Source organism: Pseudomonas sp. BN102, assembly GCF_029871245.1.
Taxonomy (GTDB): domain Bacteria; phylum Pseudomonadota; class Gammaproteobacteria; order Pseudomonadales; family Pseudomonadaceae; genus Metapseudomonas.
In genome coordinates this window covers 202,475-315,714 of sequence record NZ_SSON01000078.1, presented here as the reverse complement: position 1 = coordinate 315,714, position 113,240 = coordinate 202,475, and the positions used below count along the sequence as shown (strand labels likewise).

105 protein-coding genes, 2 pseudogenes and 1 riboswitch (1 of these 108 cut by a window edge) are annotated in these 113,240 nt (G+C 65.9%); of the genes and pseudogenes, 64 read left to right on the top strand and 43 right to left on the bottom strand.

What is annotated here, in order from left to right; genetic code table 11:
• On the bottom strand, positions 1–710 hold the 5' portion of the coding sequence (locus E8F12_RS27465) for a 4'-phosphopantetheinyl transferase superfamily protein (RefSeq protein WP_280328368.1). The gene continues 13 nt to the left of window position 1, outside the view; the window shows 710 of its 723 coding nt (coding positions 1–710); its start codon is at positions 708–710; its stop codon lies beyond the left edge, outside the window.
• 410 nt (positions 711–1,120) lie between these two features.
• Here E8F12_RS27465 and E8F12_RS27460 point away from each other — a divergent pair, with 410 nt between their 5' ends.
• The 3 genes from E8F12_RS27460 to E8F12_RS27450 all read left to right on the top strand — a co-directional run bounded on the left by E8F12_RS27460 (position 1,121) and on the right by E8F12_RS27450 (position 3,842).
• The gene (locus tag E8F12_RS27460; RefSeq protein WP_280328367.1) at positions 1,121–1,726 is read left to right on the top strand and encodes an outer membrane beta-barrel protein; all 606 of its coding nucleotides are present in this window, start codon (positions 1,121–1,123) and stop codon (positions 1,724–1,726) included.
• Between the two features lie 62 nt (positions 1,727–1,788).
• Positions 1,789–2,466: a response regulator gene (locus tag E8F12_RS27455; protein ID WP_280328366.1), complete on the top strand. Its 678-nt coding sequence runs from the start codon at positions 1,789–1,791 to the stop codon at positions 2,464–2,466.
• Positions 2,463–3,842, top strand: coding sequence for an ATP-binding protein (locus E8F12_RS27450; protein WP_280328365.1), 1,380 nt, complete (start codon positions 2,463–2,465; stop codon positions 3,840–3,842). The genes E8F12_RS27455 and E8F12_RS27450 overlap by 4 nt, the downstream gene beginning before the upstream one ends.
• A 55-nt stretch (positions 3,843–3,897) precedes the next feature.
• On the opposite strand, the gene E8F12_RS27445 is transcribed toward E8F12_RS27450, so the two are convergent.
• A complete protein-coding gene (locus tag E8F12_RS27445; protein ID WP_280328364.1) occupies positions 3,898–4,896 on the bottom strand; it encodes an AraC family transcriptional regulator in 999 nt (332 codons plus the stop codon).
• A gap of 324 nt (positions 4,897–5,220) precedes the next feature.
• On the opposite strand from E8F12_RS27445, the gene E8F12_RS27440 reads away from it, so the two are divergent.
• The 5 genes from E8F12_RS27440 (at position 5,221) to E8F12_RS27420 (ending at position 11,703) form a co-directional block, all read left to right on the top strand.
• Positions 5,221–6,516: a dicarboxylate/amino acid:cation symporter gene (locus tag E8F12_RS27440; RefSeq protein WP_280328363.1), complete on the top strand. Its 1,296-nt coding sequence runs from the start codon at positions 5,221–5,223 to the stop codon at positions 6,514–6,516.
• Between the two features lie 232 nt (positions 6,517–6,748).
• Positions 6,749–7,888, top strand: a complete 1,140-nt coding sequence (locus tag E8F12_RS27435) for an acyl-CoA dehydrogenase family protein (RefSeq protein ID WP_280328362.1) — start codon at positions 6,749–6,751, stop codon at positions 7,886–7,888.
• A 92-nt stretch (positions 7,889–7,980) separates the two neighbouring features.
• Positions 7,981–8,811: an amidohydrolase family protein gene (locus tag E8F12_RS27430; protein ID WP_280328361.1), complete on the top strand. Its 831-nt coding sequence runs from the start codon at positions 7,981–7,983 to the stop codon at positions 8,809–8,811.
• Between the two features lie 52 nt (positions 8,812–8,863).
• The gene (locus tag E8F12_RS27425; RefSeq protein WP_280328360.1) at positions 8,864–10,501 is read left to right on the top strand and encodes an AMP-binding protein; all 1,638 of its coding nucleotides are present in this window, start codon (positions 8,864–8,866) and stop codon (positions 10,499–10,501) included.
• A 20-nt stretch (positions 10,502–10,521) separates the two neighbouring features.
• Entirely contained in the window at positions 10,522–11,703 is a 1,182-nt protein-coding gene (locus tag E8F12_RS27420; RefSeq protein WP_280328359.1) for a CaiB/BaiF CoA-transferase family protein, read from the top strand.
• A 150-nt stretch (positions 11,704–11,853) separates the two neighbouring features.
• Here the strand turns inward: E8F12_RS27420 and E8F12_RS27415 are convergent, their stop codons facing one another.
• From E8F12_RS27415 to E8F12_RS27405, 3 genes are all read right to left on the bottom strand, one after another.
• Positions 11,854–12,345 (bottom strand): SprT family zinc-dependent metalloprotease, encoded by a 492-nt coding sequence (locus E8F12_RS27415; RefSeq protein WP_280328358.1) that lies wholly within the window; start codon positions 12,343–12,345, stop codon positions 11,854–11,856.
• 128 nt (positions 12,346–12,473) lie between these two features.
• The gene (locus E8F12_RS27410; protein WP_280287522.1) at positions 12,474–13,073 is read right to left on the bottom strand and encodes a Yip1 family protein; all 600 of its coding nucleotides are present in this window, start codon (positions 13,071–13,073) and stop codon (positions 12,474–12,476) included.
• 155 nt (positions 13,074–13,228) lie between these two features.
• Positions 13,229–13,828: a DNA-J related domain-containing protein gene (locus tag E8F12_RS27405; RefSeq protein WP_280328357.1), complete on the bottom strand. Its 600-nt coding sequence runs from the start codon at positions 13,826–13,828 to the stop codon at positions 13,229–13,231.
• A gap of 101 nt (positions 13,829–13,929) precedes the next feature.
• Here E8F12_RS27405 and ttcA point away from each other — a divergent pair, with 101 nt between their 5' ends.
• The 19 genes from ttcA (at position 13,930) to E8F12_RS27310 (ending at position 29,948) form a co-directional block, all read left to right on the top strand.
• On the top strand, positions 13,930–14,754 hold the full coding sequence (ttcA, locus tag E8F12_RS27400) for a tRNA 2-thiocytidine(32) synthetase TtcA (RefSeq protein WP_280287524.1): 825 nt from the start codon (positions 13,930–13,932) through the stop codon (positions 14,752–14,754).
• Positions 14,755–14,844: 90 nt separating this feature from the next.
• Entirely contained in the window at positions 14,845–15,516 is a 672-nt protein-coding gene (locus E8F12_RS27395; RefSeq protein WP_280328356.1) for a DNA-3-methyladenine glycosylase I, read from the top strand.
• Positions 15,517–15,582: 66 nt separating this feature from the next.
• On the top strand, positions 15,583–16,347 hold the full coding sequence (locus tag E8F12_RS27390; RefSeq protein WP_280328355.1) for an NAD-dependent deacylase: 765 nt from the start codon (positions 15,583–15,585) through the stop codon (positions 16,345–16,347).
• Between the two features lie 69 nt (positions 16,348–16,416).
• Entirely contained in the window at positions 16,417–17,031 is a 615-nt protein-coding gene (locus tag E8F12_RS27385; RefSeq protein ID WP_280328354.1) for a C40 family peptidase, read from the top strand.
• 144 nt (positions 17,032–17,175) lie between these two features.
• Positions 17,176–17,697, top strand: a complete 522-nt coding sequence (locus E8F12_RS27380; protein ID WP_280328353.1) for a C40 family peptidase — start codon at positions 17,176–17,178, stop codon at positions 17,695–17,697.
• A 7-nt stretch (positions 17,698–17,704) separates the two neighbouring features.
• A complete protein-coding gene (locus E8F12_RS27375; RefSeq protein WP_280328352.1) occupies positions 17,705–18,355 on the top strand; it encodes an O-methyltransferase in 651 nt (216 codons plus the stop codon).
• A 32-nt stretch (positions 18,356–18,387) separates the two neighbouring features.
• The gene (locus E8F12_RS27370; RefSeq protein ID WP_280287530.1) at positions 18,388–18,708 is read left to right on the top strand and encodes a hypothetical protein; all 321 of its coding nucleotides are present in this window, start codon (positions 18,388–18,390) and stop codon (positions 18,706–18,708) included.
• A gap of 5 nt (positions 18,709–18,713) precedes the next feature.
• A complete protein-coding gene (locus tag E8F12_RS27365; RefSeq protein ID WP_280328351.1) occupies positions 18,714–18,887 on the top strand; it encodes a hypothetical protein in 174 nt (57 codons plus the stop codon).
• 36 nt (positions 18,888–18,923) lie between these two features.
• Positions 18,924–19,137, top strand: a riboswitch (cobalamin riboswitch).
• Positions 19,138–19,207: 70 nt separating this feature from the next.
• A complete protein-coding gene (gene btuB, locus E8F12_RS27360; RefSeq protein WP_280328389.1) occupies positions 19,208–21,076 on the top strand; it encodes a TonB-dependent vitamin B12 receptor in 1,869 nt (622 codons plus the stop codon).
• A gap of 14 nt (positions 21,077–21,090) precedes the next feature.
• Positions 21,091–21,702: a cob(I)yrinic acid a,c-diamide adenosyltransferase gene (gene cobO, locus E8F12_RS27355; RefSeq protein WP_280328350.1), complete on the top strand. Its 612-nt coding sequence runs from the start codon at positions 21,091–21,093 to the stop codon at positions 21,700–21,702.
• Positions 21,703–21,765: 63 nt separating this feature from the next.
• Positions 21,766–23,064, top strand: coding sequence for a cobyrinate a,c-diamide synthase (locus E8F12_RS27350; protein WP_280328349.1), 1,299 nt, complete (start codon positions 21,766–21,768; stop codon positions 23,062–23,064).
• A complete protein-coding gene (bluB, locus tag E8F12_RS27345; protein ID WP_280328348.1) occupies positions 23,061–23,711 on the top strand; it encodes a 5,6-dimethylbenzimidazole synthase in 651 nt (216 codons plus the stop codon). The genes E8F12_RS27350 and bluB overlap by 4 nt, the downstream gene beginning before the upstream one ends.
• Entirely contained in the window at positions 23,708–24,616 is a 909-nt protein-coding gene (cbiB, locus tag E8F12_RS27340; protein WP_280328347.1) for an adenosylcobinamide-phosphate synthase CbiB, read from the top strand. The genes bluB and cbiB overlap by 4 nt, the downstream gene beginning before the upstream one ends.
• Positions 24,609–25,601, top strand: coding sequence for a threonine-phosphate decarboxylase CobD (gene cobD, locus E8F12_RS27335; protein WP_280328346.1), 993 nt, complete (start codon positions 24,609–24,611; stop codon positions 25,599–25,601). Before cbiB ends, cobD begins: the two co-directional genes overlap by 8 nt.
• A complete protein-coding gene (locus tag E8F12_RS27330) occupies positions 25,598–27,073 on the top strand; it encodes a cobyric acid synthase (protein ID WP_280328345.1) in 1,476 nt (491 codons plus the stop codon). Before cobD ends, E8F12_RS27330 begins: the two co-directional genes overlap by 4 nt.
• Positions 27,066–27,587, top strand: coding sequence for a bifunctional adenosylcobinamide kinase/adenosylcobinamide-phosphate guanylyltransferase (gene cobU, locus E8F12_RS27325; protein WP_280287539.1), 522 nt, complete (start codon positions 27,066–27,068; stop codon positions 27,585–27,587). Before E8F12_RS27330 ends, cobU begins: the two co-directional genes overlap by 8 nt.
• Positions 27,584–28,639: a nicotinate-nucleotide--dimethylbenzimidazole phosphoribosyltransferase gene (gene cobT / locus E8F12_RS27320; protein ID WP_280328344.1), complete on the top strand. Its 1,056-nt coding sequence runs from the start codon at positions 27,584–27,586 to the stop codon at positions 28,637–28,639. Before cobU ends, cobT begins: the two co-directional genes overlap by 4 nt.
• Positions 28,636–29,202, top strand: a complete 567-nt coding sequence (gene cobC, locus E8F12_RS27315; protein ID WP_280328343.1) for an alpha-ribazole phosphatase family protein — start codon at positions 28,636–28,638, stop codon at positions 29,200–29,202. Before cobT ends, cobC begins: the two co-directional genes overlap by 4 nt.
• Positions 29,199–29,948, top strand: coding sequence for an adenosylcobinamide-GDP ribazoletransferase (locus tag E8F12_RS27310; protein WP_280328342.1), 750 nt, complete (start codon positions 29,199–29,201; stop codon positions 29,946–29,948). Before cobC ends, E8F12_RS27310 begins: the two co-directional genes overlap by 4 nt.
• 105 nt (positions 29,949–30,053) lie before the next feature.
• Here E8F12_RS27310 and E8F12_RS27305 read toward each other — a convergent pair whose 3' ends face one another.
• Entirely contained in the window at positions 30,054–30,422 is a 369-nt protein-coding gene (locus tag E8F12_RS27305; RefSeq protein WP_280328341.1) for a DUF559 domain-containing protein, read from the bottom strand.
• Between the two features lie 141 nt (positions 30,423–30,563).
• Positions 30,564–30,665: pseudogene (locus tag E8F12_RS27300) on the bottom strand (acyl-CoA dehydrogenase N-terminal domain-containing protein); the annotation flags it as partial.
• 170 nt (positions 30,666–30,835) lie between these two features.
• Here E8F12_RS27300 and E8F12_RS27295 point away from each other — a divergent pair.
• The 4 genes from E8F12_RS27295 (at position 30,836) to E8F12_RS27280 (ending at position 33,239) form a co-directional block, all read left to right on the top strand.
• Complete coding sequence (locus E8F12_RS27295) at positions 30,836–31,249, top strand: MarR family winged helix-turn-helix transcriptional regulator (protein ID WP_280328340.1); 414 nt, start codon at positions 30,836–30,838, stop codon at positions 31,247–31,249.
• Positions 31,250–31,293: 44 nt separating this feature from the next.
• The gene (locus E8F12_RS27290; RefSeq protein WP_280328339.1) at positions 31,294–32,499 is read left to right on the top strand and encodes an MFS transporter; all 1,206 of its coding nucleotides are present in this window, start codon (positions 31,294–31,296) and stop codon (positions 32,497–32,499) included.
• The gene (locus E8F12_RS27285) at positions 32,496–32,618 is read left to right on the top strand and encodes a hypothetical protein (RefSeq protein ID WP_280287546.1); all 123 of its coding nucleotides are present in this window, start codon (positions 32,496–32,498) and stop codon (positions 32,616–32,618) included. The genes E8F12_RS27290 and E8F12_RS27285 overlap by 4 nt, the downstream gene beginning before the upstream one ends.
• A gap of 69 nt (positions 32,619–32,687) precedes the next feature.
• On the top strand, positions 32,688–33,239 hold the full coding sequence (locus tag E8F12_RS27280; RefSeq protein ID WP_280328338.1) for a redoxin domain-containing protein: 552 nt from the start codon (positions 32,688–32,690) through the stop codon (positions 33,237–33,239).
• A gap of 348 nt (positions 33,240–33,587) precedes the next feature.
• Here the strand turns inward: E8F12_RS27280 and E8F12_RS27275 are convergent, their stop codons facing one another.
• Positions 33,588–33,908, bottom strand: coding sequence for an antibiotic biosynthesis monooxygenase (locus E8F12_RS27275; RefSeq protein ID WP_280328337.1), 321 nt, complete (start codon positions 33,906–33,908; stop codon positions 33,588–33,590).
• Entirely contained in the window at positions 33,905–34,624 is a 720-nt protein-coding gene (locus tag E8F12_RS27270; RefSeq protein ID WP_280328336.1) for a CTP synthase, read from the bottom strand. The genes E8F12_RS27275 and E8F12_RS27270 overlap by 4 nt, the downstream gene beginning before the upstream one ends.
• A 100-nt stretch (positions 34,625–34,724) precedes the next feature.
• Here E8F12_RS27270 and E8F12_RS27265 point away from each other — a divergent pair, with 100 nt between their 5' ends.
• The 5 genes from E8F12_RS27265 to E8F12_RS27245 all read left to right on the top strand — a co-directional run bounded on the left by E8F12_RS27265 (position 34,725) and on the right by E8F12_RS27245 (position 38,705).
• Positions 34,725–35,618, top strand: a complete 894-nt coding sequence (locus E8F12_RS27265; RefSeq protein ID WP_280328335.1) for a LysR family transcriptional regulator — start codon at positions 34,725–34,727, stop codon at positions 35,616–35,618.
• A 62-nt stretch (positions 35,619–35,680) separates the two neighbouring features.
• Positions 35,681–36,211, top strand: coding sequence for an SRPBCC family protein (locus E8F12_RS27260; RefSeq protein ID WP_280328334.1), 531 nt, complete (start codon positions 35,681–35,683; stop codon positions 36,209–36,211).
• Positions 36,212–36,495: 284 nt separating this feature from the next.
• Positions 36,496–36,882, top strand: coding sequence for a YciI family protein (locus tag E8F12_RS27255; RefSeq protein ID WP_280328333.1), 387 nt, complete (start codon positions 36,496–36,498; stop codon positions 36,880–36,882).
• 34 nt (positions 36,883–36,916) lie between these two features.
• Entirely contained in the window at positions 36,917–38,140 is a 1,224-nt protein-coding gene (locus E8F12_RS27250) for an RNA polymerase sigma factor (RefSeq protein WP_280328388.1), read from the top strand.
• Positions 38,141–38,261: 121 nt separating this feature from the next.
• Complete coding sequence (locus E8F12_RS27245) at positions 38,262–38,705, top strand: nuclear transport factor 2 family protein (protein WP_280328332.1); 444 nt, start codon at positions 38,262–38,264, stop codon at positions 38,703–38,705.
• Positions 38,706–38,810: 105 nt separating this feature from the next.
• Here E8F12_RS27245 and E8F12_RS27240 read toward each other — a convergent pair whose 3' ends face one another.
• Complete coding sequence (locus E8F12_RS27240; protein WP_280328331.1) at positions 38,811–39,518, bottom strand: glutathione S-transferase family protein; 708 nt, start codon at positions 39,516–39,518, stop codon at positions 38,811–38,813.
• A gap of 126 nt (positions 39,519–39,644) precedes the next feature.
• On the opposite strand from E8F12_RS27240, the gene E8F12_RS27235 reads away from it, so the two are divergent.
• Positions 39,645–40,622 (top strand): YafY family protein, encoded by a 978-nt coding sequence (locus E8F12_RS27235; RefSeq protein ID WP_280328330.1) that lies wholly within the window; start codon positions 39,645–39,647, stop codon positions 40,620–40,622.
• A gap of 78 nt (positions 40,623–40,700) precedes the next feature.
• On the top strand, positions 40,701–41,561 hold the full coding sequence (locus E8F12_RS27230; protein WP_280328329.1) for a LysR family transcriptional regulator: 861 nt from the start codon (positions 40,701–40,703) through the stop codon (positions 41,559–41,561).
• 83 nt (positions 41,562–41,644) lie between these two features.
• Here the strand turns inward: E8F12_RS27230 and E8F12_RS27225 are convergent, their stop codons facing one another.
• The gene (locus E8F12_RS27225; protein WP_280328328.1) at positions 41,645–42,814 is read right to left on the bottom strand and encodes a CBS domain-containing protein; all 1,170 of its coding nucleotides are present in this window, start codon (positions 42,812–42,814) and stop codon (positions 41,645–41,647) included.
• A gap of 638 nt (positions 42,815–43,452) precedes the next feature.
• Between E8F12_RS27225 and E8F12_RS27220 the strand changes: the two genes are divergently transcribed.
• From E8F12_RS27220 to E8F12_RS27195, 6 genes are all read left to right on the top strand, one after another.
• The gene (locus E8F12_RS27220; RefSeq protein ID WP_280328327.1) at positions 43,453–44,688 is read left to right on the top strand and encodes an SfnB family sulfur acquisition oxidoreductase; all 1,236 of its coding nucleotides are present in this window, start codon (positions 43,453–43,455) and stop codon (positions 44,686–44,688) included.
• 10 nt (positions 44,689–44,698) lie between these two features.
• Complete coding sequence (locus E8F12_RS27215; RefSeq protein WP_280328326.1) at positions 44,699–45,907, top strand: SfnB family sulfur acquisition oxidoreductase; 1,209 nt, start codon at positions 44,699–44,701, stop codon at positions 45,905–45,907.
• Positions 45,907–47,373, top strand: coding sequence for an LLM class flavin-dependent oxidoreductase (locus tag E8F12_RS27210; protein WP_280328325.1), 1,467 nt, complete (start codon positions 45,907–45,909; stop codon positions 47,371–47,373). Before E8F12_RS27215 ends, E8F12_RS27210 begins: the two co-directional genes overlap by 1 nt.
• Positions 47,374–47,405: 32 nt before the next feature.
• Complete coding sequence (locus E8F12_RS27205) at positions 47,406–48,203, top strand: MetQ/NlpA family ABC transporter substrate-binding protein (protein WP_280328324.1); 798 nt, start codon at positions 47,406–47,408, stop codon at positions 48,201–48,203.
• A gap of 166 nt (positions 48,204–48,369) precedes the next feature.
• Positions 48,370–49,449 carry an ATP-binding cassette domain-containing protein gene (locus tag E8F12_RS27200; protein ID WP_280328323.1) on the top strand — a complete coding sequence of 360 codons (1,080 nt, stop codon included), beginning with the start codon at positions 48,370–48,372 and terminating at the stop codon, positions 49,447–49,449.
• Entirely contained in the window at positions 49,433–50,086 is a 654-nt protein-coding gene (locus E8F12_RS27195; protein ID WP_280328322.1) for a methionine ABC transporter permease, read from the top strand. Before E8F12_RS27200 ends, E8F12_RS27195 begins: the two co-directional genes overlap by 17 nt.
• Positions 50,087–50,263: 177 nt before the next feature.
• Here the strand turns inward: E8F12_RS27195 and E8F12_RS27190 are convergent, their stop codons facing one another.
• A complete protein-coding gene (locus E8F12_RS27190) occupies positions 50,264–50,701 on the bottom strand; it encodes an anti-virulence regulator CigR family protein (RefSeq protein WP_280328321.1) in 438 nt (145 codons plus the stop codon).
• Positions 50,702–50,935: 234 nt separating this feature from the next.
• Between E8F12_RS27190 and E8F12_RS27185 the strand changes: the two genes are divergently transcribed.
• Positions 50,936–51,484 carry a hypothetical protein gene (locus E8F12_RS27185; RefSeq protein ID WP_280328320.1) on the top strand — a complete coding sequence of 183 codons (549 nt, stop codon included), beginning with the start codon at positions 50,936–50,938 and terminating at the stop codon, positions 51,482–51,484.
• A gap of 39 nt (positions 51,485–51,523) precedes the next feature.
• Here the strand turns inward: E8F12_RS27185 and fahA are convergent, their stop codons facing one another.
• The gene (fahA, locus tag E8F12_RS27180) at positions 51,524–52,828 is read right to left on the bottom strand and encodes a fumarylacetoacetase (RefSeq protein ID WP_280328319.1); all 1,305 of its coding nucleotides are present in this window, start codon (positions 52,826–52,828) and stop codon (positions 51,524–51,526) included.
• 1 nt (position 52,829) lies between these two features.
• The gene (gene hmgA / locus E8F12_RS27175; protein ID WP_280328318.1) at positions 52,830–54,125 is read right to left on the bottom strand and encodes a homogentisate 1,2-dioxygenase; all 1,296 of its coding nucleotides are present in this window, start codon (positions 54,123–54,125) and stop codon (positions 52,830–52,832) included.
• A gap of 103 nt (positions 54,126–54,228) precedes the next feature.
• Here hmgA and E8F12_RS27170 point away from each other — a divergent pair, with 103 nt between their 5' ends.
• Positions 54,229–55,017 (top strand): IclR family transcriptional regulator, encoded by a 789-nt coding sequence (locus tag E8F12_RS27170; protein WP_280328317.1) that lies wholly within the window; start codon positions 54,229–54,231, stop codon positions 55,015–55,017.
• 34 nt (positions 55,018–55,051) lie between these two features.
• On the opposite strand, the gene E8F12_RS27165 is transcribed toward E8F12_RS27170, so the two are convergent.
• Positions 55,052–55,933, bottom strand: a complete 882-nt coding sequence (locus tag E8F12_RS27165) for a neutral zinc metallopeptidase (RefSeq protein ID WP_280328316.1) — start codon at positions 55,931–55,933, stop codon at positions 55,052–55,054.
• Between the two features lie 230 nt (positions 55,934–56,163).
• Here E8F12_RS27165 and E8F12_RS27160 point away from each other — a divergent pair, with 230 nt between their 5' ends.
• Positions 56,164–57,408: an ATP-binding protein gene (locus tag E8F12_RS27160; RefSeq protein ID WP_348532438.1), complete on the top strand. Its 1,245-nt coding sequence runs from the start codon at positions 56,164–56,166 to the stop codon at positions 57,406–57,408.
• 4 nt (positions 57,409–57,412) lie between these two features.
• A complete protein-coding gene (locus E8F12_RS27155) occupies positions 57,413–58,327 on the top strand; it encodes a response regulator (protein ID WP_280328314.1) in 915 nt (304 codons plus the stop codon).
• Between the two features lie 99 nt (positions 58,328–58,426).
• On the opposite strand, the gene E8F12_RS27150 is transcribed toward E8F12_RS27155, so the two are convergent.
• The 16 genes from E8F12_RS27150 to E8F12_RS27075 form a co-directional block, all read right to left on the bottom strand.
• Positions 58,427–59,812 carry an ATP-binding protein gene (locus tag E8F12_RS27150; RefSeq protein WP_280328313.1) on the bottom strand — a complete coding sequence of 462 codons (1,386 nt, stop codon included), beginning with the start codon at positions 59,810–59,812 and terminating at the stop codon, positions 58,427–58,429.
• On the bottom strand, positions 59,809–60,471 hold the full coding sequence (locus E8F12_RS27145; protein WP_280328312.1) for a response regulator transcription factor: 663 nt from the start codon (positions 60,469–60,471) through the stop codon (positions 59,809–59,811). Before E8F12_RS27145 ends, E8F12_RS27150 begins: the two co-directional genes overlap by 4 nt.
• Before the next feature lie 8 nt (positions 60,472–60,479).
• Complete coding sequence (locus E8F12_RS27140) at positions 60,480–61,124, bottom strand: hypothetical protein (protein ID WP_280328311.1); 645 nt, start codon at positions 61,122–61,124, stop codon at positions 60,480–60,482.
• Positions 61,121–61,927 (bottom strand): SDR family oxidoreductase, encoded by an 807-nt coding sequence (locus tag E8F12_RS27135; protein ID WP_280328310.1) that lies wholly within the window; start codon positions 61,925–61,927, stop codon positions 61,121–61,123. The genes E8F12_RS27140 and E8F12_RS27135 overlap by 4 nt, the downstream gene beginning before the upstream one ends.
• Positions 61,914–62,588, bottom strand: coding sequence for an iron-containing redox enzyme family protein (locus E8F12_RS27130; RefSeq protein WP_280328309.1), 675 nt, complete (start codon positions 62,586–62,588; stop codon positions 61,914–61,916). Before E8F12_RS27130 ends, E8F12_RS27135 begins: the two co-directional genes overlap by 14 nt.
• On the bottom strand, positions 62,585–64,054 hold the full coding sequence (locus tag E8F12_RS27125; RefSeq protein ID WP_280328308.1) for an AMP-binding protein: 1,470 nt from the start codon (positions 64,052–64,054) through the stop codon (positions 62,585–62,587). Before E8F12_RS27125 ends, E8F12_RS27130 begins: the two co-directional genes overlap by 4 nt.
• A complete protein-coding gene (locus tag E8F12_RS27120; RefSeq protein ID WP_280328307.1) occupies positions 64,044–64,718 on the bottom strand; it encodes a thermostable hemolysin in 675 nt (224 codons plus the stop codon). The genes E8F12_RS27125 and E8F12_RS27120 overlap by 11 nt, the downstream gene beginning before the upstream one ends.
• A 288-nt stretch (positions 64,719–65,006) precedes the next feature.
• The gene (locus E8F12_RS27115; RefSeq protein ID WP_280328306.1) at positions 65,007–65,207 is read right to left on the bottom strand and encodes a hypothetical protein; all 201 of its coding nucleotides are present in this window, start codon (positions 65,205–65,207) and stop codon (positions 65,007–65,009) included.
• Between the two features lie 405 nt (positions 65,208–65,612).
• Positions 65,613–66,098, bottom strand: a complete 486-nt coding sequence (locus E8F12_RS27110) for an adenosine-specific kinase (protein ID WP_280328305.1) — start codon at positions 66,096–66,098, stop codon at positions 65,613–65,615.
• 180 nt (positions 66,099–66,278) lie between these two features.
• Positions 66,279–67,358 carry a 4-hydroxyphenylpyruvate dioxygenase gene (hppD, locus tag E8F12_RS27105; protein ID WP_280328304.1) on the bottom strand — a complete coding sequence of 360 codons (1,080 nt, stop codon included), beginning with the start codon at positions 67,356–67,358 and terminating at the stop codon, positions 66,279–66,281.
• A gap of 143 nt (positions 67,359–67,501) precedes the next feature.
• A complete protein-coding gene (gene maiA / locus E8F12_RS27100) occupies positions 67,502–68,134 on the bottom strand; it encodes a maleylacetoacetate isomerase (RefSeq protein WP_280328303.1) in 633 nt (210 codons plus the stop codon).
• Positions 68,135–68,443: 309 nt separating this feature from the next.
• Positions 68,444–70,528, bottom strand: a complete 2,085-nt coding sequence (locus E8F12_RS27095; RefSeq protein WP_280328302.1) for an LTA synthase family protein — start codon at positions 70,526–70,528, stop codon at positions 68,444–68,446.
• Positions 70,529–70,868: 340 nt separating this feature from the next.
• A complete protein-coding gene (locus E8F12_RS27090; RefSeq protein WP_280328301.1) occupies positions 70,869–72,305 on the bottom strand; it encodes a catalase in 1,437 nt (478 codons plus the stop codon).
• Between the two features lie 131 nt (positions 72,306–72,436).
• Positions 72,437–73,318, bottom strand: a complete 882-nt coding sequence (gene sigJ / locus E8F12_RS27085) for an RNA polymerase sigma factor SigJ (RefSeq protein ID WP_280328300.1) — start codon at positions 73,316–73,318, stop codon at positions 72,437–72,439.
• A 1-nt stretch (position 73,319) separates the two neighbouring features.
• On the bottom strand, positions 73,320–73,751 hold the full coding sequence (locus E8F12_RS27080; RefSeq protein ID WP_280328299.1) for a carboxymuconolactone decarboxylase family protein: 432 nt from the start codon (positions 73,749–73,751) through the stop codon (positions 73,320–73,322).
• A 164-nt stretch (positions 73,752–73,915) separates the two neighbouring features.
• Complete coding sequence (locus tag E8F12_RS27075) at positions 73,916–74,827, bottom strand: LysR family transcriptional regulator (RefSeq protein ID WP_280328298.1); 912 nt, start codon at positions 74,825–74,827, stop codon at positions 73,916–73,918.
• Between the two features lie 173 nt (positions 74,828–75,000).
• Between E8F12_RS27075 and E8F12_RS27070 the strand changes: the two genes are divergently transcribed.
• Together E8F12_RS27070 and E8F12_RS27065 are read left to right on the top strand one after the other, a co-directional pair.
• The gene (locus tag E8F12_RS27070; protein ID WP_280328297.1) at positions 75,001–76,323 is read left to right on the top strand and encodes an MFS transporter; all 1,323 of its coding nucleotides are present in this window, start codon (positions 75,001–75,003) and stop codon (positions 76,321–76,323) included.
• Between the two features lie 285 nt (positions 76,324–76,608).
• The gene (locus E8F12_RS27065; protein ID WP_280328296.1) at positions 76,609–76,929 is read left to right on the top strand and encodes a DUF2025 family protein; all 321 of its coding nucleotides are present in this window, start codon (positions 76,609–76,611) and stop codon (positions 76,927–76,929) included.
• A 74-nt stretch (positions 76,930–77,003) separates the two neighbouring features.
• Here E8F12_RS27065 and E8F12_RS27060 read toward each other — a convergent pair whose 3' ends face one another.
• Positions 77,004–77,330 (bottom strand): multidrug efflux SMR transporter, encoded by a 327-nt coding sequence (locus E8F12_RS27060; RefSeq protein ID WP_280328295.1) that lies wholly within the window; start codon positions 77,328–77,330, stop codon positions 77,004–77,006.
• Positions 77,331–77,398: 68 nt separating this feature from the next.
• The gene (locus tag E8F12_RS27055; protein ID WP_280328294.1) at positions 77,399–78,397 is read right to left on the bottom strand and encodes an SLAC1 anion channel family protein; all 999 of its coding nucleotides are present in this window, start codon (positions 78,395–78,397) and stop codon (positions 77,399–77,401) included.
• A 117-nt stretch (positions 78,398–78,514) separates the two neighbouring features.
• On the opposite strand from E8F12_RS27055, the gene E8F12_RS27050 reads away from it, so the two are divergent.
• Positions 78,515–79,474 (top strand): DJ-1/PfpI family protein, encoded by a 960-nt coding sequence (locus E8F12_RS27050; RefSeq protein WP_280328293.1) that lies wholly within the window; start codon positions 78,515–78,517, stop codon positions 79,472–79,474.
• Here E8F12_RS27050 and E8F12_RS27045 read toward each other — a convergent pair.
• The 4 genes from E8F12_RS27045 to E8F12_RS27030 all read right to left on the bottom strand — a co-directional run bounded on the left by E8F12_RS27045 (position 79,458) and on the right by E8F12_RS27030 (position 81,889).
• On the bottom strand, positions 79,458–79,607 hold the full coding sequence (locus E8F12_RS27045) for a VOC family protein (protein WP_280328292.1): 150 nt from the start codon (positions 79,605–79,607) through the stop codon (positions 79,458–79,460). The genes E8F12_RS27050 and E8F12_RS27045 overlap by 17 nt on opposite strands.
• A 23-nt stretch (positions 79,608–79,630) precedes the next feature.
• A complete protein-coding gene (locus E8F12_RS27040) occupies positions 79,631–79,915 on the bottom strand; it encodes a hypothetical protein (RefSeq protein WP_280328291.1) in 285 nt (94 codons plus the stop codon).
• 123 nt (positions 79,916–80,038) lie between these two features.
• Positions 80,039–80,695, bottom strand: a complete 657-nt coding sequence (locus E8F12_RS27035) for an isoprenylcysteine carboxylmethyltransferase family protein (protein WP_280328290.1) — start codon at positions 80,693–80,695, stop codon at positions 80,039–80,041.
• Between the two features lie 213 nt (positions 80,696–80,908).
• On the bottom strand, positions 80,909–81,889 hold the full coding sequence (locus tag E8F12_RS27030; protein WP_280328289.1) for a GlxA family transcriptional regulator: 981 nt from the start codon (positions 81,887–81,889) through the stop codon (positions 80,909–80,911).
• Positions 81,890–81,994: 105 nt separating this feature from the next.
• Between E8F12_RS27030 and E8F12_RS27025 the strand changes: the two genes are divergently transcribed.
• The 4 genes from E8F12_RS27025 (at position 81,995) to E8F12_RS27010 (ending at position 84,984) form a co-directional block, all read left to right on the top strand.
• The gene (locus tag E8F12_RS27025; RefSeq protein ID WP_280328288.1) at positions 81,995–82,552 is read left to right on the top strand and encodes a cysteine hydrolase family protein; all 558 of its coding nucleotides are present in this window, start codon (positions 81,995–81,997) and stop codon (positions 82,550–82,552) included.
• Positions 82,553–82,846: 294 nt separating this feature from the next.
• Positions 82,847–83,644 (top strand): histidinol-phosphatase, encoded by a 798-nt coding sequence (hisN, locus tag E8F12_RS27020; protein ID WP_280328287.1) that lies wholly within the window; start codon positions 82,847–82,849, stop codon positions 83,642–83,644.
• A gap of 260 nt (positions 83,645–83,904) precedes the next feature.
• Entirely contained in the window at positions 83,905–84,114 is a 210-nt protein-coding gene (locus E8F12_RS27015) for a cold-shock protein (RefSeq protein WP_028626465.1), read from the top strand.
• A 141-nt stretch (positions 84,115–84,255) separates the two neighbouring features.
• Complete coding sequence (locus E8F12_RS27010) at positions 84,256–84,984, top strand: SAM-dependent methyltransferase (RefSeq protein WP_280328286.1); 729 nt, start codon at positions 84,256–84,258, stop codon at positions 84,982–84,984.
• A 26-nt stretch (positions 84,985–85,010) separates the two neighbouring features.
• On the opposite strand, the gene E8F12_RS27005 is transcribed toward E8F12_RS27010, so the two are convergent.
• Positions 85,011–85,256, bottom strand: a complete 246-nt coding sequence (locus E8F12_RS27005) for a hypothetical protein (protein WP_280328285.1) — start codon at positions 85,254–85,256, stop codon at positions 85,011–85,013.
• A gap of 174 nt (positions 85,257–85,430) precedes the next feature.
• On the opposite strand from E8F12_RS27005, the gene E8F12_RS27000 reads away from it, so the two are divergent.
• Entirely contained in the window at positions 85,431–86,045 is a 615-nt protein-coding gene (locus tag E8F12_RS27000) for an isochorismatase family cysteine hydrolase (RefSeq protein ID WP_280328284.1), read from the top strand.
• 234 nt (positions 86,046–86,279) lie between these two features.
• Here E8F12_RS27000 and E8F12_RS26995 read toward each other — a convergent pair whose 3' ends face one another.
• A complete protein-coding gene (locus E8F12_RS26995) occupies positions 86,280–90,407 on the bottom strand; it encodes a sulfite reductase subunit alpha (protein ID WP_280328283.1) in 4,128 nt (1,375 codons plus the stop codon).
• A gap of 606 nt (positions 90,408–91,013) precedes the next feature.
• Here E8F12_RS26995 and nirB point away from each other — a divergent pair.
• Complete coding sequence (gene nirB / locus E8F12_RS26990) at positions 91,014–93,575, top strand: nitrite reductase large subunit NirB (RefSeq protein WP_280328282.1); 2,562 nt, start codon at positions 91,014–91,016, stop codon at positions 93,573–93,575.
• Entirely contained in the window at positions 93,575–93,943 is a 369-nt protein-coding gene (nirD, locus tag E8F12_RS26985; RefSeq protein WP_280328281.1) for a nitrite reductase small subunit NirD, read from the top strand. Before nirB ends, nirD begins: the two co-directional genes overlap by 1 nt.
• 136 nt (positions 93,944–94,079) lie before the next feature.
• On the opposite strand, the gene E8F12_RS26980 is transcribed toward nirD, so the two are convergent.
• The 3 genes from E8F12_RS26980 to E8F12_RS26970 form a co-directional block, all read right to left on the bottom strand.
• The gene (locus E8F12_RS26980; RefSeq protein WP_280328280.1) at positions 94,080–94,739 is read right to left on the bottom strand and encodes a gamma-glutamylcyclotransferase; all 660 of its coding nucleotides are present in this window, start codon (positions 94,737–94,739) and stop codon (positions 94,080–94,082) included.
• A gap of 247 nt (positions 94,740–94,986) precedes the next feature.
• Positions 94,987–96,108 carry a sigma-54 dependent transcriptional regulator gene (locus E8F12_RS26975; protein WP_280328279.1) on the bottom strand — a complete coding sequence of 374 codons (1,122 nt, stop codon included), beginning with the start codon at positions 96,106–96,108 and terminating at the stop codon, positions 94,987–94,989.
• Positions 96,105–97,289: an acyl-CoA dehydrogenase family protein gene (locus E8F12_RS26970; RefSeq protein WP_280328278.1), complete on the bottom strand. Its 1,185-nt coding sequence runs from the start codon at positions 97,287–97,289 to the stop codon at positions 96,105–96,107. The genes E8F12_RS26975 and E8F12_RS26970 overlap by 4 nt, the downstream gene beginning before the upstream one ends.
• Before the next feature lie 235 nt (positions 97,290–97,524).
• Between E8F12_RS26970 and E8F12_RS26965 the strand changes: the two are divergent.
• The 4 genes and pseudogenes from E8F12_RS26965 (at position 97,525) to E8F12_RS26950 (ending at position 100,967) form a co-directional block, all read left to right on the top strand.
• Positions 97,525–98,650, top strand: a pseudogene (locus E8F12_RS26965) (ABC transporter permease).
• Complete coding sequence (locus E8F12_RS26960; protein ID WP_280328277.1) at positions 98,647–99,435, top strand: ABC transporter ATP-binding protein; 789 nt, start codon at positions 98,647–98,649, stop codon at positions 99,433–99,435. Before E8F12_RS26965 ends, E8F12_RS26960 begins: the two are co-directional and overlap by 4 nt.
• A complete protein-coding gene (locus tag E8F12_RS26955) occupies positions 99,436–100,353 on the top strand; it encodes an MlaD family protein (RefSeq protein WP_280328276.1) in 918 nt (305 codons plus the stop codon).
• Positions 100,350–100,967 carry an ABC-type transport auxiliary lipoprotein family protein gene (locus E8F12_RS26950; protein WP_280328275.1) on the top strand — a complete coding sequence of 206 codons (618 nt, stop codon included), beginning with the start codon at positions 100,350–100,352 and terminating at the stop codon, positions 100,965–100,967. Before E8F12_RS26955 ends, E8F12_RS26950 begins: the two co-directional genes overlap by 4 nt.
• A gap of 59 nt (positions 100,968–101,026) precedes the next feature.
• Here E8F12_RS26950 and msuE read toward each other — a convergent pair whose 3' ends face one another.
• Positions 101,027–101,590 (bottom strand): FMN reductase, encoded by a 564-nt coding sequence (gene msuE / locus E8F12_RS26945; protein ID WP_280328274.1) that lies wholly within the window; start codon positions 101,588–101,590, stop codon positions 101,027–101,029.
• A 281-nt stretch (positions 101,591–101,871) separates the two neighbouring features.
• On the opposite strand from msuE, the gene E8F12_RS26940 reads away from it, so the two are divergent.
• A complete protein-coding gene (locus E8F12_RS26940) occupies positions 101,872–102,945 on the top strand; it encodes a sigma-54 dependent transcriptional regulator (protein WP_280328273.1) in 1,074 nt (357 codons plus the stop codon).
• 755 nt (positions 102,946–103,700) lie between these two features.
• The coding region (locus tag E8F12_RS26935; protein WP_280328272.1) for a peroxidase family protein at positions 103,701–113,240 on the top strand (9,540 nt) is incomplete at its 3' end.

Genomic DNA, 113,240 nt, shown 5'->3' with positions numbered 1-113,240 from the left:
GCCACCAGGCTCAGCAGCCTTTCCTGGAAATGGCAGAAGTGGCCATCCAGCTCCTTTCCCGCCGTCCATTCCGCCGACAGCTCGATCAACAACCGCAGGCGCGCGCGTCCGCTGGTGGCGTCGCTGTCCAGCAGTTCGGCGTCGTGAAAGTAGAAGCGCTTCTGCACCAGAGGATAGAGCGCCTTGAACAGGCTTTCCTTGATGGAGAAGGTCAGGGTGATGCGCTCGGCCTGACGTTCAGGTGTGAGGCCATCTAGCCGTTGTAGCTCGGCTGGGGTCAGGATCTCTTCCGCCAGGCGCAGGGCGCGATCAGCGGCGAGGGGCTCTTCCAGGTCCAGGCCAAGGCCGCGCCACTGCCTGCTGTCGGCGACCAGGGCGGTGGCCAAACCGTGGCTGTGGCTGATGGAGCCGGTTATGTCGGTCGGCCAGATTGGTGCGCGATCTTCGCCCAGGGCGGGCACCTCGGGGCGGCCGGTGAGGGCAAGGAGGGCGGCGCGGGCGCAGAGGCGACCGGCAAGGAATTCCGCCTGGCGCTTGGCCACGGAGCGCCGGATATTGGCGGGCGCCGGGATGGCGCAACGGGGGAAATCGTCGGCGGCGAGCTGTGCCGGATCGAAGCGGCAGGAACGCATCAGCACGCCTGGCAAGATTTCGGCGAAAGGCCAGGTGGCATCGAAGGCACTGCAGCAGGCGGGGTGGTTCGAAGTCATGGCGGCATTCTGCCCGGCGCCGGCGGAATCGGCCAGCGGTGCCGCCGTTTACAAATGTTTGCAAACGGCAAACAAAGCGAAACGGATCGCTGGCCATCCTTTTGCCAGACTAGCCCTGCGTTTCTTCTGGAACGCAGGTGAGGTTGTAGTCTGGAGTTCTGGCAATGCCGGTTCCGGACATTTTCTCTGAATTGAGTGCGGGAGCCTGAATGGGCTCCCGTTTTTTTTGCGCGTCAGTTGGGGGTGAAGCGGTCGGTGCGCCGAAGCTCACCCTACGGAAACGGCTTCAGACCGTGTAAGAGATTTCGTTCAGCTTAGGTTCAAGGAGGGTTCAGGAGCGGTTCAGTGGCTGCCAGGCAATCTGGCTCCGAGTTCAGCCAACTAATCAAACCCTTGAGAGGAACCCCATCATGAACCGTACCTTCAGCCGCATCGCCCTCGCTTCCGCTCTGGCCCTGGCCGCCGCTGGCGCACAGGCTGCCGACACCTTTGTTGGCCTGACCTGGGGTCAGACCAACAATAACATCCAGAAGTCGGATTCGCTGAACGCGAACCTGAACAACCCGAAACTGGACAAGGTCATCCACAAGACCGACACCTGGGGCGTGCGCGCCGGCCAGCAGACTGACGGCGGCCGCTACTACATGACCTACGAGAACTTCTCCGACAGCGACAGCGGCTACAAGCTGCGCCAGCAGAACCTGCTCGGCAGCTACGACGTCTTCGTGCCGGTGGGTGACTACAACACCAAGTTGTTCGGCGGCGCCACCCTTGGCCTGGTCAAGCTGGAGCAGGAAAGCCGGGGCTTCAGCCGCGATAGCAACATCAACTACGCTGCTGGTCTGCAGGCCGGTATCCTGCAGGAGCTGAACAAGAACACGTCCATCGAAGCCGGCTACCGCTACCTGCGGACCAATGTCAGCACCGACCTGGCCGAGCACGGAGGCCCGCGTCTGGGGTCCCTGGACCTGCACAGCAGTGGCCAGGCCTACATCGGCGCCAACTACAAGTTCTGAGTCGCTCAACGCAACCGGCCGGGCCCATGCCCGGCCGCTTCAATGACAGGGAGAACTGCCCCATGAAACTGCTGGTCGTGGAAGACGAGGCGCTGCTCCGCCACCATCTCTACACCCGCCTGGGCGAGCAAGGGCACGTGGTGGATGCTGTGCCCAATGCCGAGGAAGCGCTCTACCGCGCCGCTGAGTACAACCACGATTTGGCTGTGATCGATCTCGGCCTGCCGGGCATCAGCGGGCTGGACCTGATCCGTCAGCTGCGCAGCCAGGGCAAGATCTTTCCCATCCTCATCCTCACCGCTCGGGGCAACTGGCAGGACAAGGTCGAAGGCCTCGCCGCCGGTGCCGACGACTACGTGGTGAAACCCTTCCAGTTCGAGGAGCTTGAGGCGCGGCTCAATGCCCTGTTGCGGCGCTCGTCGGGGTTCGTCCAGGCGACCATCGAGGCTGGCCCGCTGGTGCTGGACCTCAACCGCAAGCAGGCGCAACTGGATGGCGAGCCCGTGGCGCTGACCGCCTACGAATACCGAATCCTCGAATACCTCATGCGACATCACCAGCAGGTGGTGGCCAAGGACCGGCTGATGGAACAGCTCTACCCGGGTGACGAAGAGCGTGATCCCAATGTGATCGAGGTACTGGTCGGCCGACTGCGACGCAAGCTGGAAGGCGGCAGTGGCTTCAAACCGATCGATACCGTGCGCGGCCAGGGTTACCTGTTCACCGAGCGCTGCCGATGAGCTTTCGCTGGCGTCGATTCTTCCGCCCCCTGGGCTCGTCCCTGCGCATTCGGCTGATGCTCGGCGCAGCCGGGATGGCGGTGCTTTTCATGCTGGCGCTGTTGCCGGCCCTGCGTGGGGCTTTCGTCATTGCCTTGGAACAGTCCATCGAGCAGCGTCTGGCGGCCGATGCCAGTGCGCTGATCGCGGCAGCCAGGGTGGATAACGGTCACCTGGAGATGCCCGACAAGCTTCCCGACGAGGAGTTCGACAACCTCGAAGCCAGCCAGCTGGGCTACATCTACGACGGCGAAGGCACGCTGGTCTGGCAGTCCCGCTCCTCGCGGGACGAGCGGCTGGACTACCACCCGCGCTACGACGGCCAGGGCCACGAGTTCCAGCAGGTGGTCGATGCCAGGGGGCGCGAGTTCTTCGTCTATGACGTGGAAATCGACCTGCTGCGCGGGAAGAAGGCCGCTTACAGCATCGTCACCATGCAGCCGCTCAGCGACTACCAGGCCATGTATGACGGCTTTCTCCGCCAGCTCTATTTCTGGCTGGGTGGCGCCTTGCTGGTGCTGCTGGGGCTGCTCTGGTTCGGCCTGACCTGGGGCTTTCGCAGCCTGCGCCGGCTCAGTGCGGAGCTGGACGAAGTGGAAGCCGGAAGCCGCGACAGCCTGAGCGACGAGCACCCCCGCGAGCTGCTGCGCCTGACCAAATCCCTCAACCGCCTGCTGGACGGCGAACGCCGCCAGCGCGAGCGATATCGCAATTCCCTGGATGACCTGGCCCACAGCCTGAAGACGCCGCTGTCGGTGCTGCAGGGCGTCAGCGAAAACATCGCGGCCCGTCCTGGCGACCGCGAACAGGCGAGGGTGCTGCAAGGCCAGATCGAGCGCATGAGCCAGCAGATCGGCTATCAGTTGCAACGCGCCAGCCTGCGCAAGAGCGGCCTGGTACGCCATCGGATCCAGCTGGCGCCCTTGCTCGATACCCTCTGCGATGCACTGGACAAGGTCTATCGCGACAAGCGCGTGCGGGTAACGAGGGACTTTGACAGCGCCCTGATGATCCCCATGGAGCAGGGCGCGCTGCTGGAAATGCTCGGCAACCTGCTGGAGAACGCCTTCCGCCTCTGCCTCGCGGAGATCCGCGTCAGCGCCCGGGTGCAGGACGGCAACTGCGAACTGCGGGTGGAAGACGATGGCCCTGGCGTGCCGGTGGGCCAGCGTGAGCGCATCCTCAAGCGCGGTGAGCGCCTGGATGCCCAGCATCCGGGGCAGGGCATCGGCACCGCAGTGGTGAAGGACATCATCGAGAGCTACGACGGCGAGCTCTTTCTCGAGGACTCGCCGCTGGGCGGGGCGGAGTTCCGGATCCGGTTTCCGTTGCTCTGACCAAATCTGCCGCCCCTGGGCGGCAGCCCCTACAGGTTCATTGCGACTGAAGCGATCAGGCCTCCTGCGCCCGATACGCCCCCGGCGTCAGCCCCGTCCATTTCTTGAAGGCCCGGTGGAAGGCCGAAGGCTCGGAAAACCCGAGCTGCTCGGCGATGTCCTGGATCGACAGCTCGTCCCGGCCCAGGTGGTAGATGGCCAGATCACGGCGCAGGTGGTCCTTGAGTTCCTGGAAGCTCGAGCCCTCTTCCCGCAGGTGCCGGCGCAGGGTCTGCGGGCTGGTGTGCAGGTGTTGCGCCACCGCGTCCAGGTCCGGCCAAGTGCGGCAGTCACGACCGAGCAAGCGGCGGATCTGGCTGGTCAGGGTGTCGCCGCCGTCGGGACGGGCCAGCAGGTCGGCCGGGGAATGTTCGAGGAAATGTTTGAGGGTGCGTTCGTCCTGCAGCAGCGGCATGGCCAGGTAGCGAGCGTGGAAGCGTAAGCCGATGCGCGGGGCGTCGAAGCGGCGGTTGCTGGTGAACAGCAGCTCGTACTCGCTGGCATGGGCCGGCTCGGCGTAGCTGAAGGTGGCTTCCTCCAGGCGGATGCGCTGGCCGATCAACCAGCTGCCCAGGCGATGCCAGATCACCAGCAAGCTTTCCACCAGGAAGTGGTCCGGGTCCTGGAGCAGGGCGTCGTCCACCGTCAGTACGGCGAATTCGCCGTCGCGCTCCAGGGTGATGGGCGGCGCATCGGGGAACAACCCATAGAAGAGGGTGCCCCGGCCAAGGGCCTTTTCCAGGGTGCGGCAATGGATGATGGCGTGACACATCATGGCGAAGGTGCCGCGCTTGCTGGGCTGCAGGCCGAAGCCCATGTATTCGTCGTTCAGCGTTTCCCAGATCACTTGCAGCAGTCGGGCGAACTGTTCGGGCGCCACCCGTGCGCGGGGTTCGTCCAGCAGGGCTGGCTGGATGCCGGCGGCGCGCAGGATGGGCACGCAATCCACGCCCTGGCGGGTGGCGCCGCGCAGGGCGGCACGGACGAAATGGCTGGCGATGGTGCGCTCGCGCATAGGGCTGTTCCGTGGTCCGGGGAGGCCGATGGTAGGTCCCTCGCCAAGGCGGCCACAAGGGTGCGAGTGGCGGAAATCCCCCTGGGGGCTTGGCGGAAATCCGCCAGAGTGGTGTGCCCAGGTATTCCGATTAAATTGTTAACATGTTGATTTAAAAGAGCTTTTATTATTTTCCGGGTTTGGCACAGGGCTTGCGATAGGGACAGTGCCGTCCATTCGACTGGACCGCACAACAACAAAAGTCTCCCGGAAAGGGAGATATGTCGATCACGGTGACGCCAGGCCTTACGGAACAGGTCGGGATCACTCGAAAGGAACACTGCCATGTCCCGCCAACCGTTCTACAAGAGCTTGTACGTCCAGGTCGTTGTCGCCATCGCCATCGGCATCCTCCTGGGCCACTTCTATCCGGAAACCGGTGTCGCGCTCAAACCCCTGGGCGACGGCTTCGTCAAGCTGATCAAGATGGCCATCGCGCCCATCATCTTCTGCACCGTGGTCAGCGGCATCGCCGGCATGCAGGACATGAAGGCAGTGGGCAAGACCGGCGGCTACGCGCTGGCTTACTTCGAAATCGTCTCCACCCTCGCCCTGATCATCGGACTGGTGGTGGTCAATATCGTGCAGCCGGGCGTCGGCATGCATGTCGATCCGTCCACCCTGGACACCAAGGGCATCGCCGCCTTCGCCTCCGCCGGCGAACAGCAGAGCACCATCGCCTTCCTGCTCAATGTGATCCCCAGCACTATTGTCGGCGCCTTCGCCAGTGGCGACATCCTGCAGGTGCTGTTCTTCTCGGTGATCTTCGCCTTCGCCCTGCAGCGCATGGGTGACTACGGCAAGCCGGTGCTGGAGTTCATCGACCGCATCGCCCACGTGATGTTCGGCATCATCAACATGATCATGAAGGTCGCCCCCATCGGTGCCTTCGGCGCCATGGCCTTCACCATCGGCCAGTACGGTGTGGGCTCGCTGGTGCAGCTCGGCCAGCTGATGCTGTGCTTCTACATCACCTGCGTGTTCTTCATCCTGGTGGTCCTGGGCGGCATCGCCCGTGCCCACGGCTTCAGCATCCTGCGTTTCATCCGCTACATCCGCGAAGAGCTGCTGATCGTGCTCGGCACGTCCTCCTCCGAGTCGGCCCTGCCGCGTATGCTGAACAAGATGGAAAAGCTGGGTGCGAACAAGTCCGTGGTCGGCCTGGTCATCCCCACCGGCTACTCCTTCAACCTGGACGGCACCTCCATCTACCTGACCATGGCCGCGGTATTCATCGCCCAGGCTACTGACACTCCGATGGACCTCACCCACCAGTTGACCCTGTTGGCCGTGCTGCTGGTCGCCTCCAAGGGCGCCGCTGGCGTCACTGGCTCCGGCTTCATCGTGCTGGCCGCCACTCTGTCCGCCGTCGGCACCCTGCCGGTCGCCGGCCTGGCGCTGATCCTCGGTATCGACCGCTTCATGTCCGAAGCCCGCGCCCTGACCAACCTGATCGGCAACGGCGTGGCCACCATCGTTGTCGCCAAGTGGTGCAAGCAGCTGGACGAAAACACCCTGCAAAGCGAACTGGCCAGCGGCGGCAAGGCCGACGCGCCCGTCGCCCCGCAAACGGCTGCCTGATCGGCAAGAGCAACAGCGTTCTCCTCCTGGTGAGGAGGATTTCTCAGGCCCGGCCCCCGTAGCCGGGCTTTTTTTTGTCCGCGATTCTCCCTTTGTGGGAGCGATTTCAATCGCGAATGCCGTGTGCGCGGCCTGACCGATTGGGTCAACGCCCCTGAGCGCTTGCGTCATTGAGGGTATTAGGGGCTGGCGCCTAACCTGCGGCACGACTCAGGCCCAGGGAGCCCACTTCATGCAGCGCATTCATTTCGAAACCGAGCACAACCTGTTCCGCGACGCCTTCCGGTCCTTCCTGCAGAAGGAAGTAGTGCCTCACCAGGAAGAGTGGGAGGCCGCCGGCGTGGTCGACCGCAGTGTCTGGCAGAAGGCGGGGGAGATGGGCTTCCTGCTGCCCTGGGCGGACGAGGAGTACGGTGGTGCCGGCCTCAAGGACTTCCGCTACGAGCAGATCATGGCCGAGGAACTGGCCTACATTAACGAGCCGGGCTTCATGATCCCGCTGCATTCCGCCCTCTGTGGCCCCTACATCGCCGAATACGGCAACGCCGAGCAGAAGGCGCGTTTCCTGCCGGGGATCATCCGGGGCGAAACCATCCTCGCGGTGGCCATGACCGAGCCCAGCGCCGGTTCCGACCTGGCGGGCATGCGCTCCACGGCGGTGGACAAGGGTGACCACTTCCTCCTCAACGGTTCCAAGGTCTTCATCTCCAACGGCCTGCTGGCCGACGTGGTGATAGTCGCGGCCAAGACCGACCCGGCGAACAAGCACGCCATGGGCCTTTTCCTGGTGGAGCGGGGCATGGAAGGCTTCGAGCGCGGGCGCAACCTGAAGAAACTGGGCATGAAGAGCCAGGACACCGCCGAGCTGTTCTTCAACAACGTCAAGGTGCCCAAGGAAAACCTGCTGGGCGATGCCAAGGGTGGCTTCTTCTATCTGATGAACATGCTCGCCCAGGAGCGCCTGACCAACGCCTGCGGCGCGGTGGCCGGGGCCGAGGCGGCGCTGCTGACCACCATCGACTACGTGAAGGAGCGCAAGGCCTTCGACCGGCCGGTGGCGGCCTTCCAGAACACCCGCTTCAAGCTGGCCGAGATGCGTACCCAGATAGACGTCGCCCAGGTCTTCACCGACCGCTGCGTGATGGACCACAACCAGAAGAAGCTCACCCCGGAAGTCGCGGCCGAAGCCAAGCTGTTCACCACCGAACTGCTGTGCAAGGTGGTGGATGAGGGCGTGCAGTTGCACGGCGGCTGGGGCTACATGTGGGAGTACCCGATCTGCAAGATGTACGCGAACGCGCGCATCCAGCGCATCTTCGCCGGCACCTCGGAGATCATGAAAGAGATCATCAGCCGCGGCATGAAGCTCTGAGGCGGGCGAGCGGTGCGCATGGCGCACCCTACAAATGTGCCCCGTAGGGTGCGCCGTGCGCACCTTGGACAGACACCATTGAGGCTATCGACATGACCTACGCACGAGGCGCCATCGACGCTTGGGCCCAACTGGCCACCGGCCGCACCCGCGAGCGGATACCCGAGGCCGTGCGCCTGTTCGAGAAGTCCGGCACTACGGCACTGCTCGACAAGGGCCTGAGCCCGGAGGAGACGGTGGCGGAGATGGACCGCGCCGGCATCGACAAGCTGATGCTCAGCGCCTGGTGCCGGCCCGAGCGTTGGGTGAGTACCAATGACGAGGTGGCCGAGTACACCCGCGCCTATCCCGAACGCTTCGTCGGCGTCGCCGCGGTGGACATGAGCAAGCCCATGGCCGCCCAGCGCGAGCTGGAGAGGGCGGTGACCGAACTGGGCTTCAAGGCGCTGCGGGTGGTGCCCTGGCTGTGGAAGCTGCCGCCCAACCACCGGCTCTACTATCCGCTCTATGCCAAGTGCATCGAGCTGGACATTCCCTTCTGCACCCAGGTCGGCCATACCGGACCCTTGATGCCTTCGGAAACCGGCCGGCCGGTGCCTTACCTGGATGAGGTGGCGCTGGACTTTCCGGAGCTGCGCATAGTCGCCGGGCACATCGGCCACCCCTGGACCGAGGAGATGATCGGCGTCGCCTGGAAGCACGACAACATCTATATCGACACCTCCGCCTACCTGCCGCGCTACTACCCCCAGGCGCTGCTGCAGTACATGAAGAGCTACGGCCAGGACAAGGTGCTGTTCGGCAGCAACTTCCCGCAGCTTTCGCTTTCCCGCTGCATGGAGCAGGTGGCCGAGCTCGACCTGACGGCCGATGTGCGCGAGAAATTCCTCCACGCCAATGCGCGGAAGGTCTTCAAGCTCTAGAGTAGCGGGCCATCTGGCGTCGAACCGATAACAACAATAAGAGGACTGTGGGATGAGCGAGCAACTGCCGCTGCAACGTTTCGCCCATTGGGTGGCGACCTGTCCGGACCGCGTCTGGCTGCGTCAACCGGTGGCGCGCACTTGGTACCCCGTCACCTGGCGCCAGGCCGACGACCAGGCCCGGCGCCTGGCGAGTGCCTTGCGCGAGCTGGGCTGCGAACCGGGTGACCGGGTGGCGATACTGGCCAAGAACTGCGCCGAGTGGGTGCTCAGCGACCTGGCGATCATGCTCGCCGGGCTGGTCAGCGTGCCGCTCTACCCGCTGCAGTCGGCGGAGAGCATCGGCTACGTGCTGCGCCACTCCGCATGCAAGGCCATCATCCTCGGCAAGCTGGACGCCGCCGAACACCTGGAGCCGGGCATCCCCGCGGAGGTGATGCGCATCGCCATGCCTTATCCGACCCTGCGCGCCGACCACGACTGGGGCGAGTTGCTGAGCAGCCATGAGCCCTTGCGTGATGCCCATGAGCAGCAGCCGGACGACCTGCTCAGCATCCTCTATACCTCCGGCACCACCGGCCAGCCCAAGGGCGTGATGCAGACAGCACGGGCCTTCGCCTTCGCCTCCAGCCGCTCGGTGGTGGAGATGGGCCTGGGGCAGGGCGACCAGTTCTTCTCTTACCTGCCGCTGTCCCATGCCGCCGAGCGTTTCCTGGTGGAAACCAACAGCCTCTATTGCGGCGGGGGCATCGCCTTCGTCGAATCCCTCGAGACCTTCGCCGAGGACCTGCGTGAGGTTCGGCCGACCCAGTTTTTCTCGGTGCCGCGCCTGTGGACGCGCTTCCAGCAGGGCGTGCTGGAAAAGCTGCCGCAGCGCCGGCTCGACCGCCTGCTACGCCTCCCGCTGCTGGGCGCCCTGGTGGCGCGCCAAGTGCGCCGTGGGCTTGGCCTGGATCGCGCGCGGGTGCTGGTGAGCGGCGCCGCGCCCATCCCGGTGGCGCTGCTGGAGTGGTACCGGCGCATCGGCCTGACCATCTGCGAGGGCTACGGCATGACCGAGAACTTCGCCTACGGCAATTTCAACCGGCCGGGGCAGGTGCGTTTCGGCTCGGTGGGCCGGGTGATGCCGGACAACGAAGTGCGCATCGCCGAAGACGGCGAGATCCTCTATCGCAGCCCGGCACTGATGGCCGGCTACTACTTGGAGCCCGACAAGAGTGCGGAAACCCTGCGTGACGGTTGGTTGCACACCGGCGACAAGGGCGAGATCGATGCCCAGGGCTACCTGCGCATCACCGGCCGGGTGAAGGACATCTTCAAGACCAGCAAGGGCAAGTACGTGGCGCCTGCCCCCATCGAAGGCGAAATCGCCAAGAGTCACTGGGTGGAGCAGGTGTGCCTCATGGGCAGCGGCCTCGACCAGCCCCTGGCGCTGATAGAGCTGAGCCCGGCGGCCCGCGAGCAGGCGCGTGCGCGGGTGGAGGCCGACCTGCTGGCCACACTGGCGCAACTCAACGGCAACCTCTCGCCCCATGAGCGCGTCAGCCATTTGCTACTGGTGCGCGAGCCCTGGACGGTAGATAACGGCTGCATGACGCCGACCATGAAGATTCGCCGCAACGTGCTGGAGGCCCGCTACGCCCCAGCCGTCGAACGTCTCGATGCACGCCAGGCGCTGCATTGGGAATGACCAACAGATCAGGAGTCGCCATGAAAGGCCCGCTGTCTTCACTGAAAATCCTCGACTTCTCTACCTTGCTGCCGGGGCCGTTCGCCTCGTTGCTGTTGGCCGACATGGGGGCCGAGGTGCTGCGGGTGGAATCCCCCAGTCGTACGGACCTGGTGCGGGTGCTGCCGCCCCATGACGGCGGCCAGTCCACCAGCCATGCCTACCTCAACCGCAACAAGCGCAGCATCGCCCTGGACCTGAAACGTCCGGAGGCAGTGGAGCTGGTCAAACAACTGGTGCGTGACTACGACATTGTCCTGGAGCAGTTCCGCCCGGGCGTGATGGACCGGCTGGGCCTGGGCTATGAAGCGCTGAAAGCGGTCAACCCGAAGCTGATCTACGTCTCCATCACCGGTTACGGCCAGACCGGCCCGTACCGCGACCGCGCCGGGCACGACATCAACTACCTGGCCCTGGCCGGCATCGCCAGCTACACCGGGCGCCGCGACAGCGGACCGCTGCCGCTCGGCGTCCAGCTGGCGGACATTGGCGGCGGTTCCCTGCACGGCGTGATGGGCCTGCTGGCGGCGGTGATCCATCGCCAGGCCACGGGGGAGGGCCAGCAGGTGGACGTGAGCATGACCGACTGCGCTTTCGCCCTGCACGGCATGGCCGGCGCCGGCTACCTCGGAGCTGGCGTCGAGCCGGACATGGAGAACCAGGCGCTCAACGGCGGCAGCTTCTACGACTACTACCGCACCCGCGATGGCCGCTGGTTCTCGGTGGGCAGCCTGGAGCCGCAATTCATGCAGCAGTTCTGTGCCGCCATCGGTCGGCCGGAGTTGGCGGCCAAGGGCCTGTCGCCCAAAGCAGAGGAGCAGCGCGAGCTGAAACGCTCCATCGAGATCGAGTTCGAGAAGCGCGACTACGCTGAGTGGCTGGAGGTATTCGCGGCGCTGGATGCCTGCGTGGAGCCGATGCTGCCGCTGTCCGAGGCGGTAGAGCATCCGCAGATCAAAGCCCGTGGCCTGGTGGTGGACGTCCCGCGCGACGGCTTGCCGCCACAGCGGCAGATCGCCTGCCCGATCAAGTTCTCCGCCGGGTTGCCGGCGCCGCGCCACGTTGGCGGAGCGGTGGGCTCGCACACGGCTGAGGTGCTGGCCGAACTGGGATTGAGCACTGAACGGATAGAGGCGCTGAAGGCGGCGAAGGTGACGGCTTAGGGCGGGAGCCTGATCGTGGCAAACCTTGTGGGGGCGAATTCATTCGCTATGCAGGCCAAAAGCCTGCCCTTCGAAGGTCCAGGGGACCGCTGCGCGGTTCTCAGCGAATGAATTCGCCCCCACAGGAAAAGCCCTGCCTCTGTGCCGGCTTCACACCTGGCTCTGTTCCCCGCTGAACACCAGGGTCACCCGGCAGCGCCGGCAGTAGTAGCGGCGGCCGCGGGCCACCAGGGCGTGGCGTTGGGCGGAGAAGGGATGGCCGTCGGGGCAGGCGCAGCGGTAGAGGTAGCGGGTGACCTTGCGCCGCTTCACTTCATAGTTGTGGCAGCGGTTGGGCGGCAGCTCGTAAACGCCGCGCATGATCAGCTGCCATTCCTCGCCATGGGGCTGGATGCGCGATCCGAACAGCTGGTGGGCCACCAGGTGCGCCACTTCGTGGGCCACGGTCTGGCGGAGGAAGTCTTCCTGGTTCTCGCGGTAGAGCTGCGGGTTGAAGCGCAGCTTGTTCTCGTCGAGATGGGCGACGCCGGCTTTCTGCCCGCGCAGCTTGAAGCTCACTTCGGGGCGGGGGAATCGGCATTTGAAAAAGTCTTCGGCCTGCTGGTAGCAGGTTTCGACGCGGGCAAGTAACTGCTCGGGCATAGGGCACTCCGTTGGCGCGGAATTATGCCGCAAAGCCGTGCCCTTCCGGAGACGATGACGCCGAGTGGTCATCCTCGCCCAAACGGAAAAGGCCGCCCGCAGGCGGCCTCGTTGTCAGAAGGAGATCATCAGCTGGTGTACACCGGCCCCAGGCCGAAGCCCCAGAGGATCACGGCCGACGCGATCATCGCCACCAGCACCACCAGACCCACCGCCAGCACCGAGCTGGAGAACAGGAAGCCTTCGTCCTTGGGAATGTTCATGAAGGTGGGGATGCCCACGTAGAGCAAGTACACCGTGTAACAGATGGCCAGAGTGCCCACCGTCGCGCCAAACCACAGGTGTGGGTAGAGCGCCGCCAGGCCGCCGATGAACAGCGGGGTGGCGCAGTAGGCGGCGAAGACGATGCACTCGGTGACGCTCGGGTTGGCGTCGTAGGTGCGCGCCATCCAGTGGATGAAGCCACCCATCACCGCCACGCCGGCCAGCATCGCCAGGTAGGACATGATGGACATCTGCATTGCACTGGCCTGGGTGAGCATGACGGGATCGCCCTTGCCCAGGACCCAGCCCACCTGGGTAGTGCCGATATAAGCGGAGATCACGGGAATTGCAGCAAGGATCAGGACGTGGGTGAGGTACATGTGGCTGACGCTTTCCTCTTCGCCACGAATTTCCTGCCACTCTTGATCGGGATGGGTGAAGAGCCCCCAAACGTGGTGGATCATGCTGAACACCTCCTCATTATTATGAGGTCGCCCCCCAGCGAAGCGCCGGGGGCGCGTAGCCAGCGCCACCCGGTGCCCGGCCGACCTATGCGACCTTATGTCGCAGTATAGGCAGGCAAGTTGCCGCCGCCTTAGAGCGAATCGAAGATTCAGCCTCAACTGTAATAGCGTTGAAGTATTTCCATGGCTTTGTTGATCGATTGCAGCCGCGAAGTGCTGCCGCCCCGATCGGGGTGGTGCAGGCTCACCAGCTGGCGATAGCGCTGCTTGATCAGGGCCAGGCTGAGTGGCTGGCTGCCATCGTGCAGGCCGAACAACTCCAGGGCCGCGAGCTTTTCCTCGCTGCCCTGCATGCGCGTCCAGAAGCTGGCCAGCAGCCGTTCCACATCCTCTTCGGTGGTTTCCCGCAGGTTCTTCAGGTCCAGGTAGTAGTTCCGCAGCGGGTCCAGTTCGCTGAGGGCTGCCGTCGCCCCGGCTTCGTATGGCAACAACTGGACGCACAAGGGGCTGATGGCGAGCTGGGCGAGGCCCTCGCCGTTCAGCCGGTCGCGAAGGAGGTAGAGGGCGTTGAACACCAGGAAGTGGGTGCGGAACAGCACCAGTCTGTCGGTGAGTTCGAGGTGGGGGATGTGGGTGGAGTGACGGGCCTTGAGCGCCTGGATCAGTTGGTACTCGCTCAAGCCTTCGGGCGCCCCGCGCAAGAGTTCGTGGAGCTGGTCGCTGAGGTCCAGGGCGGGGTCGAGGTCGCTGTTCATCGGCGGGAGCCTAGCACAGGCTGTCGATGGGGCTGGGGCCGCGCGCGCTTTGTGCGTAAAATAGCCAGCTTTTCGCATCTCCCCCCGGATTCCAGAGCACCATGGGCACCCTTTCGGTCAACCAGAACAAACTGCAGAAACGCATCCGCCGCCTGGCCGGCGAGGCCATCGCCGACTTCAACATGATCGAGGATGGCGACAAGGTCATGGTCTGCCTGTCCGGCGGCAAGGACAGCTACACCATGCTGGACGTGCTGCTGTACCTGCAGAAGGTCGCGCCGATCAAGTTCGAGATCGTCGCCGTGAACATGGACCAGAAGCAGCCGGGCTTCCCCGAACACGTGCTGCCGGCCTACCTGGAGTCCATCGGCGTGGCGTACCACATCATCGAGAAGGACACCTACTCGGTGGTGAAGGAGAAAATCCCGGAAGGCAAGACCACCTGCTCGCTCTGCTCGCGCCTGCGCCGTGGCACGCTCTACACCTTCGCGGACGAGATCGGTGCGACCAAGATGGCCCTCGGTCACCATCGCGACGACATCCTGGAAACCTTCTTCCTCAACATGTTCTACGGCGGCACCCTCAAGGCCATGCCGCCGAAGCTGCGCGCCGACGACGGCCGCAACGTGGTGATCCGCCCGCTGGCCTACTGCAACGAGGCCGACATCGAGGCGTATTCCATCCTCAAGGAGTTCCCGATCATCCCGTGCAACCTCTGCGGCTCCCAGGAGAACCTGCAGCGCCAGGTGGTCAAGGAAATGCTCCAGGACTGGGAGCGCAAGTCGCCGGGCCGCACCGAGATCATGTTCCGCGCCCTGCAGAATGTGGTGCCCTCGCAACTGGCCGACCGCAACCTCTTCGACTTTGCCAGCCTGCGCATCGACGAAACCGCGGCGCCACGCACGCTGGACGTGGTCAATATCTGACCTTGCCCTTGTAGGAGCGAGCTTGCTCGCGAAGGTTCGCCAGCAAGCTGGCTCCTACAGGGAATCGTTTCCGCATCGAAAGGACATTGCATGCGCGACTACCGCTGGCTCAACGAGTACTGCCTGAACCGCTTCGGCTCGGCCGAAGCCCTGGAAGCGCGCCTGCCGCAGCCGCGCAGCGATGCCGAGCTGCGGGCACTCCCTGATGACCGCTACCTGTCGCTGATCGCCCTGCGGGTGTTTCGCGCGGGGCTCAAGCACAGCCTGGTGGATGCCAAGTGGCCCGCCTTCGAAGAGGTGTTCTTCGGCTTCGCCCCGGAGAAGGTGGTGCTGATGAGCGCCGAGCACCTGGAGCGGCTGATGCAGGACACCCGGCTGATCCGCCACCTGGGCAAGCTCAAGAGCGTGCCGCGCAATGCCCAGTTCGTAATGGACGTGGCGCGGGAGAAAGGCAGCTTCGGTTCGCTGATCGCCGACTGGCCCGTGACCGACATAGTCGGGCTGTGGAAATTCCTCGCCAAGCGTGGCAGCCAACTGGGTGGGCTATCGGCGCCGCGCTTCCTGCGCATGGTCGGCAAGGACACCTTCATTCCTACCGATGATATGGTCGCCGCCCTCAAGGCCCAGGACATCATCGACAAGGCGCCCACCAGCCAGAAGGACCTGGCCCAGGTCCAGGCCGCCTTCAACCAGTGGCATGCCGAAAGCGGCAGGCCCCTTTGCCAGCTTTCGGTGATGCTGGCGCACACCGTCAACCACTGATCACGCGGTTGCGCTGGCCTTCGCTACGGGCGGACACTGGGCGCGGTCAGGAACAGGGGGCGGGAAATGTCGGATATCCAGCGTGTGGCGGCGGCTCTGAAGGCCGCCGAGAGAATCCTGGTCATTACCGGGGCGGGGCTGTCGGCTGACTCCGGCCTGCCCACCTACCGCGGGCTTGGCGGGCTCTACAACGGCGTGACGGAGGAGGGGCTGCCCATCGAAGAGGCCCTCTCCGGGCCCATGCTGCGGCGCAACCCGGCGCTTTGCTGGAAATACCTCGCCCAACTGGGGCGCGCCTGCATGGACGCCCGGCCAAATGCCGGCCATGAAGCCATCGCCGAGCTGCAGCGGCTCAAGCCCGAATGCTGGGTGCTGACCCAGAACATCGACGGCTACCATCGCCAGGCGGGTTCGCCACCGGAGCGGCTGATCGAGATCCACGGCGAACTGTCGCCGCTCTACTGCCAATCCTGCGGGGCGGAAAGTCCCGACCTGGCCCGACATCTGGCAGGGGAAATGCCTCCCAAATGTCATGAGTGTGGTGGTATTCTCCGTCCGCCCGTGGTGTTGTTCGAGGAAATGCTCCCTGAGCAAGCCATCGACAGCCTCTACGCCGAGCTTCGCAAGGGATTCGATGCGGTGATCTCGGTGGGAACCACGGCGAGCTTTCCCTACATCATCGAGCCCGTTGTCCGCACCCGCCAGGCAGGCGGTTTCACCGTGGAAATCAACCCGGCTCGCACCGATCTCAGCCCGGTGGTCGATGTTCATCTGCAAGGAAAGGCCTTAGATGTTCTGCAAGGACTGATAAGTCACATTTCAGGCGATTAAATTTGCATATCAGGGTGATAGAAGGCATAGTCGCGCCTTCTTCAAAAAACACTCGACACGGTCGTGCCCATGCTGAAGCGCTTCGCACCCCTCGTGCCCCTGACGTTCGCCCTGTTTCTCGCCGCTTGCGCAGGTAATGTGCAGCAGCAACCCCAGTTCCAGACTCAGGCCCCGGTGGCCGATGGTGCGCCCGATTCGCTGCTGAACGAACCGAGCATCAAGGACCTGGCCGATCTCACCGACGACCAGCCCTATCAGATGCCCTCCCTGGCCGATGGCCTGCTCGAGCGCGGTTACGAACTGGTGGGCACCCCTTACCGCTTCGGCGGCCGTTCGCTGAAGACCGGCTTCGACTGCAGCGGCTTCGTCGGCTACCTGTTCAAGGAAGAGGCCGGTATCCAGCTGCCGCGCTCCACTCGCGAGATGATCAACCTGGACGCCCCGGTAATCGCCCGCAGCGAGTTGAAGCCCGGCGATATCGTGTTCTTCAACAACCGTGGCCGTGGCCGCGTCAGCCATGCCGGCATCTATATAGGCGACGATCAGTTCATCCACTCCAGCAGCAGCCGCAGCGGCGGCGTGCGTGTCGACAGCCTCGACGACCGCTACTGGAAGGCCAGCTACATGGAAGCCAAGCGTGTCCTGGCGATGAACAGCCCGCTGCGCCACTCGCTGCAGCGCTGATCCGGACCCGCTCCAGACCCCACGCCGAGGCGGCCTTTCCAGGCCGCCTCGGCGTTTTTCTACCCGCTCGCGCAGCTTTCGCTTGCAATATCACTGTGAGATCAGCAAATTAGCGTGCATTCCTCAAGTCAGGACTGACTTGTCATGCTCGCACCGGACCGCCTCGCCATTCTTGCCCTGGCTGCGCTGCTCACCGCTTGCGCGAGCAAGGCGCCTCCGCCCCCGCCCGTCATCACCTCGCCGGCTCCGCAGTTCTCGCCCGTTGCCGACGACGTGCTGTTCCGCGCGTTGGGCCTGGTCGGCACGCCCTACCGCTGGGGCGGCAACACCCCGGACAGCGGTTTCGACTGCAGCGGCCTGATCGGTTACGTCTACCGCGACGCTGCCGGCATCAGCCTTCCACGCTCCACCCGCGAGATGATCGCCATGCGCGCGCCCAGTGTCGGCATCAACGCGCTGCAGAGCGGCGACCTGGTGTTCTTCGCCACCAATGGCGGCGGCCAGGTCAGTCATGCCGGCATCTATGTGGGCGAAGGGCGCTTCGTCCACGCGCCGCGCACCGGCGGAACGGTGCGCCTGGACAGCCTGTCGAACAGCTACTGGCAGAGAAGCTACCTGAGCGCCAAGCGCGTAATCTTCGATCCACGCCTGGCCCGCACTCCCTGAGGTGCCCATGACCAACCGCACGCTGAACCTCGACGACGCCCTCTACGGCTACCTCCTCGACGTCTCGCTGCGGGAGGCGCCGCTGCTGCAGCGGTTGCGTGCCGAAACCGCGGCCATGCCCATGGCGCGCTGGCAGATCGCCCCGGAGCAGGGGCAGTTCATGGCGCTGCTGGTCAGGCTCATTGGCGCCCGACGCATCCTCGAGGTGGGTACTTTCACCGGCTACAGTGCCCTGTGCATGGCGGCCGAACTACCTGACGACGGCCAACTGGTCTGCTGCGACCTGCCCGGCGACTACAACGCCGTCGCCCGCCGCTATTGGCAGGAGGCGGGGCTGGCTGAGCGCATCGACCTGCGCCTGGCGCCCGCGCTGGACACCCTGGCCGCGTTGGAAGCGGGCAGCTTCGACCTGGCCTTCATCGACGCCGACAAGGCCAATTACCCGGCCTATCTGGAGGAGGCCTTGCGTCTGGTGCGCCAGGGCGGGCTGATCCTCTTCGACAATGTGCTCTGGAGCGGCCGCGTGCTCGAAGCCGAGCCGGACAGCATCGACACCCGCGCCATCCAGGCGCTGAACCGGGCGCTGAAGAGCGATGTGCGGGTCGACCTTTCGCTGCTGCCGCTGGGTGATGGCCTGACAATCTGCCGCAAACGCTGACCAGTGGGGGAGGGCGACAGTGCCCCGCGACCATGCCTGAACCCATCCGACTTCCGCCCCAGCCCGACGCCTGCGAACTCTGCGGCCGCGCCGCTGCGCTGACCCGCCATCACCTGATCCCCAAGGCCCTGCACGACAAGCCCTATGTGCAGAAACGCTTCGTAAAGAGCGAACGCATCACCGCGACCCTCTGGGTCTGCCGACCCTGCCATAACCAGATCCATCGGCTATTCAGCGAAAAGGAACTGGCCCTGACCTTCAACAGCCGCGAAGCCTTGCTGGGCGACGAGCGCCTGCGCAGCTTCGTCGACTGGCTGGCCGGAAAGCCGGCGGGGTTCACGCCCAGGCACTGATAGTCTTGTTGGGAGCCCGCTATCGCAAGGCCGGCGGCAGCAAGCAGAATGTCCCGGCTGACTTCTTCATCGGTGCCCACGCCGCAGTGGAGGGGCTGGCACTTCTGACACGGGACAACCGGCGCTATCGAACCTATTTCCCGACACTCGACCTGATCACGCCCGAATTGGCTGACTAGTCCGCCAGGTTTGACGCTCACCCCCCCAACCCTCTAACCTTCGCCGCTGCCTCAGGTGCCCCTTGGCCTTGGCCTAAGGGGTGAAACAGGGAAGCCGGTCCATTCCGTCGAAGAATCCGGCGCTGCCCCCGCAACGGTAGGCGAGTAGAACGCCGCAATAAGCCACTGTGCTCAGGCATGGGAAGGCGCGGCACGGGAGCCTCCGCTCCACTCGCAAGCCCGGAGACCGGCCTGGCGCAAGCAGGGCATCGCGGAGCTGTTCCGCATGCAGTACCCCTTGTAGATGTCGCGCGGGTGGCACGACGGAGATCCAGACCTTGATTCGCAAGCCTTTCATCAGGCCGGCGGCGTTCGCGCTGCTCGGCGGCACATCCATTTCCCCCTTCCTGGCGGCGGCGCCCCTGACCCTCGACGAGCAGGTGGTCACCGCCACCCGCAGCGAGCGGCCGGTGCGTGCCAGCCTGGCCTCCACCACTGTGATCGACCGCGAGGAGATCGAGCGCAGCCAGGCGCGTTCGGTGCCCGAGTTGCTGCGCAAGGTGCCGGGCGTGACCCTCAGCAACAACGGCGGGCCGGGCAAGAACACCACCGTTTTCCTGCGCGGCAGCGAATCCGATCATGTGCTGGTGCTGATCGATGGCATCAAGGTGGGGTCGGTGAGCGCCGGCATCACCGCCTTCCAGGACCTGCCCGTGGAGCTGATCGAGCGCATCGAGGTGGTCCGTGGTCCGCGCTCCAGCCTCTATGGTTCCGAAGCCATAGGCGGCGTCATCCAGATCTTCACCCGCAAGGGCGGGAAGGGCGGCGCCAAGCCCTGGTTCTCCGCCGGCTACGGTACCCACGACAGCTATGAAGGCAGCGCCGGCGTTTCCGGCGGGGACGACCAGGGCTGGTACAACCTCGGCGTCAGCAGCCAGGACTCCGACGGCATCAACTCCCGCCGCCAGGGCAGCGACTATTACGAGCCCGATGCCGACGGCTACCGCAATCTCTCGGGCACCCTCCGCGCCGGTTACCGCTTCGAAAACGGCCTGGAGCTGGACGGCACGCTGATGCGGACCAAGGCCCACAACGACTACGACGACATCGACAGCAGCGGCTTCCTGCACCCTGCCGGCGGTCACAATGCCAATGCCGACAACCGCCAGGAACTGGCCGGCGGCCGGGCGCGCTTCAGCCCATCGGAAACCTGGGATGTGACCCTGCAGGCCGGTCGCAGCGAGGACAAGTCCACCAGCCACACCGACGGCATCTTCGATGCACGCTTCGACTCCCAGCGCGACAGCGCCTCCTGGCTCAACGACCTGACCCTGGCCGAGGGCCATGTGCTGACCCTGGGCTACGACTGGCAGCGGGATAGCGTGAGCGGCTCCACCGCCTTCGCCAAGGACTCGCGCCTGAACAAGGGCTGGTTCGCCCAGTACCTCGGCGAGTACGGCCGCCAGGACTGGCAACTCAGCCTGCGCCGTGACGACAACGAACAGTTCGGCACCCACGACACCGGCAGCGCCGCCTGGGGCTATGCCCTGACCGACGCCCTGCGCTTCAGCCTGAGTTATGGCACCGCCTTCAAGGCGCCGAGCTTCAACGAGCTCTATTACCCCGGCTATGGCAATCCGGATCTGGATGCGGAAACTTCGGAAAGCTTCGAAGCCGGCCTCTCTGGTCAGTATGGCTGGGGGCACTGGTCGATCAACGCCTACCGGACCCATGTCGATGATCTGATTGCCTACGACTCCACCCTTGGCCGATTCGGCGGGCCGAACAACATCGGCAAAGCCCGTGTCGATGGCCTGGAGCTGGTCCTCGGCAGCCGATGGCTGGGCTGGAACTGGAGCGCCAACGCCAGCTTCATCGATACCGAGAACCGCAGTTCCGACGCCAACGCCGGCAATGAATTGCCACGCCGGGCGCGCGAAGCCTTCAACCTGGATGTCGATCGCCGCATCGGCCAGTTCGGCCTGGGGGCGACCCTGCACGCCGAAGGCAGCAGCTACGATGACCTGGCCAACCGGAAGCAGGTGGCCGGTTATGCCACCGTCGACCTGCGCGGCGAATACTGGCTGACTGAAGAATGGCGCCTGCAGGCCAAGGTGACCAACCTGCTGGATGCCGACTACGAAACCGCACTGGACTACAACCAGCCCGGGCAGGCAGTGTTTTTCACCGTCCGTTATCAAGCCCTTTGAACCGAGGTGACCCCATGACCGAATCCGCCGACCGCGACGCCCGCCACAAGGCGCGCATGCAACGCAAGAAGGCCGTCGTCGACGAAAAGATCGCCCAGGCCCGGGACGAGTACGGCCTGCTGCTGGTGCATACCGGCAACGGCAAGGGCAAGAGCAGCTCGGCCTTCGGCATGGTGGCCCGCGCCCTCGGCCACGGCCTCAAGGTGGGCGTGGTGCAGTTCATCAAGGGCGGCATGTCCACCGGCGAGGAGAACTTCTTCCGCCGCTTCCCCGAAGAAGTCAGCTACCACGTGATGGGCGAGGGCTACACCTGGGACACCCAGGACCGCCAGCGCGACATCGAGAAGGCCCGGCAGGCCTGGGCCGTGGCGCGCACCCTGTTGGATGACCCGCAGGTGGGCCTGGTGGTGCTGGATGAGCTGAATATCGCCCTCAAGCACGGCTACCTGGAGCTGGAAGAGGTACTCAGGGACATCGAATCCCGCCCGGAGCGGCAGCACGTGGTCGCCACCGGCCGCGGCGCGCCCCAGGGGCTGATCGATGCCGCCGACACCGTCACCGAAATGACCCTGGTCAAGCACGCCTTCAAGGCCGGCGTGAAGGCCCAGAAAGGCGTGGAGTTCTGATGCCCCGCACGGTTGCTTCTACTCCCTCTCCCTTCAGGGAGAGGGCCGGGGAGAGGGTTTCCCATGTCTGACCACGCACGCAGCTGCCCCGCGCTGCTCATCGCCGCTCCGGCCTCCGGCCAGGGCAAGACCACAGTCACCGCCGCGCTCGCTCGCCTGCACGCCCGCCAGGGCAAGCGGGTGCGGGTATTCAAGTGCGGGCCGGACTTCCTCGACCCGATGATCCTCGCCCGCGCCTCCGGCGCGCCGGTCTACCAACTGGACCTGTGGATGGTGGGCGAGGCGGAAAGCCGCCGCCTGCTCTGGGAGGCGGCGGGGGAGGCCGACCTGATCCTCATCGAAGGCGTGATGGGCCTGTTCGACGGTTCGCCCTCGGCCGCCGACCTGGCGCGGTGCTTCGGCGTGCCGGTGCTGGGCGTGATCAATGGCGCCGCCATGGCCCAGACCTTCGGCGCCCTGGCCGTGGGCCTGGCCACCTACCAGCCGGACCTGCCCTTCGCCGGCGTGCTCGGCAATCGCGTCGGCAGCCAGCGCCACAGCGACCTGATCCGCGACAGCCTGCCGGACTGGATCCGCTGGTACGGTGCCCTGCCGCGCAGCGCCGAAGTGGAGCTGCCGAGTCGCCACCTGGGGCTGGTCCAGGCCGAAGAGCTGGCGGACCTGGATGCGCGCCTGGACGCCGCCGCCGATGCATTGGCCGCCAGCGCGGAAGTGGCCTTGCCACCGGCGGTCGAGTTCGCCGCGCCGGAAGACCAGGAGGTTGGCGACTGGCTGGCGGGAGTGCGCATCGGCGTCGCGCGCGATACCTCCTTCGCCTTCCTCTATCAGGCCAACCTCGACCTGCTGCGACAACTGGGCGCCGAGCTGGTGTTCTTCTCACCGCTCGCCGATGGGCATTTGCCGGCGGTGGACAGCCTCTACCTGCCGGGCGGTTACCCCGAACTGCACCTGCAGCCGCTGGCCGCCAACCGCGCCATGGCCGAGGCCATCCGCGCCCACCATGCCGCGGGCAGGCCGATCCTCGCCGAGTGCGGCGGCATGCTCTATCTGCTGGAAGCCCTGACCGAGGCGGCCGGCGAGTCCGCCGAACTGCTCGGCCTGCTGCCCGGCCGCGCCACCATGCAGAAGCGCCTGGCTGCCCTGGCCCTGCAGGAGGCGCCGCTGCCGGAGGGCAATCTGCGTGGACACACCTTCCACCACTCGTTGCTGGATTCTCCCCTGGCGCCCATCGCCCGTGGCCTGTGCCCGAACGACAAACCGGTGGCCGAGGCGGTATTCCGCATCGGCCGCCTGACCGCCTCCTATATCCACTTCTATCTGCCGTCCAACCCGCGGGCGGCCGCGGAGCTGTTCCGACCATGAGTGAACACGCCTTCAGCCCTGATGAGCGCGCGGCGGTCTATCGCGCCATCGCCGAACGACGCGACATGCGCCACTTCAGCGGCGGCGAGGTGGCCCCCGAGCTTCTGGCTCGGCTGCTGGAAGCGGCCCACCAGGCGCCCAGCGTCGGGCTGATGCAGCCCTGGCGCTTTATCCGCATCAGTTCTGCCGAACTGCGCCAGGACATCCACACCCTGGTGGAGGCCGAGCGGGTGCGCACCGCCGAGGCGCTGGGCGAACGCTCGGACGAGTTCATGAAGCTCAAGGTGGAAGGCATCCGCGACTGCGCCGAGTTGTTGGTGGCCGCGCTGATGGACGGCCGCGAGGCCCATGTGTTCGGCCGTCGCACCCTGCCGGAGATGGATCTGGCCTCGCTTTCCTGCGCCATCCAGAACATGTGGCTTGTGGCCCGCGCCGAAGGCCTGGGGATGGGCTGGGTGTCGCTCTTCGAGCCCGGGGCCCTGGCCGAACTGCTCGGCATGCCGGAGGGCAGCAAGCCGCTGGCGGTGCTCTGCCTGGGGCCGGTGACCGAGTTCTATTCGGCGCCCATGCTGGCCCTGGAAGGCTGGGCGCAGCCACGGCCGTTGGCTGACCTGGTATTCGAGAATCACTGGGGGCAGCTGCCATGAGCCTGGGCTTCCTCACCCTCGGCGCCGTTGCGCTGGATGCCCTGTTCGGCGAACCCAGGGGCTGGCACCCGCTGGTGGCTTTCGGCAAGTTGGCCAACCGCCTGGAGCAACGCTTCAACCCCGGGGGGCGCGGTTGGCGCAGCCATGGCGTGAGCGCCTGGGTCCTGGCAGTGCTGCCGCTTACCTTCGGCGCCTGGCTGTTGTCGGAGCTGCCCTATGTCGGCGCTTTGGTGGGGGTGGTCGCCCTCTATGCCGCCATCGGCCTGCGCAGCCTCAATGAGCACGCCGAGCCCGTGGCCAACGCCCTGCAGGCGGGCGACCTGCCAGAGGCGCGCAAGCGTGTCGGCTACATGGTCAGTCGCGAAACCCGCGAGCTGGATGAGCCGGCCGTGGCTCGTGCCGCCACCGAGTCGGTGCTGGAAAACGGCAGCGACGCGGTGTTCGCCGCGCTGTTCTGGTTCGCCGTGGCCGGTGCGCCGGGTGTGGTGCTCTATCGGCTTTCCAACACCCTGGACGCCATGTGGGGCTACCGCAACGCGCGCTTCGAGCGCTTCGGCTGGGCCGCGGCGCGCATCGATGACGTCCTCAATTACATCCCGGCCCGGCTGGTGGCGCTGACCTATGCGCTGCTCGGCAAGACCTCCCTGGCCCTGCGCTGCTGGCGCCGCCAGGCGCCGCAATGGGACAGCCCCAACGCCGGCCCGGTGATGGCGGCCGGCGCCGGCGCGCTGGGCGTGGCCCTGGGCGGCCCGGCGGTCTACCACGGCGAGTTGCACCAGCGCCCGGTGCTGGGCGAAGGCCCGGCCGCGCGCGCCGAAGACATTCGCCGGGCCATGGACCTGGTGCGTCAGGGTGTGCTGCTCTGGCTGGCGCTGCTGATCATCGGAGGCTGGCTCCTTGCTTGAACATGGCGGACGGCTGCGCGCGGCAGCGCAGCGCTACGGCATAGCCGAGGCCGACTGGCTCGACCTCTCCACTGGCATCGCCCCCTATGGCTGGACGCTGCCGGTCATCCCCGCTTCGGCCTGGGCGCGCCTACCGGAACTGGACGATGGCCTGGAAGCGGCGGCGCGGCACTATTACGCCTGCTCGTCCCTGTTGCCGGTAGCCGGTTCCCAGGCGGCGATCCAGGCCCTGCCACGCCTGCGCGATCGTTGCCGGGTCGGGGTCATCTCGCCCTGTTACGCCGAGCACGCCCATGCCTGGCGCCGTGAAGGCCACGAGCTGGAAGAGTTGGACGTGGCGACGGCCGAGCGCGAGCTGGAAGGTTTCGACGTGCTGCTGGTGGTCAACCCAACCAATCCCACGGGCCAACGCCTGGCCCCGCAAACCCTGCTGGACTGGCGCGAGCGCCTGGCGCGGCGGGGCGGATGGTTGCTGGTGGACGAGGCCTTCATGGACTGCACGCCGGAACAGAGCCTGGCCGGCCATTGCCCGCTGCCGGGCCTGGTGGTGCTGCGCTCCTTCGGCAAGTTCTTCGGCCTCGCTGGCATCCGCCTGGGTTTCGTCCTGGCCGAGGCGCGGTTGCTGGATCAGCTCGACGAGTGGCTCGGTCCCTGGGCGGTGAGCGGCCCGGCGCGGGCCCTGGCAAAGGCGCTGTTGCAGGACGCGGACGGCCAGGCGCGTCAGCGGCGACTCCTGCTGCGCGACGGCGAGCGCCTGGAACGGCTGCTGCTGGACCACGATCTCGCTCCCACTGGCGGCACTGCGCTCTTCCAGTGGCTGGCGCGCGAAGATGCAGCAGTCCTGCACGAATTCCTTGCCGCCCGCGGCATCCTCACCCGCCTGTTCGCCCACCCGGCCAGCCTGCGCTTCGGCCTGCCGCCAGACGAGGCCGGCTGGGAACGCCTGCACCAGGCCTTGTTCGATTACTCCAAGGAACGCCCATGACCACCCTGATGGTGCAAGGCACCACCTCCGACGCCGGCAAGAGCACCCTGGTGACCGCGCTGTGCCGCTGGCTCAGGCGCCAGGGCGTGGCGGTGGCGCCCTTCAAGCCGCAGAACATGGCGCTGAACAGCGCGGTGACCGCCGACGGCGGCGAGATCGGCCGCGCCCAGGCGGTACAGGCCCAGGCCTGCGGCCTGGCGCCCCACACCGACATGAATCCGGTGCTGCTCAAGCCCAATACCGACATTGGCGCCCAAGTGATCATCCACGGTCGCGCCGTCACCAGCATGAATGCCGCCGCCTACCACGACTATAAGAAGGTCGCCATGGCGGCTGTGCTGGAGTCCCATCAGCGCCTGTCCGCCCAGTACCCGGTGGTGCTGGTGGAGGGCGCCGGCTCGCCTGCGGAGATCAACCTGCGCGCCAACGACATCGCCAACATGGGCTTCGCCGAAGCGGTGGATTGCCCGGTGATACTGGTCGCCGATATCGACCGCGGCGGCGTCTTCGCCCATCTGGTGGGCACCCTGGAACTGCTCTCGGCAAGTGAACAGGCCAGGGTCAAAGGCTTCGTGATCAACCGCTTCCGTGGCGATATCGCCCTGCTCAAGCCGGGCCTGGACTGGCTGGAACAGCGTACCGGCAAGCCGGTATTGGGCGTACTGCCCTATCTCACCGACTTCCACCTGGAAGCCGAGGACGCCATCGACCAGCGCCAGGCGGACAAGGCCGGCGAGCTGCTGCGGGTGGCTGTGCCGGTGCTGCCGCGCATCAGCAACCACACCGACTTCGATCCCCTGCGCCTGCATCCCCAGGTGCGGCTGACCTTCGTCGGCCCCGGCCAGCCCATCCCGCCGGCGGACCTGATCATCCTTCCTGGCTCCAAGAGCGTACGCGCCGACCTCGCGCGCCTGCGCGAGCATGGCTGGGACCTGGCCCTGCAGCGCCACCTGCGCTATGGCGGCAAGGTGCTCGGCATCTGTGGCGGCTACCAGATGCTCGGCCGCAGCGTCCAGGACCCCCACGGCCTGGAAGGCCCGGCGGGGGAGAGCGCCGGCCTCGGCTTGCTGGACATCGACACCCTGCTGGAACCGGAGAAGCAGCTACGCAACGTCGGCGGCCGCCTGACGCTGGATGATGCCGCGGTGAGCGGCTATGAAATCCATGCTGGCGTCAGCACGGGTACTGGCCTCGAACGTCCGGCCGTGCAGCTGGACGATGGCCGCGCTGACGGCGCCTGCAACCCGGACGGACAGGTCATGGGCACCTACCTGCACGGCTTGTTCGAATCCTCGGCTGCCTGCTCCGCCATCCTGCGCTGGGCCGGCCTCGAAGCAGTGCAGGCAGTGGACTACCAGGCCCTGCGCGAGCGCGATATCGAGCGCCTGGCGGACCAGGTGGAACAGCATCTGGATACGCAGCGGTTGCGGCTGCTGTGCGGACTATCCATGACGAGGTTTACCCATGCCTGAACTCATCCTCGGCGGCGCCCGCTCCGGCAAGAGCCGGCTGGCGGAGAAGCTGGCCAGCGAAAGCGGCTTCAAGGTCATCTACATCGCCACCAGCCAGCCGCTGGATGGCGAGATGAGCGAGCGCGTCGCCCATCATCGCGCCCGTCGTCCGGACCACTGGGGCTTGGTGGAAGAGCCGCTGCAGCTCGCCCGAGCCCTGCGCGAGAACGCCGCTGCCGACACCTGCCTGCTGGTGGACTGCCTGACCCTCTGGCTGACCAACCTCCTGATGCTCGACGACCCCGCGCGGCTGGACGAGGAGCGCGAGGCGCTGCTCGGCTGCATCACCGAACTGCCGGGGCGGGTGCTGCTGGTGAGCAATGAAACCGGACTTGGCGTCGTGCCGCTGGGAGAGCTGACCCGCCGCTACGTCGACGAAGCCGGCTGGCTGCACCAGGCCCTGGCCGAACGCTGCGAGCGGGTGACCTTCACCGTCGCCGGCCTGCCCATGATCCTCAAGGGAGAAACCCTATGACCCTGCAATGGTGGCAGGCGCCCTGCCAACCGCTCGACCCGGTGGCCCGCGCCAAGGCCCAGGCCCGCCAGGACCAGCTGACCAAGCCGCGCGGCGCCCTCGGCCAACTGGAAGGCCTCGCCATCAGCCTGGCTGCCCAGCAGGGCCGCGAGCGGCCGCGCATCGACCGCCCCTGGTTCGCCGTGTTCGCCGGGGACCATGGCGTGGTGGAGGAGGGCGTGTCCGCCTATCCGCAGGCGGTGACCGGCGAGATGCTGCGCAACTTCGTCCGCGGCGGCGCCGCCATCAGCGTATTGGCGCGCAGCCTGGGCGCCACCCTGGAACTGGTGGACTTGGGCACCGCCGTGCCGCTGGAGCCGCTCCCCGGCGTGTTGCACCTGCAGGTCGGCGCGGGTACGGCGAACTTCGCCCGCGAACCGGCGATGACCGCCGCCCAGTGCCTGATCGCCCTGCAAGCGGGGCGCGCCAGCGTCGAGCGCGCCCTGGCGGCCAGGGCCGACCTCTACGTCGGCGGCGAAATGGGCATCGGCAACACCACCACCGCCAGCGCCCTGGCCTGCGCCCTGTTGGAGCTGCCAGCCAATGTGCTGGCCGGCCCCGGCACCGGGCTGGACGGCAATGGCGTGGCGCACAAGGTCCGGGTGATCGAACAGGCTCTGGCCCTGCATCGCGAGGGCTGCGACAGCACGCAGGAAACCCTGCGTCGTCTCGGCGGCTTCGAGGTGGCGGCGCTGACCGGCGCCTACCTGGCCTGCGCCCAGCTCGGGATACCGGCCCTGGTGGACGGTTTCATTTGCAGCGTGGCGGCGCTCTGCGCCGTGCGCCTCAATCCTGCGTGCCGCGAATGGCTGCTGTTTTCGCATCGTTCCGCCGAACCCGGCCACCTCGCCGTGCTTGCCGCGCTGGGAGCCGAGCCGTTGCTGGACCTGGGCCTGCGCTTGGGCGAGGGCAGCGGCGCGGCCATTGCGTTGCCGCTGCTGCGCCTGGCCTGCGAGCTTCACGATGGCATGGCCACCTTCGCCGAGGCTGCGGTTTCGGATCGCCCGGCATGAAGCTCGACCTGTTGCGCCATGGCGAAACGGAACGGGGCGGTGGCTTTCGCGGCAGCCTGGACGATGCGCTGACCGACACCGGCTGGGCGCAGATGCGCGCCGGGATCGAAGGTGCTGGGCCTTGGGACCAGCTGGTGAGTTCGCCGTTGCAACGTTGCGCAGCCTTCGCCCGCGAGCTCTCCGAGCGGTCAGCGTTGCCTTTGCAGTTCGACGCTGACCTGCGCGAACTGCACTTTGGCCAGTGGGAAGGGCGTAGCGCCGCCGAGTTGATGGAGACCCACGCCGAAGGCCTGGGCCTGTTCTGGAACGATCCCTACGCCTTCACCCCGCCGGAAGGCGAAACCCTGCTGGACTTCGAGGCGCGGGTGCTCGCCGCTGCCGAGCGACTGCACCAGCGCTACACCGGCCAGCGGGTGCTGCTGGTCACCCACGGCGGGGTGATTCGCCTCCTGGTCGCCCGTGCCCGCCAGCTGCCGCGCGCCCAGCTGATGCAGGTGGAAGCGGCCCATGGCCAGATGTTCCGACTGGAGTTCGATGCGCTCGGCCTGCGGGTGCGGTCATGACCCCCTTGCTGATCGCCCTGCAGTTCCTCACCCGCTTGCCCGTGCGCCTGTCCGGCATGCCCGAGCCCCGGCAGGTCGGCCAGTCGCTGCTCTGGTATCCCATGGTCGGGCTGCTGCTCGGCCTGTTGCTGCTGGGCGCGGCCTTCCTCCTGGAAGGGCACCCGGCGCTGCTGCAGGCGGCGCTGTTACTCGCCCTCTGGGTGGGACTCTCCGGCGGTTTGCACCTGGACGGCCTGGCCGACACGGCGGATGCCTGGGTCGGTGGCTACGGCGACCGCGAGCGCACCCTGGTGATCATGAAGGATCCGCGCAGCGGTCCCATTGCAGTGGTGGTGCTGGTGCTGGTGCTGCTGCTGAAGTTCGCGGCGCTGGTGGCGCTGGTCGAGGCCGGCGAGCTCCTGCCGCTGCTGCTGACGCCCTGGCTGGCACGGGGGCTGCTGCCCTTGCTCTTCCTCACGACTCCCTATGTGCGTGCCGGGGGGCTGGGGCAGGCACTGGCCGACCACCTGCCACGCCGGGAAATGCCTTGGTGGCTGGCGATACAGGCTGCGGTGATGCTGGTTTTTGGCTGGGTCGCCTGGCTGTCGCTGGCGGTGGCGCTGGCGGCTTTCGCCTGGATGCGCTGGCGGTTCATGCGGCGGCTGGGCGGGACTACCGGGGATACCGCGGGGGCGATGGTTGAGGTGGTGGAGGTGGTTGTGCTGGTTGCGGTGGCCGTTGCCCTCTCCCCCAACCCCTCTCCCTGAAGGGAGAGGGGAGCTTGTCCGAGCGCAGGCAAATTACCGCGTGCAGCGCTGCTCCGAGTTTCCGGCCACCGGAAAGGCATCTAGCGCGAGTCACCCCTCTCCTCTTCAGGGAGAGGGGCCGGGGGAGAGGGGGCTTTCCGGAAACGCTTCCAATGACGCCAACCAAATCACATCCAGTACCGCTTCCGTTTGCTGCAACACCTCATGGTTCCAGAACCGCAACACTCTGAATCCGCGCCTGGTCAACCAAGCATCCCTAACCCCGTCAGCCTCGCTCTCCAGGTGCTGCCCGCCATCCAGTTCCACCACCAACATCCGTTCCTGGCAGATGAAGTCGACGATGTATGGCCCCAGGGGCTTCTGCCGCCGGAACTTCAGTCCCTGCATTCGCTTTGCGCGTAAATATCGCCAGAGCAACTGTTCCGCCTCCGTTTGACCGGTCCTGAGCTGTTTGGCGAATTCGAGCCTTTCCATGGCCTTTCCTCCCTTCGTGGAAAGGCCCGATTGTCAGGTGCAACATCATTCGGAAGCGTCGCGATTTTCCTGCGAATCCCCCGATCTCACTCAAACACGAAATGCTCGCTCGCCAGCCCCATTTCCGACCCCGTGGGCTTCAGCATCGCCGCCATTGGCCAGGGCGCAATAGTGGCTGGGGAAGTCGAAGACGTCGTTGAGCAGGAAGCGCATGTCGCGCAGCGGGGCTTTGTAGCTGGGCATGGTGACCTCGACGTGCGTTGATGGCTCGGTTTATGCGGGCTCGGGCAGGTCGGGGCCTTGGCAGCGGCAACGGCGGCTTCTGGCAGTTGGGACAATTGGAAGGGCACCGGCCATCCATTACGGGAAGAATCGATTGACGCTTCGGATGATGCGGGTATATACACGCATCCATGTTGCCGACTCATTGCCTCTGTACCAAATTGCGCCGTGCCACCCGCAACGTGACCCGGCTCTACGACGATGCCCTCGCCGGTGTCGGGATGAACGTCGCCCAATACTCGCTGCTGAAGAACCTGTCGTGGCTGGACCAGCCGAGCATCACCAGCCTGGCCGAGGCCATGGGGCTGGACCGCAGCACCCTGGGGCGCAACCTCAAGGTGCTGGAGGGCAAGGGGCTTGTGCAGTTGGAGGGCGGCGAGGATCAGCGCAACCGCCTGGTGTCCCTGACGCCGGCCGGTCGCGCCAGTCTCGATGACGCACGGCAGGCCTGGGAGCAGGTGCAGATACAGATGGGGCAACGCATGGGGCTGGAGAAGCGGGCGGCGCTGATGGCGTTGCTGGATGATCTGGAACATATCGACTGATTATTTCGCTGGAAAGCGGGTATATACCCGTAAAGGATTTTTCTATGACTTCGGTATGGCGTACGAGTGGCTGGATTCTTCTTGGGGCGTCCTTGATCCTGGCCCTTTCCCTGGGCATCCGACATGGATTCGGGTTGTTCCTGGCGCCCATGAGTAGCGAATTCGGCTGGGGCAGGGAGGTGTTCGCTTTCGCCATCGCCCTGCAGAACCTGATCTGGGGGCTGGCGCAGCCGTTCACTGGTGCCCTGGCCGACCGCTTCGGTGCGGCGAAGACAGTGATCGTGGGCGGCGTGCTCTATGCCCTGGGGCTGGTGCTGATGGGCTTTTCCGACTCGGCCCTGTCGCTGTCCTTCAGCGCTGGCCTGCTGATCGGCATCGGTCTTTCCGGTACCTCTTTCTCGGTGATTCTCGGCGTGGTGGGCCGCGCCGTGCCGGTGGAAAAGCGCAGCATGGCCATGGGTATCGCCGCGGCTGCCGGTTCCTTCGGCCAGTTCGCCATGCTGCCCGGCACCCTCGGACTGATCGGCTGGCTTGGCTGGTCCTCCGCCCTGCTGGCGTTGGGCTTGCTGGTGGCGCTGATCGTACCCCTGGTGTGCCTGCTCAAGGACAACCCGCCGCCACCCCAGGCCCATGAGCAGAGCCTGGGCGATGCGCTGCGTGAGGCGGTCGGGCATTCCGGCTTCTGGCTGCTTGCGCTGGGCTTCTTCGTCTGCGGCTTCCAGGTGGTGTTTATTGGCGTGCACCTGCCGGCCTACCTGGTGGACCAGCACCTGCCGGCCACCGTGGGGACCACCGTGCTGGCGTTGGTGGGGTTGTTCAATGTGTTCGGCACCTACATCGCCGGCTGGCTGGGCGGCCGTCATTCCAAGCCCAGGCTGCTGACCACCCTTTATCTGCTGCGTGCAGTGGTGATAGTGGCCTTCGTCTATTCGCCGCTGAGCATCTGGAGTGCCTACGCCTTTGGCATGGCCATGGGGCTGCTGTGGCTGTCCACCGTTCCCCTGACCAACGGCACGGTCGCCACCCTGTTCGGCGTGCGCAACCTGTCCATGCTCGGTGGTATTGTCTTCCTGTTCCACCAGTTGGGCGCCTTCCTCGGCGGCTGGCTGGGGGGCTACCTCTACGACCGCACGGGTAGTTACGACCTGGTATGGCAGATTTCCATCTTCCTCAGTCTGGCGGCCGCCGTCCTGAACTGGCCGGTGCGCGAGCAGCCGGTGGCGCGCCTGCAGCCCGCCGGGGCCGCATGAGCCTGCGTCTCGGCTGGGCCCTGGGTGCCCTGTTGATCGGCCTGCTCCTGGCCCTGGGCTGGTGGGGCTGGCAGCAGGGCGGCCTGGCGCTGATGCAGCTGGGCATGAGCCTTTGTTGAACGGTTGATTGCCGGCGCAGGGCGAGGGGGTTAGCGTAGGCTGATCGCCAGATCGCGCCGGAGTTCACCATGAAAGCCTTGCCCGTCCTGCTCCTGTCGCTCGCCCTGTTCGGCGGCCAGGCCATGGCTGCCGAATGTCCCGCGCTCCTGCAGCATCAGTTGCCGCAATTGCGCTCCAAGGAAACCATCGATCTTTGCCAGCGCTTCGCCGGCAAGCCCCTGCTGATCGTCAATACCGCCAGCCACTGCGGTTTCACCCCGCAGTTCAAGGGGCTGGAGGCACTCTACAAGCGCTACAAGGACCAGGGTTTCGAAGTGCTGGGCGTGCCCTCGGACGACTTCAAGCAGGAAGCCGCGACCACCGAGGAAACCGCCAAGGTCTGCTTCGTCAACTACGGCGTGACCTTCGCCATGACCCAGCCGCAGCACGTCACCGGAGACGATGCGATTCCGCTCTACAAGGAGCTGATGGCCCAGTCCGGCCAGGCCCCGCGTTGGAATTTCTACAAGTACGTGGTGGATCGCCAGGGCAAGGTGATCGCCCAGTTTTCGAGCCGGACCAAGCCGGACGCCCCGGATTTGCTGAAGGCGGTAGAGCAGGCGTTGGCGAGCAAGCCCTGAGATCTGGGTTCCACGGGTGAGAATTGTGGTTGTTGCGAAGGTTTTTAGCTGTGCTGACGTCCCAACGCTTTTACTGCTTCGCAAGAAGCTGCGTATGACCATCAAGGACCTGATGCCTTCCCTCTCTCCCCGGCAAGCGCTGAAACTTGGCTGAACCTGGTCACGGCTTCGATTGATACTGTGTGCCAATCCGGTGAGAACAGCCTTGTAGGGTGCGCTTCGCGCACGGGGACTCCCGCGCGGCATTGCCCGTGCGCACGGCGCACCCTACGGGGCATTCAGCAAATTCGCCCCAAACGACTCATGCGCACCGGCGTACGTCGTGCCGGACGCTCACCGCAATTCCCCTCAGGCCTGCCCATACTCCCGCCCCACAAAAGACACCCGGGTACGAAAAGCCCGATACCACTCCTCACGCCCGCGCTGTTGCGCCACCTTGTGCTCGGCCTGGACGCGCCAGGCGCGGATGGCCTCCTCGCTGGCCCAGTAGGAGACGGTGATCCCCAGCCCATCGGCTCCGCGCGCCGACTCAACACCGAGGAAGCCAGGCTGGTTCTGCGCCAGTTCCAGCATGCGTTCGGCGGTGGCGGCGTAGTCCTGCCCGGTTTCGCTGCGCAGGGAGGTGAAGATCACCGCGTAATAAGGCGGCTCGGGGGTGCGGGCGATCATCGCGCTTCTCCTCGGCAGGCCCGGACGAAGGCAGCCACCAGCGGCGGCAACCGGCCGATCAGGGCGGCGCGTTCCGGCTGGAACAGGGTGGCGATGAAGAAGGGATGGTCGTCCCGCTCCACCGCCCGCACTGCGCCGCTGGCATCGAGGGCGGCCACGCGCAGCGGCCCCTGGGTGAGTTGTTCGCGAAAGGCGGGGTTGAGGCCGTAGCCGCAGAGGTAGCCCTCGAAGGCTTCTGTTGTGCCGTAGGCCCTGGCCAGGCGCGAGTCGGCGTTCAGCTGCACCCGCTCCAGGGTTTCCCGCAGGGCGCAGGGCAGGGGGCTGATCACGGCGCGTGGTGCATCCGGGGCGGTTTCGGCGTGTTCGGCGTCGCTCCAACCGAGCACATTGCGCGCATGTTCCAGCAGGGCATGCTGGAAGCCGCCGCAGGTGCCGAGAAAGGGCAGGGCGTTGACCCGCGCGTAGGCGATGGCCCGGAGCGCGCCTTCGGTGTCGCGGTAGGGGCTGCCGGGTACGCACCAGAGTCCGTCGAAGCCGTCCAGCCGCTGCTGGTCCATGCGCTCGGTCGCCAGCCAGACCGGTTCCAGCGCCTGGCCCGTGGCTTCGGCGGCCAGTTCCAGGGCGCGGGGTATGGCGCGGTGCGCGGTGATCCGATCGTCCTGATCGCCTACCAGCCCGATTCGCAGCGGCTGGCCGTTGTGCCGGGGTTCCTTCATCAGCTGTCCTCCCAAGTGGGCGCGGATTGCACCCATTCAGGAGGACTATATAGTTGCGTCTTGGCAATCAATATTGGCGATTCAGAAAGGTTGGATTGCAGTGACGCAATACAAGATCGACCACGCCGACCTCGCCCTGGTGCTCGCCCTGGTTCGTGGCGGCACCCTCGCGCGAGCCGCCGAACTGCTCAGGGTGGACGTCTCCACCGTATTCCGTTCCCTGCGTCGTCTCGAGCATGCGCTGGGCAGCTTGCTGTTCGAAAAGAGCCGCTCCGGCTATCTGCCGAACATGGCGGCGCAGTTGCTGGCACAGCAGGCAGAACTGGCGGAGAAGGCCCTGGAAGCGGCGCGGCTCGGGCTGGAGCAGGGCCGCGAAGCGGTCAGCGGCACTCTGCGCCTGACCTGTACCGACGCGGTACTCCACGGCCTGTTGTTGCCTGCGCTGGCGCGCTTCATGCCGGCCTATCCGGCACTGGAGCTGGAACTCACCACCTCCAACGATTTCGCCAACCTCAGCCGTCGCGACGCCGACGTCGCCCTGCGCCTGACCACCGCACCGCCGGGCCATCTGGTGGGACGCTGCCTTGGCCCGGTGCCCTATGTGCTCTGCGCGGCGCAGGGCTACCTGGACCGTCATCCGGGTCGCGACCCGGCGCAGATGGCCTGGGTCGCCCCGGACGACTTCCTGCCCAACCATCCCAGCGTGGTCTGGCGACGCCAGCGCTACCCCGAGGTGCAACCAGCCTACCGCTGCAACAGCACGCTGTCGGTGGCGCAGCTGGTCCGTGCCGGACTCGGTGTGGCGGTATTGCCGGCTTTCCTGGTGAAGGCGGAGGAGGGATTCGAGGTGCTGGAAGCCGACCTGCCCGGTTGCGCCAGTGCCCTCTGGCTGCTGACCCGCCCGGATTGCCGCGCGCTGCGTTCGGTCACCACCCTGTTCGAGGAGCTCGGCAGGTATATCCGCTTGCCGGGCAGCGCTTCGCAGAGCGGCTAACCTTATCCAGGCCGTACTGCCGAAGTGCCAGCCAACCCGCCTGCAAGCCCCTGGAGGGCGCCATGTTGAAAGCTATCATCGCCATCATCATCATCGCCATCCTCGGTGTTCTGGGATACGCCGCGATCAGCCCGGACCATTTCCGCGTGGAGCGCACCGCCACCATCGCCGCGCCGCCGGAAAAGATCTTCCCGCTGATCAACGACCTGCGCCAATGGACCGCCTGGTCGCCCTGGGAAAAGATCGACCCGGCGCTGAAGCGCAGCTATAGCGGACCGAAGGAGGGCGTGGGGGCTGCCTACTCCTGGCAGGGCAACAACGAGGTCGGCGTCGGACGCATGCAGATCACCGAAAGCGATCCGAACGCGCGCGTGGAGATCAAGCTGGACTTCCAGATGCCCTTCGAGGCCCACAACACCGCAGAATTCACCCTCCATCCGCAGAACGGCAGTGGCACGCAGGTCACCTGGGCCATGTACGGTCCTTCGCCCTATACTCACCGGTTGATGCAACTGGTCTTCGACATGGACGACATGGTCGGCGGCAAATTCGAACAGGGCCTGAACAACCTCAAGACCGCGGCCGAGAAATAGACCCGCAGACCGCCCGGCCCTTTGCCGCGCTGGGTGCGCCGGAGGGCTATGCTTCATCTCTCGACGGAACCCTTGTAGGGGCGAATTCATTTGCCAAGGGTCGCGAAGCGGCCCCGATGGACCTTCATGGGCAGACCTATGGTCTGCTTGGCGAATGAATTCGCCCCTGCAACAGTGGTCAGCTTTCAAGAAGAAAGGAATTTTCCACGGGACCCTGTCGATTCCTGGCGCGGCCGAACGACCAATGGGTGTCAGTACCCCGAACGCCACCCGAGGAACCCATCATGAAATACCTGTGCCTGATCTATTTCGACGAAGCCAAGCTGGCCGGCCTGACCGACGCCGACTACCAGGCAATCGCCGGCGAATGCCTGGACTACACCGAGCAGCTCACCGCCAGTGGTCACTACCTGGCGTCCAACGCCCTGGAGTCGGTACAGAGCGCCACCACCCTGCGCATGCAGGGCGGGCGCATCTCCATGACCGACGGCCCCTTCGCGGAGACCAAGGAGCAACTCGGCGGCTTCTACATGATCGAGGCCCGCGACCTCAATGAAGCCATCCAGATCGCCTCGAAGATCCCGCCGGGACGCCTCGGCTGCATCGAGGTGCGACCGGTCCGCGAGCCCGAGGTGCGGCCGAACATCCAGCCCCTGGTGACCGCCTCGTGACAGGAGCGGGGGACGGCTGATGGAAGAGGTCGAACTGCGCCAGCGGGTCGAGTCGATCTACCGCAGCGACTCGCGGCGCGTGCTCGCCACCCTGATTCGCCTGCTGGGGGACTTCGACCTGGCCGAGGAAGCCCTGCACGACGCGTTCATCGCCGCCGTGCAGCAATGGCCGCGGGACGGCATACCCGCCAACCCGCGAGCCTGGCTGGTGTCGGCGGGGCGTTTCAAGGCCATCGACAGCCTGCGTCGGCGTGCCCGTTTCGACGCTTCCAAGCGCCACCTGGTGGCGGAGCTGGAAGAGGCCGCCAGCGCCTTCGACGAGGGTGAAGACGTGGAGGACGATCGCCTGCGGCTGATCTTTACCTGCTGCCACCCGGCGTTGCCGGCGGACGCCCAGGTGCCCCTGACTCTGCGCGAGGTCTGTGACCTGAAGACCGAGGAAATCGCCCGGGCCTTCCTCAGCAGCCCTTCGACCATCGCCCAGCGCATCGTTCGCGCCAAGTCGAAGATCCGTGACGCGCGCATCCCCTACCAGGTGCCGGCCCTGGTCGAGCTGCCGGAGCGCCTGGATAACGTGCTGCGGGTCATCTACCTGGTGTTCAACGAGGGTTACTCGGCATCGTCCGGCGACTCGCTGACGCGCACCGATCTCTCGGCCGAGGCCATCCGCCTGGCCCGCCTGCTTCTCGAACTGCTGCCCGACCCTGAAGTCATGGGGCTGCTGGCGCTGATGCTGCTGCACGACTCGCGCCGCGCCGCCCGCGCCACCGCGGACGGCGAGCTGGTGTTGCTCGATGACCAGGACCGCTCCCTGTGGGACCGTGCGCAGATCGCCGAAGGCCTCGCGCTGGTAGGCCAGGCTCTGGCCAGCCGGCGCATCGGCGTCTATGTACTGCAGGCCGCCATCGCCGCGGTGCATGCCCAGGCGCCGGATTCGACGCGTACCGACTGGGGCCAGATAGTCGGCCTGTACGACGTGCTGCAACGCCTGGTGCAATCGCCCGTGGTCGCCCTCAACCGCGCCGTGGCCATCGCCATGCGCGACGGTCCGGAGGCGGGACTGGTGGAAGTGGATGCGCTGCTGGAGGCCGGCGACCTGCGTGACTACCACCTGGCCCATGCGGCCCGTGCCGACTTCTGCCGGCGGCTGGGGCGCAAGGAGGAGGCGCGTGTTGCCTATCGCAATGCCCTGGCGCTGATTCGCCAGGAACCCGAGCGGCGTTTCATCGAGAAACGCCTGCGCGAACTGGAAGACTGAACGCGTCGTTCGTCGCTTGCGGTCCGAGCGGTGTCGAAGCCGGACGACGGCGCACGACCAAAGGTGTACCCACCGGCCCGCAGCCGGTCGGAACACTTTCCCGGAACCGAGGAGAACCACCATGAGCAGCGAAACCCTCAAGGCCACCGCCGAACTGGAAGTTCACGACGTCTTCAACCAGTGGCTGAAGGCCGCCCGCGCCAAGGACGTGGACGCCATCATGACCTGCTATGCCGACGACATAGTCGCCTACGACGCCATCCTGCAGCTGCAGTTCAAGGGCGCCCAAGCCTACGGCCAGCATTGGCGCAACTGCATGGAAATGTGCGGTGGCGACGGCATTTTCGAGCCGGCCGAGCCGACCATCCACGCCGACGCCAGCGTGGCCTTCCTGCACTGCCTGGTCCGCTGCGGCGGCGAGCAGGATGGCGTGGTGCAGACCAGCTGGATGCGTGGCACCCAGTGCTACGTCAAGCGCGGCGGGCAGTGGAAGATCATCCACGAGCACTTCTCCGCGCCCTTCGATGTGGAAAGCAACAAGGCCCTGTTCGACCTCCAGCCCTGATCGGCATGAAAGAGTCGTAGGAGCGAGCTTGCTTGCGAATGGCCCGGCAGGGGGTACTTCGCGAGCAGAGCTCGCTCCTACATGGGCATCAACCCGGCAGCGGTGCTATGCCGCCAATCGGGGCTCCAGCTCCGTCAGCGTCACATGCCCGAGGAAACCGCCCCGGCTGCGTGCCGGCTCGCCGTCCTCGATGGCGCGGGCGAAGGTGATCGCCGGGTCGGCCTTCAGCCGCAGCAGGTAGCGCTGCAAGTGGGGGAAGTCCTGGCCCAGGTCGAACAGCTTCATGTACTCCACCCAGCGGCTGACCCCGGCGAAGTAGGCATCCGCCAGGCTGCGGCGCTCGCCCAGCAGCCACTGCCTGTGCTTCAGCAGCCCATCCAGGTAGGCGCACTGCACCCGCACGCCGACGTGGCCCAGCTTCTGCAACACCGCCTTGGTGGTCTCGTCGGCGTCGGCCATCTCATAGGCCGCCCAGAGCGGCGCGAAGGCGGCGAAGAAATCGGTCACCAGGTAGGCCAGCATCTGGTTCAGGCGGTCGTACTCCGGGCTGCCCTGGGACGGGCACAGCTCGCCGCCCGGCGCACGGCCGGCGAGGTTCAGCAGTATGGCCAGGCTTTCGCTGACGGGCTGGCCGCTTTCCAGCAGCAGGGCCGGGGTCTTGTTCAGCGGGTTGATGCGGGCGAACAACGGGTCCCAGGAATGTTCGAGCATTTCCACGCGGCACAGGCGGTAGGGCTGGCCGAGCCACTCCAGCGCCACGATCGAGCCGAACGAACAGCCTTGCGGCACGCCATAGAAAAGAACGGGTTCCATAGTCTTGCTCCCTGATGTGGTGATGAAAGGCCGTGTTTGTTGGCCGTGGGAGCAACTTAATGGGCAATCAGGCTATATTCCGCCCTAATTTTTTTTCACTTTCGAAAAATTATCTGGAGCCCGCGAATGCCCAATCCCACCACCCGCGTCCTCGCCGTGCTGGAGTTGCTGCAGACCCATGGCCAGATGAGCGGCAGCGAATTGGCACGTCGCCTCGAAGTGGATGGCCGCACCCTGCGGCGCTATATCGCCACCCTGGAAGAGATGGGCATTCCCCTGACCGCCGAGCGCGGCCGCCACGGCGGCTATCGGCTGGTGGCCGGCTTCAAGCTGCCGCCGATGATGTTCACCAATGAAGAAACCCTCGCCCTGTCCCTTGGCCTGCTGGCCGCCCACAACCTTGGCCTGGAGCAGGCCGCTCCGGCGGTGGCCAGCGCCCGCGCGAAGCTGGAACGGGTGATGCCGGCCAACCTCAAACCGCGCCTGCGCGCCCTGGGCGAGGCCGCCACCCTCGACCTGCCGGGCTCCCGAGCAGCTACCAGCGAGCGCTGGCTGCTGGACCTGGCCGGCGCGGTGCAGGGCCGCCAGCGGGTGCGCTTCGCCTACAGCTCCGGCGACGGCACGGCAAGCGAGCGCGAGGCCAATCCCTACGGCCTGGTCTACCGCGCCGGGCGCTGGTACATGAGCGGCTACTGCCACCTGCGCCGCGACCTGCGCAGCTTCCGCCTGGACCGCATGCAGGCGCTGCGGTTGCTGGAAACCCGCTTCGAGCGCCCGCTGGATTTCGATGCCGCGGCCTTCCTCACCGGCAGCATCGCCCAACTGCCACGGGCGACCGCAGTGGCGGTGGTGCTGCGCTGCGACCTGGCCCGTGCCGCTGAAGAACTGGACAGCGGCATCGGCCTGCTGGAGCCCGTGGAGGAGGGCGTGCTGCTGCGTACCCGTACCGACAGCATGAGCTGGTTCGCGCGCCAGTTGATGAAGTTGCCGTTCGATTTCCAGGTGATCGAGCCCGAGGCATTGCGAGTGGAAATCAGGGCCCGCGCGGACAGGTTGCGGCGGTTGGTCGGGCGAGCCCGAGGGAAGACCTGCTTTCGCGAATGAATTCGCGCCTACAAGGTGGAGCGATGCTACCCGCCAGCCGTTAAACTCGGCCTTCCCGCCGCAACCCCGAGCAGTTCCATGGATATCGACCTGGCACGCACTTTCCTGGAAATCGTTCGTACCGGCAGCTTCGTCGCTGCCGCCGAGCGCCTGCATGTCACCCAGACCACCATCACTGCGAGGGTGCAGAACCTGGAGCAGCAGCTGGATTGCCGACTCTTCGTGCGCAATCGCGCGGGCGCGCGCCTGACCGCCGATGGCGAGGTGTTCGTCGCTTACGCCAACCAACTGGTGCAGACCTGGGAAGCGGCGCGGCGTGACCTGCCCTTGCCCCAGGGCTACCGCGACGTGCTCAACCTGGGCGGTGAGGTGAGCCTGTGCAGCCCGCTGGTGCTCAACTGGGTGATTCGCCTGCGCGAACGCATGCCTGCCCATGCGGTGCGCGCCGAGGTCGGCGAGGCAGGTTACCTGCAGCAGCAACTGCAGAGCGGCGTGCTGGATGCGGCGCTGGTCTACCGGCCCGACTACTGGCCGGGCCTGCAGGTGGAACTGCTGCTGGAGGAGAAGCTTATCCAGGTGCGTTCGGCGACCAACCCAGAGCCCTACATCTACAACGACTGGGGCCCCGAGTTCCGCCAGCGCCACGATGCCGCGTTGCCGGAGAAGGCCAGCGCCGTGCTGGCCACCAACCTCGGCCCGCTGGCGCTGCACTACATCCTGCAATGCGGCGGCTCCGGCTATTTCCGTACTCGCGTGGTGCAGGGGCACCTGGACAGCGGCGAACTGGAGCGGGTGGAAAAGGCGCCGGAGTTCACCTACCCGACCTATCTGGTCTACTCCCGCGAGAAGGATTCCCCGGCACTGCGCCAGGCCATCGAGGTGTTGCGCGAGGTGGTGGCCGAGGATATCGACTGGTCCCGGCGCTGGGACCCGATCTAGCGACAGTCCCTTGGGGGTAGGGTGCGCCGCGCGCACCGCAAATCCCGTGCCGAGTCTCCGGTGCGCGCAGCGCACCCTACCCGCTAGCTCGCCAGTTTCAGCGCGGTCGGCTGCTGGTGCAGGTCCTTGAGCCAGTTGCGATAGAGCGCGGCGATCAGGTCGCTCTGGCTGACGATGCCCACCAGGCGCCCGCCGTCATCCAGCACCGGCAGGCAGTGCAGGCCCTGGTCGGACAGTAGCGAGACCAGTTCCACCACCGGCGTATCCACGGTTACGCAACGCACCGGGCGGGTCATCAGCCTGGAGACCGGCGCTTCACGACGGGCGCGGAAGCGCTCGGCCAGGGTGCGGGGCACCGTGCCGGCGGCATGCCCGAGCAGGTCGGACAGGGTCAGGATGCCCACCAGCCGCTGCTTGTCGTCGAGCACCGGCAAGGCCTTCAGGTGATGGCGATCGAGCAGTCGCCAGGCGTCGCTGATCGGGGATTCCGGGGTGATGGTACGCAGGTCGCGGGACATGATCCGCGCCGCCCGCAGGTCGCCCATGGTGCGCCTCAGGGCATGTTTCTCGGTGAGCTGGAGCAGGCGCTGGAGGTCGTCGCGGGTGACATCGACGAAACCGCCGAACTCGGCCAGGGCACGGTCCAGGTCGACTTCGGCAAAGCCGTTGCGCTCACCGGGTAGCGGGTCGGCGGTCAGGTGCGGACCACTGGCCGGTTGCGCCGGCTTGCGCGGGTAAGGCGTGCCGCTGAGGTTGTTGAACACCAGCGCGGTGCCCACCAGCAGCAGCGAACCCAGCAGCACCGGCAGCAGCAGGTGCCAGCCCTGTTCGGCGAAGAGCGGGCCACCCAGGGCCGCGCCCAGGGCTACCGCGCAACTCGGTGGATGCAGGCAGCGCAGTGTCTGCATGCCCACCAGGGTCAGGCCGAAGGCCAGCGCGGCGGTCGCGAGCGGCGGCAGGCCCCAGTGGCCGACCAGCAGGCCGATGGCCGCCGCCAGCACATTGCCGGCCACCACGGGCCAGGGTTGGGCCACGGGACTCGAGGTCACGGCGAAGAGCAGCAAGGATGAAGCGGCGAAGGGGGCGGCCAGGCGTAATGCCAGGTCCGCACCGTACAGCCGGGAGCAGACGAAGGCGGCCAGGGCAACGGCGATGCAGCCGCCCAGGGCGGCACGCAGCCACTCCCGCGGAGGGGCGTTGCTCGCATCCGGCAGCAGGCGCTGCAGCCAGAGGCGCAGAGGGTTTTTGGGCATGGCAGGTACTGGGCAGTTGATAAAGGGAGAGGCCGCTAGGCTCTGTACGAAAAGTGCCTACGTTCGGTGATGCGTCGTTAAAAATCGGTTCGGAAAGCCGCTCGCGGCTAACGCGCTTCAGCGCGGCCCGAAGGGCGAGCGAAGCGAGTAATGCTCATTGACAGCAGTCAATTCCGCTTCCTCACCCTCACCGATTTTTTCCTAGCCTGACCTTCACTCGGCGACTTTTCGTACAGACCCCGGGGCCCCTCAATCCCACCGGGGGTGGGGGCTCCATCCTTGGATATGGAAACGTCTTTTTCTCGCGCGCGGTTCCTCGGGAGGCTTGCTTGTGCAAGCCCCGGCCGGGCCGGGCGTCGGGATGTCGAGCATGCTAAGGGGCGGACTGGGTAGCGGGCTAATGAATGTTATTGGTGTTTGAGTGCAGAGATTTTGCATTAAACGTCATGCGGACACGTGTTGCGCCAGCAACACCTGGCCAGCAAGTTGCCTGCTTAATTCGCTCGGCGTTGTTGGCTATTTCATATAACTAATTGAATTTAAAGGAAAAATAATTCAGGCATGGGTTGTGCTTTATCCCTCTGCATGCAAGGCCGCGGCTGTCCGCGGCGAGACATCCAGGGAAGAGAGCCTTACCCATGACAATCGAAACCGCACCCAAGGTATTGCGTGATGAAGCCCCGCCCTTGCTCCCGGCGGCGCTGATCGAGAACGACGCACAGGCCCTGCGCGCCGCGCACGAGGTGGCGGAGCAGGCGAGGATCGACGCCGCGAAACGCGACCGTGAGCGCCTGCTGCCCTGGCGCGAACTGGAGCTCTTCACCCGCCTGGGTCTGGGCGCCATCCGCATTCCCCGGCAATACGGAGGGGCGGAGGTGTCCCACGTCACCCTGGCCGAGGTGTTCCGCATCATCTGCGCCGCCGACCCGGCCCTGGGGCAGATCCCGCAGAACCAGTTCGGCCTGCTCAGTGTGATCGACAGCGTCGGCAGCGAGGCGCAGAAGCGCAAGGTCTACGCCGGCATCATCGACGGGCGTCGGCTGGCCAATGCCGGTCCCGAGCGCAATACGAAGCACACGCTGGAGATCAATGCGCGCATCCGACGTGCCGAGCAGGGCCTGGCGGTCAGCGGCGAGAAGTTCTATTCCACCGGCGCGCTCTTCGCCCACTGGGTCGCGGTCAAGGCCATCGATGACGACGGGGTCGGCGTGCTCGGCCTGGTTGAGCGCGGCGTGCCGGGCTTGCGCATAGTCGATGACTGGTCCGGTTTCGGCCAGCGCACCACCGCCAGTGGCAGCGTGCTGCTGGACAACGCGCCGGTGGCCGACGACCTGGTCTTCCACAACAGCCGCCTGGCCGAGGTGCCGAGCATCCAGGGCGCCGTATCGCAATTGATCCAGGCCGCCATCGATGCCGGCATTGCCGAGGGCGCCATCGACGACGCCATCGCCTTCATCCGCGAGCGCTCGCGTCCCTGGGTGGACGCCGGTGTCGAACGGGCCAGCGAGGAGCTCTACAGCATCGCCGAGATCGGCCGCCTGAAGACCGAACTGAACGCCGCCAACGCGCTGCTGGAGCGGGCCGCGCAGGTGCTCGACGAAGTGGCCGCCGCGCCCATCGACGACGAGTCCGCCGCCCGCGCCTCGATTGCCGTGGCCGAAGCCAAGGTGCTGACCACCGAGATCGCCCTGGTCGCCAGCGAGAAGCTCTTCGAACTGGCGGGCAGCCGCGCCACGCTGGCCGAGTTCAACCTCGACCGCCACTGGCGCAACGCCCGCGTCCACACCCTGCACGACCCGGTGCGCTGGAAGGTCCAGGCCGTTGGCGCCTACCACCTCAACGGCACCAGGCCGGCACGCCATTCCTGGATCTGAGGAGCTCGTCATGACCTTACTGCAAGCAGCACCCAAGGCCCATGTCGCCGTCATCCGCGACGATGCCGAGGCCCTCGACGTGGCCCGGCGCATCGCCGCCGAGTTCAAACCCGGTGCCGCCGAGCGCGACCGCCAGCGGCGCCTGCCCCATGAGGAGCTGGAAGTCTTCAGCCACTCGGGCCTCTGGGGCATCAGCGTGCCCAGGGAGCACGGTGGCGCGGGCGTTTCGCGGGTGACCCTGGCGCAGGTGATCGCCATCATCAGCGCCGCCGATGCCTCGCTCGGGCAGATTCCGCAGAACCATTTCTATGCCCTCGAAGTGCTGCGGGTGAATGGCAGCAAGGTGCAGCAGCGCCGCCTGTTCGCCGCCGCCCTGGCCGGCCAGCGTTTCGGCAATGCCCTGGCCGAGATTGGCACGCGCACCGCCAACGACCGCAACACCCGGCTGATCAAGGAAGGCGCCGGCTATCGCATCCATGGCCGCAAGTTCTACTGCACCGGGGCCCTCTACGCCCACCGCGTGCCCACCCTGGTGGTGGCCGAGGACGGCCACCAGTACCTGGCTTTCGTGCCACGCAATGCCCCGGGGCTGAGCGTGATCGACGACTGGTCCGGCTTCGGCCAGCGCACCACCGGCAGCGGTTCGGTGGTCTTCGACAATGTGCCGGTCAGGACCGAGGACCTGGTCTCCTTCCAGGCCGCCTTCGAGCGGCCCACCACGGTCGGCCCATTCGCCCAGATCCTGCATGCCGCCATCGATGCCGGCATCGCCCGCGCCGCCTATGAGGACGCCCTGGCGTTCGTCCGCACCCGCTCGCGGCCCTGGATCGACGCGGGGGTGGACAAAGCCCGCGACGACCCGCTGGCCATCCAGGAGTTCGGCCGCCTGGCCATCCGCCTGCATGCCGCCGAAGCCATCCTCGACCGCGCCGGCCACCTGCTGGATGCCGCCACCGCCGAACCGAACGCCGAGACCGTGGCCGCAGCCTCCATAGGCGTGGCCGAGGCCCGCGCGCTGACCACCGAAGTGTCCCTGGCCGCCGCCAGCAAACTGTTCGAGCTCTCCGGCAGCCGCGCCAGCCTGGCCGAGCACAACCTCGATCGCCACTGGCGCAACGCCCGCGTGCACACCCTGCACGACCCGGTGCGCTGGAAGTACCACGCGGTGGGCAACTTCTACCTCAACGACCAGTTGCCGCCACGCCGGGGAACTATCTGATGGCGCGCAAGCAGATACTCCTCAATGCCTTCAACATGAACTGCGTGGGGCATATCAACCACGGGCTCTGGACCCACCCGCGGGATCGCTCGACCGACTACCGCAAGCTTTCCTACTGGACCGAACTGGCCCAACTGCTGGAGCGCGGCCTGTTCGACGGGCTGTTCCTGGCGGACATAGTGGGCGTCTACGACGTCTACCAGGGCGGTGCGGACCTGACCCTGAAGGAGAGCATCCAGCTGCCGGTCAACGATCCGCTGCTTCTGGTTTCCGCCATGGCCGGGGTGACCCGCCATCTGGGCTTCGGCCTCACGGCCAACCTGAGCTACGACGCGCCCTATCTGTTCGCCCGGCGCATGTCGACCCTGGATCACCTCAGCGAAGGCCGGGTCGGCTGGAACATCGTCACCGGCTACCTGGAGAGCGCCGCTCGCGCCATGGGGCTGGCACAGCAGGTGGAGCATGATCGCCGCTACGACCAGGCCGACGAGTACCTGGCGGTGCTCTACAAGCTCTGGGAGGGGAGTTGGGAAGACGGCGCGGTGGTCAATGACCGCCAGCGGCGCATCTACGCCCAGCCCGGGAAGGTGCACAAGGTCCGCCACCAGGGCGAGTTCTTCAACGTGGAGGGCTATCACCTCTGCGAGCCATCGCCGCAGCGCACGCCGGTGCTGTTCCAGGCCGGCTCATCGTCCCGTGGCCTGCGCTTTGCCGGCGAGCATGCCGAGTGCGTGTTCATCAGCGGCAACAGCCAGGCCGCCACCCGCGCCCAGGTGGACAAGGTACGCGCCGCCGCGTTGGCCGCCGGTCGTGATCCGCATGGGGTGAAAGTGTTCATGGGCATCAGCGTGATTGTCGCGCCCACCGAGGCCGAGGCCCGCGCCAGGCATGCAGAGTACCTGGCCTACGCCAGCGCCGAGGCCGGCGTGGCCCACTTCGCCAGCTCTACCGGCATCGACTTCGCCCGTTTCGCCCTGGATGAACCGATTCCCTATGTGAAGACCAACGCCATCGAATCGGCTGCCAGCAAGCTCAAGGACAACAGCCTGACCCGCCGCCAGTTGCTGGAGCAGCACGCCCTGGGCGGGCGCTACATCCTTTTGGTGGGGTCGCCCGCCCAGGTGGCCGACGAGTTGCTCAGCTGGGTGGACGAGACCGGCCTGGACGGCTTCAACCTCACCCGCATCGTCACCCCGGAAAGCTACGCCGACTTCATCGACCTGGTGATCCCCGAGCTGCAGGCGCGCGGGGCGTACAAGACCGCGTATGCGGAGGGGACGCTGCGGCACAAGTTGTTCGGCGCTGGGGACCGGTTGCCGGTCGATCATCGCGGCGCAGCTTTTTCCAGGGGGCGAATTTCCTCTGTAGGGGCGAATTCATTCGCCAAGCAGGCCGAAGGTCTGCCCTTCGAGGACCCCGGGAGCGCTGCACGCTCCTTGGCGAATGAATTCGCCCCTACAAGCTGATTCCCATCAAGACATTCCAAAGGACTACATCCATGCACAAACACCTTCTGAAAACCCTCACCCTCGGCCTGCTCCTGGCCGCCGGCATCGCCCATGGCGCCGGCAGCAAGACCCTCAAGGTCGGCACCACCGCCGCCTTCGCCCCGCCGCTGGAAGTGGCGGTGGAAGAGGCCGCCAAGGCCGGCCTGAAAGTCGAGCTGGTGGAGTTCACCGACTGGAACTCGCCGAACATCACACTGGCGGCCGGCGATATCGACGTGAACTACTTCCAGCACACGCCTTTCCTGGAAAACGCCAAGAAGGAAGGTGGATTCCAGTTGAAGCCCTTCGCCCCCGGGGTGATCAACAACGTCGGGCTCTATTCGAAGAAGTACAAGTCCATCGCCGAGCTGCCGAAAGGCGCCAAGGTGGCCATCGCCAACGACCCCATCAACGGCGGCCGCGGCCTGCAGCTGCTGCAGAAGGCCGGCTTGCTCAAGCTGAAGGATGGCGTGGGCTACAAGGCGACCCTGGACGACATAGTCGAGAACCCGAAGGGGATCGACATCATCGAGCTGGAAGCCGTGCAGCTGGTGCGTGCCCTGGATGACGTCGACCTGGCCCAGGGCTACCCGCACTACATCCGCCTGGCCGGCACCCTCGACCCCAACAGCGCGCTGCTGTTCGACGGCATCGAGAACAAGGAATACATCATCCAGTTCGTCACCCGCGCTGATTACCAGGATGACGGCCGCCTGGGCCGGTTCGTGGATATCTACCAGCATTCTCCACAAGTGCGTGCGGCGCTGGACAAGGCACACGGCAAGCTCTACCAGCCGGGTTGGGAGTGATGCATGCGGCTCGGCGGAGCCATTGTGGGGGCGATTTCAATCGCTGAGCGGACCGCAGGTTCGCCCGTGGGACTTCCAGGGGGCAGCTGCGCTGCCCATAGCGAATGAATTCGCCCCCACAGGGTTGGCTCACCCCAGGACTCAACTGAATATCGAGAGGCCCTACATGGTCAGCTTCAACCGCAACATTCGCCTGGACTTGCCGCACATCCGCCTGCAGGGGCTGGGCAAGGCCTACCAGGGCAGCAAGGGGCCGGTGCAGGCGCTGCAGGGCATCGACCTGGAGATCCGCCGGGGCGAGGTGTTCGGCGTCATCGGCCGCAGCGGCGCCGGCAAGTCGTCGCTGATCCGCACCCTCAACCGCCTGGAACGGCCCAGTGCCGGGCAGGTGGTGATAGACGAAGAAGACATCGGCCGCTTCGACGAACAGCAACTGGTGTTGTTGCGCCGCCGGGTGGGCATGATCTTCCAGCACTTCAACCTGATGTCGGCCAAGACGGTCTGGCAGAACGTCGCCCTGCCGTTGAAGGTGGCCGGCGTCGGCAAGGTGGAGATCGAGCGCAAGGTCGCCGAGCTGCTGCAGCTGGTGGGCCTGGCGGACAAGCGTGACGCCTACCCGGCGCAGCTCTCCGGCGGCCAGAAGCAGCGCGTCGGCATAGCCCGGGCGCTGGTGCACCAGCCGCAGATACTGCTGTGCGACGAGGCCACCTCGGCGCTGGACCCGGAAAGCACCCAACAGATCCTTGCGTTGCTACGCGACATCAACCGGCGCCTCGGCCTGACCATCGTGCTGATCACCCACGAGATGGCGGTGATCCGTGAGATCTGCGACCGGGTCGTGGTGCTGGAGCGCGGCCGGGTAGTGGAGCAGGGCCCGGTCTGGCAGGTATTCGGTGATCCGCAGCACGAGGTCACCCGTAACTTGCTCGGTACCCTGCGCCACGATTTGCCGGACGATCTGCTGGCACGGCTGGTCAGCCAACCCCGGGAAGGCGCCGACCAGTTGCTGCTGGACCTGCATTTCACCGGCGCCAGCGGCCGCGAGCCGGACCTGCTGGCCATCGCCCGGGTCCTGGGCACGCGGGTGAGCCTGGTGCACGGCGGCATCGATCGCATCCAGGGCCGCGCCCAGGGCCATCTGCTGTTAAGCGCCGCGTTGGCTGGGCGGGGTGGCCTGGAGCTGCTGGAGCGGGCACGGCCCCTGGCGGACAAGGCGGAGGTGCTCGGCTATGTCGCCCATGCTTGATCGCCTGCTGCAGGGCATCCTCGACACGCTGCTGATGATCGGCGCCTCGTCGCTGATCGTGCTCCTCGTGGGGATTCCCCTGGCGCTGGTGCTGGTCACCTCCGGCCCCGGCGGTATCTTCGAGGCGCGTCTGCTGAACCGCAGCCTTGGCAGCGTGGTGAACGTGCTGCGCTCGATCCCTTTCCTGATCCTGATGGTGGCGCTGATCCCCTTCACCCGCCTGATCGTGGGTACCAGCTACGGCGTCTGGGCGGCGGTGGTGCCGCTGACCATAGCCGCCACGCCGTTCTTCGCGCGCATCGCCGAGGTGAGCCTGAGGGAGGTGGATTTCGGCTTGGTGGAGGCGGCCCAGGCCATGGGCTGCCAGCGCCGACACATCATCTGCAACGTGCTGCTGCCGGAGGCGCGGCCGGGAATAGTCGGCGGCTTCACCATCACCCTGGTGACCATGATCAACTCCTCGGCCATGGCCGGCGCCATCGGTGCCGGCGGCCTGGGCGACCTTGCCTACCGCTACGGTTACCAGCGCTTCGATACGCAGATCATGCTGACGGTGATCATCCTGCTGGTGGTACTGGTGAGCCTGATCCAGTTAGGTGGGGACAGGTTGGCGCGGGTGTTGAACAAGCGCGCGTAAGGTGCGGGTGGGAACGTCGTAGGTTGTGGCTGAGCTAAGCGAAGCCCAACGTTTTCGGGGCAATCCCACGTTGGGCTTCGTTCCTCAGACCAGCGTGGCCCGCACCAACCTACGGGGCGGCTTCGCCGCCCTTGGCGAATGAATTCGCCCCTACAGGGAGAGGGCGGCGGAGGTCCTTCAATCCATCACGTCCTGCAGCACTTCGTAGATGATCCCGGTGGCCACTGCCACCAGGATCAGGTTGGTACCAGCGCGGACCCAGTCGTAGCCTTCGTAGTGGGGCAGGCGGTTGACCAGGCGGCCGTCGAGTTTCTTGGCGATTCCCGGCGGCAGCGGCTTGCCACGCGCCAGGTTCTTCTGGATGCCCGGCGGCAGGGCGTCGGCGTTGCCCCAGTATTCGCGGTTGTCGTCGAGGACGATGCGGATGCCCCCGATATCCAGCTGCGGGCCGCTCCCGGACCAGTTGCTGCCCTGGCCACCCTGGTTACTGGCGTTGCCGTGCTGGGCAGAGTTGCCATGGCCCTTGTTCTTGCCGGGGTCGGCCAGAAGGGCCGGGGAGCCGGCGACGAGGGCGAGGCTGGTGAATGCTGCGATGAGGGTACGGGTTCTGGTCATGTCCTTGGCCTCCGTGAGGGACGGTTTTCCCCTGCTGATGGACTGCGAAAAGCGGGGGGAGCGCGGCAACTATCGCAGAAAAAAAGCAGTTCAGAGGGGATCGAAACATGACCGCGTTCAAAATCTGTCGAACCAGGCGTCGTCGGGATCGCCCGCTCGTCTCCCGGACGTGAACCTGCGCCTGCGGCGAGAGTCTCACGGCTAACCGTGAAACAAGCCTCTGGAGGCTCCAAATTGATCAATAAGAAAACCCTGTTGGCCGTGGCCACCTGTGCGATGGTCTTCGCGGCCGGCACCGTCCTTCCGGGCGGTGCGTCCCTGGTCGACTCCGCCTATGCCCGCGGCAACGGCGGTGGCGGTGGCGGTGGCGGCGGTGGTGGTGCCGGTGGCGGTGGTGGCCATGGTGGTGGTCACGGTGGCGGCCACGGTGGCGGCTTTGGCGGTGGTGTCGGCGGTGGCCATGCCGGCAGTCACGATGGCAAGGGCCATGGTTATGGCCGTGACGGCGACCATACCGGCAGGGGCAACAGCTACGGCCAGGACGCCGACCACACCGGCAAAGCCACCCGCAATGGCGAGAACAAGGGCAACCGCTACGGTAGCCTGCGCAATGACGACAAGGGTCATGGGACCGCCACCTCCGCTGTCGCCCGCGACAAGGACAGCCGTGGCCTGGCCAACGCCCGCGCCGTTTCCGAGACGACGCCCGGTGATCACAACGCCCGCGGCCGCTCCCAGGCCGAATCTTCCTCGACCAAGAACGACAGCAAGAACGACCGCTAGAAACGACTGGGGGCAACCATCTGGTTGCCCCCACTCACCTCAACGCGCTGCCAGCAACACCCCACGGCATTCGCCGAAGCCGATGCTGGGGTAGCCCTCCCGCTGGCAACGGGCGCGCAAGACCACTTCATCCCCGTCTTCCAGGAAGGTGCGCTGTTCGCCGCTGGGCAGGCTGATCGCCTGCTTGCCGCCGAAAGTGCTCTCCAGCAGGCTGCCGAAGGCGTCCGGTTGCGGCCCGGAGAGGGTGCCGGAGCCGAACAGGTCGCCAGGTTGCAGCTTGCAGCCGCCAACGCTGTGGTGGGCGACCATCTGGGCCACGGTCCAGTACATGTTCAGGGTGTTGCTCAGCGCCAGGCGGTACGGCGGCAGGCCCTGCTCGCGCATAGCGGCGGTGAGCAGCAGCACTTCCAGTTCGATGTCGAAGGCGCCCTTGGCCTGGTCGGCCTCGTCGAGCAGATAGGGCAGGGGCTGCGGGTCGCCTTCCGGGCGTGCCGGTTGGGCGCTGCGGAAGGGCTCCAGGGCTTCGGCGGTGATCACCCAGGGCGATACCGTGGTGCCGAAGTTCTTCGCCAGGAAGGGGCCTAGTGGCTGGTATTCCCAGGCCTGCACGTCACGCGCGGACCAATCGTTGAGCAGGCAGTAGCCGGCGATGTGCTGCTGGGCGCCGGCGATGGCGATGGACTCGCCCATCTCGTTGCCCTGGCCGATCCAGATGCCCAGTTCCAGTTCGTAGTCCAGGCGCTTGCTGGGGCCGAAGCTCGGCACTTCCTGACCCGGGGGCATGGTCTGGCCCAGCGGGCGGCGCACCGGGGTGCCTGAGACGCAGACGGTGGAGGCGCGGCCGTGGTAGCCGATGGGCACGTGCTTGTAGTTGGGCAGCAAGGGGTTGTCCGGGCGGAACAGGCGGCCGACGTTGTTGGCGTGGTGGATGCCCACATAGAAGTCGGTGTAGTCGCCGACATGCGCCGGCAGGTGCAGCTGGCAAGTGGTCGCGGTCAGCAGCAGGGCCTGGCCCATGGCTTCCAGGCGCTCCTGGGCGGCGCTGCCTTCGGCCAGCAGTTCCTGCAGCTGGGCACGCAGGGCGCGGCGGGCGGAGGCGCCGAGGGCGAAGAAGGCATTCAGGTTGTCGCCACAGGCGGACTGGGCGGCTTCGGCGGCTTCACCACTGAACAGGCCGGCGTCGCTGGCCGCCTTCAGGTCGAAAATGGCGTCGCCGATGGCTACGCCGCCGCGCGGCGAGGCGCCGCTCGGGCTGAAGATGCCCAGCGGCAGGTTCTGCAGGGGGAAGTCGGGGTGGCCGTTGGCGGAGTCGATCCAGCTGCGGCGGTTGTCTATCTGGGTCATGTCAGATCCTGCCCTTGTCGAATGTCTTGGCCATGCCGGCCCAGCAAGCATCGTAGTCGTTCTGCAGCTGCGGGCACTCCAGCGCGTACTGGCTGGGACGCAGCACCCGGCAGGTCTCGAACATGAAGGCCATGGTGTTGTCGATCTTGTGCGGCTTGAGGTCGGCGGCGATGGCGGCGGTGGTGGTGGCGTTGTCCGGCCCGTGGGCGCTCATGCAGTTGTGCAGCGAGGCACCGCCGGGGGCGAAGCCTTCGGCCTTGGCGTCGTAGGCGCCCTGGAGCAGGCCCATGAACTCGTTCATCAGGTTGCGGTGGAACCACGGCGGACGGAAGGTGTTCTCGCCCACCATCCAGCGCGGCGGGAAGATCACGAAGTCGACGTTGGCCTGGCCGTGGGTGTCGCTGGGCGAGGTGAGCACGGTGAAGATGGACGGGTCCGGGTGGTCGTAGCTCACGGTGCCAATGGTGTTGAAGCGGCGCAGGTCGTACTTGTAGGGCACGTTGTTGCCGTGCCAGGCGACCACGTCCAGGGGCGAGTGGTCCAGCTCGGTGGCCCAGAGTTCGCCGAGGAACTTCTGCACCAGCTCTACGTTTTCATCCAGGTCCTCGTAATGGGCCACCGGCGCGAGGAAGTCACGTGGGTTGGCCAGGCCATTGCTGCCGATGGGCCCGAGGTCGGGCAGGCGCAGGGCGGCGCCGTGGTTCTCGCAGATGTAGCCGCGGGCGCTGGCGTCCAGCAGCTCGACGCGGAACTTCATGCCGCGCGGGATCACCGCGATCTCCAGCGGCTCCACCTCCAGCAGGCCCAGTTCGGTGGCGATGCGCAGGCGGCCTTGCTCGGGAACGATCAGCAGTTCGCCGTCGGCATTGAAGAACACCCGTTGCATCGACGCGTTGGCACGGAACAGATGCACGCTGACGCCCGAGGCCTGCTCGGCGTCGGTGGTGGCGGCGATGGTCACCAGGCCGTCGATGAAGTCGGTGCGCTCGGCGGGGATGTCGTGCGGGTTCCAGCGCAGGCGGTTGGGCGTGACCGGACCCAGGCGATTACCGGCGATCTGGCGCTCCAGGCGCTGGTACGTCGGATGATTGGCCGAGGGCTTGATGCGGTACATCCAGGTGCGCCGGGCTTCGCTGCGCGGCACGGTAAAGGCGGTACCGGAGAGCAGTTCGGTGTAGAGGCCGTAGGGCACTTGCTGCGGGGAGTTCCGCCCGACGGGCAGGGCGCCCGGCAGCGCCTCGCTGCTGAACTCGTTATCGAAACCGGACTGGTAGTGGAGCGGTGTAGGGGAGACCATGGCGACCTCTCTGTTTTTGTAATTTGATTACGCATAACGTAATTTGAAAGCCCCAAAGGGTCAAGCTATAACAGCGCCCTCCCTCTCCAACCAAGGCCAGCACATGACGAGCGAAAACGACAACGCGGGCGCACCCCGGCGACAGAAGGTGCAGGCTGCGGAAGTGGGCACCGACATCCTCAAGGGATTGGCGGAGCTCGCGCCGGCCACCTCGCTGTCGAAGCTGGCCGAACACGTCGGCATGCCGGCGAGCAAGGTGCACCGTTACCTGCAGGCGCTGATCGCCAGCGGTTTCGCCGAGCAGGACGCCACCACCAACCATTACGGCCTGGGCCGCGAGGCGCTGCTGGTGGGCCTGGCCGCGATCGGCCGGCTAGATGTGGTGAAAGTCTCCATGCCGCATCTGGTGGAGCTGCGCGACACGCTGAACGAAACCTGTTTCCTCGCCGTCTGGGGCAACAAGGGACCGACCGTGGTCCATGTGGAGCAGGCTCTGCGCGCGGTGACCCTGGTGACCCAGGTGGGCTCGGTGCTGCCGCTTTTGGGCTCGTCCACGGGCCTGGTGTTCAACACTTACTTGCCCGAGGCCGAGACCGCCTTCCTGCGCGACGAGGAGCTGGCGTTGCCGGATGCGCCCGGCGCCGCCGAACTCCAGGAGCAGATGGCGCAGATCCGCGCCACCGGCCTGCACCCGGTGCACGGCCTGCTGATGCCGGGAGTGAACGCCCTGTCGGCGCCCTTGTTTGCCACTGGCGACAAGCTGGCCGGGGTCATCACCGTGGTCGGCGCCGCCAGCGTGTTCCGCGCCGATACCCAGGGCTCGGCCGCCGAACGCCTGCACCAGGCGGCTGAAGCCATCAGCTTGCGGATGGGGGGACGGCAGCCGGAGTAGGGGCGTACGCGCCCGCAAGGGCTGCGGCGATGCGCTATTGCGCAACGCCACCAAACAGCTGGCTGCATTCCCTGGCGTCGCCGCTTTCAAAGCCCAGCGTGAACCAGTGCGTGCGCGCCTGGACGCTGCCCAGGGTGAGCGGGTCGGGCATAGGGGGCTGGCCTTGGCGTCCGGCGCGTTCCTCGCTCAGCGCGGCAACCGCCTTCAGCGCCTTCTCCACATCCTGGGGCTTCAACCACGGATACTTGCGCTGGGCATAGCTGGCCCAACTGCCCACCAGGCAGTCAGCCAGCAGCTCCTGGGCTTCTTCCACGCTCCGGGGGCCTTCCGCCATCTCTCCACGCTCGCCGTACTCCTTGATCCAGGCAGTGGTTCCCAACAGGTTCTGCACATGGTGGGCGGCTTCGTGGGCCACCACGTAGGTGCGAGCGAAGTCGCTCACCTCCGGGGCGCGTTTGCGCAATTCGTCCAGGTAGGTGAGATCGAGGTAGATGCGCTTCTCGTCAGCGCAGTAGAAGGGCCCGCTGACGGCTCCCGATTGCTTGCAGGCTGCCTCGATCCGACCTTCGTAGAGTTCCAGCCGGGGTTTCCTGTAGACGTAGTCACCACGGGCAAGGAACTCGCCCCAGATATCCTCGACGCTACCCATCACCAGGGCGATCAGTTCCCGGGTGTCTTCAGGCGCGCTCGCCGCGGCCGGCACCGGCGCCGCGGCGACGGGGTCCGGGGACGCGGTGACCTGTTCCGGAAACGCGGGCGGAGCGGGCTTCAGTCGATCGAACAGGTGCGCCGGACCGAAGGCCAGGTAGAGCGCCACGCCGACCACCGCCACGATGATCAGCACCCAGGCCAGTCCGCGCAGCAAGCGGAGCAGCAGGCCCTTGCGGGGTGTCGGGGCAACGGCTTTTGCGGGCATGGTGGCGGGCTCCGGAACGTGTCGAACTTCAGTGTTGTACCTTCCCTGCCGCTTCGCCACCGGCATCGCGATGGTGCCGGGTCATGCCGCGCGAGTGAGATACCTGTCACATGATGGCAACCTGGCACTGCTTGAATGCCCGGCACCCATCAGTCGCCGGAGTACCTATCATGGCAGCCGAAAGCAGTCTGGCTCGCCTGCTCAACGCCGTGGAGCCGCTGGCCCCGGACATGAGCATCAGTGATGTCGCCGATCGCCTGCTGACCCCTGAACACAAGGTTTTCCTCTCCCTGCCGGTAGTGGACGAGCAAGGCCTGCCGCTGGGGCTGGTCAGTCGCTATGCGTTGCAGGACATCTTCATGCAGCGCTTTGGTCGCGACCTCTGGGGCCGCCGCCCGGTGGCCGACGTGATGAACCCGGCGCCGCTCACGGTCGCCCTGGCATCCGGCCTGGAACTGGCGGCCAAACAGGTGACCGGGCAACTGCAGTACCCCATTACCGAAGATTTCATCCTGGTGGACGAGCAGGGACGCTACCTGGGGCTGGGGACAGTGCTCGACCTGCTGAAGGCCATGGAGCTGCGCATCGCCCAGCGCAACCGGGTGCTGCGCAAGGCCCTGGTGGACCTGAAGGAATCCCAGGTCCAGCTGGTGCAATCGGAAAAGATGGCCTCCCTCGGCCAGATGGTCGCGGGCGTCGCCCATGAGCTGAACACGCCGCTGGGATATGTGAAGAACAATGTCCAGCTGATGGACGAGCTGAGCGCGCCGCTTTTCGCCCTGGCCGAGAGCCAGGCCGCCCTGGCCGCTTGCCTGGACGACTCGACCTGCGACGAGCAGCGCCTGGCCGATGCCCTGGAGCGCGCCGCGGCCATGCGTGCGGAGGCCGCTCCCGAGCTGCTGGCGGGCGACCTGCGCCAGCTGTTCGACGACACCCTCTACGGCCTGGGCCAGATCGCCGAGCTGGTTTCCGGGCTCAAGGACTTCGCCCGCCTGGACCGCGCCATGAGCGAGGAAGTGGACCTCAACGACTGCATCCGCAGCGCCCTGCTGATCGCCCGCAACCATATCAAGGACAAGGCCGAGGTGATCCAGTCGCTCGGCGAGTTGCCGCGCATCGCCTGCGCGCCCTCGCAGATCAATCAGGTGCTGCTCAACCTCTTCACCAACGCCGCCCAGGCGATGGATGGGCCGGGGCGCATCCAGGTGAAGAGCTGGGCCGACGCCGCCAGCCTGTTCATCTCCGTGCAGGACAGCGGCCGCGGCATGCCGCCCGAGGTCCGGCAACGCATCTTCGATCCCTTCTTCACCACCAAGCCGGTGGGCGAGGGCACGGGGCTGGGGCTGTCCATCAGCTACAAGATCATTCGCGACCACGGCGGCAGCATCCGCGTGGCCTCGGAACCGGGGCGCGGAACGCGCTTCCTCATCAGCCTGCCGCGCAGTCAGGCAGCCGAACTGAAACGGAGCGCCTGAGCCCATGACCACTCCCGTCCGCATCCTCTTCGTCGATGACGAGGAACGCATCCTGCGCAGCCTGGCGCTGCAGTTCCGCCGCCAGTACGAGGTGATCACCGAGAGCGACCCGCTGCGGGCGCTGGAGCGCCTGAAGCAGGAGTCGGTGCAGATCATCGTCAGCGACCAGCGCATGCCGGGCATGAGCGGCGCCGAACTGCTGGCGCGCTCGCGGGAGATCGCCCCGGAATGCCTGCGCATCCTGCTCACCGGCTATTCCGACCTGGACGCCGCGGTGGAGGCCTTGAACAGCGGCGGCATCTTCCGCTACCTGACCAAACCCTGGGACCCGCAGGAGATGGCCTTCACCCTGCGCCAGGCGGCGGAAATCGCCGCGCGCCAGACCGCCGCGCCGGTCACCGCGGCCACCAGCGAACTGGCCGCGCCGCTCTCCCTGCTGTTGCTGGACGACGACCTGGAAACCCTGCATTGCGTCCAGGCCTTCTGCCAGGCCGGCGGCCACCGCCTGCTGCGCGCCCACAGCCTGAGCGAGGCGCTGGTGACCCTGAACCTGGAACCGGTGGACCTGCTGGTCAGCGACTTGCGGATCGGCAGTGATGACACGGCACCGCTGCTCAAATCCCTGGCCCAGGCCCATCCGCGCCTGCTCAGCCTGGTGGTGACGCCCTTCCGCGACACCCAGGCCCTGCTCAAGCTGATCAACGAGGCGCAGATCTTCCGTTACCTGCCCAAGCCGATCCGCCGCGGCCTGTTCGAGAAGGGCCTCAAGGCGGCAGCCGAACAGGCTTTCCTCTGGCGTGCCCAGCCGTTGGAGAGCGTGCCGCGCATCGCCGAGGTGCCGAAAGAGGCCGGCGAGAGCCAGCGGGTCGGCAGCCTGCTGGGGATGCTGGCGCGGTTGCGGGAAAGGGTGATTGCCTGAGGCCTGGTCCCCTGCACACGGGGTGGCACGGACATTCACCTAGGGTGCGCTATGCGCATCGGAACCCCCGCGCCGGGGTCATGGTGCGCACGGCGCACCCTACGCATCGGGTAGCGGCACCGCTCGCGGCAACTTCAGCTCGGCACAGAGGCCGCCGCCTTCACGGTTCTGAAGCGTGATCGTGCCGCCCAGGCGGTTGGCGATCATCTGCACGATGGCCAGGCCCAGGCCGGCGCCCCCGGGGTTGTCCTGGCTGTAGAAACGCTCGAAGAGGCGCTCCAGCCTGGCTTCGTCTATCCCCGGGCCGCGGTCTTCGACGCGCAGCACCAGGTACTCGCGGCCATCGCTGTCCAGGCTGACCTTCACTTCGCCCTCGGGTGGGGAAAAGTTCGCTGCGTTGGTCACCAGGTTCTGCAGCGCGATGCCGATGGCGGCAGCATCGCTGGTGGTGTGGAAGTCGCCCTCGGCCACTTCCAGGGCCAGCTCAAGGCTCTTGTCCAGCAGCAGCGGGGTGAGTTCGGCGAGGTGTTCGCGGACCAGGGACTCCAGGTCCAGCCGCTGCCATTTCTGTCGTGCCAGTTCCGGTTCCATCCGGGCCATGGTCAGCAATTGGTGCACCACCCGGGTCAGCCGGTCGACGCCCAGGGTGAGAAAGCCCAGGGCTTCGGCGCGGGATTCGTCGCTGGTGGCCTCCAGGGCGTTCTGCGCGTGGAGCCGCAGCACCGCCAGCGGGGTGCGCATTTCGTGGGCGGCGTCGCCGATGAAGCGGCGCTCGCGTTGGAGCAGCTGTTCGATCTGCGCCAGCAGGCGGTTGATCGCGGCTTGCATGGGTTCCAGCTCCTTGGGCAGCGGCTCTATCTGCAGGGGCGCCAGGGCGTCGGCATGGCGGCTGCGGATCACCCGGGCCATGTTCTGCAGCGGCAGCAGGCCCCAACCGATGGCCAGCCAGACCAGGGTGGCGAGGATGAGTATCCCCACCAGGTTCGGCCAGAGGGTGTGGCGGACGATGCGCTGCACCAGGTCCTGGCGCACGTCGTCGCGTTCGCCGACCCATATCAGCAGGCCCTGGCTGCTGTCCGGCAGGGTGAAGCCGCGCCAGTCGTGGCCGTCCAGCTGGATGTTGTGGAAACCGGTGCGTTGCGGCGCGTGGTCGAAGGGCGGGGCGCTGGGCGAGCGCACCAGGCTCCGGCCGTTCCTGTCCCACACCTGGAAGGCCAGTTTGCTTTCGTAGGGATGGCCGACCTTGTGCGGCCCGGCGCTGCTCAGGGCTGCGTTGAATGCACGGTAGAGGCCGTCCCGTTCGGTGCTGGCCAGCGGCATGTGCATCACGCCCAACAACAGCCGTGCGTTCTGTGCCAGTTGGGCGTCGTAGATCTCCTCGATTTCATGGCTGCTGTCGCGGTAGTTGAGGTAGACGATGAGCAGGGTTCCGAGCAGCAGCAGGACCATCACCAGCCACAGGGTGCGGCGGCGCAACGAGGTCATGGCCGGCCGTCCACCAGATAGCCGATGCCACGCACGGTGCGGATGAGTTCGCTGGAAAGCTTTTTACGCAGGTGATGGATGTGCACCTCCAGGGTGTTGCTTTCGGCTTCCTCGTCCCAACCGTAGAGGGTCTGCAGCAGGCGTTCGCGGGTCAGTACCTTGCCCGTTTGCGAGAGCAGCTCGTGGAGCAGTTGGTACTCCTTGGGCGTGAGGGCCACCGGGTTGCCCAGGTAGCTGACCTGCTGGTTGACCGGATCGAGGACTACCCCGGCGTGCTCGATCAGCGTCTGTGGTCGGCCCGCGCTGCGTCGCAGGAGGGCACGCAGGCGGGCCTTCAGCTCGTTGAGATCGAAGGGCTTGACCAGGTAGTCGTCCGCGCCTGCATCCAGGCCGAGGATGCGATCCTCGGTGGCGTCGCGGGCGGTGAGCACCAGCACCGGCAAGGTCGAGCCCCCGGCGCGCAGCTGCTGGAGAACCTGGATGCCGTCCATGCGCGGCAGGCCGAGGTCGAGGATCGCCAGGTCGAAATCTTCGTTCTGCAGGGCGTGCAGGGCGCTGGCGCCATCGGTCAGCCAGTCGATGGTGTACCCCTCCTGGCGCAGGCCGCTGCGCATCCCTGCTCCGAGGGCGTTGTCGTCTTCGACGAGTAGGAGTCGCATGGGCGGCCTTAGGGTTTCTGGATTTCCTGCAGTAAAGCATCGATTTCCTGGCGCCGGCCCTGGTCGGCCAGTTCGCGGCCCGGACGTGGGGCGGCCTCCCGCGCCTTGAGCAGCACTGCACGGGCCTCCATTTGCTTTCCTGCGCGATGCAGGTGGTCGCCCCAGAAATACAGGCTGTCGATGCCCCTGGGGTTGATCTGCAAGGCCTTGCGCAGCAGTTTCTCCGCCTCTGCCTCGTCGCCGAAGCTGATGGGCCAGCCGGGCACCCGGTCGTAGAGCGCGCCCAGGCTGGTATAGGCCGAGCCTTGCAGGGCGGTGGGGTCGAGCTGGATGGCGCGCTCCAGGGCGACACGGGCGTCCTTGACCTTGCCCAGGGCGCCCAGTCCGCCTTCGGCACCGGCCCAGCTGCTGGTGACAATGCCATGCCAGATCCAGGCCTCGGCGGCTTGCGGCGCGTCGTGGGTGAAGGCGGCAGTTTGGGCGGCGAGTTTCTCGAACTCAGCGGCGCGTTGTTTCTCCGGAACCTGATACTGGATTTCCGCCCAGCGCTGCTGGATGGCGGCGAGGCGCTGGCTGTCGCCGGCGTCCAGGGCCCAGGCGGGAATGCTGAGGATCAGCAGCAGGCCGAAGGCGCAGATGAGCTTGTTCATCATGGGTGGTCCTTGCGGTGGGAGGCGGCACTGAAGCGACGGATGATCGGCAGCTGCTTGTGCAGGGCGCGGTCTACCAGCCGCGGCAGCATGCCGTTGAGCCGGACGAAGAGCTTTTCCGGCCAGCCGAGGTAGAGCTCGCGAAGGTCTTTCTCGATGGCCGCGATCACGGCCCCGGCCACCTGCTCGGGCTCGTCCACACCCACCTTGAGCTCTGCGTTGAGGGCCATGGCCGCCTGGCTGTTCATACCGGTGCGGGTGGCGCGCGGGGCGACGTAGAGGACATTCACCGGGGTGTCCGCCAGCTCCCGACGCAGGGCCTCGGAGAAACCGCGCAGGGCAAACTTGCTGGCGCAGTAGACGGTGTATCCGGGGTAGCCGATGGAGCCGTAGGTGGAGCCGACATTGACCACCAGACCATGGCTCTGCTGGCGCAGCAGCGGCAGCAGCGTGCGGGTCAGTTGCAGGGTGGCGGTGACGTTGAGGGCGAGCATGTCCTCTATCTGGCCCTCGTCCACCTGTTCGAGCATGGCGAAGCGGTTCACCCCGGCGGCATTCACCAGCAGGTTGACGCCGCCCATGTCGCGTGCGGCGTCCAGCACCCGCTGGCGGTCCTGGGCCTGGCGCAGGTCGGCACCGATCCAGGCGAGCTGCTGTGGATAGCGTCGCAGAAGCGCGGCCAGGGTCGCCCGCGTACGGCTCACCACCAGCACGTGGGCACCGCGGGCGCAAAGCTGTTCGGCCAGGGCCAGGCCAATGCCGCCGCTGGCGCCGGTGAGCAGGGCACGACAGTCAGAGAGGCGCATGTTGCACCTCACCGGCACGGGGCAGTCCGCGGAACATCTCGGCATAGAGCTGGTAGACCACCTTGGCGGCGTGGAGGACGGCCTGACGGTCGTCCTCGTCGTCCAACTGGTTCATCAACTGGCGGTAAGTGGCCATGTGGCCCTGGTCCAGGGCGCCATGGGAGGACAGGTAGCTGAAGGCGCCAGCCGGCAGCTGCAGAGTCTCGCGGATGGCACCGGCAGCCTGGGTGGCCAGGGCGATGCTGGTGCCCTCCAGCACATTGACCATGCCGAACAGTCCCACTGGGTTGCCGCGGGCGATCAGGTCGTAGAGGTAGGCCACCATCAGCTCGATGGGTAGCGAGGGGCGGCTGAGGCTGACGGCTTCGGGGTCGCCGCCACAGGCGGCTATATCGTCGAGTATCCAGCGCTCGTGGCCGTACTCTTCCTCGATGTATTCGCAGACCGCGCCGCGCAGCCATTCCAGGCGCGGGGGCAGGCGCGCGCCGCAGGCCATCATCAGCGGCACGGTATGCCGAACATGGTGGTAAGCCTGGCCGAGGAAGGCGCGGTAGCCCTCCAGGCTGACCTGGCCAGCCAGGGCCTCGCGTATCACCGGGACGCTGAACAGTGCTTCCCGTTCGCTGGCGGTGGCGGCTTGCAACTGGTCGAAGAAATTCATGGTTCTACCTCGTGTTCGAGTTCGAGCAGGGTGCTGTGGTAACGCGCGAGGATGGCCTCGCGGCGCGGGCGACCGTTGGCGGTGAGCAGGCCATCGGCCGTGCTGAAGGGGACTTCCAGGCGGCGCCAGGCCCGGACCCGGGCGTAGTCCGGGAGGTCGACATTGGCACTGGCGACGGCATCGGCCAGCGCCTGGTCCGTGCAGGCCGGGTCCAGCGGCCAGAGCAGGGCGAGATTGCCTGGCAGCCCCTCGCCATGGACGAAGGCCTGAGCGATCGTGCCGCGCTGGGTCAGCTCGGCCTCGACCCAGTCCGGGTTCACATTGCGCCCGAAGCTGGTGATGAACTGGTGCTTTTTGCGGCCCCGGAGGTGGAGGTAGCCATCGGCATCGAACTCGCCAAGGTCGCCGGTCGGCCACCATGGCCCGGTGAAGGGCGGCTCGCCCAGATAGCCGAGCAGGACCGGGCCGCTGACCAGCACTTCACCATCCTCGGCCAGGCGCACCCGCACATGGGGCAGGGGCTGGCCGACACTGCCGGGGCGATTGGCGCCCGGCCGGTTGAGGCAGACCACGGACGCGCATTCGGAAAGTCCGTAGCCCTCGAACACCGGCAGCCCGACCCTTGCCGCACGAGCCAGCAGTTCCGGCGACACGCGCGCACCGCCCACGGCGACGAAGCGGAACTGCCCGGGGCCCAGGTGCCCGCGCTCGATGGCGGTGACCAGGCCGAGCAGCAGCTGCGGTACCAGGATCAGGCTCTGGGCGCCACTGAGGACGACGCTGGCCAGCAGCTTCGGCCAGTCCACCCCGCTGGCGCCCTGGATACCCAGCTGGCGCTGGGGCAGCAGAGTGACGCAGGCTCCGGCCAGCAAGGCGGCATAGGTCCCGAGGTTCTCCAGCAGCACCGCCAGCGGCAGCACGGCCAGGTAATGCGCAGGTGCGCTGGGGCGGCTGGCGGCTTCCAGTTCGCCGGCCACCTGCAACAGGGACTCGGCACTCAGGCAGACGCCCTTGGGCTGTGCGGTAGTGCCGGAGGTGTAGGTGACCTTGGCGGTACCTGCCGGCAGGGTGGTGCCGCCATTGACGGTCCTGCGCCAGAAATGGCCATCGGCCTGGAAGCCCGCGGTCTCCAGTTCGGCTGAGAACCCGCTGTCGGCCACTGCCAGGTTGACGCGACATTGCGCCAGGCAATGAGCGCGCTGTTGCGGGCTGAAGAACGGCGGAAGCGGTAGGCAGGGGCGTCCGGCGAGAAGGGCGGCCAGGTCCCAGAGCAGGGCGTCGGGGCCGTTCTCCAAACCAAGGGCGAGCACGCCATCGGGTTCGCCACGCAGCACGGCTTCGCGACGCTCCACTTCGTCGAGCAGTTGGGCGTAGGTGTGGCAGCGGGTGTCGCCACGCAGGGCCAGGGGTTGCGGCAGACGGCCGGCGTGCTGGCGGAGGATGGCGCGCAGGCCCTCAGGCTGCATCGTGGGCCACCCTGTCTGCCTCAGGAAAACCCAGCCGGTCTATGACTCCGTTGTGTTGCAACTGTTCGAAGCCGAAGCGGATGCTGCCGCTGAATACCTGCGGCTTCTGTTCGTAGTAGGTGCCCCATTGCTGTTGGGCATCCCCCAGCCGGCCAGGGTCGGCATCGCCGAGCAGCAAGGGTTCCAGGCCCAGGCGTCGAAAGCTGTTGATCAGTGTTGGCGCTCCGGTGAACACCACCCAGTCCAGGCCCCGCAGGTACAGCAGCCAGGTGACTGCGACGATGATCAACCGGGCATTGCCGGAGTTGATCGAGGCCAGGTTGCCCACTTCGACTATCTGGTCCCGCGCCACCGGGCGTGCGGCCAGTTGGGCGATCATGGTTTCGGCCGGTGCCTCGAGGTACTGCTCAAGGAACAGCTGACTCTGGCTGGCCATGCGCAGTCCGGCCACGGCGCTGAGCGCGCCATGGTGGTTACGCATGGAGAGCAGCTCGGGCATGAACTGGCGGATGTCGGCACCGTGGACGCTGAGGAAGCGCCGGTGGACGAAGGCCTCGGCCTGGCTGCGCCCTGGATCGCTCGCCAGCAGCAGGGACAGGTAGTGTTGCTGCGATTTGTGGCCGAAACGGAATGGGAACAGGGCGTTCCACTCGGTGCTGTTCATCGGTGCCCTCCAGGCGGGAAGCGTATGGAGAGCAGTATCCGGGGGAAGTCTTAAGGGACCCTGAAGACGGACAGCGCGGCTGTCGCCTAGCGGTCACGCCAGCGCCACGGCATTGTCATCCGGAGGGGGCATTCTGAATTCAGGAACAGAAAGGGCACAGGACGTGCCAGGGTGCAAATTGAAGCTGCCGGCGATGGCAGCTTTTTTTTGCCTGGGCGCTCCTGGAGCGCTCATTGACCGTGTTGGCGTCGTCGCCTCTGTCCGGCGAGGACGCCAACCTGGAGGGGGTCACTCGTCGGCTTCGGACGTGGCTGCTGCGGGAAGGGGGGACTGGGGCTGGCTCTTCGCAGCGCTTTTCTTCCAGGTCTCCTTGGGTTTCATGCCGGTGGTCCCGGTGGGAATCTGCTGGATTTCGCCACCATTGGTGAGGAACGACTCCACCTGTAATTCGAGAACTGACCTGGATTTATCGATCAACGGGTTGGACATGGCTCTTTCCTTTGCGGGGCGCACTTCAATACTTCGGTTGCCCTGAACTTGATATTTGCTTCCAGAACTCGCCGAGTATGCTCGTTTTCTGAGCATAAATCTCGTTACCTGACCAGAGGGGCGTGGCGAAATCCCGGCACGTACTTCGGAGTTCCTCATCAGGTCGTCACCGAATCCTGCCTGTTCGATCGGCACCCTTTCCCCGGTAATTTGTGGAAGTCGCCGTGCAAATCGGAATTTCGAATAGGCCGGCAATGGAAAAGGCCGCTGGAATTCAGATAGGCACATGCGTTGAGTCGCAACGATGGCAGGCTGCTGAAAGTCCGCGTCGCAACTAACGAAAACTTGTCGGATACAGGGGCAAAGGCAGTTCGAATATCAAGGATCCGAACTGCCGCCCGTGCCTCAGAGCTTGTAGCCGATCTGCCGCAGCAGGCCCTTGCGCCAGGCGATGTCTTCCTCGCCTTCCGCCCCTTTCGGCGGGAAGCCATCCACCACCCCGAGCACACCACGGCCCTGGCCGGTTTCGGCGAGTATTACCTCGGTGGGATTGGCCGTGGCGCAGAAGATCCGGCAGACCTCCGGCACCAGCTTGAGGCTGTTGAGCACATTGACCGGGTAGAAACCTTCGCCGAGGAAGACGATGAAACTATGACCGGCGGCAATCGCGAGGGCGTTGCGGCGGGCGAGTTCGAGCAGGGCGTCGTCGGTGCCGGAGCAGCGCACCAGGCACTTGCCCGAGGCCTCGCAGAAGGCCAGCCCGAAGCGGATACCGGGCACCGCGCCGACCAGGGCTTCGTGGATGTCTTCCACGGACTTGATGAAGTGGGTCTGGCCGAAGATGAAGTTGATGTCGTCCGGCTTGTCGATGGTCACGCTGACGAGTTGCATGTGAAGCGCCTCCAACCCCCATGGAAAGCATAGTCAGGAGTCCGGGGCTTCCGTAGGGTGCACCGTGCGCACCGGCTATCTTGCGCGGTAGTTTCGGTGCGCGCAGCGCACCCTACCCGATGTCGACGGCAGACAAAGAAAAACCCGGCGGAAGCCGGGTCTTTCCTGGACGATCGCGCCTTATTCGTCGGTGCTGAGCACGCCACGACGAATCTGATCACGTTCGATGGACTCGAACAGGGCCTTGAAGTTGCCCTCGCCGAAGCCGTCATCGCCCTTGCGCTGGATGAACTCGAAGAACACCGGGCCCATCAGGGTTTCCGAGAAGATCTGCAGCAGCAGGCGCCTGTTGCCGCCTTCGGTGGTGCCATCCAGCAGGATGCCACGGGCCTTCAGTTCCTCTTCCGGCTCGCCGTGGTCCGGCAGGCGGCCCTGGAGCATCTCGTAGTAGGTTTCCGGCGGCGCAGTCATGAAGCGCATGCCACGAGCCTTCAGGTCATCCCAGGTCTTGAGCAGGTCGTCGGTGAAGAACGCCACGTGCTGGATGCCTTCGCCGTTGAACTGCATCAGGAACTCTTCGATCTGCCCCGAGCCCTTGGAGGATTCCTCGTTCAGCGGGATGCGGATCATGCCGTCCGGCGCGGTCATGGCCTTGGAGGTCAGGCCGGTGTACTCGCCCTTGATGTCGAAGTAGCGGATCTCGCGGAAGTTGAACAGCTTCTCGTAGAAGTCCGCCCAGTAGGCCATGCGGCCGCGGTACACGTTGTGGGTCAGGTGGTCGATGATCTTCAGGCCGGCCCCCTGCGGGTTGCGGTCCACGCCTTCGATGAACTCGAAGTCGATGTCATAGATCGAGGAGCCTTCGCCAAAGCGGTCGATCAGGTACAGCGGAGCGCCGCCGATACCCTTGATCGCCGGCAGGCGCAGTTCCATCGGGCCGGTGGGGATCTCGATGGGCTGGGCGCCCAGTTCCAGGGCGCGGGCGTAGGCCTGGTGGGCGTTCTTCACGCGGAAGGCCATGCCGCAGACGGACGGGCCGTGCTCGGCGGCGAAGTAGGCGGCCTGGCTCTTGGGCTCGTTGTTGAGGATCAGGTTGATCTCGCCCTGGCGATACAGGTGAACGTCCTTGGAGCGGTGGGTGGCGACCTTGGTGAAGCCCATCATGGCGAAGATGGGTTCCAGGGTATTCGGGGTGGGGGAAGCGAATTCGATGAATTCAAAGCCCATCAGGCCCATTGGGTTTTCGAAGATGTCAGCCATTTTTTTGCACCTCAAGCATGTAGTGGAAGTTATAGGTCAATGCGAGGTGGCAACGGGCGGCGCGCAGGAAATGCCGCGCACGCTGCGGGCGAGGTGGTCGCCAATGGTGACCTTGAATCCGAGGCTCTGCATATGGGGTTGCCTCAGGCCGGTTTGTCGGCTTGCTGGTCGGGGTGTGCCTGGATGAACGCCGGATGCTGCAGGGCGAGGCGTTCGACCCGGGCGATCTTCGGATAGTGTGACAGGTCCAGTTCGAAGCGGCGGGCGGCGTAGACCTGCGGTAGCAGGTAGACGTCGGCCAGGCCCGGCTCGCCGAAGCAGAAACCTTCATCGCCTATCAAGGCTTCGACAGCGTCGAAGCCCTCGGCGATCCAGTGACGAATCCAGCCCATCACCTCCGCTTCGCCGATCTCCAGGCCGCGCAGGCGGTTGAGCACGGCGACATTGTGCAGCGGGTGGATGTCGCAGCCGATGATGGCGGCCACCGCGCGCTGGCGGGCGCGTTCCTCGAGGCCCTGGGGCAGGAGGGCGGGCTGGGGATAACGTTCTTCGAGGTATTCGATGATGGCGGGGGACTGGGTCAGCACCTGGCCTTCGTCGGTACGCAGGCTGGGCACGCGGCCCTGGGGATTGATCGCCTTGTAGTCGGGCTTGTGCTGCTGGCCTCCGTCCTGGATCAGGTTCACCGGAATCTGCCGAGCTTCCAGCCCCTTCAGCGCCAGGGCGATGCGCACCCGGTAGGAGGAGGTGGAGCGGTAATAGGTGTAGAGGTCCATAAAAGCACTCACGCAGGCGGCAGGCGGTCCGGGAACCCGGTAGCCGGCATTGTTATTTTCGTAATCAATTTACACTTTGCGTAATTTGGGCGTTTGGGGCGGGGCTGTCAAGCGTTGGGGCGGGGAGAGGGTGGAGCGGCGGGGATTCTTGCAGGGGGATAACCTGTGGGGGCGAATTCATTCGCTAAGGGCCGCGCAGCGGCCGCCATGGAAGCATCGCAGGGCAGACCTGCGGTCTGCTTGGCGAATGAATTCGCCCCCACAGTAAAAAAAGCAGAAGCGGCCCCGCATTCCGCGGGGCCGGGTCCGTCACTGATGTTGCTTGGCGTCCTCGACACCCGCGGTGTTGTTCAGCAGGGCGCCGGTGGCGGTCTGGAGGAAGGCTTCCAGGTACTTCTGCAGGCGCGGGTCGCTGTCGCCGGGGATGCGCTCGACCTTGGCATCGGCGCCAAGCTGGTACTGGTAGAGACGCGCCGGGAAGCCGCGCGGCTGCACCAGGATGCGGTCGTCGCTGACGATGGCCACAGTCTGGTCGCTGCCGGACGGCTTGATCACGCCGATACCCGGATCGTCCGCCGGCAGGTTGAGCAGGTCACGACCCCAGCACTGGTGACGCACTTCGCCGCCCAGGCGGCCCATGATGGTCGGCACGATGTCGATCTGGGTGGCGACGTTGTGGTTGAGACTGCCGAACTTCTCCTGCACGCCGGGGCCGATCAGCAGCAGCGGCACGTTGAAGCGGAACAGGTCCATCTCGGTGAGCTGCTTGTCGCTGCCGAAACCGTGGTCACCCACCAGCACGAACAGGGTGTCCTTGAAGTAGGGCTCCTTGCGCGCCTTCTCGAAGAACTGGCCCAGGGCCCAATCGGCGTAGCGCATGGCGGTCAGGTGCTCGTCGAGGCCGCCGTGGCCGGTGACCCGCTCCACCGGCAGGTCGGTGGGCAGCGCATAGGGCGTGTGGTTGGAGAGGGTCTGCAGCAGGGCGTAGAAGGGCTTGTCGGTGGGCTGTTTGGCCAGTTCCACGGCGCCGCGGTCGAACATGTCCTGGTCGGAAACGCCCCAGGTCTGGTCCATGAACACCGGGTTGACGAAGTCCTCACGGCCGATGAAACGGGTCATGCCCTGGTTGCTGAAGAAGCCGGACTGGTTGTCCCACTGGAAATTGCCGTTGTAGACGTAGAGGTCGTCGAAGTCGCGGGCGCTGAGCAATTGCGGCAGGCCGGAGAACTTGTGCGCGCCCTCGGGGGTACGCATCAGGTACTCGAAGCTGGGCAGGTTGGGGAAGCAGGCCATGGTGGCGAACATCCCCTGGTGGGTGTGGGTGCCGTTGGAGAAGAAGCGATCGAACAGCAGACCCTCCTTGGCCAGCTTGTCGAAGTAGGGGGTGATGCCGTCCTGGTTGCCCATGGCGCCGACATAGCGGCCGGCGAAGCTCTCCATGAGGATCACCACCACATTGCGGATCGGCAGGGTGCCTTCGGCCGGCGGGGTGTAATCGCGACGAATGGCGGCCTTGTCGGTATCCACCAGCTTGTCGTTGGGGGTCAGCAGCATCTCGCGCACGGCGGCCAGGGCCTCATCCTCAGGCAGGGTGGCCTTCCAGGCGTTGTCGCGGTGGGAGGAGAAGCTGTTTTTGGCGGCGTCCACCAGGGTCAGGGTGCCGTTCAGGCCCAGCTGATTGGCGAACATCGACTCGGTGGTGAAGGCATCGCCCCAGCGCAGCGGTGGGCCCTGGCGCAGGTGGCCGCGGGCGGCGACCACGGCCACCACCAGGCAGACCATGAAGATGGCCAGGCGGCCGAACCAGGGGGCGGTGCTGCGCATGGCGGGCGTTTCACTGGCGCGAACGCGCGGACGGCTCGCCAGGTCGAGGCCGCGGAACAGCAGGTAGAGCAGGGCGGTGGCCAGGGCCCAGGCGATCAGGTAGCGGCCCACGGGGAAGCCGTTCCAGATCATGCTGGAGACCGTGCCCAGGTCTTCCTGCAGGTACTGGAACACCAGGCTGTTCAGGCGCTGGTGGAATTCGCGGTAGAAGTCCAGCTCGCTGATGCCGATGAATAGGGTCAGGCTGGCGAAGGCGGTCAGCCACAGGCGGTGCAGGCCACGGGCGGCCATGGCGCGGGCGCTGAGCAGCGAAAGCAGCAGCGGCACACATGCGAATACCACCACGCGCAGGTCGAAGCGCAGGCCGTTGTAGAAGGCTTCGACGAACACCGAGGCCGGACTGTCGCCGATCTGGTCGCTGTTGTACGCAAGCAGCGCGACGCGCAGCAGGCTGTACATGACCATCAGCGCAGCGGCGCTGAGCAGGGTGAAGGTCAGGTGGCTCTTGACGGTGGGGGTGTCCAGGCTGAACGAGGTCTGCCGGGTGGCGATGGGTTCCTTTGCGGTCATGCGATCAAGCATCCATAGGGCTCAAGACGAAAGGCGGGCCCCAGTGGGGTGGGCGGCGCCAGAGGCGATAAGACCGCCTGATGGCACATTGGTTCCAATCGGGACCGCCGAAACCGGGCGGACTTTGACAGACGAAATGTGAAGAAAACGTTGTTTGGGGGAGGAAGACGACGGCAGGGGAGTGATTGTGGGGGGTGAATGACTGTGGGGGCGAATTCATTGGCTAAGCAGATCGCAGGTCTGCCCTGCGGAGCTCGAATGGGGCTGCTGCGCAGCCCTCAGCGAATGAATTCGCCCCCACAAAGGTAGGGCAGGCAGCCTCAGTGCCTGCCTCCGGGCCTCAAGCCAATCCCAACGCTCTGGCCACCCCGGCGCCATAGGCCGGGTCGGCCTTGGTGCAGTTGGCGACATGCCGCTGCTTCACTTCCAGCGGCGCGTCGCCCATGCCGCGCGCGGTGTTCTCGAACAGCAGCTGCTGCTGCGCCGGCGTCATCAGGCGGAACAGGTCGCCGGGCTGTTCGAAGTGGTCCACGTCGACCCGGTGGTCCCAGTTGGCGGCGTCGCCTTCCAGCGGCAGCGGCGGCTCGGCCAGCGCCTGGCTGTCCTCCCAGAGTCCCTGGCTGTTGGGGTAGTGGGCGATGGTGGAGCCAGCATTGCTGTCGGTGCGCATGAAACCGTCGCGGTGGTAGCTGTTGTACGGGCAGCGCGGGGCATTCACCGGAATCAGGTTGAAGTTGACCCCCAGGCGGTAGCGCTGCGCGTCGCCGTAGGAAAAGAGTCGCGCCTGGAGCATCTTGTCCGGCGAGAAACCGATGCCGGGCACCACGTTGGCCGGCGAGAAGGCCGCCTGTTCCACTTCGGCGAAGTGGTTTTCCGGGTTCTTGTTGAGCTCCATCACCCCTACTTCGATCAAGGGGTAGTCGCCATGGCGCCAGACCTTGGTGAGGTCGAAGGGGTTGTGCTTGTGGGTGCGCGCCTGGTCTTCGGTCATCACCTGGATGTAGAGGGTCCAGCGCGGGAAGTCGCCCTTCTCGATGCTGTCGTAGAGGTCACGCAGGTGGCTTTCGCGGTCGCCACCTATCACCTGGGCGGCTTCGCTGTCGCTGAGGTTCTCGATGCCTTGCTGGCTCTTGAAGTGGAACTTGACCCAGACCCGCTCGTTCTTCGCGTTGATCATGCTGAAGGTGTGGCTGCCGAAGCCGTGCATGTGCCGGTAGGTCTTCGGGATGCCGCGGTCGCTCATGACGATGGTGATCTGGTGCAGCGCTTCCGGCAGCAGGGTCCAGAAGTCCCAGTTGTTCGCTGCGCTGCGCAGGCCGGTGCGCGGGTCGCGCTTGACCGCGTGGTTGAGGTCGGGGAAACGCAGCGGGTCGCGGAAGAAGAATACCGGGGTGTTGTTGCCGACTATGTCCCAGTTGCCTTCGTCGGTGTAGAACTTCACCGCGAAGCCACGGATGTCGCGTTCGGCATCGGCCGCGCCGCGTTCGCCGGCGACGGTGGAGAAGCGCAGGAAGAGCGGAGTCTGCTTGCCGACCTTGGCGAAGAGGCTGGCGCGGGTGTAGCGGGTGATGTCGTGGGTGACGGTGAAGGTGCCGTAGGCGCCTGCGCCCTTGGCGTGCATGCGCCGCTCGGGGATCACTTCGCGGTCGAAGTGAGCGAGCTTCTCGATCAGCCAGATGTCCTGCAGCAGAGCCGGGCCACGGGGGCCGGCGGTCTGGATGTTGAGGTTGTCCACCACCGGCGCGCCGGTGGCATTGGTCAGGTTTTTCTTGGTCATCTCAGGCCTCTCCTTGGGTTGCAAAGTGATGCGGCGGACGACTACAGCCCCGGAACAGGACTCGCAACGCGAACGTCCGGAGAAGCTTAGACGAGGCTTCCGGGCCTGACCGGTCAGCCGTCGCCGGCGTCTCAGCCGGGCAACTCGAGGCCGGCCAGTTTCTCCGGATTGCGCACGATGTAGATGTTGCTGACCTGACCCCGCTCGTCATAGGCGAAGGTGACCGAGGCCACCACCTCCCCGGCACTGGCCAGGATCACCCCGCGCCCACCGTTGAGGTCGGCGGGCAGCCAGCGGTAGTCGCCCCAGTAGCCGCGCAGCGAGTCGTAGATGAACGCCAGTACCTCGGCCTTGCCATGGAGAATGTGGCCCAGGGTCGGCACTCTGCCGCCACCGTCGGCGCAGAGTTCCACTTCGTCTGCGAGCAGGGCGGTCAGCCCGGCGGTGGCACCACTGGCGATGGCCGCATGGAAGGCGTCGAGCAGCTGTTCCTGGCGTTCGCGCGGCGGGGCCTGGCGCACCTTGCCCTCGGCCAGGCCGGCGCGGGCGCGGGACACCAGCTTGCGGCAGGCGGCCTCCTGGACGCCGATGGCGCGGGCGACATCGGGGTAGGCCAGGTCGAAGATATCGACGAGCAGGTAGGCCGCGCGTTCCTTGGGGGTGAGCCGTTCCAGCAACAGGAGGAAGGCGGTGGACAGCGAAGAGGAGAGTTCCAGCATCTGTTCCGGCGACTCCGTGGTTTCGCTGTGGATGGGTTCCGGCAGCCAGGTGCCGACGTAGTCCACCCGTGCCCGGTGCGCCAGACGCAACTGGTCGATGCAATGGCGGGTGCAGAGGGTGGTCAGCCAGGCGCGCGGATTGTCCAGGGCGGCGTGATCGCTTTCGCGCCACTTGAGAAAGGTTTCCTGTACCGCGTCCTCGGCATCGCTGCGCGAGCCGAGGATGCGGTAGGCCAGGTTCAGCAGGAAGCGGCGGCTGTCTTCGAAGACGGCCGTTGCAGCGGTTTCTCTCACGTCAGTGCCTCGATATCTGGATGCGGTTCCAGAGGTTGATCATGGCCACGGTGGCGGTCAGCACGCCGATTTCCACATCGCTGAAATGCTCGCGCAATGCCGTGCGCAGGGCAGCATAGTCGGTCCGGCGGTCGAGCTGGGTGAGGGCCTCGGTCCAGGCCAGGGCCGCCTTCTCGCGCGGGGTGAAGTCGCTGCAGTGGTCCCAGACCACCAGGCGGTCCAGGCGCTCGTCGGTCTCGCCGTCTTCCCGCGCTTCACGGGTGTGCATCTTCACGCAGAAGGCGCATTGGTTGAGTTGCGAGGCCCGCAGCTGCACCAGGTGGTGCAGGCTGCGCGGAAGGCCCAGGGCGTCCATGGGGGTGTGCACTTCGCCCATGGCGTTGATGACTTCGGGGATGACCTGCTGATAGTTGACGGGGCTTGCGGGTGTCATGGCGGTGTCCTCGGTTCGGCTTGGAAGGGGTTACACCTTCACGACGAACCAGGGGGCGGGTTTGTGACGTGGCGTCGGAATTTTCAGCGGTGCTTCATTGTGTGAGCGAATTCATTCGCGATCGGTCCCGCTGATGGGTATCGCGGAACGCCGCCCGACCCCTCCTACAGTTTGCGATCGCGGATGGCGGCAGCCTCGCGGGTGACCAGTTCGACGAAGGACAGTGCCAGGGGCGAGCGCTCGCCGCGCCTGCGCACCAGCCAGACGGCGGTGGTCGCGCCGGGGTCCAGCAGGGTGCGGTAGATCACGCCGTCGACCCGGGTGCGGCGGAAGGAGGCGGGCAGCACGGATACCCCCAGCCCCGCCGATACCAGGCCGATGATGGTCATCGCCTCGCTGGCTTCCTGGGCGATGCGCGGGGAGAAGCCCGCCTCGCGGGTGAGCGCGATCAACTGGTCGTAGAGGCCGGTGCCGAAGGTACGCGGGAAGAACACGAAGGGTTCCTCCGCCAGGGCCGCGATCTCCAGCCCTTCCGCGCTGCCTGCGGCCAGCGGGTGATCGGCGCGCAGCACCGCCACCAGCGGCTCGCGGAACAGCTCCACGGCCAGCAGGTTGTCCGGCAGGGCGAGGGGGCGGATCACTCCCACCTGCAACCTGTCTTCCAGCAGCGCCTTGACCGTTTCCGCGCTGCTCATTTCATGCAGCTCCAGGTGCACGTCGGGGTAGGCCTGGCGGAAGGCGTGGATACTGCGGGGAACAGTGGAGGTGAAGGGCGCCGACGAGGTGAAGCCGACCTTCAGTTCGCCCAGCTCGCCACGCTGGGCGCGGCGCGCCAGTTGCACCGCCTTGTCCACCTGGGCCAGCACCTGGCGGGACTCGTCGAGGAACAGGCGACCGGCTTCTGTGAGCTCCACCCGTCTGTTGGTGCGTTCCAGCAGGCGCGCGCCGACTTCTTCCTCCAACGCCTGGATCTGCTGGCTCAAGGGCGGCTGGGAAATGCCCAGTTGCTCGGCTGCCCGGCCGAAGTGCAACTCCTCGGCCACGGCAATGAAATAGCGCAGGTGTCTCAGTTCCATGGGGCTGCCTATTGATAGGTAAAAGGTATCAAATGTGTCGAATAATATATTGGAGATAATATAAACCTCTCTATATTCTTCGTCACATAACCCCAACAACGAATTCCCAGCCCCAGATACAGGCGGCACGGCATCGTTGTGCCTGCTCGCCGCAAACTCTCCGAAGGTGCCCCGTGAGCAAACCCCAGGCAGTACTCAAGACCGAAGACGAACCCGCGTTTAGCGAGGCGGCCCGTGAAGCAGCCGAGCTGCCGGACGCCGCCGCCAATGACCCCGAACTCCCGACCTACATCAGGAAGGGCACGCCGCAGTTCATGCGCACCTCGCTGGCGCTGTTCTCCGGCGGCTTCGCCACCTTCGCCCTGCTGTACTGCATCCAGCCGATGATGCCGGTGCTGTCCAAGGCCTTCTCGATCACTGCCGCCCAGAGCAGCCTGGCGCTCTCGGTGTCCACCGCCATGCTCGCCCTCGGCCTGCTGGTGACCGGGCCGCTGTCCGACGCCATCGGCCGCAAGCCGGTGATGGTGGTGTCGCTGATCGCCGCTGCCCTCTTCACCCTGGCCAGCGCGGCAATGCCGACCTGGGAAGGTGTGCTGGTAATGCGCGCGCTGGTGGGCCTGTCCCTCAGCGGCCTGGCCGCCGTGGCAATGACCTACCTCAGCGAGGAGATCCACCCGCACCACCTGGGCCTGTCCATGGGGCTCTACATAGGCGGCAATGCCATTGGCGGCATGAGTGGCCGGCTGATCAGCGGGGTGATGGTGGACTTCGTTTCCTGGCACGCGGCCCTGGCGCTGATGGGCGGCCTGGCGCTGCTGGCGGGCCTGGTGTTCTGGCGCGTGCTGCCGGAGTCCCGGCACTTCCGCCCGGCGCCTCTCAAGCCCGCCACCTTGGTCGAGGGTTATCGCCTGCACTTCCGGGACGCCGGCCTGCCCTGGCTGTTCCTGATCGGCTTCCTGCTGATGGGCAGCTTCGTCACCCTGTTCAACTACATCGGCTACCGCCTGCTGGCGGGGCCCTACCAGATGAGCCAGGCCCTGGTGGGCGTGCTCTCGGTGGTCTACCTCTCGGGCATCTACAGCTCGGCCTGGGTCGGGTCGCTGGCGGACAAGGTGGGCCGGCGCAAGGTGCTCTGGGCGGCCATCCTGCTGATGCTGGGCGGCCTCGTGCTGACCCTGTTCAACCCCCTGGGCGTGATCCTTGCCGGCATGGCGATCTTCACCTTCGGCTTCTTCGGCGCCCACTCGGTGGCCAGCAGCTGGATCGGCCGCCGCGCCCAGCGCGCGAAGGGCCAGGCCTCGTCCCTCTACCTGTTCAGCTACTACGTGGGTTCGAGCCTGGCCGGAACCCTCGGCGGGCTGTTCTGGCACCTCTACGGCTGGGAAGGCGTCGGCCTGTTCATCGGCTCGCTGCTGGTAGTGGCGGTACTGGTGTCCTTGCACCTGACGCGGTTGCCGGCGCTGCCGGGCAACGCCATCGTCCAGCCGGCGCATTGACCGGTTCACCCAGGGGCCGCCCAGCGGTCCCTGGCTTATGAGCGAGCTTGCTCGCGAAAGGTCGCGCTCGGGCTGTTCGCGAGCAAGCTCGCTCCTACAAATAACGGCGTCTTCCTTCGAGTGCGGAGATTGGCACCGCCCGGGGTGCGACAACACACCTCTCGCGGCGATATCCCCGGCGGGGGGCGGGGCTGGCAGAATAGTCGGCCTACCCACCGGCCAGAGTGGGAGCTTTCCTGCCTTTCATGCGTGCACCCGTTCCGTTTCATTCAGGGGAAGTACAGCATGAGCATCACCTCCGCCGATATTTGCAAGGCCGCCGACACCCTCACGGGTTTCGTCGGCTTCAACCGCAAGCTGGGCAAGTACATCGTGCGCTTCAGCGAAGACTCGTTTGGCATGGATGTGCCGGACGGCAGCATCACCCCGGCCAGCGAGTTCGTCTGGGTCGCGAAAGCCGGACAGGTGATGACCCTCAGCCGCGAGTGCCTGCAGATCCTGCTGGACCAGAACATCAACGACCGACTCAATCTGTGCGACACGCTGCTGGTCTACCTGCGCCGCACCGACCTGCCGGAGATCAGCGCCGAGCGGCTGCGGCTTTGAAGCGGGTAATGTCATGGTGCATCCAGCGTATTGACTAGCGCCGCCTGGGGCCGTCATCCGACCCCAGGTGCTATTCAGGGCAGCCAGCGCAGCCCCATCACCCCTCCCACTATCAACCCCATGCAGGCCAGCCGGCCAATGGAGGCTGAATCCCCCATCCAGAGCACGCCCGCCAGGGCGGTGCCCACGGCGCCTATGCCGGTCCAGGTGGCGTAGGCGGTGCCCACCGGCAATTGGCGCAGGGCCAGGGTGAGCAGGCCCAGGCTGCCGGCAAGCACCAGCAGGGTGCCGGCCAGGATCCAGGGACGCTGCAGGCCGTTGGCGGCCTTCAGGCCGAGGGCGAAGGCCACTTCCAGCAGGCCGGCGGCGACCAGTAGCAGCCAGGAGGTTGTCGGGGTCATCGGGTGCATCTCGTTGAGAGTCGGCAGAAAAAAGCGAGCCCGAAAGGGCTCGCGAGGCGGGGAGGAACTCAGCCGGCGAGCAGCTTGCCGCGTACCAGGCTGACCAGGGTCTTCCAGGTCAGTACGGCCAGGGACAAGGTGAGGAACACCAGGATGACCCAGGCGATCAGTTGCAGCGGCAGGCCACCCTGCGCTTGGGCGTACTTAAGTGCTGCGTTGGCGAGGGCAGCCAGGGGGAAGCTGATCGCCCACCAGGACGGGGCGAAGGGCACGTCGCGGCGGAACACCTTGAAGCCCAGCACCACGGCCAGGAACAGGCCGAAATAGAAGAGCATGGCGGCGAAGCGGTCGATCCCGAACAGGTTGGTGTAGGCCAGGAAACCCACCTCGAAGGGCGCCACCAGGATCATCAGCGACGGGACCATGCCCTTGGCCAGCGGTTCCTGGTGCACCAGCCGCGGGAAGATGCTGGTGAAGAAGATCAGCGCCATGGCCGCGCCCACCGCCATCGCGAAGAGGTTCAGCTCATGGGCCCAGGCCATGGGCATATGGGCGCCGGTGACGGCGATGTCGAGGGTGGCCACTCCCGGAATAAGCCAGGCCGGCACCGCATGCTGCAGGTCCTGTTTGCCCTGGAACAGGCGCGACAGGACCAGGCCACCGAGGACCACCGTCAGCAGGCTACCTACCGTCCACAGCGCTTGGCCCAGCTGCTCGCTGTAGGGCGCGGCAACCACCGACAGCAGCAGGATGGCGATGACGATGGTGCCGAAGAAGTTGCCGGCGATGGGATGGTTGAACTCGTTGAGCACCGCCTGGCGATGGCGTGCCAGCTTGGTCAGGTAGCCCAGGCCGAGTACCACGAACACCAGGGCGGCGAACAGGCCGATGGCTTCGCCGATCAGCGCGCTGACGCCGAAGTGCTGGTGTGCGAGGCGCCAGGCCAGGCCCAGGCCCGCCAGGCCCATGACCGTACCGAACAGGTTGACCGGTAGGTTCTTGATCGAGGTGCTGCTGACGGGCTTGGCCTGGGCTTGTTCGAGCGGGGGGACGAATACGGTGTTCATGGCGGCTTCCGTTGGGCTGGATTTGTCGGTGGAGATAGTTTCTGCCATGCTTGATCTGGCTTAAACAGCCATGTAGCGACGTTTTCCGCCAACCTCTCGACAGTGACGGACACCACCATGCGCATCGCCTTGCTGGCCTTTCCCCGTGTGCAACTGCTGGACATAGTCGGCCCGGCCGATGTCTTCGCCGAAGCGGCGAAGCAATTGGGCAACCCCCGCGCCTACCGGGTGGAGGTGATAGGCACCGAGCCCGGATTGCTCAAGGGCAGCAGCGGCCTGCGCCTGGCGGTGGATTCCACGGTCGAGACGCACAAGGGCAAGCTCGACACCCTGCTGGTGGCGGGCAGCCCCTTCGTCGACGACATCGCCGGCAACCCGGCATTGCAGCAGTGGTTGCGGCAGCAGGCCGGCTCGGTGCGACGGATCGGCTCGGTCTGCACCGGCGCTTTTGCCCTGGCTGCGGCCGGCATGCTGCGCGGACGCCGGGTGACCACCCACTGGAACAGCAGCGTGCGCCTGGCGGAAGAGAACCCCGAGACCCAGGTCGAGGCCGACAGCATCTATGTGAAGGACGGCAACCTCTATACCTCCGCCGGTGTCACCGCGGGCATGGACCTGGCCCTGGCCATGGTCGAGGAGGACCACGGCCGCGAGCTGGCGCTAAGGGTGGCGCGGGAGATGGTGATGTTCTTCAAGCGGCCCGGCGGCCAGTCGCAATTCAGTGCGCACCTGGCGGCGCAGACCGCCGAGCGCTCGGCCATCCGCGCCATCCAGGACCATGTACTGGCGCACCTGAAGGACGACCTCAGCGTGCCGGTCCTGGCCGTCCTGGCCGGGATGAGCGAACGCAATTTCGCGCGGGTGTTCAAGCAGGAGGCTGGCTCCACCCCGGCTGAGTTCGTCGAGCTGGCGCGCATCGACGCTGCCCGGCGCCTGGCCGAGGAGTCGGACATCCCCTTGAAGCGCCTGGCCGACGAAGTGGGCTACGCCAACGTCGACGGCTTTCGCCGGGCGTTCTTCCGCCGCCTGGGGGTGACGCCGAGCGACTACCGGGCACGTTTCAAGGTTGATGGTTGAGCGTGGCGCCCATGCCGATCTGGTTGCCGTCCGGGTCCTGCACGGAGAAGTCGCGCATGCCAAAGTCGCGATCGGCCAGGGGGGTGTAGAAGTCCACCCCCGCCGTCAGCAGCCGCTGATAGAGGCTGTCCATTTCGCCTGCGACGGCGCTCGGGCTCAGACGAAAGGCTGATTACCGAAGCCCCGGGGCAGTCGTTGCTTGCCCGGCAGGCCGGTGAGCTTCTCCTGCCAGGCCGTGCGCCAGTCGTTGGCGGCATGGGCGACCTTGGCCCGGCGTGCCGCCCGCCGCGCAGCGTTGCGCGCCTCCCGACGCGCTTCCTTGAACACCTCGGTGTTGCGGCAGCTGCGGCATTTCACCCGCGCCAGATCGGTGGTGGAGACCAGGTTCTGGCCATGGTGGCCGCAGGCGAGATGTCCGGCGACCTTGTAGTGAGTGACCATCGCAAATCCTCCGGAAACAGAACACCCCGGTTGCCCGCGAGTCAGGCGCCGGGGCTGTGCGTGCGTGACAGGAATTTGGACTTCCGGCCGCCGGCGGGGGTTCGACCCCACCGGCCCAACGGTTCAGTAGAGGCCAGGGATCAACCGTGACGTGCGTGCGCAGTAAGCCTCGTATTCGGCGCCGAACTGCGAGCGCAGCAGGGCCTCCTCCGCACGGATGCGCGCGACCAGCGGCGGCAGTGTCAGCAGTACCAGCAGCAGGCCGACGCCGGAACGAAAGGCCAGGGCCCAGCCCAGGGAGCTGATCATCAGTCCCAGGTAGCTGGGGTGGCGGATCAGGCCGTAGACCCCGTCGGTCACCAGTTGGTGGCCGGGCTGGATAGCGACCAGGCCGCTGAAGCGGTTGCCCAGCACGAACACCGGCCACAGCCGCAGCGCGCCGCCGACGGCGAAGCAGAACACGCCGAACCAGCGCACCCCGTTGCCGCCGAAGGTCCAGAAGTCGAGGCGATCGGTGTAGGCCGGCAGAAAGGCGCTGAGCACCCCGATGATGCCGAAGGCCACCAGCACCCAGCGGTTCTCGCGGTCCTCCCGCACGCCGCTGCTGAGGTTGCCACCGGTAAAGGGCGCCAGGATGGTAAGGGCGAAGAGCACCAGGGTCAGGGCGACCAGCGGCGGGTGCGAAAAGAAGGCGCCGAAGCCGCCCCAGCCGAGGATCGCAAGGCCCAGGTAGGCGAGGGTGCCGGCGAGGGTGGCCAGCATCAGGACGGGCATGGACATGGCGGATCACCTCTGCGATCTGCTCCGACAGACCATTGGACAGCAGGCGGCACGGTGGGTGCAGTGGCTGGCGCTATAACTGGAAGCCTTGGGGGGATTCACGCTGGAGGTGCTGTCATGGGACGCCTCGGAATCCTGACTCTTGCCCTGGCGGCATCAGGCGCCTTGGCCGCCGGCTACGGCGCTACGGGCTCGGCCCCTACAACGAAGAACTCATCCGTCTGCCACACTGCGACGCCCAAACCGCCGTCGATAGTCGGTGGGCGATAGCCCGACCATCTTGTTGAACACCTTGCGAAAGGCGCTGGGGTCCTGGTAGCCCACTTCCCAGGCGATCTGGTCCACCGAGCGGTTGGTGAGCTCCAGCAGTTCGCGGGCCTTGGCGGCGCGCAGTTGCTGGCAGTACTCGGTGGGGCGCAGGCCGGTGGCCAGCTGGAAGCGGCGCAGGAAGGTACGTTCGCCGAGTCCCGCCTGGGCGGCCATGTCCGGCAGGCTGGCATTGCGATTGTCCTGGCGCTGCAGCCAGTGCTGGACCTTGAGCACGGCCTCGTCACCATGGTCGAACCGGGGGACGAAGCGGCGGAAGTACTGCTGGGAGTGGCGGGTGAGGTCGAGTGCCAGGAAGCGCGCGGTGTTGGCGGCTATGGTCGGCCCCAGCAGGCGGTCCACCAGGGCCAGCCCCAGGTCGGTCCAAGCCATCACGCCGCCGGCGGTGATGATGTCGCCGTCGTCCACCACCAGCTTGTCGGCATCCACCTTCACCTCCGGGTAGCGCTCGCCCAGGTCCTTGGCCAGGCTCCAGTGCGTGGTCAGCGGGCGGCCGGCCAGCAGTCCGGTCTGGGCCAGCAGGAAGGCCCCGGCGCACACCGAACCCAGGGTAACGCCTGCCGCATGTTGGAGGCTGAGCCAGTTGGCGAGCGGTTGCAGCACCTCGGCCGGGGGCAGGGGGCCGATGCAGGGCACCGCCACCACAACGGTGGGGCGGCTATCGGCGTCCGGGTGACTGTCGTGGGTGCAGCGGATTTCGCCGTCCTCGCCGGCCGTCCAATGGCGCACGCGCAGTATTGGCAGCTTGGCGTCGGCATGCTCGCCAGCCATGCGATTGGCCACCGCGAACAGGTCGGAGAGGCCGTGGGCCGCTGCGAGCTGGGCACCGGGGTAGAGCAGGAGACCGATCTCCAGCATGGTCTTCATTGTCAGTTTTTCCTGCGAATTTGTCGGTTGCGCCGATACTGATCCGGCGCTGGGAAGTTCACCTTAGGCCCCATGTCTCCACTCCCACAACCCGAGGTGAATAAGATGAGCAAGCAAGCCGTTATCGTCGTCGACATCCAGAACGATTACTTCCCCGGCGGTCTCTGGACCCTGCAAGGCGCCGAGGCCGCTGCCGACAATGCCGCCCAGGTCATCGCCGGCGCACGCGAAGCCGGAGACCTGGTGGTGCATATCCGTCACGAGTTCACCAGCCAGGACGCGCCCTTCTTCCGGCCCGGCTCGGAGGGCGCGCATATCCATCCCAAGGTGCTGAACGCGGCTGGCGAGCCCGTGGTCCTGAAGCATTTCGTCAATTCCTTCCGTGAAACCGAGCTGAAGGAGATCCTCGACCGCAACGGCGTGGAGAAGGTGACCGTGGTCGGCAGCATGAGCCACATGTGCGTCGACGGCGTCACTCGCGCGGCGGCGGACTATGGTTACGAGGTCACCGTTATCCATGATGCTTGCGCCACGCGGGACCTGGAGTTCAACGGCAGGACCATCCCCGCCGAGCAGGTCCATGCTGCCTTCATGTCCGCCCTGGCCTTCGCCTACGCCAAGGTGGTTTCCACTGGTGAATACCTCGAGCAGCAGGGGCGTTGACCCCGCCGCAGATGTAGTCGAGTGCGATCGATAATCTTCTCGACCTACGGGCCCCTGGCAAGGGGCCCGACTCCGAAGAAATGCGCAAGATGGGCGGCACGAGACGGCACGCAGATCTACTGCCCGCAAGGAACAGTTCAGCGCCGACCCGCTGGCGTTCATCCGTTCGTCGTGGTTGAGCGAAGCGAAGCCCAGCGCGGGCAACTGGCCCGCCACTTTTCCGGAAGCCTCGGTGTCCAGGTCGCCCTGGCCTATGCTGGAATTTAGCTCATCACTTTGTCCCCTGGAGTCCCCATGAACGACCGACCCCTTCCGCCAGAGTACCTGGAGTTCGCCGAAGAACTGGCCGATGCGGCTGCCAGGGTCACCCTGACCTACTTTCGCCTGCCGCTGGAGGTGGAGAACAAGGAGGCGGAGCGCTTCGACCCCGTGACCCTGGCGGACAAGGGTGCCGAGCGCGCCATGCGCGCACTGATCGGCGAGCGCTTTCCCGGCCACGGCGTCCTCGGCGAAGAAGAGGAAAACATCGCGGGGGAAGAACCCTGGACCTGGGTACTGGACCCGGTGGATGGCACGCGCTCCTTTATCAGCGGCATCCCGCTCTGGGGCACCCTGATCGCCCTCAACGACGGCAGCCGCCCGGCACTGGGTGTGATGGACCAGCCCTTCACCCGCGAGCGCTTCATCGGCGATGGGGAAACTGCTTCACTCAATGGCCGGCCGATCCAGACCCGTGCCTGCGGCAAGCTGGCCGAGGCCACCCTGATGGTCACCAGCCCCGAGCACTTCCAGCAGCGGCCCTACCGCGACATCTTCCAGCGCCTGGCCGGCGAGGCGCGGCTGGTGCGTTACAGCGGCGATTGCTATGCCTACTGCATGCTGGCGCTGGGGCTGGTGGATGTGGTGCTGGACCCGGGTCTCAAGCCCTACGACATCCAGGCGCTGATGCCGATCATCCAGGGCGCCGGCGGGGTGGTCAGCCGCTGGGATGGCGGGGACGCGCAGAACGGCGGCGACATCATCGCCTGCGGCGATCCGCGCCTGCATGCGCAGCTCCTCGACATGCTGCGGGGCCCGGCGAGCCCGGCCTGATAGAGGTCGATTCCGGGTTTCCCGGCCAAGCGCATGATTGCCAAACCCATTCCGGCGGAAAAATTTCCGCCGGGAAAATAAACCTGTACATCCCGGCCGAACCGCGTATAGTCGCGCCACTGTTCTGCAATTGTCTCTGCGATACTTGGCTCGATGTTCTGATTGATATTCTTTCATCTCCTCGATTCGTTACAGCTTTCGCAACTCAGTAATTCCCTGAATTAATTCAGGATTATTTTGTTTTATCTTGGAGATATGAAATGTCCAATCGTCAATCCGGCACCGTCAAGTGGTTCAACGATGAAAAAGGCTTCGGCTTCATCACCCCGGCAGAAGGCGCTGATCTGTTCGTTCACTACCGTTCGATCGAAAGCACCGGCTTCAAGAGCCTGAGCGAAGGCCAGCAAGTGACTTTCGAAGTCGTTCGCGGCCAGAAAGGTCTGCAAGCGGATAAAGTCCAGGTAGTCTGAGACTTGATTCGATAAAAAAAGCCCCGCCTAGCGGGGCTTTTTTATTTTCAGCAATGAAAACTTCGAAAGTTCCGTTCAATTGATCGTTTTCACGGAATATTTCGTTGTTCATCGCCCCCTGGCGTTGTCGATATTTCATCAATGAATATCCAGCGCAGCTCTCCTGGCGGCATCGCCCATACATCTGGAGAGTTCTGCATGTCGGGCTATCAGGTCAAGTATCAGGATATATCGGTGGGGGATATGGATTTTCATATCCGCTCGCTGCTCGATCTTCAGCAATTTCACGACCCCGAACTGGTGGCGGAACGCCTGGGAATCTCACCCGAGACCTGGCCATTGTTCGGGCAGGTCTGGCCGTCGAGCCAGGTGCTGGCGCAGGCCATGCTGACGATGGATCTCGACGGGAAACGCGTGCTAGAACTGGGCGCCGGACTGGCGCTGGCGAGCCTGGTCGTGCATCGGCGAGGTGGCGACATCACCGCCAGCGACTATCACCCGTTGAGCCCCGAGTTCCTCGATGAAAACCTGCGGTTGAACGACCTCGGTCCGCTCAAGTACCTGTCTGCCGACTGGGGCGTTCTCAATGACGACCTGGGCCTGTTCGACCTGATCATCGGCAGCGACCTCATCTACGAGTACGGCCAGCCGGCAGTCCTCGCTGCCTTCATCGACCGCCATTCCGCCGACCAGGTGGATGTGTTCATCGTCGACCCCAACCGGCCCAACCGCGCTTCATTCTGCCGCGAAATGGCTGAACTGGAGTACGAGGGGAGCAGGACCCGCGCGGATTGCATCCTGGGAAATGGCGAGGCGTTCAAGGGCTCACTGCTGCATTTCCAGCGCGATGATGGGCAGTTCAATCAATAGGTAAGCCGGCTCGGTTGCCTGGAAATTCAGCAGGCGCCCGAGCTGAAGACTGGGGCGTCGTTCTCGTCGATCCGCACCAGCTTGGCGAGTGCGTCCTCGGCTGCTGCCACGGCCTCCGACAGCCGCGGAAAATGATGCTCGCCATAGACCAGATGGAAACCGACCTGCGCTTCCGCAGCATGTGACCGCACCGCCACGAAGGCCAGGGCGTGGTCACCATTCATGCACGCTTCGCTCCAGGCGATGTGTCCCGGGAAAATGCGTTGTTTCATGGCGACCTCCGACGTGGGCGGGTTCGCGCTCAGGCTGTCGCTCCACTATCCCCCCGATTGGCCGGCTCTTTCGATGAAACCGACCAAAGGCGCCGCTTCTCGCAACCATTCGCAGCGTTCTCGTGAGGGCTATCTACACTGGCGAAGGTCATCGACCTGATCGAGAACCGTGCCATGAGCTATCCCCGAGAGGGCACCGGCTTGCTGCTGGTGGACCCGTACAACGATTTCCTCAGCGAAGGCGGCAAGCTCAACGGGCTGGCCAAGCCCGTGGCGGAAGCCGTCGGCACCCTGGACAACCTGCGCAAGGTGCTGGCGGCCGTGCGCAAGGCGGGTATTCAGGTCTTCTACGTGCCCCACCACCGGGCGCGGCCAAACGACTTCAAGACCTGGAAGCACCCCAGCCCCTACCAGCTGGGTGCCAGCCGCGCCCAGGTGTTCGCCGCGGGCAGCTGGGGTGGGGAATGGCACGCGGATTTCCAGCCGACGGAGCAGGACGTAATGGTCCAGGAGCACTGGGGCGCCAGTGGCTTCGCCAATACGGACCTCGACTACCAGCTCAAGCAGCATGGGGTGCAGCGGGTGATCCTGGTCGGGATGCTGGCCAATACCTGCATCGAGTCCACCGGCCGCTTTGCCGCGGAGCTGGGTTACCACGTGACCCTGGTGACCGATGCCACGGCGGCGTTCTCGCCGGAAGCCATGCGCGCCGCCCATGAACTGAACGGCCCGACCTATGCCCATGTCATCGTCACCACCGACGAGTTGTTGGCGGCAATCGGTTCATAGCGCACGGTTGGAGTGCGTAGGGTGAAAATCCACGATGTGGATTTCCACCATCGAGGCTCCCTTCAACCCGCTTGCCGCCGGGAAATCAAGAGCTGGTGGATCGATGAAGCGTGATCCACCCTACAGCTTGCATCTTGGCCTTGGAGCGGGGTAACGCCCCTCTCCCCAGCCCTCTCCCTGAAGGGAGAGGGGGCAGTCCGCAGGATGGGGGCGATCACTCCGCCGACTTTGCGCTCAATAAACATCCCGCACATAACGCTTGTCCCGCGCCATGGCGCTGACATAGGCCTCGGCATCGCCGGCGCTGAGGCCTCCGTGTTCGCGCACCACCGTCTTGAGAGCGGCGTCCACGTCCTTGGCCATGCGGCTGGCATCGCCGCAGACATAGAAGTGCGCGCCGTCCTGCAGCCAGCGCCAGAGCTCGGCACCCTGTTCGAGCATGCGTTGCTGTACGTAGACCTTCTCCGCCTGGTCGCGGGAAAAAGCGGTGTCCAGGCGGTGCAAGTGGCCGTCGGCCAGCCAGGTTTCCAGCTCCTCGCGATAGTAGAAGTCCGACGCTTGCCGTTGCTCGCCGAAGAAGAGCCAGTTGCGGCCCTTGGCGCCCGATGCCTGGCGTTCCTGGAGGAAGGCGCGGAAGGGGGCGATGCCGGTACCGGGGCCGACCATGATCATCGGCCGCGCCGGGTCCTTCGGCGTGCGGAAGTGGGCGGACTTCTGGATGAAGATGGGGACTTCGCCCTGCTCGGCGCGGTCGGCCAGGAAGGCCGAGCAGACGCCGCCGCGGGCGCGGTCTTCGCAGCCGTAGCGGACAGTGGATACGGTCAGATGCACCTCGTCCGGGGTGGCCAGGGGGCTGGAGGCAATGGAGTAGAGGCGCGGCTGCAGGCGTTTGAGCAGGGCCAGCAGTTCCGCCGCGCTGGCCTGGATGGGGAAGGCACGCAGCAGGTCGGGCAGTTGCTTGGCCCAGAGCCAGTCGGCCAGCTCGGCCTTGCTCGCCGGTTCGAGCAGGCGCGCCAGTTCCGGGCTGCGCGAACGTTCGGCGATGAATCGCAGCAGTTCCGGAGTGACCTTGGCGATTTCGAAATGCCGTCCCAGGGCGCTGGCCAGCGGCATGCTGCCCTGGTCCTTGACCTCGACCGGCTGGCCGCCATCCAGGCCCAGGGCCGCGACGACCTCGTCCACCAGGCCCGGGCAGTTGCTCGGCCAGACGCCCAGGGCGTCGCCGGCCTGGTAGGTCAGGCCGCTGCCCTTGAGATCCAGGACGATCTGCCGGGTTTCCTTGTCGGAGCCCGCTGCATTGAGCACGCGGTTCTGCAACAGACGGCTGCGCAGCGGTTGCTGGCGGCTGTAGGCGGGCGTCGGTTCGTCCGCGACCTCGGCTTCCACCCCGGCCAGCTCCGCCACCGGCTGCGGGGCAGTAGCGCCGGTCAGGGCGTTGCGCACGGCGGCGAGCCAGGCGCGTGCCGGCTCTTCATACTCCGGCTCGCAGTCCACCCGTGGTGCCAGACGTCGCGCGCCCAGGGCTTCCAGGCGGGCGTCGAGCCTGCGGCCGAAACCGCAGAACTGATCGTAGTTGGAGTCACCCATGGCCAGCACGGCAAACTCCAGGCCGGCGAGCGAGGGAGCGCCGTCACCTTCCAGGGCGTTCCAGAGGCTGGCGCCATTGTCGGACGGGTCGCCGTCGCCGAAGGTGCTGGCGATCAGCAGGGCGGTGCCGGCACCGGCCAGTTCAGCGGGCTGGATGGCGTCCATGGAGCGCACCACGGCGGGACGACCGTCAGCCTTGAGCTGTTCGGCACAGAGGCTGGCGAAGCTTTCCGCGTTGCCAGTCTGCGAGCACCAGAGCACCAGTAGCGGCTTCTCTGGTGTTGGTGCCGGTACCGGAGCGACCTGTACGTCCCAGCTGCGGGAAAACAGGCCGGCCAGCAGACCGTCCAGCAGCAGGCGGGTGTCCGCGGCCAGAGGCGCACTGGACGGCAAGGTGGGTACGCCACCCTGCTTGCGGCTTTCCACGCTGCGCAGGCCAAGCAGGTAGCCCTGCAGGTAGCGTTGCTCGGCGGGTGCCAGGCAGAACTCGGTGCCGGGGTCCAGGTTCAGCAGGCGGGCGAAGGTGTTGATCGGCATGTCGGCGAGTTCCTCCGGAAAACCGGCCACGGCATTGGCCGGGACCGGCTCGACTTCTACCAAGGGGATGAGCTGGGGGCTGGCCGGAACGGGCGCCAGGGCGACGGCGCTGTACTTGAATTCCGGCTGCAGCGAAATGGGATCGATGGCGTCGCTGGTCACGGCGTTGATCGCCAGGTCGTCGCCATACAGGTCATTCCAGTGGAAGGGCGCGAAGCAGTTGCCCGGCCGCACGCGGTCGGTGACCACGGCCGGCAGCACAGCGCGGCCGCGCCGGGAGCGCACTTCCACCTGGCCCTTGTCGAGGATGCCGAGGCGGCTCGCATCGATCGGGTGCAGTTCGAGGAAGGGGCCCGGGTTGAGCTTGTTCAGCGTGGCGACCTTGCCGGTCTTGGTCAGGGTGTGCCACTGGTGCTGTACCCGACCGGTGTTGAGCACCAGGGGGAAGGCGTCGTCCGGCAATTCCGCCGGGTCCATGTGCGGACGGGCGAAGAACACGCCCTTGCCGTGCGCGGTGGCGAAGGCGATGGCCGGGCGGGTGCCGTCGGCATCGAGCTTCGGCGCCTGGCTGACGCCGTCGTTGAGGTAGCGAATGGGATTGCGGGCGTTGCTCTCGGCGCCCGGCGCGCAGGGCCATTGCAGCGGGCCCTGGCGCAGCAGTTCATGGCTGGCGCCGCGGATGTCGTAGCCGGTCGCCGGATTCCAGGCCAGCTTGATCTCTTCGAACACCTCGGCAGCCGAGGCGTAGTCGAAGGCCTCGGCATAGCCCATCGCGCAAGCGACGCGAGCAATGATCTGCCAGTCCGGCAGGCTGTCGCCGGGCGCGTCCACCGCTTTCTGGGTCAGGGTCAGGTTGCGTTCGGAGTTGATCATCACGCCTTCGGCTTCGGCCCAGAGGGCGCCAGGCAGGAGGATGTCGGCGTAGCCATTGGTCTCGGTATCGAGGAAAGCGTCCTGGGTGATCACCAGTTCGGCGGCCTGCAGGCCCTCGATCGCCTGGCGGCGGTTCGGCACAGTCGCTACCGGATTGGTGCAGATGATCCAGCAGGCCTTGATGCTGCCCTTGGCCATGTCTTCGAACATGGCCACCGTGCCGTTGCCGCCGTCCTGGCGCAGGCTGCCGTGGGGCAGCTGCCACATGGCTTCGATGAAGCGTCGGTCGGCCTCCACCAGCAACGAACGCTGGCCGGGCAGGCCGGGCCCCATGTAGCCCATCTCGCGACCACCCATGGCGTTGGGCTGGCCGGTGAGGGAGAAGGGGCCGCTGCCGGGGCGGCAGATGGCGCCGGTGGCCAGGTGCAGGTTGCACAGGGCGTTGGTGTTCCAGGTGCCGTGGGTGCTCTGGTTCAGGCCCATGGTCCAGCAGCTCATCCATCCCGGCGCCTCGCCTATCCACTGGGCGGCCTTGCGGATGTCCGCCACGGCCAGGCCGGTGATGGCGGCGACGCGCTCCGGGCCGTAGTCCTCGAGGAAATCCTCCATGGCCTCCCAGCCCTGGGTATGGGCCGCGATGAAGGCCGGGTCGGTGTGGCCATTCTTGTGCAGCAGGTGCAGCAGGCCGTTGAGCAGGGCCAGGTCGGTACCCGGCTTGATCGGCAGGTAGAGGCTGGCCTTGTCGGCGGTGGCGGTTCGGCGCGGGTCGACCACGATCAGCTTCGCCCCGGCCTTGACCCTGTCCATCATGCGCAGGAAGAGGATCGGGTGGCAGTCGGCCATGTTGGCGCCGGTCACCAGGAACAGGTCGGCACGGTCGAAGTCCTGGTAGGAGCCGGGCGGGCCGTCGGAGCCGAGGGAGAGCTTGTAGCCGCTGCCGGCACTGGCCATGCACAGGCGCGAGTTGGATTCGATATGGCGGGTGCGGATGAATCCCTTGGCCAGCTTGTTGGCCAGGTACTGGGCTTCCAGGGACATCTGCCCGGACACATAGAAGGAAATGGCGTCGGGGCCGTGGGTCTCGAGCAGCGCGCGCAAGCGGCTGGCGGTGTCGCGGATGGCCTCGTCGATCCCGGTGCGCACCGGGTCGCGACTGCGCTCGTGGCGCAGGTAGGCGTGTTCCATGCGTCCGGAGTCGGCGATGGCCTGGGCACAGGTATTGCCCTTGGTGCAGAGGCGACCGGAGTTGGTGGGGTGGGCCTTGTCGCCGGTCACCTTCACCACGCGGTTGTCCGCCACTTCCATGACGATGCCACAGCCGACACCGCAATAAGGACACACGCTTCGAACAGTCTTATTGGCCATATCCAACACCCTGGAGCGGAAACGAAAAAGCGCCATGCCACCCACCGTCGGAACGGGGGAGACACGGCGCCTTTGTCGTGGGGTAGGGCAATCGGCATTGATTGCCTTGCCGGTGCTATCGCAAGGCACATGCCAAGTTGCCCTGAATCGCGCCCAGGCTTTGCACGGCGGCGCTTGCAGGCATTTTTCGGGTGGTTGCCGGGGGTGGCGAGCCGGCTTCAGGATGGGGCGGGAAGGGCGCCGTTGCACCGTTTTGGTTCTCGTGCCGGCAGGCGCCACGAAGGCTTCGAATACTGCGAACGAAATCTGCGCAAATCGCTGCAGGCCGCGCTGCTGCTGCGCCGGGGCGGTGCTCGGGGAGGCGCGTCAATGACCCTTTCGCAGAACTGGCACAGCCACTGCATAGGCAGGACCAGACCCACCGCGAACACTGCGGAGGGCGGCCCGGCAGATCAATGGCGATCGTTCCCCCGGGCTCGCAGGTGCGTCAGGCAGCGTGGCCCGGCGACACCCAAGAATGAACAGGCAAAGGCGCCTGGGACGGATGAGTCCCAGGCGTTTTTTTTTGCCCCCGAAAACGTGATTGGCTTGGGCCGGGTGCTACCTATGAACTCCAACGTCGCTTCCACTCCTGATGTGCAAACGCTGATCGTCATCGGCAATGGCATGGTCGGCCATCATTGCGTCGAGCAACTGATCGAACGCGGCGCGCTGGACCGCTATCGCATCGAGGTCTTCAGCGAAGAACCGCTGCGTGCCTACGACCGTGTACATCTGTCCGAGTACTTTGGCGGTCGTGATGCGGAGTCCCTGGCGCTTGGCGAGGCCAGTCTCTACCAGCGTCCCGGCGTGACCCTGCACCTCGGCGTGCCGGTACTGGAGATCGACCGCGAGCGCCACGAAGTGATCACCGCCCAGAGCTGCCTGGCCTACGACAAGCTGGTGCTGGCTACCGGCTCCTACCCTTTCGTACCGCCCATCGAGGGCGCCGAAGGCGATTCGCGCCTGGTCTACCGCACCCTGGCTGACCTCGACACCATCCGCGCGGCGGCGGCCAATGCGCGCCGTGGCGTGGTGGTGGGCGGTGGCCTGCTCGGCCTGGAAGCGGCCAATGCGCTGAAATCCCTTGGCCTGGATGCCCATGTGGTGGAGTTCGCCCCGCGCCTGATGCCGGTGCAGCTGGACGACCAGGGCGGCCAGGCCCTCAAGGCGCGGATCGAGGAGCTGGGCGTCGGCGTGCACCTGTCCAAGGCCACCCAGTCCATCAGCGCCGGCAGCGAATTCCGGTACCGGATGAACTTCGCCGGCGAAGACTTCCTCGAAACCGACCTGATCGTCTTCTCCGCCGGCATCCGCCCGCAGGACGCGCTGGCCCGCCAGTGCGGCCTGGAGCTTGGCGCCCGTGGTGGTGTGGCCATCGACGGCCAGTGCGCCACCTCGGACCCGGACATCTTCGCCATCGGCGAATGCGCGTCCTGGAACGGCAGCATCTTCGGTCTGGTCGCCCCCGGCTACCAGATGGCCCGCAACGTTGCCGCCCAGCTCTGCGGCAAGGACGGCGAGACCTTCATCGGCGCCGACATGTCCACCAAGCTCAAACTGCTCGGCGTGGACGTGGGCTCCATCGGTGACGCCCACGGTGCGCTGCCGGGCGCCCGCAGTTATCGCTTCATCGACGAAACCACCTCCAGCTACCGCCGGCTGGTGGTTTCGTCGGACGGCAAGCAGGCCCTGGGCGCCGTGCTGGTGGGCGACAACAGCTACTACGACACCCTGCTGCAGTACGTGCAGAACGGCATTGCGCTTCCGGCCGACCCGGCCAGCCTGATCCTGCCGGTGGGCGAGGGTGCCCCGGCCCTGGGCGTCGACGCGCTGCCGGCCACCGCCACCGTCTGCTCCTGCCACAACGTCAGCAAGGGCGCGATCTGCTCGTCCATCGACGGCGGCTGCACCGACGTCGCCGGCGTGAAGGCCTGCACCAAGGCGGCCACCGGTTGCGGCGGCTGCGCGGCACTTCTCAAGCAGGTGGTCGAGCACGAACTCTCGGCCCGCGGTGTGGCGGTGGACAAGAGCCTCTGCGAACACTTCGCCTACACCCGCCAGGAGCTCTATGCGCTGGTCCGCGTGGAAGGCATCGAGACCTTCGACGAGATGCTGGCCAAGCACGGTCGTGGCCACGTGGGGTGCGATATCTGCAAGCCGGCCATCGGCTCCATCCTCGCCTCCTGCTGGAACCGGCCGATCCAGGACCCCTGGCTGGTGCCGCTGCAGGACACCAACGACACCTTCATGGCCAACATGCAGAAGAACGGTACCTACTCGGTAGTGCCGCGCATCCCGGGTGGCGAGATCACCCCGGAAGGCCTGATCGCCATCGGTGAAGTCGCGAAGAAGTACAACCTCTACACCAAGATCACCGGCGGCCAGCGCATCGACCTGTTCGGCGCGCAGCTGCACGAGTTGCCGGACATCTGGGGCGAGCTGATCGCCGCCGGTTTCGAGACCGGCCACGCCTACGGCAAATCCACCCGTACCGTGAAATCCTGCGTCGGCAGCACCTGGTGCCGCTACGGCGTGCAAGACAGCGTGAAGATGGCCCTGGACATCGAGCATCGCTACAAGGGCCTGCGCTCGCCGCACAAGTTGAAGTTCGCCGTGAGCGGCTGCACCCGCGAATGCGCCGAGGCGCAAAGCAAGGACGTCGGCGTGATCGCCACCGAGAAGGGCTGGAACCTCTACGTCTGCGGCAACGGCGGCATGCGCCCGCGCCACGCCGAGCTGTTCGCCACCGACCTGGATGACGAGACGCTGATCCGCTACATCGACCGCTTCCTGATGTTCTACATCCGCACCGCCGACAAGCTGCAGCGGACCTCGGTCTGGCGCGAGAGCCTGGAAGGCGGCCTGGACTACCTCAAGGCGGTGATCATCGACGACAGCCTGGGACTGGCCGAGGAGCTGGAAGCACAGATGCAACTGGTGGTGGACCGCTACGAATGCGAGTGGGCGAACGCCATCCAGGACCCGGAGAAGCTCAAGCGCTTCCGCACCTTCGTCAACGACGGGCGCGGCGATCCGGATATCCGATTCATCGAAGAACGCGGCCAGATCCGCCCGCTCCGGGTGGACGAAGCCGAGCTTATTCCCTTGGTGGAGGAGGTGGTCTGATGAACCAAGCAAGCGTGCAACCCAGTGAAATCCGGGGCCGTTGGCAAGCCGTCTGCAACCGCGCCGACCTGGTGCCCAATTCCGGCGTGGTGGCCTGGGTGACCAATATCCAGGTGGCGCTGTTCTACGTGCCGGGGGAGGCCGGCGAGCAGCTCTTCGCAGTGCAGAACCATGATCCGCTGGCTCGGGCCAACGTGATCGGCCGCGGCATCATCGGCCACCTCGGCGGCGACCTGGTGATCGCCTCGCCGCTGTACAAGCAGCACTATCGCCTGGAGGACGGCACCTGCCTGGAGTTCCCCGAGCAGCAGCTGCGGGTCTGGCCGGTGCGCCTGCAGGGCGATGTGGTGGAGATCGGCCTGGGCTGACCTGTCGTCCGCTGATGAACCTGTAGGGGCGAATTCATTCGCCCCTACAAGTGAAGTCCGACGGCTCAGGCCTTGTTCCCGGCCGGCAGGAACGCGCGGGTGCACATCAGGCAAGGAAAGCGCGCCCCCTGCGCGCTCAGCTGAAACTCAGCGCACCCTGCTTGCAGCAACGCACCAGGGCTTCTTCCAGCCGGCGGTCGGGCATGGCGTGGGCGCGCAGGATGCGTGCGGTCTTTTCCACATAGTCGCGGGTGCTGCCGTAGTGGCCGCTGGCATTGTCGAAGACCTGGCGCAGCACGTGGTCCGGCAGGGCGCCGGCGTAGCAGGGGATATTGCGCCGCAGCACGAAACCCAGGGCCCGTACCTTGGGACCGTCGGCCAGTTGGCAGTTGAGCCATTTGGGCTGGTAGGCCGCGTCGGGCATCTCCCGTTGCCAGAGGGCGAAGAGGTGTTCTTGCAGTTGCTCCTCCGGCAACCGGTAGGCGAATCCGGCACAGGAGCCGCCACGATCGAGGCCGAGCACCAGACCAGGGGTTTCCGGGGTTCCGCGGTGGATCTGTGACCAGAGGTAGAGCCCGCGGTGATAGCCGTGGATGCGCGCGCGGCGGGTTTCCACCGTCGGGCATTCGGGCCGCCAGATCAACGAACCGTAGGCGAACAACCAGACCGGCCCGCCCTGGTGCCGGCCCATGGTGGTCTGCAGGGAGGCCAGCAACTCGGCGCGGGTCAGTTCCACCGGCTGTTCGAGCTGGGGCGGGTAGGGCGCGATGAGCGTGTCGTGGTAGCTGCCGGCCATAGGATTACTGCATTGCGACGATGGGAACGGACCTGCTCCCCCGGCCCGCCTCCTTGTTTTAGCAGGTAGCGGGCGGTTGGCGAACTGACGATCGTCGAATTCCACGCAAATTTCCTGCCTCTCGGGTACCGGCAGAGTTGGCCATGGAGTTTTGCTAAACAGAAGGAATCAGCTGTGATGGAATTATCGCCGATGGCGATAAGCAAATTTCTCCGCAGGCTACTCCGATCCTCGCCGGGTGCGGTGATCAGATCGACAGCTGCACCACCTGTTCGCCGTTGATGCGCTGTACGCCACGTTTGCTCACCACCAGCTCGCCGATGGCGATCAGCCGCGCGCGGGTGACGTTGCGGCTGAGGCCGAGCAGGTTGGCGGTGTGTACCTGGTTGTAGTGGCAGTGGCGGTAGGCGGCTCTTAGCAGGGTGTCTTCCACCTTCTGGTGGAGGTTGCCGCCCGGCTCTTCGAACAGGCGCTGGAAGGCCTGCAGCAGCTGCGCCTCGGCACCGTCTTCGCTGGCGCGGGGTTCTTCCGCACGCTCGATGCGCAGGTTGGACAGGTGCAGGTCGTTCGCCTGGATCAGGCCATCGCGGCAGATCAGCAAGGTGTGGTGGATGACGTTCTCCAGCTCGCGAATATTCCCCGGCCAGGAGTAGCCACGCAGCTTGCGCTCGGCGTCCGGTCTCAGCGCGCTACGGCCGTAGCCGAGGCGGCGGCTGTATTCCTCGATGAAGTGGCGGGTCAGCGGCAGGATGTCGCCGGGCCGCTCGCGCAGCGGGCTGAGCTCCAGGGTGACGACGTTCAGCCGGTAGTAGAGGTCCTCGCGGAAGTGCCCCGCATTGATGGCCTTTTCCAGCTGCACATTGGTGGCGGCCAGTACCCGCACGTCTATGGGGATGCTCTTGCGCGAGCCCAGGCGCACTACTTCCCGCTCCTGCAGCACCCGCAGCAGCTTGACCTGGATGGGCATCGGCAGGTCGCCGATCTCGTCGAGGAACAGGGTGCCGCCGTTGGCCGCCTCGAACCAGCCGGGCTTGGCCGCCAGGGCGCCGGTGAAGGCGCCCTTCTCATGGCCGAACAGTTCGGCCTCCACCAGGGATTCGGAAAAGGCGCCGCAGTTGACAGCCACGAAGGGACCTGCACGGCGCCCGCTGAGGTTGTGTACATGACGGGCCAGCAGCTCCTTGCCGGTACCGGTCTCACCGATGATCAGCACGCTGGCTTCGCTGGGCGCCACCTGTCGCAGGTGGGCCAGCAGGGCCTGGGACTTAGGGTCCTCGAATACCTGGGCGGTGGCCCGCACCGAGGTGGCCAGGGCCGGGGAGGGGGGCAGGGTGAGCAGGCCGTTCGGGGCTTGGCGCGGTGCTTTCATGAATAGAAGGTCGGCGTTGGCAGGGTCTGGTTGAGGGCCCACTCGCCCAGTTCGCGGACCTTGTAGTCCACCGGGTCGTGCAGGGTCTGGGTGCGCAGGTTGCGCCAGTGGCGGTCGAGGCGCAGGGCGGCGTGGGTGGAGCGTGCGCCGGTCACCTCGAACAGGCGGCTGCACAGGTCCAGGCCGGTGCGGGTGGCCGCCACCTTGGCGGTGGCGATGGCCAGTGCCAGTTCGCCGCGCTGGGCATCTCCGAGGTCGGGGCCCTGGCTCCAGGCCTTGTCCAGTAGCTTGGTGGCCCGCTGCACCAAAGCGCGCACGCCTTCCAGGCCCACCCAGAACTCGCCGTAGTGGGCAAGTACGTAGGGGTCTTCGTTGATATGGGCGGCGGATGACTTGAACCAGGGGCGCGCCTCCTTGAGGGTGTAGGCGCGGGCTTCTTCGAACGAGCCTTCGGCTATCCCCAGGTAGATGTGGGTGAAGATCAGCTGGGCGATCAGCGGGCGCAGGCAGGCGAATGGTGTGCTCAGGGGGCCGGGCTCCAGCAGCAGCTCGTTCTCTTCCACCCGGACTCGCTCGAAGGTGGCGCTGCCGCTGTCGGTTTGCCGTTGGCCCATATTGTCCCAGTCGTCCGCCAGGCTGATGCCGCTGCGCGCGGTGGGGATGGCGGCGATCAGCAGCTTGCCGGTTTCTTCGTCGAGGCCGGAAGCGATCAGCATTTGCGAATCCAGGGCGCCGGAGCAGAAGCTTTTCTGCCCGGAGAACTCGCGCCAGCCGTCGAACTTCTTCACTGTGGTGCGCTTGTCCAGGGGGTTCAGGGCGTTGCCCCAGAACCAGCGGTTGCGCGCGGTGAGCTGGAACCAGGGCTGCCACTGGTCTGGGCGGGAGAACAGCCGCACCGTGGCCAGCATCAGGTGCTGGAAGCCGAAGACGTGAGCGATGGAGCTGTCCACCCGGGCAAACTCGCGCACCACGTCCAGGGTGGTTTGCCAGTCGCTGCCAAGGCCGCCGCAATCGTCCGGTATGATTAGCGACAACAGGCCACTCTGGCGGATGGCATCGCGCTCGGCTTTTGGCGTACCGCCGAGGGCATCGCGTTCGGCGGCGGTTTCGGCGAACTGCGCAGCCAATTGTCGGGCGCGGTGCTGTAGGTCAGAGGTTATGCTGAGGGGCTTGGCGGTCACGCGGGGGTCCTTGTCGTAGTCGGGGTGCCGGCTTGGCCGCGTCGCGCAGTTCAGGGAGCCGCGCAGCTGTTGCGCCAGGGGCAATGAGCTGGAGCAAGAGCTGTACCAACCGCATCTGTACGATTTCAGCGCAGTTGCGGCGTCACGGAGGGCGTTTTGTGTTGCTGAAGCAGAGTTTTTGCTGGTCGGCTGTTGCTCGGCCAGCAGTCGGGGATGGGCAGAAGGAGTGGTGGTCATGAGCAGGCCGCCCTCCATCGAGATTCGCGAGTCCGGCCTGCACATAGGCGGGGACTGGACCCTGGCCCACTACGGCGAATTGCGCAGGCGCGTCGCCGGCCTGCGCGAGGATCTTGCACCGGGTCGGGCGGTGGACCTGGACGAGCTTGGCAGCCTGGACACCGCCGGCGCGGCGTTGCTGGTGGAGTTGCTCGGCGACGAGCGCATGGCTGACCTGGAAATCCTCGCACCGTCCCTGCCTGCCGAACGCCTCGCGCTGCTCCAGGCGGTGGCCGCAGCCATGGCCGGGGAGGGCGAGGCGCCGTCGTCGCCCAGGCAGTCGACCCCGGTGGAACTGCTCGCACGCATCGGCGCCGCGGTGCAAGGGCTTTGGGAACAGAGCCTGGCCCTGCTCGGTTTCATCGGTCTGACCCTCTCCGCCATGGGCGCCATACTCCTGCGCCCACGGCGCTGGCGGATCACTTCCCTGGTGGCGCACCTGGAGCATTGCGGCCTGGATGCGGTGCCCATAGTGGCGCTGCTGACCTTCCTGGTGGGCGCGGTGGTGGCATTCCTCGGCGCCACCATCCTCTCGGACTTCGGCGCCACCCTCTATACCGTCAACCTGGTGGCCTTTTCCTTCCTTCGCGAATTCGGTGTGCTGCTCACCGCCATCCTCATGGCCGGCCGCACGGCGAGTGCCTTTACCGCGCAGATCGGTTCGATGAAGGCCAACGAGGAGATAGACGCCATCCGTACCCTGGGCCTGAGGCCCGGTGGAGCTGCTGGTGTTGCCGCGGGTCTTCGCCCTGCTGATCGCCCTGCCGATGCTGACCTTTATCGCCATGCTCAGCGGTATGGTCGGTGGTGCGGTGGTCTGCGCCCTGGCGCTGGACATCTCGCCGGCCATGTACCTGTCGCTGCTCAAGCAGAACATCGAGCTGCGGCACTTCCTGGTGGGCATTGGCAAGGCGCCGCTGTTCGCGTTCCTGATCGCGGTGATCGGTTGCCTGGAAGGCTTCAAGGTCACCGGCAGCGCCCAGTCGGTGGGCGAGCGCACCACCTCCAGCGTGGTGCAGTCTATTTTCGTGGTCATCCTGCTGGATGCGGTGGCCGCACTGTTCCTGATGGAGGTGGGCTGGTGACGGGAGACGCCATCATCCAGGTGCGCGGCCTGCGCAATCAGTTCGGAGCCCAGGTGGTGCACCAGGACCTGAACCTGGACCTGCTGCGTGGCGAGGTGCTCGGCGTGGTCGGTGGTTCGGGCACCGGCAAATCGGTGCTGCTGCGCTGCATCCTCGGCTTGCGCCGGGCCAATGCCGGCACCGTGCGGGTGTTCGGCAAAGAATTGCTGGCGCTGCCAGCCGAGCGCCGCTGGCAGCTGGAGCGCCGCTTCGGCGTGCTCTACCAGCGAGGGGCGCTGTTCTCTTCGCTGACGGTGAGCGAGAACATCGCCCTGCCACTAATCGAACACGCCGGCCTCGACCGATCCGCCGCCGAGGCCCTGGCGCGGGTCAAGCTGGCGCTGGTGGGATTGCCGGCCAACGCCGGCGACAAGTACCCCACAGAGCTGTCCGGCGGCATGGTCAAGCGCGCGGCCCTGGGCCGTGCCCTGGCGCTGGACCCGGACATTCTCTTCCTCGACGAGCCCACGGCGGGGCTCGATCCCATTGGGGCGGCCGCCTTCGACCAACTGATCCGCACCCTGCGCGATGCCCTGGGCCTCAGCGTGTTCCTGGTCACCCACGACCTGGACAGCCTCTACAGCCTCTGCGACCGGGTGGCGGTGCTGGCGCAGAAGCACGTGCTGGTGGCCGATCGCCTGGAGGTGGTCGCCGCCAACGAGGACCCCTGGGTCCGCGAATATTTCCACGGTCCGCGCGGGCGCGCGGCCGAACAGGCCGCCATGCGCGCGCCAGGGAGCCCATGAATGGAAACACGAGCCCACCACGTCCTGATTGGCCTGTTCACCGTGTTGGTGGTCGGCGCCGCCATGCTCTTCGCCCTTTGGCTGAGCAAGGCCGGCTCCGACAGCCAACTGCAGGAGTACGAGGTGATCTTCACCGAAGCCGTGAGTGGCCTGTCCCAGGGCAGCGCCGTGCAGTACAGCGGTATCAAGGTCGGCGACGTGGCGCAGCTGCGCCTGGACCCGAAGGACCCGCGCAAGGTGCGGGCGCGCATTCGCATAGTCGGCGACACGCCGATCAAGGAGGACACCCGGGCTCGGCTGTCCATCACCGGCGTCACCGGAACCGCGGTAATCCAGTTGCACGGCGGTACCCCGGCCAGCCCGCTGCTCAGGGGCAAGGATGGCAAGACGCCGGTGATCATCGCCGATCCGTCACCCATCGCCCGGCTGATGGCCGGCGGCGAGGATGTGATGGTCAGCGTCACCCGGTTGCTGGAACAGGCTAATCAACTGTTCTCCAGCGACAACGTCGAGCACGTTTCCCGGACCCTGGCCCACCTGGAGCAGACCACGGCCAGCATTGCCGGCCAGCGCGACGAGCTGCGCCGTACCCTGGAACAGGTCAACGCCGCCACCAGCGAGGCCGGCGCCCTGTTCCGCACCGCCAACGATCTGCTGGATGGCCAGGGCCGTCAGGCCTTTGCCAGCGCCGACCGGCTGTTGGCGTCCCTGGAACGCAGCAGCCGCAGTATCGAGCAGATGCTGGAGAACAATCGCCAGTCACTCGATGGCGGCATGAAAGGCATAGGCGAGCTGGGGCCGGCCATCGGCCAATTGCGCGACACCCTGGAATCGCTGCGCAGCTTCTCTCGCCGTCTCGAAGAAGACCCGGGTGGCTACCTGCTGCGCAACGACAGCATCAAGGAGTTCCGACCATGAAGCCCATGCTTGCCCTGGCCGTTCTATCGTTGCTCGGCGCCTGCTCCATCCTGCCCAAGGGCGAGGAGCTGACTGTCTATCAACTGCCCGTAACCGGTGCCGCGCCGGCGAGGGGTGTGGAGGTGGATTGGGCCTTGCAGATCAACAAACCGCTGGCCAGCCCGCTGCTGGACAGTACACGCATCGCCGTGCTGCCCGACGGCGACCGCATCAGTGCCTATCAGGGGGTGCGCTGGGACGACCGTGGCACCCTGTTGCTGCGTGACCGCCTGATCGACGCCTTCCGCGCCGATGGCCGCGTTGGTGCGGTGAGCAGCGACGACAGCCGGCTGGCGACCGACCTGGTGCTGGCAGGCGACCTGCGCGCCTTCCAGGGCGAGTACCGGGCGGGGAGGGTGGAGGTGCATATCCTGCTGGAGGCGCGGCTGGTGCAGAGTGGCAGCCGGCGCATGCTCGCCAGCCAGCGTTTCGAGGTGCGCGAGGCGGCCGGCGGCTCGGCGCCGGCGCAAGTGGTAACGGCATTCGGCCTGGCCGCCGACCGCCTTGCGGCCCAGGTGCTGGACTGGACCCTTGCCCAGGGCGCTGGGCGTCCGGAACTCAGCGTGCGGGATTGAGCTTCCTCGGCTGGTAGCCATCCGGGAGTGCTCATGGAAGCGGCCGCTGGGGGCAGTCTTCAGGCGATCTTCAGCAGGTCGGCGGCGTTGCCGGCGAACAGAGGCGTGGCGCGTTCGGCAGCCAGCGTGATGCGCGAGCGTAACGTTTCGCTGGTGATCTGGTAATTCTGGAAGTCGGCCTCCGAGGCGTAGACGCCAATGGGCAACGTCAGTGCCTGGAAGAAGCTGAACAGCGGGCGCAACTGGTGGTCGAGGACCAGGGCGTGGCGATCGCTGCCGCCGGTGGCGGCCAGCAGCACGGGGGTATCGACCAGCGCATTGAGGTCGATCAGGTCGAACAGGTGCTTGAACTGGCCGGGGTAGGATCCTCTATAGACCGGCGCCGCTACCACCAGCAGGTCGGCCGTCTCGATGGCGCGCAGTTCATGCTCGACGGTCTCCGGCAACTCCTTGCGTGACAAGGCGCCTCCCACGGGTCGGGCGATGTCGCCCAGTTCGATGATGCGCGCCTCGATGGGCAGCAGGCGGCCCAGCTCGGCGACTATGGCCTGGGTCAGCACCAGGGTGCGGGAGGGGCGGAAGGTGCCGCCGGAAACGGCTACGACTCTGATCGGCTTGGTCATGGGGTATCCCTTGGGATGTTGCTCTGTGTGCAGAGGGCAAGAGCAAGGGCCGTACCAAGGGCGAAAGTGTGCGAATTTCGGGCAGTTCAAGTCGTTCGAGCGGGATTGCGCTGGGCGGAATGCAGCAGTTGTGCTGATGGGGTGTTGCCGGGGCAACAGTGCGGGGTTTCGTTCGATTGTTTTATTCTGTTTTGATATATATAAATACTAATTGATAATTTTTTTATCTATATGGTTTTCGGGCATCATCGTCCTGCGCTTTCGGATGCCAGGAATGCACCATGTCTCTGCTTACCCACCCCAATGCCCGTGAACTGACCAAATCCGTCCGCGCCACCGTGCTGGTGTTCAAGGATCCGGTTTCCCAGGAACTGCTCAGCCGCATCGAGCGCCTGGCGCCTAGCGAGGCCAATGCGCTGATTATCGGCGAGACCGGCACCGGCAAGGAGTTGGTGGCCCGGCATCTCCACAACCTCAGCCGGCGGGCCAGCGGCCCCTTCGTTGCGGTGAACTGCGGCGCCTTCCCGGAAACCCTGGTGGAAAGCGAACTGTTCGGCCACGAGAAGGGCGCTTTCACCGGCGCCACCTGCAGCAAGGCCGGATGGTTCGAGGCGGCCAATGGCGGCACCCTGTTCCTTGACGAGATTGGTGACCTGCCGCTGAACATGCAGGTCAAGCTGCTGCGGGTCTTGCAGGAGCGTGAAGTGGTGCGCCTGGGTTCGCGCACACCCATTCCCATCGACGTGCGACTGGCGGCAGCGACCAACGTCAATCTGGCGGACGCCGTGATAGCCGGGCACTTCCGCGAGGATCTGTTCTATCGCCTGCACGTGGCGAGCATCGAGTTGCCGCCGCTACGCGAACGCAGGGGCGACATCCTGCCTTTGGCGCACTTCTTCCTCGGCGAGCATTGCCGGCGCCTGGGCTATGTCCCGGCGGTCCTGAGCGCGGATGCCGAGCGCAAGCTGCTCGGACACAGCTGGCCGGGGAATATCCGCGAACTGGAGAACGCCATCCACCATGCCCTGCTGGTGTGCCGCCACGGTCTGGTTCAGCCCGGCGACCTGCAGCTGGTGGATATGCGCCTGGCGGCCGCCCGCCAGGATGCGCTGGCCCTGTCGGCCCGGCCCGCCGATCTGGAAGCGGCGCTGAATGCGCTGTTCGAGCAGAACCTGCCGGATCTCTATGAGCAGATCGAGGAGCGGGTGTTCCGTAGCGCCTACCGCTTCTGCCACGGCAACCAGCTGCAGACCGCCCGGCTGCTGGGCATCAGCCGCAATATCGTGCGGGCGCGGCTGGAGAAGATTGGCGAGCTGGAAGTGGCTTCACGCAGGCCAGTCATTCGCCTGGCCTGATTTCCCCCCGCCGGCCCGGCTTCCGACCGGGCCGCCTGCCTGTTCGGTCCTGCTCGTGAAATCAGGCAAAAAGCACGGCTTTTTGACTCACTGATCCGCGGATTTTGCAAGATGCCGCTTGGCTCTTCCGGGCGGTGGCAAACAGCGGATTAACGGTGGGCAACTGGCTTGATGGCTCTATCTCGGGACTTTCAGCCTGTGTGCTGGACCCTGACTTGAGGGTGACGTCCCCTGGAGTGCCTCGCATTTACATTTTTGTAAGATATTATTTCAAGAATTGTTCTATATAAATCAAATACTTAATTTAAATTTTTGAGCGAAATAGGCTGCTGCGACGGTCGCTTGACAGTGTTTTTGGTCGAATCTTTAGTCAGGTATGTAAGAAATTGTTTCGAAATGCGGACAGCTGCATCGTGAGGGCGCTGCAGCCTTAGCCGGGAAACAAGAAAGCTAGGGAGAACGTCATGAGCACTGTTTCGCGAGTCCCGTTCCAGGAGGCGACTTCGCCCGCCTCGCTGCACCTCACCGAATATCACGGCCCGCCGGGTCGATGACCTTGGCGCCGGCGCCAATTTGCCGGCACTGTCAGGGATAGAACCTCCTGCTGAAGAGCATGAATCACGCTAGCACCAGCGTCGCTTCAAGGTAGGCGTCATCTAGTCCCCCAAATCCCGAAGTCAAGTCGAAAGCGTGGAGCCTTGTCCTTGCTGCCATGGCGCACGCCCCTACGCAGTCGGAATTGAGGAATCAGCAAAATGGCCAACTTCAACCTGTCGGACCTGGATTTCATTCTTCAGCAGATTCTCATCGCCGAAGCCCACGCCTCCGGCCAGGAACTCCTCGACCTGCTGCCCAACGTGCAGGTGCCCTGGGGACTGCGCACCATCGACGGCTCCTTCAACAACCTGGTGTTCGGCCAGAGCGCATTTGGTGAAGCGGACAACATCTTTCCGCGGTTGCTCGACCCGGTCTTCCGCACCGCCGAGAGCAATCCCTTCGTGCCGGGGTCCCTGCCTACCAGCTATGCCCAGACCACCGGCACGGTGTTCGACAGCCAGCCGCGGACCATCAGCAATCTGATCGTCGACTTCACCGCCAACAACCCGGCGGCGGTGGCTGCCGCTGCGCAGACACCCGGTTCCGCTACCGTGGCAAGCCCCGGCCTCGACGGGATCTTTGGCACCCTGGATGACACCTCGACGTTGTTTATCCCTAACGTTGCGCCGGATGCCGGGCTGTCCGCGCCCTTCAACGCCTGGATGACCTTCTTCGGGCAGTTCTTCGACCATGGCCTGGACCTGGTGACCAAGGGCGGCAACGATGTCGTGTTCGTTCCGCTGCAGCCCGACGACCCGCTGTTCGTGCCTGGCGGTACGACCAACTTCATGGTGCTGACCCGCGCCACTCAGTTCGGCGGGCCGGGCCTGAACCAGAACACCACCTCGCCCTTCGTCGACCAGAACCAGACCTATACCTCGCACCCGTCGCACCAGGTATTCCTGCGCGCCTATGCGCTGAATGCGGCCGGCGACCCGGTGGCCACCGGCAAGCTGATCACCAACCGTGACCTCGGTGCCGACGGGGTGTTCGGTACGGCCGACGACGTCGAGATCGGTGGCATGGCCACCTGGAAGGTAGTCAAGGCCCAGGCCCGCGACATCCTCGGGATCAACCTGACCGATGCCGACGTATTCGATCTGCCGCTGCTGGCCACCGACCCCTATGGCAATTTCATCAAGGGCCCGAATGGTTTGCCGCAGGTGGTGATGAAGGGGTTCGATGGCATTGCTGGTACTGCCGATGATGTTCTCGTGGAAGGCAACCGGCTGGCACCGCTCGACCTGACCAATGCCGTGCGCACCGGCCACCAGTTCCTCATCGACATCGCCCACAGCGCCGATCCGACCGGTGGGCTGGTGGCCGACACCGACACCGTGATCAACGCCGGCAGTCCGCAGCCGGCAGGCACCTACGACAACGAGTTGCTGGATGCGCACTACATCGCCGGCGACGGCCGGGTCAACGAGAATATCGGCCTGACCACCGTGCACCATGTGTTCCACTCCGAGCACAACCGCCTGGTCGAGCAGACCAAGAGCACGCTGCTGGCCTCGGGCAGCCTGGCCGAGCTGACCTCCTGGCTGCTGCCGGGCACCGCACCGGCGGTATTCCCGACCACCGTCGCCGAGATCGCCGCGCTGCAATGGAACGGCGAGCGGCTGTTCCAGGCCGCCAAGTTCGGCACCGAGATGCAGTACCAGCACCTGGTGTTCGAGGAATTCGCCCGCACCATCCAGCCGCAGGTCGACGAGTTCCTCGCCCCCACCGGCTATGACACCACCATCGATCCTTCCATCGTCGCCGAATTCGCCCATACGGTTTACCGCTTCGGCCACTCGATGCTGCTGGAGACCGTGGATCGCTTCGATCCCAACTTCAATCCGGTCTTCGCCGACCCGCTGCACCCGACCAACGCTCAGCAGATGGGCCTGATTTCTGCCTTCCTCAACCCGCTGGCCTTCGCCGTCAGCGGCCCGACCCCGGAGCAAGCGGCTGGCGCCATCGTCCGCGGGCTGACTCGCCAGGTCGGCAACGAGATCGACGAGTTCATCACCGAGGCCCTGCGCAACAACCTGGTGGGGCTGCCACTCGACCTGGCGGTGCTGAACATCGCCCGTGGCCGTGATACCGGCGTGCCTTCGCTGAACGCCGCGCGCCGCGAGTTCTATCAGATGACCGGCGATGAACAGCTGACGCCCTACACCAGCTGGGTGGATTTCGCCGACCACCTGAAGCACGTGGAGTCGCTGATCAACTTCATCGCCGCCTATGGCACGCATGCCTCCATCACGGGCGCCGCGACCCTGGTTACCAAACGCCTGGCTGCCATGGAGCTGGTGCTGGGGATCGATCAGAACGCGGACGGCCTGGTAGCCGCCGACCGTCTGGACTTCCTCAACAGCACCGGCGCCTGGGCCAGCGGCGCGGATGGCGTGACCATCACCGGCCTGGACCAGGTCGACTTCTGGATCGGTGGCCTGGCGGAGGAGAAGATGCCCTTCGGCGGCATGCTCGGCTCCACCTTCAACTTCGTCTTCGAGACCCAATTGGAGTCGCTGCAGAACGGTGACCGCTTCTACTACCTGTCACGTACCGCAGGCTTGAACTTCGGCGCCGAGCTGGAGAACAACTCCTTCGCCAAGCTGGTGATGAACAACACTGATGCCCTTCACCTGCCGAACGCGATCTTCTCCACCCCGACCTGGACCCTTGAGGTCGACCCGACCCGGCAGTTCAACCAGGGCGTGGTGGCCGGTCCCGATGGCATCGTCGGTACCGCCGACGATCTGCCAGGCAACGCTGACCCTACTGGCGGCGCCGCGATCGGCGCGGTCGAGATCATCCCGCTGGTGATTCGCGACAACCCCAATACGGTCGGCCCGGACACCAACTACCTGCGCTACACCGGTGAGGACCATGTGGTCCTCGGCGGCACTGCCGGCAACGACATCATCATCTCCGGCGATGGCGACGACACCCTCTATGGTGATGACGGCAACGATGAACTGGAAGGTGGCTACGGCAACGACACCGTGATGGGCGGCTCCGGCGACGATATCCTCACCGATGCCGGGGGCGACAACCGCATGGAGGGTGGCGCCGGCAACGACGTGATCGTGGTCGGCAACATGATGGCTGCCGGTGGCGGCAACCTGATCCTGGGGGGCGATGGCAAGGACTTCATCGTCACCATCGAAGACGTTTCCACCACCTTCGGCGGCCAGGGCGACGACTTCATCTATAGCGCCAAGACCAGCCTGGCGCCTACCGGCAACGAGGGGGACGACTGGATCGAGAAGGGCACGCAGGATGGCGCGCCCGGCGACAACTTCGCGCCCCTGCTGGCTGACAACGTCATCGGCAACGACATTTTCATCGGTGGCGGCGGCTTCGACGAGATGATCGGCGAGGGTGGCGACGACATCATCGTCGGCAGCGATGCCCAGGACAAGATGGACGGCATGTCCGGCTATGACTGGGTCACCTACAGGAACGACCGGATCGGCGTCACCGTGGACCTGGCCCTGGCGGCTTTCCTCGGCATTGGCGAGGTGGGCGACCACCTGGCCTTCCCCGTGGCGCAATCGCCGGCTTCGATCTTCGACCGCTTCGCCGAAGTGGAGGGGCTTTCCGGCTCGGCCTTCGCCGACATCTTGCGCGGCGATGACACCGATGCCGCCGCCCTGGCCGGCACCACGGCCACTGGCAACGTGCTGACCAACCTCGACCTGATCACCGGCCTCCGGGCATTCCTGAGTACCGCCGCAGCGGGCGCCGATGGAATAGTCGGCACGGCGGACGATCAGTTCGGCGCCGGCAACATCATCCTCGGCGGCAGTGGCAGCGACATCATCGAAGGCCGCGGCGGCGACGACCTGATCGACGGTGACCTCTCGCTGAATGTCCGCATCAGCGTACGCGCCAACGCCGACGGTACCGGGGCCGAGATCGCCAGCTTCGACAGCATGGTCGACCTCATCCCGCTAATGCTGAACCACACCTTCACCCCCGGCCAACTGGTCGCAGTGCGTGAATTGCTGACCGGGACCGCGGACTTCGACACGGCGAACTATTCCGGTCTCAATTCCGAGTACGACATCACCGCCAACGCCGATGGCTCCTTCACCGTGACCGACCTGGTGGTCGGGCGTGACGGCACCGACCGCCTGACCAACATCGAACGTGTGCAGTTCGCCGATGGCGCCATCGTGCTGGTCCCCGGCCTGAATGCCGAGCCGGTGGGCGCGCTGACCATCACCGATACCAATGGCGGGGCGCTGGAGGTCGGCGATTTCCTCACCGTGTCGAGCGCGGGCGTGACCGATGCCGATAATCCCGGCGGCACCATCACCGATGTCAACTTCGTCTGGCAGGTGGAGCGGGTAGCAGGCTCGGGCATATTCGAGGACATCATCGCCGCGCCGGCGGGCGACTTGGCCTTCCAGAGCGCCAATGGCGTCCGCTTTCGCATCACCCCGGATGTGGCTGGATTGGTGTTGCGGGTCAAGGGGGTCTATGCCGACGCCAATGGCTTGACCGAGCAGGTGTTCTCCGCACCCACCGACGCCGTGGCACCCTTCACGCCGCCGCCGACCTTCGTCCCCGATCCGGGGCCGGGGGTCGCGCAAAGCGGGCCGGGCATACAGTTGGTGCGTTCGGACCTGAACTTCATTCTCGACCAGATCCGCATCGCCGAGGCCCATGCCGCGGGTGCCGACCTGCTGTCGCTGGTGCCGAACGTGCGCGCCTCGGTCGGCCTGCGCACGGTGACCGGTGAGTTCAACAACCTGGTGAACTTCTCCGGCATCGACCAGAGTCAGTTCGGTGCGGCCGACAACCTCTTCCCGCGGTTGCTACCGGGCGAGTTCCGCCCTGCAGAAGCAGGTACCACCTATGATTCGGCCGTCGATGTGGTCGACTCGCAGCCGCGCACCATCTCCAACCTGATCGTCGACCAGACCGCCAATAACCCGGCGGCGCTCGCGACGGCGTTCGATCCCGGCCTGGACGGTGTTCTCGGCACGGCCGACGATGTCCTGAAGGACGGTGTGCAGGTGGTTACCGGAACCCGCACCGACGGTTCGACCTTCCAGACCTTCTTCTTTGCCAACGAAATGCCGGATGCCGGCCTGTCGGCGCCCTTCAACGCCTGGATGACCTTCTTCGGGCAGTTCTTCGACCACGGCCTGGACCTGGTCACCAAAGGCGGTAATGGCACGGTATTCATGCCGCTCAACCCCGATGATCCGCGCTTCGTTCCCGGTAGCCCGACCAACTTCATGGTCCTGACCAGGGCCACTCAATTCGCCGGTCCCGGGGCAGATGGCATTCTCGGTACCGCAGACGATACGCGGGAATCGCAGAACACCACCTCGCCCTTCGTCGACCAGAACCAGACCTACAGTTCGCATCCATCGCACCAGGTGTTCCTGCGTGCCTATACGCTCGACGCCGCCGGCGATCCGGTGGCGACCGGTGGCCTGATCACCAACCGCAACCTCGGCGCGGATGGGATCTTCGGCACCGCGGACGACGTGGAGATCGGCGGCATGGCCACCTGGAAGGTGCTCAAGGCCCAGGCCCGGGATATCCTCGGGATCAACCTGACCGATGCCGATTTCGACAACGTCCCGCTGCTGGCAACCGACGCCTACGGCAACTTCATCAAGGGGCCCGGTGGCATGCCGCAGGTGGTGATGGTGGGCCCGGACGGCCTGCCCGGCACCGCTGACGATGTGCTGGTGGAAGGCAACCGCGCCGCGCCGATCGACCTGACCGATGCCGTGCGTACCGGTCACCAGTTCCTCATCGATATCGCGCACACCGCCGTTCCGGTGGACAGTCAGACCGGCCTGGCACTCCTGCCCGATGCGGACCTTGTCGTAGGCGGTACGCCTGCACCGGGCACCTACGACAATGAACTGCTGGATGCGCACTACATGGCCGGCGACGGCCGGGTCAACGAAAACATCGGGCTGACCGCGGTCCACGCGATCTTCCACTCCGAGCACAACCGCCTGCTGCAGCAGACCAAGGACACGGCGCTGGCGAGCAATGATGTGGGCTTCCTCAACGAGTGGCTGCTGACCCCGGTCACCAGCTTCCCGACCGCGCCTGCCGAAATCGCGGCCCTGCAATGGAACGGCGAACGCCTGTTCCAGGTGGCCAAGTTCGGCACCGAGATGCAGTACCAGCACCTGGTGTTCGAGGAGTTCGCGCGGACCATCCAGCCGAACATCGACCCCTTCTTCGCGCCGACCCAGGTCTATGACGTCGACCTCGATCCCTCGATCGTCGCCGAGTTCGCCCACACGGTTTACCGTTTCGGCCACTCGATGCTGACCGAGACGGTCGATCGTTTCGACGCCAACTTCAACGTCGTTGGCGATGCCGATCCGGCTGCCGCGGGCAATCAACAGCTCGGCTTGATCCAGGCCTTCCTCAACCCCCTGGCCTACGAGGCCAGCGGCCTGACGCCCGAGGACGCTACCGGCGCCATCGTTCGCGGTGTGACCCGCGAGGTCGGCAACCAGATCGACGAGTTCGTCACCGAGGCGCTGCGCAACAACCTGGTGGGCCTGCCGCTCGACCTGCCGGCGCTGAATATCGCCCGGGGCCGTGATACCGGGGTTCCGTCCCTTAACCACGCCCGTGCGCAGTTCTTCGAAGCCACCGGCGACAGCAACCTCAAGCCGTACACCAGCTGGGCCGATTTCGCGATGCACCTCAAGCATGCGGAGTCGCTGATCAACTTCATCGCGGCCTATGGCACCCATGCCAGCATCACCGCGGCCACGACCCTGGTCGACAAGCGCGCGGCGGCAACCGCCATCGTCCTCGGCGGAGTCGGCGCGCCCGCCGACCGGCTGGCCTTCCTCAACGGCTCGGCGGCCACCACCGGCCTGGACACGGTGGACTTCTGGATCGGCGGCCTGGCCGAGAAGGTCACCCCCTTCGGCGGCATGCTGGGCTCCACCTTCAATTTCGTGTTCGAGAACCAGTTGGAGAAACTCCAGGACGGCGACCGCTTCTATTACCTGGAACGCACCGCCGGCATGAACTTCAACGCCGAGCTGGAGGGTAACTCCTTCGCCAAGCTGATCATGGCCAACTCCAGTGCGACCCACCTGCCGGCCATCGTGTTCTCGTCGCCGGCCTTTACCCTGGAAGTCAACCCGCTGGCGCAGCACACCGGGCTGAACGATGCGGGCGTGGATGGCATCCAGGGCACCCTGGATGACGTGGTCGGCGTGGACGGCATCGACGGCAACTCCGACCCGCTGGGCGCCAACCCCTTGCTGCCGGAGGTGAGCCGCGACAACCCGGCGACGGTGGGGGCCGACACCAATTACCTGCGCTATTCCGGCGTGGAGCACGTGGTGCTGGGTGGTTCGGCGAACAACGACATCCTGCGTTCCAGCGAAGGTGACGACACCCTTTACGGTGACGGTGGCAACGACCGCCTGGATGGCGGCTACGGCAACGATTTCATCAATGGTGGCGACGGCGACGACATCATCACGGACGTGGGTGGCGACGACAACATCAAGGGTGACAACGGCAACGACGTGATCCAGGGCGGCAATGGCGTCAACCTGATCCTCGGTGGCTTCGGCAACGACTTCATCATCACCGGTGAAGATGCCAGCGAAGCCTTCGGCGGGCAGGGCAACGACTTCATCTTGGGCTCCAAGGCCAACGAACAGGACATGGGCAACGAGGGTGACGACTGGATCGAGGCCGGCACGTCCGACGGCGCGCCCGGCGACAACTTCGATCCTGCCGGTAACGACCCGATCGCCGGCAACGACATCTACATCGGCAGCGGCGAAAACGACAAGTTCAACGCCGAGGGCGGTGACGACATCATGGTCGGCAGCACGGGCATGGGTGACCGCTATGTCGGTGGCTCCGGCTATGACTGGGCGAGCTTCAAGAACGACACGACGGGCGTCACCGTCGACATCGATGGCCGCTTCTTCGACCAGCCGGCGATGCCGGGCTCGGGCGCCTCGGTGCTGACCCGCATGGACTTCGTCGAGGGGATTTCCGGTTCGGCCTTCGGTGATGTGCTGCGCGGCGACAACTCGAGCCCGCTCACCCTGCCGACGGCAGGCGCCAAGGGCAGCGTGCTGACCAATTTCGCGCTGATCAATGGCTTGCAGGCCTACCTGAACGAAGTGCTCGGGACTGTCGCAACGCCCGCCGTGAGCTTCTTCGATGGTGGCAACATCATCTTCGGCGGCAGCGGCAGCGACATCATCGAAGGCCGTGAAGGCAACGACCTGATCGACGGCGACAAGTGGCTCAACGTCCGCATCAGCGTGCGCACCAACCCCCTCGATCCGACCACCGAGATCGACAGCGCCAACAGCATGACCACCCTGGTGCAGTCCGTGGTCTCGGGCCGCTACAACGCCGGGATGCTGGTGGCCGTCAGAGAAATCGTGCAGGGCGACGACTCGATCGACAGCGCGGTGTTCAGCGGCCTTGCCAGCGACTACGCCGTGACCATCAACGATCGCGGCACGGCCGACCAGCACGATGACATCGTGACCGTCACCGACAATGTCGGCTCCGAAGGCGTGGACACCCTGACCGGTATCGAGCAACTGGAGTTCTCCGATAGCAGCCAGCTCCTGGTGACCGGCCGTAACGCATCCCCGACCGGGGTGGTGACCGTCAACGACAGCACCCCGGATGTCGGGGCGCTGATGGAGGCCTTCATCGACGGCGTCAGCGATGCCGACAATCCCGGTGGCAGCGTGACCGGAGCGGTGACCTATTACTGGCAGGCCGAAACCGCCGCGGGTTCGGGGGTGTTCCAGGACATCACCACCTTCGCGGCCGGTGAGCTGGCCCGGGCCAGCGGCAAGACCTTCCGCCTCACGGCGGATCAGCTGGGCCTTGCCCTGCGGGTCAAGGCGATCTACAGGGATGCCCACGGTGTGCTGGAAACCGTGTTCTCCAATGTCACGCCGCCCGTCGTGCCGACGGCCAACGATGCGCCGACGGGAACCCCGGCCATCAGTGATGTCTCGCCGACCCAGAGCCTGGGGCTGATCGCCTCGCGTGGCAGCATCTCGGATCCGGATGGCCTCACCAATACGGTCTTCACCTATCAGTGGCAGGCCAGCGATGCGGCGAGCCCGACCGGTTTCACCGATATCGCCGGGGCGACGCAGCCCGGCTTTACCCCGACGGCGGCGCAAGTTGGTCATACCCTGCGGGTAGTGGCCAGCTTCACGGATGATGGCGGCACCCTTGAATCGCTAACCTCGACTGCTACGTCGGTCGTCGGTGCGCTGATCAATGGCACGGCCGCTGCCGATAACCTGGTGGGCACCATCGGCGCCGACTTGATCAATGGTGGTGACGGTAATGACGTGCTGTCCGGTGGCCTGGGCGATGACGCCCTGAACGGTGACGCCGGCGATGATGTGCTGATAGGAGGGCCCGGGGCCGATACCATGGTCGGCGGTGTCGGCAATGATGTCTATGAAGTCACCGACGCCGGCGACTTGGTTCTCGAGTCAGTCGGTGGAGGCCACGACACGGTATCCACCTCGCTGAACAGCTACACCCTGGGCGCCAATGTCGAGGGCCTGTTCTTCGGTGGCAGCGGCAACTTCGTCGGCTTCGGCAATGCGCTGGACAACGTCATCGTCGGCGGCGCCGGCAATGATGTGCTGGTGGGTGGTGTCGGGGCCGACATGATGGCCGGCGGCCAGGGC

Bases quoted from the DNA above. Each gene is read 5' to 3' on its own strand.
- E8F12_RS27460 (WP_280328367.1), top strand. From the start codon at position 1,121: ATGAACCGTACCTTCAGCCGCATCGCCCTCGCTTCCGCTCTGGCCCTG.
- E8F12_RS27455 (WP_280328366.1), top strand. From the start codon at position 1,789: ATGAAACTGCTGGTCGTGGAAGACGAGGCGCTGCTCCGCCACCATCTC.
- E8F12_RS27450 (WP_280328365.1), top strand. From the start codon at position 2,463: ATGAGCTTTCGCTGGCGTCGATTCTTCCGCCCCCTGGGCTCGTCCCTG.
- E8F12_RS27445 (WP_280328364.1), bottom strand. From the start codon at position 4,896: ATGCGCGAGCGCACCATCGCCAGCCATTTCGTCCGTGCCGCCCTGCGC.
- E8F12_RS27440 (WP_280328363.1), top strand. From the start codon at position 5,221: ATGTCCCGCCAACCGTTCTACAAGAGCTTGTACGTCCAGGTCGTTGTC.
- E8F12_RS27435 (WP_280328362.1), top strand. From the start codon at position 6,749: ATGCAGCGCATTCATTTCGAAACCGAGCACAACCTGTTCCGCGACGCC.
- E8F12_RS27430 (WP_280328361.1), top strand. From the start codon at position 7,981: ATGACCTACGCACGAGGCGCCATCGACGCTTGGGCCCAACTGGCCACC.
- E8F12_RS27425 (WP_280328360.1), top strand. From the start codon at position 8,864: ATGAGCGAGCAACTGCCGCTGCAACGTTTCGCCCATTGGGTGGCGACC.
- E8F12_RS27420 (WP_280328359.1), top strand. From the start codon at position 10,522: ATGAAAGGCCCGCTGTCTTCACTGAAAATCCTCGACTTCTCTACCTTG.
- E8F12_RS27415 (WP_280328358.1), bottom strand. From the start codon at position 12,345: ATGCCCGAGCAGTTACTTGCCCGCGTCGAAACCTGCTACCAGCAGGCC.
- E8F12_RS27410 (WP_280287522.1), bottom strand. From the start codon at position 13,073: ATGATCCACCACGTTTGGGGGCTCTTCACCCATCCCGATCAAGAGTGG.
- E8F12_RS27405 (WP_280328357.1), bottom strand. From the start codon at position 13,828: ATGAACAGCGACCTCGACCCCGCCCTGGACCTCAGCGACCAGCTCCAC.
- ttcA (WP_280287524.1), top strand. From the start codon at position 13,930: ATGGGCACCCTTTCGGTCAACCAGAACAAACTGCAGAAACGCATCCGC.
- E8F12_RS27395 (WP_280328356.1), top strand. From the start codon at position 14,845: ATGCGCGACTACCGCTGGCTCAACGAGTACTGCCTGAACCGCTTCGGC.
- E8F12_RS27390 (WP_280328355.1), top strand. From the start codon at position 15,583: ATGTCGGATATCCAGCGTGTGGCGGCGGCTCTGAAGGCCGCCGAGAGA.
- E8F12_RS27385 (WP_280328354.1), top strand. From the start codon at position 16,417: ATGCTGAAGCGCTTCGCACCCCTCGTGCCCCTGACGTTCGCCCTGTTT.
- E8F12_RS27380 (WP_280328353.1), top strand. From the start codon at position 17,176: ATGCTCGCACCGGACCGCCTCGCCATTCTTGCCCTGGCTGCGCTGCTC.
- E8F12_RS27375 (WP_280328352.1), top strand. From the start codon at position 17,705: ATGACCAACCGCACGCTGAACCTCGACGACGCCCTCTACGGCTACCTC.
- E8F12_RS27370 (WP_280287530.1), top strand. From the start codon at position 18,388: ATGCCTGAACCCATCCGACTTCCGCCCCAGCCCGACGCCTGCGAACTC.
- cobO (WP_280328350.1), top strand. From the start codon at position 21,091: ATGACCGAATCCGCCGACCGCGACGCCCGCCACAAGGCGCGCATGCAA.
- E8F12_RS27350 (WP_280328349.1), top strand. From the start codon at position 21,766: ATGTCTGACCACGCACGCAGCTGCCCCGCGCTGCTCATCGCCGCTCCG.
- bluB (WP_280328348.1), top strand. From the start codon at position 23,061: ATGAGTGAACACGCCTTCAGCCCTGATGAGCGCGCGGCGGTCTATCGC.
- cbiB (WP_280328347.1), top strand. From the start codon at position 23,708: ATGAGCCTGGGCTTCCTCACCCTCGGCGCCGTTGCGCTGGATGCCCTG.
- E8F12_RS27330 (WP_280328345.1), top strand. From the start codon at position 25,598: ATGACCACCCTGATGGTGCAAGGCACCACCTCCGACGCCGGCAAGAGC.
- cobU (WP_280287539.1), top strand. From the start codon at position 27,066: ATGCCTGAACTCATCCTCGGCGGCGCCCGCTCCGGCAAGAGCCGGCTG.
- cobT (WP_280328344.1), top strand. From the start codon at position 27,584: ATGACCCTGCAATGGTGGCAGGCGCCCTGCCAACCGCTCGACCCGGTG.
- cobC (WP_280328343.1), top strand. From the start codon at position 28,636: ATGAAGCTCGACCTGTTGCGCCATGGCGAAACGGAACGGGGCGGTGGC.
- E8F12_RS27310 (WP_280328342.1), top strand. From the start codon at position 29,199: ATGACCCCCTTGCTGATCGCCCTGCAGTTCCTCACCCGCTTGCCCGTG.
- E8F12_RS27305 (WP_280328341.1), bottom strand. From the start codon at position 30,422: ATGGAAAGGCTCGAATTCGCCAAACAGCTCAGGACCGGTCAAACGGAG.
- E8F12_RS27295 (WP_280328340.1), top strand. From the start codon at position 30,836: ATGTTGCCGACTCATTGCCTCTGTACCAAATTGCGCCGTGCCACCCGC.
- E8F12_RS27290 (WP_280328339.1), top strand. From the start codon at position 31,294: ATGACTTCGGTATGGCGTACGAGTGGCTGGATTCTTCTTGGGGCGTCC.
- E8F12_RS27285 (WP_280287546.1), top strand. From the start codon at position 32,496: ATGAGCCTGCGTCTCGGCTGGGCCCTGGGTGCCCTGTTGATCGGCCTG.
- E8F12_RS27280 (WP_280328338.1), top strand. From the start codon at position 32,688: ATGAAAGCCTTGCCCGTCCTGCTCCTGTCGCTCGCCCTGTTCGGCGGC.
- E8F12_RS27275 (WP_280328337.1), bottom strand. From the start codon at position 33,908: ATGATCGCCCGCACCCCCGAGCCGCCTTATTACGCGGTGATCTTCACC.
- E8F12_RS27270 (WP_280328336.1), bottom strand. From the start codon at position 34,624: ATGAAGGAACCCCGGCACAACGGCCAGCCGCTGCGAATCGGGCTGGTA.
- E8F12_RS27260 (WP_280328334.1), top strand. From the start codon at position 35,681: ATGTTGAAAGCTATCATCGCCATCATCATCATCGCCATCCTCGGTGTT.
- E8F12_RS27255 (WP_280328333.1), top strand. From the start codon at position 36,496: ATGAAATACCTGTGCCTGATCTATTTCGACGAAGCCAAGCTGGCCGGC.
- E8F12_RS27245 (WP_280328332.1), top strand. From the start codon at position 38,262: ATGAGCAGCGAAACCCTCAAGGCCACCGCCGAACTGGAAGTTCACGAC.
- E8F12_RS27240 (WP_280328331.1), bottom strand. From the start codon at position 39,518: ATGGAACCCGTTCTTTTCTATGGCGTGCCGCAAGGCTGTTCGTTCGGC.
- E8F12_RS27235 (WP_280328330.1), top strand. From the start codon at position 39,645: ATGCCCAATCCCACCACCCGCGTCCTCGCCGTGCTGGAGTTGCTGCAG.
- E8F12_RS27230 (WP_280328329.1), top strand. From the start codon at position 40,701: ATGGATATCGACCTGGCACGCACTTTCCTGGAAATCGTTCGTACCGGC.
- E8F12_RS27225 (WP_280328328.1), bottom strand. From the start codon at position 42,814: ATGCCCAAAAACCCTCTGCGCCTCTGGCTGCAGCGCCTGCTGCCGGAT.
- E8F12_RS27220 (WP_280328327.1), top strand. From the start codon at position 43,453: ATGACAATCGAAACCGCACCCAAGGTATTGCGTGATGAAGCCCCGCCC.
- E8F12_RS27215 (WP_280328326.1), top strand. From the start codon at position 44,699: ATGACCTTACTGCAAGCAGCACCCAAGGCCCATGTCGCCGTCATCCGC.
- E8F12_RS27210 (WP_280328325.1), top strand. From the start codon at position 45,907: ATGGCGCGCAAGCAGATACTCCTCAATGCCTTCAACATGAACTGCGTG.
- E8F12_RS27205 (WP_280328324.1), top strand. From the start codon at position 47,406: ATGCACAAACACCTTCTGAAAACCCTCACCCTCGGCCTGCTCCTGGCC.
- E8F12_RS27200 (WP_280328323.1), top strand. From the start codon at position 48,370: ATGGTCAGCTTCAACCGCAACATTCGCCTGGACTTGCCGCACATCCGC.
- E8F12_RS27195 (WP_280328322.1), top strand. From the start codon at position 49,433: ATGTCGCCCATGCTTGATCGCCTGCTGCAGGGCATCCTCGACACGCTG.
- E8F12_RS27190 (WP_280328321.1), bottom strand. From the start codon at position 50,701: ATGACCAGAACCCGTACCCTCATCGCAGCATTCACCAGCCTCGCCCTC.
- fahA (WP_280328319.1), bottom strand. From the start codon at position 52,828: ATGACCCAGATAGACAACCGCCGCAGCTGGATCGACTCCGCCAACGGC.
- hmgA (WP_280328318.1), bottom strand. From the start codon at position 54,125: ATGGTCTCCCCTACACCGCTCCACTACCAGTCCGGTTTCGATAACGAG.
- E8F12_RS27170 (WP_280328317.1), top strand. From the start codon at position 54,229: ATGACGAGCGAAAACGACAACGCGGGCGCACCCCGGCGACAGAAGGTG.
- E8F12_RS27165 (WP_280328316.1), bottom strand. From the start codon at position 55,933: ATGCCCGCAAAAGCCGTTGCCCCGACACCCCGCAAGGGCCTGCTGCTC.
- E8F12_RS27160 (WP_348532438.1), top strand. From the start codon at position 56,164: ATGAGCATCAGTGATGTCGCCGATCGCCTGCTGACCCCTGAACACAAG.
- E8F12_RS27155 (WP_280328314.1), top strand. From the start codon at position 57,413: ATGACCACTCCCGTCCGCATCCTCTTCGTCGATGACGAGGAACGCATC.
- E8F12_RS27150 (WP_280328313.1), bottom strand. From the start codon at position 59,812: ATGACCTCGTTGCGCCGCCGCACCCTGTGGCTGGTGATGGTCCTGCTG.
- E8F12_RS27145 (WP_280328312.1), bottom strand. From the start codon at position 60,471: ATGCGACTCCTACTCGTCGAAGACGACAACGCCCTCGGAGCAGGGATG.
- E8F12_RS27140 (WP_280328311.1), bottom strand. From the start codon at position 61,124: ATGATGAACAAGCTCATCTGCGCCTTCGGCCTGCTGCTGATCCTCAGC.
- E8F12_RS27135 (WP_280328310.1), bottom strand. From the start codon at position 61,927: ATGCGCCTCTCTGACTGTCGTGCCCTGCTCACCGGCGCCAGCGGCGGC.
- E8F12_RS27130 (WP_280328309.1), bottom strand. From the start codon at position 62,588: ATGAATTTCTTCGACCAGTTGCAAGCCGCCACCGCCAGCGAACGGGAA.
- E8F12_RS27125 (WP_280328308.1), bottom strand. From the start codon at position 64,054: ATGCAGCCTGAGGGCCTGCGCGCCATCCTCCGCCAGCACGCCGGCCGT.
- E8F12_RS27120 (WP_280328307.1), bottom strand. From the start codon at position 64,718: ATGAACAGCACCGAGTGGAACGCCCTGTTCCCATTCCGTTTCGGCCAC.
- E8F12_RS27115 (WP_280328306.1), bottom strand. From the start codon at position 65,207: ATGTCCAACCCGTTGATCGATAAATCCAGGTCAGTTCTCGAATTACAG.
- E8F12_RS27110 (WP_280328305.1), bottom strand. From the start codon at position 66,098: ATGCAACTCGTCAGCGTGACCATCGACAAGCCGGACGACATCAACTTC.
- hppD (WP_280328304.1), bottom strand. From the start codon at position 67,358: ATGGCTGACATCTTCGAAAACCCAATGGGCCTGATGGGCTTTGAATTC.
- maiA (WP_280328303.1), bottom strand. From the start codon at position 68,134: ATGGACCTCTACACCTATTACCGCTCCACCTCCTCCTACCGGGTGCGC.
- E8F12_RS27095 (WP_280328302.1), bottom strand. From the start codon at position 70,528: ATGACCGCAAAGGAACCCATCGCCACCCGGCAGACCTCGTTCAGCCTG.
- E8F12_RS27090 (WP_280328301.1), bottom strand. From the start codon at position 72,305: ATGACCAAGAAAAACCTGACCAATGCCACCGGCGCGCCGGTGGTGGAC.
- E8F12_RS27080 (WP_280328299.1), bottom strand. From the start codon at position 73,751: ATGACACCCGCAAGCCCCGTCAACTATCAGCAGGTCATCCCCGAAGTC.
- E8F12_RS27075 (WP_280328298.1), bottom strand. From the start codon at position 74,827: ATGGAACTGAGACACCTGCGCTATTTCATTGCCGTGGCCGAGGAGTTG.
- E8F12_RS27065 (WP_280328296.1), top strand. From the start codon at position 76,609: ATGAGCATCACCTCCGCCGATATTTGCAAGGCCGCCGACACCCTCACG.
- E8F12_RS27060 (WP_280328295.1), bottom strand. From the start codon at position 77,330: ATGACCCCGACAACCTCCTGGCTGCTACTGGTCGCCGCCGGCCTGCTG.
- E8F12_RS27055 (WP_280328294.1), bottom strand. From the start codon at position 78,397: ATGAACACCGTATTCGTCCCCCCGCTCGAACAAGCCCAGGCCAAGCCC.
- E8F12_RS27050 (WP_280328293.1), top strand. From the start codon at position 78,515: ATGCGCATCGCCTTGCTGGCCTTTCCCCGTGTGCAACTGCTGGACATA.
- E8F12_RS27045 (WP_280328292.1), bottom strand. From the start codon at position 79,607: ATGGACAGCCTCTATCAGCGGCTGCTGACGGCGGGGGTGGACTTCTAC.
- E8F12_RS27040 (WP_280328291.1), bottom strand. From the start codon at position 79,915: ATGGTCACTCACTACAAGGTCGCCGGACATCTCGCCTGCGGCCACCAT.
- E8F12_RS27035 (WP_280328290.1), bottom strand. From the start codon at position 80,695: ATGTCCATGCCCGTCCTGATGCTGGCCACCCTCGCCGGCACCCTCGCC.
- E8F12_RS27030 (WP_280328289.1), bottom strand. From the start codon at position 81,889: ATGAAGACCATGCTGGAGATCGGTCTCCTGCTCTACCCCGGTGCCCAG.
- E8F12_RS27025 (WP_280328288.1), top strand. From the start codon at position 81,995: ATGAGCAAGCAAGCCGTTATCGTCGTCGACATCCAGAACGATTACTTC.
- hisN (WP_280328287.1), top strand. From the start codon at position 82,847: ATGAACGACCGACCCCTTCCGCCAGAGTACCTGGAGTTCGCCGAAGAA.
- E8F12_RS27015 (WP_028626465.1), top strand. From the start codon at position 83,905: ATGTCCAATCGTCAATCCGGCACCGTCAAGTGGTTCAACGATGAAAAA.
- E8F12_RS27010 (WP_280328286.1), top strand. From the start codon at position 84,256: ATGAATATCCAGCGCAGCTCTCCTGGCGGCATCGCCCATACATCTGGA.
- E8F12_RS27005 (WP_280328285.1), bottom strand. From the start codon at position 85,256: ATGAAACAACGCATTTTCCCGGGACACATCGCCTGGAGCGAAGCGTGC.
- E8F12_RS27000 (WP_280328284.1), top strand. From the start codon at position 85,431: ATGAGCTATCCCCGAGAGGGCACCGGCTTGCTGCTGGTGGACCCGTAC.
- E8F12_RS26995 (WP_280328283.1), bottom strand. From the start codon at position 90,407: ATGGCCAATAAGACTGTTCGAAGCGTGTGTCCTTATTGCGGTGTCGGC.
- nirB (WP_280328282.1), top strand. From the start codon at position 91,014: ATGAACTCCAACGTCGCTTCCACTCCTGATGTGCAAACGCTGATCGTC.
- nirD (WP_280328281.1), top strand. From the start codon at position 93,575: ATGAACCAAGCAAGCGTGCAACCCAGTGAAATCCGGGGCCGTTGGCAA.
- E8F12_RS26980 (WP_280328280.1), bottom strand. From the start codon at position 94,739: ATGGCCGGCAGCTACCACGACACGCTCATCGCGCCCTACCCGCCCCAG.
- E8F12_RS26975 (WP_280328279.1), bottom strand. From the start codon at position 96,108: ATGAAAGCACCGCGCCAAGCCCCGAACGGCCTGCTCACCCTGCCCCCC.
- E8F12_RS26955 (WP_280328276.1), top strand. From the start codon at position 99,436: ATGGAAACACGAGCCCACCACGTCCTGATTGGCCTGTTCACCGTGTTG.
- E8F12_RS26950 (WP_280328275.1), top strand. From the start codon at position 100,350: ATGAAGCCCATGCTTGCCCTGGCCGTTCTATCGTTGCTCGGCGCCTGC.
- msuE (WP_280328274.1), bottom strand. From the start codon at position 101,590: ATGACCAAGCCGATCAGAGTCGTAGCCGTTTCCGGCGGCACCTTCCGC.
- E8F12_RS26940 (WP_280328273.1), top strand. From the start codon at position 101,872: ATGTCTCTGCTTACCCACCCCAATGCCCGTGAACTGACCAAATCCGTC.